General features: G+C 61.9%; 83 protein-coding genes, 1 rRNA gene and 1 other RNA gene (1 of these 85 only partly in view). 20 read left to right on the forward strand and 65 right to left on the reverse strand.

Going from position 1 to position 82,760, the window contains the following annotated elements:
• On the forward strand, nt 1-929 hold the 3' portion of the coding sequence (locus tag J3364_RS17645) for a 6-phosphofructokinase (protein WP_123635789.1). 334 nt of this gene lie to the left of the window's left edge; only the last 929 of its 1,263 coding nucleotides appear in the window; its start codon lies beyond the left edge, outside the window; it ends in the stop codon at nt 927-929.
• Nucleotides 930-998: 69 nt separating this feature from the next.
• Here the strand turns inward: J3364_RS17645 and J3364_RS17650 are convergent, their stop codons facing one another.
• The 3 genes from J3364_RS17650 to J3364_RS17660 form a co-directional block, all read right to left on the reverse strand.
• Nucleotides 999-1,253, reverse strand: a complete 255-nt coding sequence (locus J3364_RS17650; RefSeq protein ID WP_123636057.1) for a GrxA family glutaredoxin — start codon at nt 1,251-1,253, stop codon at nt 999-1,001.
• A 163-nt stretch (nt 1,254-1,416) separates the two neighbouring features.
• Complete coding sequence (locus J3364_RS17655; RefSeq protein WP_349559542.1) at nt 1,417-2,130, reverse strand: methyl-accepting chemotaxis protein; 714 nt, start codon at nt 2,128-2,130, stop codon at nt 1,417-1,419.
• A 5-nt stretch (nt 2,131-2,135) separates the two neighbouring features.
• Nucleotides 2,136-3,488, reverse strand: coding sequence for a methyl-accepting chemotaxis protein (locus J3364_RS17660; RefSeq protein WP_349559543.1), 1,353 nt, complete (start codon nt 3,486-3,488; stop codon nt 2,136-2,138).
• A 215-nt stretch (nt 3,489-3,703) separates the two neighbouring features.
• On the opposite strand from J3364_RS17660, the gene J3364_RS17665 reads away from it, so the two are divergent.
• Nucleotides 3,704-4,126 (forward strand): YqaA family protein, encoded by a 423-nt coding sequence (locus J3364_RS17665; RefSeq protein ID WP_123636055.1) that lies wholly within the window; start codon nt 3,704-3,706, stop codon nt 4,124-4,126.
• Nucleotides 4,127-4,135: 9 nt separating this feature from the next.
• On the opposite strand, the gene J3364_RS17670 is transcribed toward J3364_RS17665, so the two are convergent.
• Nucleotides 4,136-5,557, reverse strand: coding sequence for an ABC1 kinase family protein (locus J3364_RS17670; protein WP_123636054.1), 1,422 nt, complete (start codon nt 5,555-5,557; stop codon nt 4,136-4,138).
• 346 nt (nt 5,558-5,903) lie between these two features.
• Here J3364_RS17670 and J3364_RS17675 point away from each other — a divergent pair, with 346 nt between their 5' ends.
• Entirely contained in the window at nt 5,904-6,962 is a 1,059-nt protein-coding gene (locus J3364_RS17675; RefSeq protein ID WP_349559544.1) for a GGDEF domain-containing protein, read from the forward strand.
• Here the strand turns inward: J3364_RS17675 and lipB are convergent.
• The 12 genes from lipB to J3364_RS17735 form a co-directional block, all read right to left on the reverse strand.
• The gene (gene lipB, locus J3364_RS17680) at nt 6,947-7,546 is read right to left on the reverse strand and encodes a lipoyl(octanoyl) transferase LipB (protein WP_502882529.1); all 600 of its coding nucleotides are present in this window, start codon (nt 7,544-7,546) and stop codon (nt 6,947-6,949) included. The two genes, J3364_RS17675 and lipB, sit on opposite strands and share 16 nt — an antisense overlap.
• A gap of 88 nt (nt 7,547-7,634) precedes the next feature.
• Nucleotides 7,635-7,904: an HP0495 family protein gene (locus J3364_RS17685; protein ID WP_203142448.1), complete on the reverse strand. Its 270-nt coding sequence runs from the start codon at nt 7,902-7,904 to the stop codon at nt 7,635-7,637.
• A gap of 23 nt (nt 7,905-7,927) precedes the next feature.
• A complete protein-coding gene (locus J3364_RS17690) occupies nt 7,928-9,100 on the reverse strand; it encodes a D-alanyl-D-alanine carboxypeptidase family protein (protein WP_203142447.1) in 1,173 nt (390 codons plus the stop codon).
• A gap of 20 nt (nt 9,101-9,120) precedes the next feature.
• Nucleotides 9,121-9,270 (reverse strand): hypothetical protein, encoded by a 150-nt coding sequence (locus J3364_RS17695; protein ID WP_203142446.1) that lies wholly within the window; start codon nt 9,268-9,270, stop codon nt 9,121-9,123.
• Nucleotides 9,271-9,277: 7 nt separating this feature from the next.
• The gene (locus J3364_RS17700; protein WP_502882530.1) at nt 9,278-10,141 is read right to left on the reverse strand and encodes a septal ring lytic transglycosylase RlpA family protein; all 864 of its coding nucleotides are present in this window, start codon (nt 10,139-10,141) and stop codon (nt 9,278-9,280) included.
• A 41-nt stretch (nt 10,142-10,182) separates the two neighbouring features.
• A complete protein-coding gene (gene mltB / locus J3364_RS17705) occupies nt 10,183-11,175 on the reverse strand; it encodes a lytic murein transglycosylase B (protein WP_349559547.1) in 993 nt (330 codons plus the stop codon).
• Nucleotides 11,176-11,302: 127 nt separating this feature from the next.
• Nucleotides 11,303-12,445 carry a rod shape-determining protein RodA gene (gene rodA / locus J3364_RS17710; protein WP_203142443.1) on the reverse strand — a complete coding sequence of 381 codons (1,143 nt, stop codon included), beginning with the start codon at nt 12,443-12,445 and terminating at the stop codon, nt 11,303-11,305.
• Complete coding sequence (gene mrdA / locus J3364_RS17715; protein WP_349559548.1) at nt 12,438-14,345, reverse strand: penicillin-binding protein 2; 1,908 nt, start codon at nt 14,343-14,345, stop codon at nt 12,438-12,440. The genes rodA and mrdA overlap by 8 nt, the downstream gene beginning before the upstream one ends.
• Nucleotides 14,346-14,354: 9 nt before the next feature.
• Nucleotides 14,355-14,825, reverse strand: coding sequence for a 23S rRNA (pseudouridine(1915)-N(3))-methyltransferase RlmH (gene rlmH, locus J3364_RS17720; protein ID WP_349559549.1), 471 nt, complete (start codon nt 14,823-14,825; stop codon nt 14,355-14,357).
• A gap of 2 nt (nt 14,826-14,827) precedes the next feature.
• Nucleotides 14,828-15,178, reverse strand: a complete 351-nt coding sequence (gene rsfS, locus J3364_RS17725) for a ribosome silencing factor (protein ID WP_123636045.1) — start codon at nt 15,176-15,178, stop codon at nt 14,828-14,830.
• 144 nt (nt 15,179-15,322) lie between these two features.
• The gene (nadD, locus tag J3364_RS17730) at nt 15,323-15,979 is read right to left on the reverse strand and encodes a nicotinate-nucleotide adenylyltransferase (RefSeq protein ID WP_349559550.1); all 657 of its coding nucleotides are present in this window, start codon (nt 15,977-15,979) and stop codon (nt 15,323-15,325) included.
• Nucleotides 15,980-16,001: 22 nt separating this feature from the next.
• Nucleotides 16,002-17,258 (reverse strand): glutamate-5-semialdehyde dehydrogenase, encoded by a 1,257-nt coding sequence (locus tag J3364_RS17735; protein WP_502882528.1) that lies wholly within the window; start codon nt 17,256-17,258, stop codon nt 16,002-16,004.
• 307 nt (nt 17,259-17,565) lie between these two features.
• On the opposite strand from J3364_RS17735, the gene J3364_RS17740 reads away from it, so the two are divergent.
• From J3364_RS17740 to J3364_RS17750, 3 genes are read left to right on the forward strand one after another with little or no spacing between them, the layout of a single operon-like run.
• Nucleotides 17,566-18,585, forward strand: coding sequence for a GGDEF domain-containing protein (locus J3364_RS17740; protein WP_349559552.1), 1,020 nt, complete (start codon nt 17,566-17,568; stop codon nt 18,583-18,585).
• Entirely contained in the window at nt 18,578-19,576 is a 999-nt protein-coding gene (locus J3364_RS17745; RefSeq protein WP_349559553.1) for a GGDEF domain-containing protein, read from the forward strand. Before J3364_RS17740 ends, J3364_RS17745 begins: the two co-directional genes overlap by 8 nt.
• Nucleotides 19,573-21,018, forward strand: coding sequence for a bifunctional DedA family/phosphatase PAP2 family protein (locus tag J3364_RS17750; protein WP_349559554.1), 1,446 nt, complete (start codon nt 19,573-19,575; stop codon nt 21,016-21,018). The genes J3364_RS17745 and J3364_RS17750 overlap by 4 nt, the downstream gene beginning before the upstream one ends.
• Nucleotides 21,019-21,029: 11 nt before the next feature.
• Here the strand turns inward: J3364_RS17750 and J3364_RS17755 are convergent, their stop codons facing one another.
• Both J3364_RS17755 and J3364_RS17760 read right to left on the reverse strand, forming a co-directional pair.
• Nucleotides 21,030-21,602 (reverse strand): LON peptidase substrate-binding domain-containing protein, encoded by a 573-nt coding sequence (locus tag J3364_RS17755; protein ID WP_349559555.1) that lies wholly within the window; start codon nt 21,600-21,602, stop codon nt 21,030-21,032.
• A 31-nt stretch (nt 21,603-21,633) separates the two neighbouring features.
• Nucleotides 21,634-22,887, reverse strand: coding sequence for an HDOD domain-containing protein (locus J3364_RS17760; RefSeq protein ID WP_349559556.1), 1,254 nt, complete (start codon nt 22,885-22,887; stop codon nt 21,634-21,636).
• Between the two features lie 212 nt (nt 22,888-23,099).
• Between J3364_RS17760 and ilvD the strand changes: the two genes are divergently transcribed.
• Nucleotides 23,100-24,935 carry a dihydroxy-acid dehydratase gene (ilvD, locus tag J3364_RS17765; protein ID WP_349559557.1) on the forward strand — a complete coding sequence of 612 codons (1,836 nt, stop codon included), beginning with the start codon at nt 23,100-23,102 and terminating at the stop codon, nt 24,933-24,935.
• A 25-nt stretch (nt 24,936-24,960) separates the two neighbouring features.
• Here ilvD and J3364_RS17770 read toward each other — a convergent pair whose 3' ends face one another.
• The 3 genes from J3364_RS17770 to J3364_RS17780 all read right to left on the reverse strand — a co-directional run bounded on the left by J3364_RS17770 (nt 24,961) and on the right by J3364_RS17780 (nt 27,070).
• Nucleotides 24,961-25,494 (reverse strand): 2-thiouracil desulfurase family protein, encoded by a 534-nt coding sequence (locus J3364_RS17770; RefSeq protein ID WP_349559558.1) that lies wholly within the window; start codon nt 25,492-25,494, stop codon nt 24,961-24,963.
• Complete coding sequence (locus J3364_RS17775) at nt 25,466-25,885, reverse strand: peptidoglycan-binding domain-containing protein (RefSeq protein WP_349559559.1); 420 nt, start codon at nt 25,883-25,885, stop codon at nt 25,466-25,468. The genes J3364_RS17770 and J3364_RS17775 overlap by 29 nt, the downstream gene beginning before the upstream one ends.
• 87 nt (nt 25,886-25,972) lie before the next feature.
• Nucleotides 25,973-27,070, reverse strand: coding sequence for an AI-2E family transporter (locus tag J3364_RS17780; protein WP_349559560.1), 1,098 nt, complete (start codon nt 27,068-27,070; stop codon nt 25,973-25,975).
• Between the two features lie 215 nt (nt 27,071-27,285).
• Between J3364_RS17780 and J3364_RS17785 the strand changes: the two genes are divergently transcribed.
• The 4 genes from J3364_RS17785 (at nt 27,286) to J3364_RS17800 (ending at nt 30,179) form a co-directional block, all read left to right on the forward strand.
• Nucleotides 27,286-27,627, forward strand: a complete 342-nt coding sequence (locus J3364_RS17785) for a hypothetical protein (RefSeq protein WP_123636034.1) — start codon at nt 27,286-27,288, stop codon at nt 27,625-27,627.
• Nucleotides 27,628-27,639: 12 nt separating this feature from the next.
• The gene (locus tag J3364_RS17790; protein WP_349559562.1) at nt 27,640-28,782 is read left to right on the forward strand and encodes an amidohydrolase; all 1,143 of its coding nucleotides are present in this window, start codon (nt 27,640-27,642) and stop codon (nt 28,780-28,782) included.
• 137 nt (nt 28,783-28,919) lie between these two features.
• Nucleotides 28,920-29,168: a hypothetical protein gene (locus tag J3364_RS17795; protein ID WP_349559563.1), complete on the forward strand. Its 249-nt coding sequence runs from the start codon at nt 28,920-28,922 to the stop codon at nt 29,166-29,168.
• A 123-nt stretch (nt 29,169-29,291) separates the two neighbouring features.
• The gene (locus tag J3364_RS17800) at nt 29,292-30,179 is read left to right on the forward strand and encodes a haloalkane dehalogenase (protein ID WP_349559564.1); all 888 of its coding nucleotides are present in this window, start codon (nt 29,292-29,294) and stop codon (nt 30,177-30,179) included.
• Between the two features lie 36 nt (nt 30,180-30,215).
• Here J3364_RS17800 and J3364_RS17805 read toward each other — a convergent pair whose 3' ends face one another.
• The gene (locus tag J3364_RS17805) at nt 30,216-31,001 is read right to left on the reverse strand and encodes an acyl-CoA thioesterase (RefSeq protein WP_349559565.1); all 786 of its coding nucleotides are present in this window, start codon (nt 30,999-31,001) and stop codon (nt 30,216-30,218) included.
• A gap of 229 nt (nt 31,002-31,230) precedes the next feature.
• Here J3364_RS17805 and J3364_RS17810 point away from each other — a divergent pair, with 229 nt between their 5' ends.
• Nucleotides 31,231-32,727, forward strand: a complete 1,497-nt coding sequence (locus tag J3364_RS17810; RefSeq protein WP_349559566.1) for a DEAD/DEAH box helicase — start codon at nt 31,231-31,233, stop codon at nt 32,725-32,727.
• On the opposite strand, the gene J3364_RS17815 is transcribed toward J3364_RS17810, so the two are convergent.
• The 4 genes from J3364_RS17815 to J3364_RS17830 are packed head-to-tail and all read right to left on the reverse strand — an operon-like array spanning nt 32,706 to nt 35,668.
• Nucleotides 32,706-33,221 carry a dihydrofolate reductase gene (locus J3364_RS17815; RefSeq protein ID WP_349559567.1) on the reverse strand — a complete coding sequence of 172 codons (516 nt, stop codon included), beginning with the start codon at nt 33,219-33,221 and terminating at the stop codon, nt 32,706-32,708. The two genes, J3364_RS17810 and J3364_RS17815, sit on opposite strands and share 22 nt — an antisense overlap.
• Before the next feature lie 12 nt (nt 33,222-33,233).
• On the reverse strand, nt 33,234-34,073 hold the full coding sequence (locus J3364_RS17820; RefSeq protein ID WP_349559568.1) for a thymidylate synthase: 840 nt from the start codon (nt 34,071-34,073) through the stop codon (nt 33,234-33,236).
• Nucleotides 34,070-34,858: a prolipoprotein diacylglyceryl transferase gene (gene lgt / locus J3364_RS17825; RefSeq protein ID WP_349559569.1), complete on the reverse strand. Its 789-nt coding sequence runs from the start codon at nt 34,856-34,858 to the stop codon at nt 34,070-34,072. Before lgt ends, J3364_RS17820 begins: the two co-directional genes overlap by 4 nt.
• A 27-nt stretch (nt 34,859-34,885) precedes the next feature.
• Complete coding sequence (locus J3364_RS17830; protein WP_349559602.1) at nt 34,886-35,668, reverse strand: sulfite exporter TauE/SafE family protein; 783 nt, start codon at nt 35,666-35,668, stop codon at nt 34,886-34,888.
• A gap of 110 nt (nt 35,669-35,778) precedes the next feature.
• Here J3364_RS17830 and J3364_RS17835 point away from each other — a divergent pair, with 110 nt between their 5' ends.
• Nucleotides 35,779-36,567 (forward strand): NRDE family protein, encoded by a 789-nt coding sequence (locus tag J3364_RS17835; RefSeq protein ID WP_349559570.1) that lies wholly within the window; start codon nt 35,779-35,781, stop codon nt 36,565-36,567.
• On the opposite strand, the gene J3364_RS17840 is transcribed toward J3364_RS17835, so the two are convergent.
• Nucleotides 36,546-37,130 (reverse strand): PilZ domain-containing protein, encoded by a 585-nt coding sequence (locus tag J3364_RS17840; protein WP_349559571.1) that lies wholly within the window; start codon nt 37,128-37,130, stop codon nt 36,546-36,548. The two genes, J3364_RS17835 and J3364_RS17840, sit on opposite strands and share 22 nt — an antisense overlap.
• A gap of 121 nt (nt 37,131-37,251) precedes the next feature.
• Between J3364_RS17840 and J3364_RS17845 the strand changes: the two genes are divergently transcribed.
• From J3364_RS17845 to dxs, 3 genes are all read left to right on the forward strand, one after another.
• Nucleotides 37,252-37,506, forward strand: a complete 255-nt coding sequence (locus tag J3364_RS17845) for an exodeoxyribonuclease VII small subunit (RefSeq protein WP_123636022.1) — start codon at nt 37,252-37,254, stop codon at nt 37,504-37,506.
• Nucleotides 37,503-38,396 (forward strand): polyprenyl synthetase family protein, encoded by an 894-nt coding sequence (locus J3364_RS17850; RefSeq protein WP_349559573.1) that lies wholly within the window; start codon nt 37,503-37,505, stop codon nt 38,394-38,396. Before J3364_RS17845 ends, J3364_RS17850 begins: the two co-directional genes overlap by 4 nt.
• 104 nt (nt 38,397-38,500) lie before the next feature.
• Nucleotides 38,501-40,435, forward strand: coding sequence for a 1-deoxy-D-xylulose-5-phosphate synthase (dxs, locus tag J3364_RS17855; RefSeq protein WP_349559574.1), 1,935 nt, complete (start codon nt 38,501-38,503; stop codon nt 40,433-40,435).
• Nucleotides 40,436-40,738: 303 nt separating this feature from the next.
• Here the strand turns inward: dxs and ribA are convergent, their stop codons facing one another.
• From ribA to J3364_RS17890, 7 genes are all read right to left on the reverse strand, one after another.
• Entirely contained in the window at nt 40,739-41,347 is a 609-nt protein-coding gene (ribA, locus tag J3364_RS17860; RefSeq protein WP_123636019.1) for a GTP cyclohydrolase II, read from the reverse strand.
• 94 nt (nt 41,348-41,441) lie between these two features.
• Nucleotides 41,442-42,434: a GTP 3',8-cyclase MoaA gene (gene moaA, locus J3364_RS17865; RefSeq protein ID WP_349559575.1), complete on the reverse strand. Its 993-nt coding sequence runs from the start codon at nt 42,432-42,434 to the stop codon at nt 41,442-41,444.
• A gap of 1 nt (nt 42,435) precedes the next feature.
• Nucleotides 42,436-42,915 (reverse strand): cyclic pyranopterin monophosphate synthase MoaC, encoded by a 480-nt coding sequence (gene moaC / locus J3364_RS17870; protein WP_349559576.1) that lies wholly within the window; start codon nt 42,913-42,915, stop codon nt 42,436-42,438.
• A 17-nt stretch (nt 42,916-42,932) separates the two neighbouring features.
• Nucleotides 42,933-43,880 (reverse strand): Nudix family hydrolase, encoded by a 948-nt coding sequence (locus tag J3364_RS17875; RefSeq protein ID WP_349559577.1) that lies wholly within the window; start codon nt 43,878-43,880, stop codon nt 42,933-42,935.
• Between the two features lies 1 nt (nt 43,881).
• Nucleotides 43,882-45,099, reverse strand: a complete 1,218-nt coding sequence (argJ, locus tag J3364_RS17880; protein ID WP_349559578.1) for a bifunctional glutamate N-acetyltransferase/amino-acid acetyltransferase ArgJ — start codon at nt 45,097-45,099, stop codon at nt 43,882-43,884.
• 154 nt (nt 45,100-45,253) lie between these two features.
• The gene (gene secA / locus J3364_RS17885) at nt 45,254-47,998 is read right to left on the reverse strand and encodes a preprotein translocase subunit SecA (RefSeq protein ID WP_349559579.1); all 2,745 of its coding nucleotides are present in this window, start codon (nt 47,996-47,998) and stop codon (nt 45,254-45,256) included.
• Between the two features lie 383 nt (nt 47,999-48,381).
• The gene (locus J3364_RS17890; RefSeq protein WP_349559580.1) at nt 48,382-49,320 is read right to left on the reverse strand and encodes a M23 family metallopeptidase; all 939 of its coding nucleotides are present in this window, start codon (nt 49,318-49,320) and stop codon (nt 48,382-48,384) included.
• Between the two features lie 297 nt (nt 49,321-49,617).
• On the opposite strand from J3364_RS17890, the gene J3364_RS17895 reads away from it, so the two are divergent.
• Nucleotides 49,618-50,073: a DciA family protein gene (locus tag J3364_RS17895; RefSeq protein ID WP_349559581.1), complete on the forward strand. Its 456-nt coding sequence runs from the start codon at nt 49,618-49,620 to the stop codon at nt 50,071-50,073.
• Between the two features lie 10 nt (nt 50,074-50,083).
• On the opposite strand, the gene lpxC is transcribed toward J3364_RS17895, so the two are convergent.
• The 18 genes from lpxC to rsmI all read right to left on the reverse strand — a co-directional run bounded on the left by lpxC (nt 50,084) and on the right by rsmI (nt 69,722).
• Entirely contained in the window at nt 50,084-51,001 is a 918-nt protein-coding gene (gene lpxC / locus J3364_RS17900) for a UDP-3-O-acyl-N-acetylglucosamine deacetylase (RefSeq protein WP_123636011.1), read from the reverse strand.
• 170 nt (nt 51,002-51,171) lie between these two features.
• Nucleotides 51,172-52,329 (reverse strand): cell division protein FtsZ, encoded by a 1,158-nt coding sequence (ftsZ, locus tag J3364_RS17905; RefSeq protein WP_203142422.1) that lies wholly within the window; start codon nt 52,327-52,329, stop codon nt 51,172-51,174.
• Nucleotides 52,330-52,440: 111 nt separating this feature from the next.
• Nucleotides 52,441-53,676, reverse strand: coding sequence for a cell division protein FtsA (gene ftsA / locus J3364_RS17910; RefSeq protein ID WP_123636009.1), 1,236 nt, complete (start codon nt 53,674-53,676; stop codon nt 52,441-52,443).
• Nucleotides 53,677-53,696: 20 nt separating this feature from the next.
• Entirely contained in the window at nt 53,697-54,542 is an 846-nt protein-coding gene (locus J3364_RS17915) for a cell division protein FtsQ/DivIB (protein WP_349559582.1), read from the reverse strand.
• A complete protein-coding gene (locus J3364_RS17920) occupies nt 54,535-55,491 on the reverse strand; it encodes a D-alanine--D-alanine ligase (RefSeq protein WP_349559583.1) in 957 nt (318 codons plus the stop codon). Before J3364_RS17920 ends, J3364_RS17915 begins: the two co-directional genes overlap by 8 nt.
• The gene (gene murC, locus J3364_RS17925; RefSeq protein ID WP_349559584.1) at nt 55,488-56,939 is read right to left on the reverse strand and encodes a UDP-N-acetylmuramate--L-alanine ligase; all 1,452 of its coding nucleotides are present in this window, start codon (nt 56,937-56,939) and stop codon (nt 55,488-55,490) included. Before murC ends, J3364_RS17920 begins: the two co-directional genes overlap by 4 nt.
• The gene (murG, locus tag J3364_RS17930) at nt 56,932-58,014 is read right to left on the reverse strand and encodes an undecaprenyldiphospho-muramoylpentapeptide beta-N-acetylglucosaminyltransferase (RefSeq protein ID WP_349559585.1); all 1,083 of its coding nucleotides are present in this window, start codon (nt 58,012-58,014) and stop codon (nt 56,932-56,934) included. The genes murC and murG overlap by 8 nt, the downstream gene beginning before the upstream one ends.
• A complete protein-coding gene (gene ftsW / locus J3364_RS17935; RefSeq protein WP_349559586.1) occupies nt 58,004-59,206 on the reverse strand; it encodes a putative lipid II flippase FtsW in 1,203 nt (400 codons plus the stop codon). The genes murG and ftsW overlap by 11 nt, the downstream gene beginning before the upstream one ends.
• Nucleotides 59,203-60,546, reverse strand: a complete 1,344-nt coding sequence (gene murD / locus J3364_RS17940) for a UDP-N-acetylmuramoyl-L-alanine--D-glutamate ligase (protein ID WP_349559587.1) — start codon at nt 60,544-60,546, stop codon at nt 59,203-59,205. The genes ftsW and murD overlap by 4 nt, the downstream gene beginning before the upstream one ends.
• 15 nt (nt 60,547-60,561) lie before the next feature.
• Nucleotides 60,562-61,647: a phospho-N-acetylmuramoyl-pentapeptide-transferase gene (mraY, locus tag J3364_RS17945; RefSeq protein ID WP_123636002.1), complete on the reverse strand. Its 1,086-nt coding sequence runs from the start codon at nt 61,645-61,647 to the stop codon at nt 60,562-60,564.
• A complete protein-coding gene (locus tag J3364_RS17950) occupies nt 61,647-63,014 on the reverse strand; it encodes a UDP-N-acetylmuramoyl-tripeptide--D-alanyl-D-alanine ligase (RefSeq protein WP_349559588.1) in 1,368 nt (455 codons plus the stop codon). Before J3364_RS17950 ends, mraY begins: the two co-directional genes overlap by 1 nt.
• Complete coding sequence (locus J3364_RS17955; protein ID WP_349559589.1) at nt 63,011-64,498, reverse strand: UDP-N-acetylmuramoyl-L-alanyl-D-glutamate--2,6-diaminopimelate ligase; 1,488 nt, start codon at nt 64,496-64,498, stop codon at nt 63,011-63,013. Before J3364_RS17955 ends, J3364_RS17950 begins: the two co-directional genes overlap by 4 nt.
• Nucleotides 64,499-64,501: 3 nt before the next feature.
• Nucleotides 64,502-66,214, reverse strand: coding sequence for a peptidoglycan D,D-transpeptidase FtsI family protein (locus J3364_RS17960; protein ID WP_349559603.1), 1,713 nt, complete (start codon nt 66,212-66,214; stop codon nt 64,502-64,504).
• Between the two features lie 64 nt (nt 66,215-66,278).
• Nucleotides 66,279-66,674: a cell division protein FtsL gene (gene ftsL / locus J3364_RS17965; protein WP_123635998.1), complete on the reverse strand. Its 396-nt coding sequence runs from the start codon at nt 66,672-66,674 to the stop codon at nt 66,279-66,281.
• 2 nt (nt 66,675-66,676) lie between these two features.
• A complete protein-coding gene (gene rsmH, locus J3364_RS17970) occupies nt 66,677-67,636 on the reverse strand; it encodes a 16S rRNA (cytosine(1402)-N(4))-methyltransferase RsmH (RefSeq protein ID WP_349559590.1) in 960 nt (319 codons plus the stop codon).
• Nucleotides 67,633-68,085 (reverse strand): division/cell wall cluster transcriptional repressor MraZ, encoded by a 453-nt coding sequence (mraZ, locus tag J3364_RS17975; protein WP_123635996.1) that lies wholly within the window; start codon nt 68,083-68,085, stop codon nt 67,633-67,635. The genes rsmH and mraZ overlap by 4 nt, the downstream gene beginning before the upstream one ends.
• 367 nt (nt 68,086-68,452) lie before the next feature.
• Nucleotides 68,453-68,811, reverse strand: an RNA gene (rnpB, locus tag J3364_RS17980) — RNase P RNA component class A.
• A 53-nt stretch (nt 68,812-68,864) separates the two neighbouring features.
• On the reverse strand, nt 68,865-69,722 hold the full coding sequence (rsmI, locus tag J3364_RS17985) for a 16S rRNA (cytidine(1402)-2'-O)-methyltransferase (protein ID WP_349559591.1): 858 nt from the start codon (nt 69,720-69,722) through the stop codon (nt 68,865-68,867).
• A 215-nt stretch (nt 69,723-69,937) separates the two neighbouring features.
• Here rsmI and J3364_RS17990 point away from each other — a divergent pair, with 215 nt between their 5' ends.
• From J3364_RS17990 to J3364_RS18000, 3 genes are read left to right on the forward strand one after another with little or no spacing between them, the layout of a single operon-like run.
• Nucleotides 69,938-71,860 (forward strand): penicillin-binding protein activator, encoded by a 1,923-nt coding sequence (locus J3364_RS17990; protein ID WP_349559592.1) that lies wholly within the window; start codon nt 69,938-69,940, stop codon nt 71,858-71,860.
• 4 nt (nt 71,861-71,864) lie between these two features.
• Nucleotides 71,865-72,245 carry a YraN family protein gene (locus tag J3364_RS17995; protein WP_349559593.1) on the forward strand — a complete coding sequence of 127 codons (381 nt, stop codon included), beginning with the start codon at nt 71,865-71,867 and terminating at the stop codon, nt 72,243-72,245.
• On the forward strand, nt 72,242-72,838 hold the full coding sequence (locus tag J3364_RS18000; RefSeq protein WP_123635992.1) for an SIS domain-containing protein: 597 nt from the start codon (nt 72,242-72,244) through the stop codon (nt 72,836-72,838). Before J3364_RS17995 ends, J3364_RS18000 begins: the two co-directional genes overlap by 4 nt.
• A gap of 87 nt (nt 72,839-72,925) precedes the next feature.
• Here the strand turns inward: J3364_RS18000 and J3364_RS18005 are convergent, their stop codons facing one another.
• The 13 genes from J3364_RS18005 to rrf form a co-directional block, all read right to left on the reverse strand.
• On the reverse strand, nt 72,926-73,333 hold the full coding sequence (locus J3364_RS18005; RefSeq protein ID WP_190294993.1) for a ClpXP protease specificity-enhancing factor: 408 nt from the start codon (nt 73,331-73,333) through the stop codon (nt 72,926-72,928).
• A gap of 60 nt (nt 73,334-73,393) precedes the next feature.
• Nucleotides 73,394-74,023 carry a glutathione S-transferase N-terminal domain-containing protein gene (locus J3364_RS18010; protein ID WP_123636770.1) on the reverse strand — a complete coding sequence of 210 codons (630 nt, stop codon included), beginning with the start codon at nt 74,021-74,023 and terminating at the stop codon, nt 73,394-73,396.
• A 113-nt stretch (nt 74,024-74,136) separates the two neighbouring features.
• Nucleotides 74,137-74,895, reverse strand: coding sequence for a cytochrome c1 (locus tag J3364_RS18015; RefSeq protein WP_349559594.1), 759 nt, complete (start codon nt 74,893-74,895; stop codon nt 74,137-74,139).
• Complete coding sequence (locus J3364_RS18020) at nt 74,895-76,127, reverse strand: cytochrome b (protein WP_349559595.1); 1,233 nt, start codon at nt 76,125-76,127, stop codon at nt 74,895-74,897. The genes J3364_RS18015 and J3364_RS18020 overlap by 1 nt, the downstream gene beginning before the upstream one ends.
• Complete coding sequence (gene petA / locus J3364_RS18025; RefSeq protein WP_349559596.1) at nt 76,127-76,723, reverse strand: ubiquinol-cytochrome c reductase iron-sulfur subunit; 597 nt, start codon at nt 76,721-76,723, stop codon at nt 76,127-76,129. Before petA ends, J3364_RS18020 begins: the two co-directional genes overlap by 1 nt.
• A 231-nt stretch (nt 76,724-76,954) precedes the next feature.
• Nucleotides 76,955-77,347 (reverse strand): 30S ribosomal protein S9, encoded by a 393-nt coding sequence (gene rpsI, locus J3364_RS18030; RefSeq protein ID WP_123636755.1) that lies wholly within the window; start codon nt 77,345-77,347, stop codon nt 76,955-76,957.
• 12 nt (nt 77,348-77,359) lie between these two features.
• On the reverse strand, nt 77,360-77,788 hold the full coding sequence (gene rplM, locus J3364_RS18035) for a 50S ribosomal protein L13 (RefSeq protein WP_123636756.1): 429 nt from the start codon (nt 77,786-77,788) through the stop codon (nt 77,360-77,362).
• A 202-nt stretch (nt 77,789-77,990) separates the two neighbouring features.
• Nucleotides 77,991-78,761 (reverse strand): TatD family hydrolase, encoded by a 771-nt coding sequence (locus tag J3364_RS18040; RefSeq protein ID WP_349559597.1) that lies wholly within the window; start codon nt 78,759-78,761, stop codon nt 77,991-77,993.
• Nucleotides 78,762-78,782: 21 nt separating this feature from the next.
• Complete coding sequence (gene prfC, locus J3364_RS18045) at nt 78,783-80,363, reverse strand: peptide chain release factor 3 (protein WP_349559598.1); 1,581 nt, start codon at nt 80,361-80,363, stop codon at nt 78,783-78,785.
• 88 nt (nt 80,364-80,451) lie between these two features.
• The gene (locus J3364_RS18050) at nt 80,452-81,111 is read right to left on the reverse strand and encodes an energy-coupling factor ABC transporter permease (protein WP_349559599.1); all 660 of its coding nucleotides are present in this window, start codon (nt 81,109-81,111) and stop codon (nt 80,452-80,454) included.
• Entirely contained in the window at nt 81,102-81,602 is a 501-nt protein-coding gene (rimI, locus tag J3364_RS18055) for a ribosomal protein S18-alanine N-acetyltransferase (RefSeq protein ID WP_349559600.1), read from the reverse strand. Before rimI ends, J3364_RS18050 begins: the two co-directional genes overlap by 10 nt.
• Entirely contained in the window at nt 81,602-82,435 is an 834-nt protein-coding gene (locus J3364_RS18060) for a hypothetical protein (RefSeq protein ID WP_349559601.1), read from the reverse strand. Before J3364_RS18060 ends, rimI begins: the two co-directional genes overlap by 1 nt.
• Nucleotides 82,436-82,658: 223 nt before the next feature.
• Nucleotides 82,659-82,760 (reverse strand): 5S ribosomal RNA (gene rrf / locus J3364_RS18065); the annotation flags it as partial.

The following is an 82,760-nucleotide window of genomic DNA, read 5'->3' on the forward strand; positions in this document are numbered from 1 at the left end:
GCGGTGGCGACTCCCAGGACACCGCGTTCAAGGTCTCCCAGCTGGCCGAGCGTATGGGTTACCCGATTACCTGCATCGGTGTCCCCAAGACCGTCGATAACGACCTGCCGTTTACCGACTGCTGCCCGGGCTTTGGTTCGGTGGCCAAGTACATTGCCACCTCCACCCTCGAAGCCAGCCTGGACATCAAGTCCATGTGCGAATCGTCCACCAAGGTCTTCATCCTCGAAGTGATGGGCCGGCACGCAGGCTGGATTGCGGCCGCCGGTGGTCTTGCCGGCCAGGGTGAAGGCGATCCGCCCCACATCATCCTGTTCCCGGAAATCCCGTTCGACCGGGACGCCTTCCTCAAGCGTGTCGAATACAGCGTCGAGAACTACGGCTACTGCGTGGTCGTCGCGTCCGAAGGCGCCCAATATGAAGACGGTCGCTTCCTTGCCGATGCGGGCAGTAAAGATGCCTTCGGCCACACCCAGCTGGGTGGCGTTGCCCCGGCACTGGCCAACATGACCAAGCAGGCCCTGGGCTACAAGTACCACTGGGCCGTGGCCGATTACCTGCAGCGCGCCGCACGCCACATCGCTTCGGCCACTGACGTGGAGCAGGCCTACGCCGTGGGCAAGGCCGCCGTGGAAATGGCCGTGGCCGGCAAGCAGGCCCTGATGCCGACCATCGTGCGTGAGCAGTCTTCCCCCTATCGCTGGCACATCGGCGAAGCGCCACTGAGCGAAGTAGCGAACCAGGAAAAGAAGATGCCGATCCACTTCATCACCGACGACGGCTTCGGCATCACCCAGGATTGCCGCGAGTACCTGTCGCCGCTGATCAACGGCGAGGCTTTCCCGCCGTTCGAAAACGGTCTGCCCAAGGTTGCCAAGTTGCAGAAGGTGCTGGCCGAAAAGAAACTGCGGACGGCTTTCGACATCTGATCGACGTTCCGGTACGCATAAAAAAGGCGCCCTCATCGGGCGCCTTTTTTGGTTCTGCCGGCTGACAACTCAGGCCAGTGAAGAAGCCTCCCGCTGCTGCACGTAGGTGGCAAATTCGGTGAAGCCACCGACGTGCTTGTCGCCGACAAAGATCTGCGGCACGGTATAGACCGGCTCGTTGATCATTTTTTCGATGTCCGCTTTGCTCATCCCTTCGGCAATCATATCCACAAACTGATAATCAAAACCTTTGATTTCACACAGTTGGCGGGCACGGACGCAAAAACCGCAACTCATGCGGCCATAGATGGTCACGCGATCCATCTTCGACCTCCTCGGATTCAATGGGGCTCAGCTTGCCAGACGGCCGCGTCTTTTCCCATTTGGTGCTTTGAATGATCGTCATAGGCTCTGCGTATGCGGCCAGGTGGCGGCATCAGAGCCGACAGCGCACTGTCGGCTCTGATACCGCCCTACCCGGTCCGGTTCAGGTCCGCAGGCGGTTAAGCTGTTCTTCCAGCGATATCACCTGCTCACCCAACTCTTCACCGTTACCGCGAACCCGCTGAGACAGTTCGCGCAGGTCGCTGGCGGCATCGCCGATGTTGGTCAGGTTGCGGTTGATCTCCTCGCTGACCGAACTTTGCTCTTCGGCCGCCGTGGCCACCTGGGTGACGTGCTCGACGATGGTGGCGATACGCTGCACCACCTCGGCCAGTGACTGATCCGCCTCGCGGGTCCGTTCAACCGCGTTGGTGGCCCGGTCGACGCCGCCGCGAATGACCGTCACGGTCTGCTGGACCTCACCCTGCAGCCCTTCGATCATCTCGCTGATCTCGTCGGTGGACTCACGTGTCCGCGACGCCAGCGTGCGCACCTCATCGGCCACCACAGCAAAGCCCCGACCCTGCTCACCGGCCCGTGCGGCTTCAATCGCTGCGTTCAGCGCCAGCAGGTTGGTCTGCTCGGCAATGCCGCGGATGACTTCCAGGATACGGTTGATATCGTCGCTGCGGTTGGCGACCTGACCGATGGCTCCGCTGGCCTCTTCCATATCGGCGGCCAGTTCCTGCACGCCGTTGACGGCGGTGGTCAGGGTCGACTGGGTGCTCACGACCCCGTCGCTGGCTTCCCGGGCATTGCCCGCGGCGTCGCTGGCAAACGTGGCGACTTCACTGGCAGCGGCCGACATCTCGTTCATGGCGGTCACGACGCTGTCGATCTCGCCATGCTGACGCGGCCATTGATCGACTTGAGGTCGTTGATCATGTCCCGCAATTTCGCCAGGAACGCGTTGAAGCCGTCCGCCAACGCAATCAGCTCGGCGTGGGTATCGATCTCCAGCTCCTGGGTCAGATCGCCCTCGGCGCTGGCCAGATTGGCCATGCGGTCACGGATGCGATCCAGCGGCCGGGTCACACTGCGAACCAGCACCACCAGCAGCAACAGGGAAACAATCGACACGATGATGCCCGCCGTCAACTGACGCCCTGCCGTGGCGTCGACTTCCTCGCCCAGGACATCCTCAACCTTGCTCAAGTCGGCCAGCGCAACATCCCGAGGCAGTTCGATGATCATCGACCAGGTCGTGTCGGAAGCCTTGATGTGGATCGGATACGCCACCGCGATGTCTTCGCCGTTATCAAAGACGTCGTTGTCACCGTCCTTGTCCAGCTTGCGATAAGCCGCCGCCCGATCCGGCAGGGCTTCCTTGAGCGGCCGCCCAAGGAACTTGTCGTAATGGCTGGTGCCGGCAATCAGGCCCATCTCGCTGACCAGGGTCACGCGGCCGGCGCCGTCGTACAGGTTCTGACTGACCTGCTTGAGCGTCTTCTGGATGGTGGACAGATTGATGTCGGCACCGACGACCCCGCCGAACTTGCCATCCTTGAATATCGGCATCACCAGGCTGGTCATCAGCTCGGAATAACCGTCACTGATCTCGTAGTTGTAGGGCTCCATGGTGCAGGGCTTGAGCGTTTCCTTGGAGCACAGGTACCACTCGGCTTCGCGGATGCCGAATTCGTTCTTGGTGGTATCGTACTTGGTCGACGGATCCGCTGTGCGACTGAAGTGGATCTTGCCGTCCTGGTCCCGGTAGTAGTAGATCTCCAGCGTGCCTTCATCACTGCTGTGATCTTCCACGCCCCCGGTGAAGTAGCGGTCCTGGCCGTCGTAGGCATCAGGTTCGAACTGGGCGTAAATGGAGCTGAGTTCCGGCTGGCCCTTGAGGATCGCGCCGGCGGTTTCCATCAGGTCACGGCGGCTCATGCGCGCAGAATCGGAGCCTTCGACGTTGCGGTGAATCACCTCGCGGAACGTTTCCGGGATCTTGTAGGCGCGGTTGAAGATACTGGCCACCAGCTCACCATACTGGCCGGCCGTGGCACGCAGGCGCTCGACAACAATGTTCTGCACCAGTTCGCCGGTGTCATCGGAAATGCGCGACTCCATGCTGGAGAGCGATACCTGGGCGGTTATGATCATGCTCAGGCCCATAATGAGCAGCAGCACAATGACCAGCGCGTAGAGTTTGACTTTCAGAGACAGCTTTTTCATGACACTCCCGGGTCACAGAGTGAGGCAGCACCACCCGGTCCGGTAGGGGCACCGCAGATCTTCGTATACGTCGTACGCCATCACGCCCAGCTCCCTTGTCTCAGACTTTGTGCGGCTGACAAGATAAGCTATCGGCCTGACGGACGATTTCTTGATAACGATAGTGATCGACCGGTAAACCCACCACTACACTGTGTAATCAGACGGGAGTCGATTTGGCATACCTGTCCCTGTTTTTTACGGCCTTTGCCGCAGCCACTCTGTTGCCGGCCTACTCCGAGGTTCTGCTCGGCGGGTTGGTGACGCAGGGCTACTCGCTGTGGGGCTTATGGCTGTTCGCCACGCTGGGCAACACCCTGGGGTCGGTGTTGAACGGATGGATCGGACGGCAGGTGGAGCGTTTTCGCCACAAGCGCTGGTTTCCGGTCAGTGAAAAACAGCTGCAACAGGCCCAGAACCGGTTTAACCGGTTCGGCCAGTGGTCGCTGCTGATGGCGTGGCTGCCCATCGGCGGTGACGCGCTGACGCTGATCGGCGGCATCATGCGCGTCCCCTGGCTCAATTTCATCGTGCTGGTTGCCATCGGCAAGGGCCTTCGCTACGCCCTGGTGCTGTGGCTGGTGCTGGAAGCGACCTGACTTCCGGGGTCAGTCGCCGGCGTCCCGGGCGGCCGCCTCTTCGCTGTCGTACAGATAGTCCTGCAACAGATCCTCGCCGTTAAACTCCGACCGCAGCACCGCAATGAAGGTGTAGACACCGATCAGCTTGCGGTTGAGGAAGACGAATTCCTTGGGCGGAATCCGGAAATAGCGGCTGATGGCCGAACGCGCCGCCTGACGGGCCACCCGCGACGGCAGGTCACTCTGCTTCCAGCGGTACTGGCCCTGCTCGTTGACCGCGAATTCGGGCCACTCGCCGTTGGCCGGGGCCAGCGGTTCCAACACCGACATACAGACTTCGCCGAACCGGCGCAGCACGTCCTCGGGCCAGCTCTCGCTCATGAAATGAAGCTTGGTCCCGCCTTCGATGACCCGCTCAAGATCCTGCTCATAGGACGCCCGGATCATGTCCCGAACCGGCTCGAGGAAGCTGTCCGGGTATTGTTGCACGGCTCCAAAGTCCAGCAGCACGATCTGGTCGCTCTCAGTGCCGGCTTCCTCGGCAATGCGGATGCGGTAGTTGCCGAAGTTGGGGTCGGTCTGGATCTCGCCCCATTCAAACAGCTCACGGAAGAACAGTTCCAACGCGGCACGGCCCAGCGCACTCCGACGCTCGAGCGACAGCGAAGCCACCTTGTCCGAGCTGACCGGCCAGCCGGGCTCGAAAGTGGACGCCATCACATGGCGGGTGGAATACTCCGGCAGGACCCGGGGCACCACGAAACGGTCATCGCCTTCGAGCATCTTGCGGAAATGCTCGGTGGTCCGGGCTTCCAGCGCATAGTCCACTTCCCGATGCATCATGGTGCGGACTTCTTCGAGCCACTCGTTGAATTCGGGACCCATGGACACAAAGCGTCCGACTTTCAGGATCTGCGCCACCGCATTCAGGTCACTGTCCACCGCCGTGTCGACGCCCGGATACTGGACCTTGAGCACGATCTCCAGACCGTCGCTGCGGCGTACCGCACGATGGACCTGCCCCAGCGAGGCCGACCCAATCGGTTCCGGATCCACGTCCAGCTGGGCCAGGCGCTCGCTACCCAACTCCTTGGCCAACACCTTCTCGACGGAAGGCCAGGCCAGTGATGTAGTCTGGTCTTCCAGGGTGTGCAATGCTTCGGTCACTTCGGCCGGCAGGAAATGCTCGCCGTAGAGCGCCATGACCTGACCGATCTTCACCACGCTGCCCTTGAGTTTGCCGAGTTCATCCACCAGGAACCGGGCCTGGCTTGAGAGCATCTGGCGGTGGCGCTCTTCACGCTTTTCGCGGCTGCTGAACAGGTTGGTGGCCATGTGCGTGGCCATGCGGGTACCGGCGAACAGACCGGCCCGGGTCAGACTGAGCCGGCGCTCGAAGCTGCCGGTCTTGATGCGGGAAACGGATTTGCGCGTTTTTTTGGAAGTCATCAAGGGATCCAGAAGCTGGTGAATGCTGCAGCCCGACGGCCGAATGGTCGGCTTCCGGGCGCTCTTCGAAAGTGGGTCCTACCGATTATACGTGAGCCCGACCCGTCTCTGGTCACCGACCTGCCGCGCCAGCCCGGTTTCCGGAGCCAATGGATTCCCTGCAGCTTTGCCGTGTAGTGATCACTGATTAACCAGCACAGGCGACTATGCGACGCCGCAAACGTCATGTTTACGTTTTAAAACAGAGCGCTACTGCATTTGGCGCTATGCTCGTATCGATTAAACAATAAATATAACGCTAACAATGATGCCCGATTCATCCAAGTCTTATTGGCCGTCAGCCCCTGTGCCCGACCACACCCGGGGCGAAATACCGGTTCCCCGGCTGATCAACTGGCTCAGCGTGGGAGCCTTGCCGGTCCTGGTTTTCTTTGCCTACCGGGCCGCTGGACGTGGCGACACCCTGGTGATGGCTACGCTGGCCACGGTGGGCGTGATGCTGATGCTTAACGCTCTGGTGTACCTGACGCTGCGGCACCAGATCCTGCACCGGCGGACGTTCATCGTCATCATTGCGGCCCTGTTCATTTATGTGGCGACCGCCGCGCTGGAGGACGGCTCCGCGATCATCTGGCTGTTCGCCTATCCGCCAATCATTTTCTACATCAGCACGCCCCGGGTCGGCGTCCTGACCTGCGCTTTTGGCCTGACAGCCCTGGTAGGCCTGTTTTCGCCGATGGGAGACCATCTGTTCAACACGCCCTACAGCAACAGCTTCCGGCTGATGATGATCAACGTGCTCGCGTTCGAAATGATCTCCTGCTATGTCCTGGACCTGAGCCGGCGGCGCAGCAAGGCCAGCCTCCTCACCCTGGCCGGCGAGTACGAGTACGCGGCCAAGCACGACACCATGACCGGCCTGACCAACCGTCGCGAAGGCCTGATCCGCCTGGAAGGCGAGTACCAGCGCTACCTTCGCAACCGCCAGTCGTTTTCGGTGATCCTGCTGGATATCGATCTGTTCAAGGGAGTCAACGATCACTACGGCCACCAGACGGGCGACGAGCTGATCATCAAGGTGGCGGACAAACTGAAGGAAGGGTGCCGCCGGATCGACATTGTGTCGCGCTGGGGCGGTGAGGAATTTCTGGCGATCCTGCCGGAGACCGGAGTGGAGGAAGCCATCCGGATTGCCGAGCGGATCCGCCAGTCAATTGCAGCGGCTCCCGCCACCTATGACGGCCAGATTGTTCGGACGACGATCAGCGCGGGAGTGGCCAGTATTCACGGCGCCGAATCCCCCAGCCGACTGTTGCAGCGGGCGGACGAAGCCCTCTACACCGCCAAGGCGACGGGGCGCAATCGGGTCTGTTGCGGGGAAGTCCCCAATCAGGATACGGCCTGAACGACGGGCAATCCGGTCTCGAACCGGACCCGGCCCAGATCCAGTCGCTCCACCAGGCGAGCCACCAGCGCCTGCTGGACGCCATCGAACGTCGCCTGGGGGGCGTGATCAATCACTTGGGTCATGGCCATGCCCGTCAGGCCACAGGGATTGATGCGCCGGAACGGCTCCAGATCCATATCGACGTTCAGCGCCAGTCCGTGGAAAGAACACCCCCGACGGATACGCAGGCCCAGTGAGGCGATCTTGGTGCCCTGGGTGTAGACACCCGGCGCATCGGCGCGCGGAGCCGCATCAACGCCCAGGTCCGCCAGGATCGCAACGATGCTGTCTTCAATACCACTGACCAGTTCACGCACACCAAAATGGGCCCGGTGCAGGTCGATCATCAGGTACACCACTAGCTGGCCGGGACCGTGATAGGTCACCTGGCCGCCCCGGTCCACCTGGACCACCGGAATATCCCCCGGCGCCAGCACATGCTCGGCCTTGCCGGCCTGCCCCTGGGTGAAGACCTTGGGATGCTGCAGGCACCAGAGCTCGTCCGCGGTCTCGGGCGTGCGCGCGGCAGTGAAGCTCTTCATCGCCTCCCAGGTCTCCAGGTAGGGCTGGAGACCCAGGTGGCGAACGATGACGGAACGGTCAGATGTCTCGGACACGACAGGTTACCGGCTAGAGGACCATGTGAACGCGGCCGCTGGCTTTGAGCTCCTCGAACAGGGCCTTGAGCTGCGGTTCGCCGGTAGCCACGATCTTGATCTGCACGGAGCTGAAACGCCCCTGGCGGCTGTCGTTGATCGTGATGTCGGTTTCATCGATGCCCGGCGCATGGCGCTCCACCACTTCCACGACAAAATCGCGAAAGTCCGGCGCGGCCGTGCCGATCACCTTGATGACGTAATCGCACGGAAATTCAATTTTGGGCGGCTGCGGTTCACTCATGCTGCTTTCCTCACTGTCGCCAATCAGCTGAACAACTGCACGAAGAACAGTTTGATCGCATCCCAGATGCGTTTAAAGAACCCGCCTTCGTCCACCGCTTCCAGTGCCACCACCGGGCGCTTGACCACTTCCTGGCCGTTCAGCGTCACCCGCACCTGACCCAGTTCCTGGCCAGCCTTCACCGGCGCCTTGATCACGCTGTCGATGTCCATGACCGACTCCAGCGAATCCTTGGTACCGCGCGGGATGGTGACGACGGCGTCGTTGGCCAGGCCCACCTGGACCGATTCTTTCTTGCCACCCCAGACGGTAGCGTCCTTCAGCGGTTGGCCGGCTTTAAACAGGGAATGGGTCTCGTAATAGCGGAAACCATAGCTCAGCAGTTTCTGCACTTCCTGGGCCCGGGCATTCTCGCTCTTGGTGCCCATGACCACACCGATCAGCCGCATGTCGTCGCGCTTGGCCGAAGCCACGAGACAGAAGCCGGCGGCATCCGTGTGACCGGTCTTCAGGCCATCCACGGACGGGTCGCGCCACAGCAACGAGTTGCGGTTGGGCTGACGGATATCGTTGTAGGTGAAGTATTTCTGGGAATAGATCGGGTAGTTGTCCGGGTAATCGTTGATGATCGCCCGCGCCAGCAGTGCCAGGTCGTGCGCCGTTGAATAGTGTTCCTCATGGGGCAGGCCGGTAGCATTCATGAAGTGGGTGTTCTTCATGCCCAGGATCTGCGCCTGCTGGTTCATGATGTCGGCAAACGCGCCCTCACTGCCGGCCACGTACTCGGCCAGCGCCACACTGGCGTCGTTACCGGACTGGATGATCATACCGTGCAGCAGATTCTCGACGGTCACGTTGGACCCTTCCTTGACGAACATCCGCGAACCACCGGTGCGCCAGGCATGCACGCTGATGGGCACCTCGTCGGACATGGCAATACGGTCCTCGGACAGCTCACGCTCGACGATGTAGGCCGTCATCATCTTGGTCAGACTGGCTGGCGGCAGGCGTTCGTCGCTGTTGCCCTGCATGATGATGTGGCCACTGGCCGCGTCCATCAGCACGTAGGAGCTGGCCGCAATCTGCGGCGGCGACGGGATCAGGGACGGCTGGGACTGGGCAGCGGCCACCGAGACCCAGGTGAACAGGATGATCAGCGCGCGGAAAAATGTTTGGAATACCGTATTCTTAGCCATGGATTCATTCAGCAGTTACATCAGTTGACGATACCCGGTCGGGCATCACGGGATTCGGAAGTGCCATCCGCCTGTACAGCAACAACCGGCCTCAAACCGGTGAACCAGGCGTCTGCTTCCGGGCCATGCATCGCACTGACGGTGGCAATGCCACCTTCAGCCGCCGGCACGGGCCCACTATAGAGGATCGGTCACCACGATTGGGCGCCCCAGCCCCCCCTGTTCAATCAGTTTACTTTCCTGCTCGGCCTGTCCGCGCTGCGCGAACGGGCCAACCTGCACCCGATGATAGCTGCCGGCTGCATACACACGCACCGGCGCGTTGGTCACGTTCCGCAGGCGCTGCGAGAGCTGTTCGGCCGACTCCACCTGCGTAAACGAGGCCACCTGGACGAAAATGCCCTCTTTCTCACTGGAGGTCGCCGGTGCCGACTCCCGCGAGGGTGCGGCCTCTCCGGCCACCGACATACTACCATCCGGCGTTACCGTTATCGCGGCCACTTCCACATGGGCGGTGCCGCGTTTCTGGTAGCCCAGCTTCTTGGCCGCCGCGTAGGACAGGTCGATAATACGCGTGCTGTGGAACGGCCCCCGGTCGTTCACCCGAACAATGACGCTGCGGCCATTATCCAGGTTGGTCACCCGGGCGTAGCTGGGCAACGGCAGACTCTTGTGGGCCGCCGTCATCTTGTACATGTCGAACGTCTCGCCGTTGGACGTCTTGTGGCCGTGGAACTTCTCGCCGTACCAGCTCGCCGTGCCCCGTTCCACGTAGTCGCTGGCGTCCGCCAGCACTGTGTAGCGCTTGCCCCAGACCGTGTAGGGCGATTTATTGCCGTAGCGGCTGGGCTTCTCGTATCGGGGCGTGGCGCTCTTCAGGCCACTGACGTCATAGTCTTCCGACGGCGCCCGATCCTGGCTGATACTGTACCGCGACGACGAGGAACCGGCTGACGACGACGTCTCGGGACTCGAAGCACACCCGGCCAGCAGACCGGTGGCCACAGCCATCAGAAGGGCAAACCCTGACTTCATGTTTATCGGATTCATGCGCCGTTCCGCCATCGTCCAGAAAGACACCACTAACCTCTCGCCTTGTCCGGGGTCTGTGCCAACGCCTGCGACAGGGCCAGAACGGCCATCGCATACAGCTGACTGTGATTGTAGCGGGTGATGACGTAAAAGTTGGGATACGTCAGCCAATCTTCTTGACCTTCCTCAGCCTGCAACCGCATCAGGCGTGCCCGGGTTTCCGCCGACACGCCGGCTTTCGGCACGATACCCGCTGCCTGATAGTCCGCCACCGTCAGTTTCGGAGCCAGACCGCCAGTAAACAATGCCTGCGGATAATCCGCCCCTGCCACCTGTTCCGCCACCGGAGCACCGGCCTGCCACCCGTGGCGGGCAAAATAGTTGGCCACGCTGCCGATGGCATCGACCGGGTTATTGACGATGTCGGCGCGTCCATCGTGATCGAAATCGATGGCAAAATCCCGGTAGCTGCTGGGAATGAACTGGCCAAACCCCATGGCTCCGGCATACGAACCCTTTAGGACTGTCGGATCCAGTCCCTGTTCCCGGGCCATCAGAAAAAATTCACCCAGTTGCTTGCGGAAAAACGCCGAACGGGGCGGATAATCGAACGTCAGCGTTGAAAGCGCATCCAGCACCCGATAGTTGCCCGCGTACTCGCCGTACTGGGTTTCCACCCCGATGATGGCCGCCACGATGTAGCGCGACACCCCCAGCTGCTGTTCTGCCCGCGCAAACGTCTCCGCGTGGGCCCGCAGGAACGCTTTCCCTTTCTCGATCCGCGCTGGCTTGATGAAGATGCGCCGGTATTCGGCCCACTCCAGCGTGTGTTCCGCCGGATGACTGATGGCTTCGAGAATCGATGACTGGCGCTGGGCGCCGGACAGCCAGATTTCCAGCTTACTCCGGTCGAAGCCGTGCTGACGCACCATCTCATCGACGAACGCCTGCCCGTCCGGGGTTTCCACATAGCCGGCGTTCGCCGTCGGAGCCGCCAGGGCAGCCAACAGCACCAGTGCAATGCCAGAAATACGCGATGGCATGATCATCCCCGACTTATTCTTGTGTAAACAAACCCCTGCGTGGCTCCGCCGGGGCGGCCAAAGATTAGCATGATGCCCAAAACCGCAGCCACCGCACGATCCCGTTATGACCAAAAGGTAACGTCGCTCACGCCGAAATCATCCGCCGGTGCGTATGGATCGACATCATCACGCCGAAGGCCGCCATCAGGGTGACGATGGACGTCCCCCCGTAGCTCACCATGGGCAGCGGCACGCCCACGATCGGCAGGATACCACTGACCATGCCGATGTTGACGAACACATAGATGAAGAACGTCATGGTGAGCGCTCCGGCCACCAGACGACCAAAGGAATCCTGGGCATTGACGGCAATGTAAAGGCAACGCGCGATGATCAGGAAATACAGGGTGATTAAAAGCGTGACCCCGATAAAGCCGAACTCTTCCGCCAGTACCGCAACGATGAAGTCGGTGTGGCTTTCCGGGAGGAAATCCAGGTGGGACTGCGTGCCCTGAAGCCAACCCTTACCCATCAACCCGCCGGAGCCGATCGCCGTCTTCGACTGGATGATATTCCAACCCGCGCCCAGCGGATCACTCTCCGGGTCCAGCAGGGTCAGTACCCGCTGTTTCTGGTAGTCCCGCATCACGAAGAACCACATCACCGGCGCGGCCACGCCGGCCATGCCGAAGAAGGCACCCAGCAGCTTCCAGCTCATACCGGCAAAGAACACCACAAACAGGCCCGCCAGGCCGACCAGCAGCGCTGTCCCCAGATCGGGCTGTTTGACGATCAGGATCATCGGCAGGAACACGATCACCAGCGCGATGGCCACCCGCGACAGGCGCGGTGGCAGGAAATGCCGGGAGAGGTACCAGGCGGTCATGATCGGTACTGCCAGCTTCATGAACTCCGAGGGCTGGAATCGCGGCAGCCCCGGCAACGCCAGCCAACGCTGCGCGCCCTTGGCCCCGATACCGACCAGCAGCACGGCAATCAAGGCGATCAACCCCAACCCATAGAGCCACGGCGCCCAGCGCCGGTATACGGACGGGTCCAGTTGGGCAAACACGAACATCACGACCAGCGCCACGCCGATACGGGCAATCTGGGACTCGACAATGGCGATACTGCTGTCGCCGCCGCTGTACAGTACGAACAGACCACCAACCAGCAGGATCAACAGGAGGACGAGCAGAATCGGATCCAGGTGGATCTTGGCCAGGAAGCCTTGTGGCGCGTGGAGGCTCGGGCCGGACATGTGCCGGACGAAATCGCGATCAGCCATCGTTGGTATCCCCTGCCTTGGCCTTGTCGGCGACTACGGGTTTTTCCGGTTCACCGGCGTTCATGTCCAGCAACCAGGCATCAATCATCTTGCGGGCCAACGGCGCCGCCGTGCTGCTGCCGCCGCCGCCGTTCTCGACGATCACCGCAACCGCGATCTTGGGATCCTTCAGCGGCGCAAAGGCGATAAACAGGGCGTGGTCGCGCAGGCGCTCACGGATCTCGTCGGCATCGTACTGTTCGTTTTCCGCCAGGCTGAAGACCTGGGCGGTGCCGGTCTTGCCGGCGAAGTCATAGGGTGCCCCCCGGCCAGAACGCCGAGCCGTGCCGTGCGCCCCCTGCACCACCGAGTGCATCGCGTCGGCGACGTAGCCCCAGTCCGCATCGCGTTTGAGGACCAGGTCCGGATGCGTGTCCTCGGGCATAACATGCTCAGTCGATTCGGCACCGATGGCTTCCTTGAGCATCCGCGGCGCATGCCAGCGACCATGGTTCGCCAGAACCGCCGTGGCCGTCGCCAGCTGCAGCGGCGTAGTCAGCAGGTAACCCTGGCCGATACTCATATTGACAGAGTCACCGGGATACCACGGCTGGTTCTTGACGCCGCGTTTCCATTCCCGGGTCGGCAGCAGGCCCGGCTGGGCACCACTGACATCCAATGCAGTCACCTTGCCGAAACCGAACTGGTCGAGGTACTTGCTCATCGTATCCACGCCCATGCGCTCGCCCAGGTCGTAGAAATAGGTGTCGCAGGACTGAGCGATCGCCTCATCGAGATTGACCCAGCCGTGACCGCCCCACTTCCAGTCCCGGTAGCGGCGGCCCTTGCCGTCGATCTGGTAGTAGCCGGGATCCCAGATCGTGCGGTCGCGCGTGGTGTTGTCGCTGTCCAGTCCCGCCACGGCCATCATCGGCTTGATGGTGGAGCCCGGCGGGTACTGGCCGCGCAGGGCGCGGTTGAAGAGCGGCTTGTCCGGCGATTCACTGAGTGCCTTATAGGCGTCGACACTGATGCCGGTCACAAAGAGGTTGGCGTCAAAGCCCGGGACGCTGGCCAGGGCCAGGATACCGCCGGTCTTCGGCTCGATGGCCACGATGGCCCCGCGCCGACCCCGGAGGAGATCATACGCTTTCTGTTGCAGGCGGATATCCAGCTGCAGACGCAGGTCGTCGCCGGGTACCGGGTTTTCTTTTTCCAGGACGCGCAGGGTTCGACCACGGGCATTGGTTTCGACGTGCTGATAACCCACCTTGCCGTGCAGCGCCTTCTCGTAGAAACGCTCTACCCCGGACTTGCCGACGTAGTTGGTGCCCGCATATTCGATGGGATCCAGGCGGCGCAGCTCGTCCTGGTTGATGCGCCCGACGTAACCCAGGGCGTGGGAGGTGATTTCGCTGTAGGGATAGTAGCGAACCAGTTCGGCCTCAACTTCGACGCCCGGCAGCTCGTAGCGGTGTACGGCCATGCGGGCGATCTGCTTTTCGTTCAGGTCCGAACTGAGGGATACCGGCGAATAGGGCCGGCGATATTCTTCCAGCCGGCGCTGGAAGCGCTCCAGGTCCTCATCGCTGATGTCCAGGATCTGGCGCAGCTGGGCCAGCGTCTTTTCCATGTCCGGCACCCGTTCCGGAACCACGGTGACACTGAACACCGGCCGGTTTTCAGCCAGCAGGACATCGTTACGGTCGTAGATCAGACCCCGCGGCGGTGCGATGGGCTGCACCTGGACCCGGTTTTTCTCCGACAGCGTGGTGAAGTTCTCATGATTGAGAATCTGCAGGTAATACAACCGCGTCACCAGGATGCCAATCATGGTCAGCATGATCACCAGGGCAACCAGCACGCGACGCTGGAACAGGCGACGCTCGGCTGCAGTATCCTTGAATTCGCCCCAGGGCATTAAACCGTCCTATGCGCGGTGATATGGATGATTACGGGTAATGGACCAGGCGCGATACAGCTGCTCGGCCACCAGGATGCGGACCAGCGGATGGGGCAGCGTCAGCGGCGACAGGGACCAGAGCTGGTCCGCCCGGGCCCGGCATTCCGACGACAGGCCATCAGGCCCACCGACCAGGAAGCTGACGTCCCGACCGTCCATTTGCCAGGCTTCCAACTGACTCGCCAGCTTTTCCGTGGACCAGGCCTTGCCGCCCACCTCCAGCGCAATGACCCGGTCACTGCGGCCGATGGCAGCCAGCTGGGCCTCGCCTTCCTTTTGCATCAACCGGGGGATATCGGGATTCTTGCCCCGCTGGGCGAGTGGCGTTTCCGCCAGCTCCAGGGGCAGGTCGGGCGGGAAGCGCCGCGCGTACTCCTGGTAGCCGTCCTCAACCCAGCCGGGCATCTTCTGGCCAACACAGACCAGCTTCAACCGCATGATTATTCGCTACCAGCCGCACCCAGGTTGGGCGCATCGCGCCAGAGGCGTTCCAGATCGTAGAATTCGCGTGTGGCCGGCATCATGACATGCACGACGACATCGCCCATGTCCACCAGCAGCCAGTCGCTGTTCTCACCACCTTCCACATTGGCCGAACGAACACCCTGGGACTTGACCTCGGTAATCACCGACTCGGCCAGCGAACGGACATGCCGGCTGGACGTCCCCGATGCGATGACCATGTAATCCGTGACGCTGGTTCTGTCCCGGACATCAATCACACTGATGTCCTGCGCCTTAACCTCCTCAAGTGCGTTTACGACCGTATCTCTCAGTTGCTCAGCCTGCATAATTACCCTGTTCGACGGTGTCTCCACCTGGCGTGCCGGAGCCGGTCCGGCCCCAACGGTTGATGCGCTGCCCCGGGCAGCGACAATGAAGCGGGCATTGTACCACCAAAATCCCGGGACAGGTCACGATTCGACCAGTTCCGGTCAAGCCCGGAATGACGGCCCGGACTCATCACGATAAAGGCCGGATTCCGCGATGATGTCGCACACCGGATCCGGCGCCAGGTAGCGGATCGAGCGCCCGTCCCGCACCGCCTGGCGCACGCCGGTGGCGGAAATGTCCAGCAGCGGAAGCGACACGGACAAGACCCGGCCATATGGCGTCCGCTTCAGTGAGGTCTCATCGGTGTCGGCGTTGTCCGCCAGCAGTTGGCCGGCCGCGCTTTCGGCCGGGATGGTATAACCCGGCCGCTCCACCACGATGATGTGGGCCAGTTCCAGCAGGCGCTGCCAGCGGTCCCAGCGATCGATGGATGAGAAGCTATCGGTACCGACGACCATCGCCAGGGGCTCTTGCGGCCCACGCTCCTGGCGCAATTCTTCGAGAGTATCGACGGTGTAGGACGGCGTGTTACGGGTCAGTTCCCGCTCATCCACCGCCAGCCCCGCTTCACCGGCAATGGCGCTGTAGAGCATCCGCAGACGCAACTCGGGTGACGCACCCGGCTCGTCCCGATGCGGCGGCAGATGGCACGGCACCAGCGTCACGGTGTCGATACCGAGGACCTCCCTCAGTTCGACGGCCGTGCGCAGGTGAGCGTGGTGGATGGGATCGAAGGTTCCGCCAAGAATGACTTTCATAGACTGCTCAGGCCCCACCCGTTCAGGAACGGATGTGGCCGTCGCCGAACACCACGTATTTCTGCGAGGTCAGCCCTTCCAGCCCGACCGGGCCGCGGGCGTGCAGTTTGTCGGTGGAGATTCCGATCTCTGCGCCCAGGCCGTACTCGAAGCCGTCGGCAAATCGCGTGGAGGCGTTCACCATCACCGAGCTGGAATCCACCTCGGTCAGGAAGCGGCGGGCCCGGGTGTAGTTCTCGGTCACGATGGCGTCGGTGTGCTGGGAGCTGTAGCGGTTGATGTGGGCAATCGCCGCGTCCAGTCCGTCCACCACGCGAATCGCCAGCACCGGCGACAGGTATTCGGCGTGCCAGTCGTCTTCGGTGGCGCTGGTGACGTGGGCCAGGACATCCCGAGTCCGCTCGCAGCCGCGCAGCTCCACGCCCTTCTCCTCAAAGGCGCTGGCCAGCAGCGGCAGGATGTCGGCCGCGATCTCCGCATCCACCAGCAGGGTTTCCATGGTGTTGCAGGTGCCGTAGCGCTGGGTCTTGGCGTTGACGGCGATGGCCAGCGCCTTTTCCGGATCGGCATGACTGTCGATATAGACGTGGCAGACGCCGTCCAGGTGCTTGATCACGGGCACCCTGGCATCCCGGCTGATGCGTTCGATCAGCCCCTTGCCGCCCCGGGGCACGATCACGTCCACGTATTCGGGCATGGTAATCAGTTTGCCTACGGCCTCGCGATCCCGGGTCTTGATGACCTGAACCGCCTCTTCCGGCAGGCCAACCTGGCGCAGCCCCTCGGCGATGCAGGCGGCAATCGCCTGGTTGGAATGCAGCGATTCGGACCCGCCGCGCAAAACCGTCGCATTGCCGGACTTCAGGCACAGGCTGGCCGCTTCCACAGTCACATTGGGCCGGGATTCATAGATGATGCCGATCACACCCAGCGGCACCCGCATCTTGCCCACCTGGATGCCGGACGGCCGGTAGCTCATGCCGGTGATCTCCCCAATCGGATCCGGCAAGGACGCCACCTGACGCAGACCCTCGATCATGGTATCGATGCGTGCCGGCGTCAGCTCCAGGCGATCGAGCATGGCGGGCTCCAGTCCATTCTCACGGCCGGCGTCCAGGTCCTGACGGTTTGCGTCCGTCAGGGCGTCACGGGAGGCATCGAGTGCGTCCGCCATAGCCAGCAGCGCGTCATTACGTTCCGCTGTGCTGGAGCGCGCCACGGCGGTTGCCGCTTTACGCGCCTTCTGGCCAACGTCTGCCATGTAAGCCGAAATATCCATCAAGGGTCCTACCATCTGCTGAATTGCTTTCAGGCGTCTCAGATTCTGGCGTGAATCGGAGGCACGTTTGCTAATTTATAAGGTATCGACACGACGATCTGCATTCGTGGGAGCCAATCGACGGCTCTCCGGATGTCAGGATACACGCATAGACGTTATTATACGCGGGCGATCGATTCGGTTTAAGTCACCGGTGGCCTTCCAGTCCCATGATGACAGGCCGGATCCAAGGAATTACGGTACATTTCCGCCTGTCTGCCGCAGTCAGGAATGCTCCCTGCGGGAAATGTCGTCATGGAGACCTCGAATGCCTAATGTGGCAGAGACTTTTTTGTTGAGCCGCTTTGCCCGGTTCGCCGCCGCTGCCTTGTTGCTGCTTGCCGCGTTCACCCTGTGGCAGGCCGCCTATGCCGCCGCCGTGACCAGCGCCATTTGCGCGGTCATGGTCTGGACCCGCTATCGCGCCGGCATCGCCAAAGACAGCACGCTGCCCCTGGCCATCGCCCGCGTCTCCAACCTGCTGTTCCTCACGGCACTGACGCCGGCCATTCTCGCCAACGCGCCCGGCTTGTCCCAGTGGAGTTATGTGTATCCACTTGCCACCTTTGCACTCTGGTCCCTCGGCTGGGCCGTTTTGCTGGTACTGCCCTATCTGGCGCTGGTGATCATAGCCGGCCTGGACCCGGCCCTTGGCCCCGACCGTCACCAGTTTGTTGCCTGCGCCCTGCTCGCCATCCTGTTGTCGGCCGTGTTCGTGTTCCTGCGGGAATACAAGAGCCGTCAGCTGGCGCCGCTTCGGCGTACCGATGAACTGACCCAGGCCGCCAGTCGCGACTACCTGTCAGCCGACCTGCACAAGGAAATCCAGCGCAGCGAACGGGAAGGGATCGAAATGGCCGTCCTGCTGATTGGCCTGGACATCCATCGGGGCGCCCCCCTGCCGGAAGACGACATTCGCGCCATCCTGCCGCGCATCGGTCGCTACCTGCATTCACAGCTGCGGGATTTCGACAGCTATTACCGGGTGGCAGATCTGCAGTTCCTGGCCATCCTGCCGGGCATCAACACCACCGAAGCCACCCGCCGCGCCGAAGTCATCCGCCAGGATCTGGGCAGCCTGCTGGCGTCCCATGACCTGACCCTGACCGTCAGCGCTGGTGTCGCCGGACTCAACATCGGTGACGATGCTGACAGCCTGCAGCAAAGCGCGGGCCGGGCCCTGCAGCGGGCTCAGCAACAGGGCGGTAACCGCACCCAGTCATTCAGCGCCTGGTCCGGTGCCGACGGTACGGGCGCATCCGGGACGGAGGCCACCTCCCATGACTGAGACCCGGCTGCGCACCCTCACCCACAGCCTGGCTTACAGCCTGACGCTGCTGTTCATGATCGCCCTGGCCGCACAGAACCTGCGCTACGGTTTCTACGATCTGTTCTACCTCGCCGTGGCACTGGGTCTTGGCGCTGCGGCCGGCGTCGCCTATACGTGGGTCATGCGCCGACGTCAGCTGATGGCGCCGGGCCACACCCTCCTGCTGGCCGTCATGAATCTGCTCGCGGTGCTGGCCGTCTTCGGCAGCTCACAGCCCGATGTGTCCCACTGGACCCTGGCGCTGGTTCTACTCAACCTGCTGATCCTGCCACTACGCACGGCGCTGGCCATGACTCTGGCGCTGATTGCCTGCGTGGCCATCTGGCTGTTCATGGCGACCGACCCCACCCAGGCTATTGTGACGCTGGGCGGTCTGCTGCTGCTGTTCGGCACCGGCGTGTTCTACAGTTGGCATTATTCCAACATGGCCCAGTCGGCCGAGGATCTGGCCATTACCGACACACAGACCGGCGCGCACAACGCACGCTTCCTGGACGAAACCCTGCAGAAGGAAATCAGCCGGGCCCGGGCCACGGGTAATCCGCTCTCGGTTATCCGGCTGCACATGGATCATTTGGACGAGGTCAACGACCTGCACAGCCAGGACCGTATGGCCCTGCTCATGCGGGAAGTGACCCAGACCCTGTTCGGCGTCATCCGGGCCGGCGATACGCTTTACGCACTGGGCGATGGCGACTTTTTCCTGGTGTTGCCTTTCACGCCGGAAGAGGGCGTCCGGGTGATGGCGGAACGGGTTCGCCGTACATTGGGTGAGGCCGAATGGCCCGTGGTGGGACGCCTGACCGTCAGCCTGGGCTGCACCGCCTGGGCCGCCAGCGATACCACCAGCGACCACCTGCGGGATCGCGCCGGCGAAGCCCTGCAACAGGCCCAGCAGCGGGGCACGGACCGGGCCTGGTTCCTGGCGGGACATCCCAACGCCGCATGATGGAGACCCTACACCATTTCATCGCGTGGCTCGGTGACCATCCGGGCTGGCTCTCCGGCGCCATCTTTGCCACCGCCTTTGTGGAATCACTGGCCATCGCCGGCGTCGTGGTACCCGGCGTAGCTATTCTGTTTGCGGTGTCCACCCTCGCCGGCCAAGTGAACATGCCGCTGATCGAGGCCCTGGCCTGGGCCGCCGCCGGGGCGGTGGCCGGCGATGGAGCCAGCTTCTGGCTGGGCCGGCAGTTCCAGGGTCGGCTGGACCGACTGTGGCCGTTTTCCCGTTATCCGAACATGATTGAGCGAGGTGCCCGCTTCTTTCACCAGCACGGCGGCAAAAGCATCGTGATCGGCCGTTTCGTCGGCCCCCTGCGACCGATCCTGCCGCTCATCGCCGGGGCCTTTCATATGCCCGCACAGCGTTTCGTGGCCTTCAATGTGGTGTCGGCACTGGGCTGGGCGCCGGTCTATGTCATTCCCGGCTACCTGGTGGGCAGCGCCATGGCCCTGGACCTCACGCTGCCGCCACACTTCTATCCGGTCATGGCCCTGAGCCTGGGGCTGCTGGCGCTCATCTATCTGTTCATCTTCCGCCTTCAAATAGGGCTGGGCAGCGACGGCTACCTGTACCGGCGTACGCAGACATTGGCCCGGGAACATCCCGTCGCCGACCGCATCTGGCAGGCACTCTCCAGCGACCGGCCTCAAGGCCCCGAGTTTCCGCTGGCCTCGATCATGCTGACCGTTGGCAGCCTTTCGCTGTTCGCCCTCTGGTCGCTGCTGTGCCTGGAAACCCACATGCTGTCGCCACTGGACCAGGCAACGGCCGCTTTCTTTGCGCCCTTGCGCAATCCGCTGTTCGATCCGGTGGCGGTCACGCTGACCCTGCTGGGGGATCCCGCGCTGCTCACCCTGCTGAGCCTGATCGCCATCACCTTCTTCCTGCTACGCGGCATGCCAGCCGCCGCCCTGCACCTGATTGCAGCCGGCGTCATGGTGACGCTGGCCACCACCTTGCTGAAAGCCGGCTTCGCCGTGCCCAGACCTGACGAAGTCAGCGTGCCACCGGCCTCCTTTGCCTACCCCAGTGGCCATGCCGCCGGCGTCGCCACCATGATCGGCCTGGCCGCCAGCTTTGTCGCCCACGAGTGGCCACGCCGGCAACGCTGGGTGGTGTACGGTGTCTTTGGTCTGCCAATGCTGTTGATCGCGGTCAGCCGCCTGTATCTCGGCGTGCACTGGTTTACGGATGTGGTGGGCGGTCTGTTGCTGGGACTGAGTATCTGCGGGCTGTCGCGTGTGAGCTACAGCCGCTACGATCGCCATAGCCTGAGCCAGAATGCGCTGACGTTGAGCACCCTGGCGGCGATGGCCGTGACGGCCGCGTGCTATGTCTGGCTGGCGCTGCCGGCGGGGATCTGGCGTTACACGCCGATGAACTGAAGCGCCTCCGGCTACTCCATGGCCTGGAGCAGGCTGTAGAGGCGGTCGAGCCGGTCCAGCGGATCCTGCATCTCCAACAGGCGCTGCTTATCGGTCTTGTCGATGGGCAGCAGCTCCGCCAGGCGCCAGCCCACCTCGCGGGCACTGTCGAAGTCCACAGTCATGCCCAGGTCCCGCACCACGGGATGTCGCAACAGCGCCTTGAGCACCACCGCCAGCTCGGCCTGGTCGTCCGGCACGGCCAGATCGCTCTCTTCTTCCAGCAATTCCACCTGTCCCATATGCAGGCCATCGGGCGCCTGCCAGTGATCGAGCACGGCCACCTTGGCGTCGCCTTCCACGGTGATCCCCAGCAGACCGTTTTCCAACTGCTGGAAATCGACAATCCGCACCCGGGTGCCGAAATCGTAGAACCTGGCCAGGGTGTCGGTTTCCTCTCCCTCCCGCAGCAGGACGATTACAAAGCCGCCGTCGTCCTTGAGACAACGGGTCAGCATATCGATGTAACGCGGCTCGAACAGCTGCAGGGGGATGCGCCCCCCGGGCAGGATGATGGAATTAAGTGGAAACAGCGGGATGTGCATGAACCGGTCGGCCTCGGTTGGTCGTCGACAGTCAGTGAATCGACAGCAGCTTCTGCACTTCGTCGATGCGCGCCTGCGCCATATTGAGAATTTCCAGGCTGCGGGAGGCGCTCAACTTGAGTTCGCCGAGCCGCGTATAGGCAGGCACCGTCTCGAATCGGGGAAGCGTCTTGCCCTGACGTTCACGGATCATGGCATGGAGTTTAGCCAGTATCACCACATCGACAAGTTGAGGCTCTTCCTGCGCCGGCTGGTAGGCCCAGTCTTCCGCATGGCGAGCGGCCGTAACAAAGCTCTCCGGAAATTCCCAGCGCTCCAGCACCGCGGCTCCGGTGTCGGCTTTGAGTTCGCCGACGACCTGTTCCAGCAGCTTGGGATCGGCAAAGACATTAACGTGATGTTCGGCGTGGACGATGACGGGAATTGCGCCGATGTCGTGCAGCAGCCCCGCCAGCAGGGCTTCTTCCGGATCCAGGTTGGTGACCGCATCCGCCAGCACCCAGCACAGCGCGGCGACCTCCCGGGAGTGCCGCCAAAGCTGCTCCATCGCTGCCTGCAGTTCTTTGCGCTGGGTCTTGAACACTTCCCGCATGGAGAACACTGTCACCAGCTGACGGGTGGTCCGGGTCCCCAGGCGGACCACCGCCTCGCGCACGGTACGGACGTCGTTGAAGCCTCGATAAAGCGGGCTGTTACAGGCACGCACCAGTTTGGCGGAAATCGAGGGATCCACCGTAATCACGCGGGCAATGTCTTCGGCGGTAGACTCGTCCCGTTCGGTAGCGCGCCGCACCTTCCAGGCCACATCCGGCACGCTGGGCAATGCCAGCTTGTTGGCCCGGAGATCGGCGTAGAACTCCATCAGCAGGTCATGTGCCTCATCGTCCCCGCCGTCATCGGCCATCTCGGAGACGCCATCATCGCTGACCGGTGCCGCCCGCAGCAATTGGTTGAGCGTATCCTGCTCCACCACCAGGAATTGGCTGGGGACCGAGGCCGTCACGGTGTACATGCGCGGCTGCAGCCGGGCAATCGGATTCTTTCCGGTCGGGCTGCCGGCAGCGATTGCCGTGGTTCGACCATCCACCGCCTCCAGCTCGACCTCGCCGTCGATCAGGAAATACTCCAGACCATCACGGGAGCCCCGCTCCAGCACCCGTTGCCCTGGCCCGAGACGCCGGGTTTCAGCCCGGGTGGCCAGCAGAATCAGTTGTTCATCGGTCAGTCGATCAAGCGGCTGGAACTCGCGCAGCCGGCGAATGGGTAAAGGTTCCCGAGCAGACATCCACTATCTCTCCCCAACATTTGGAGACTGCGCCACCGGTAAAGTGACGAGCCTGTCACAGGTCATTGTGACCAATTGTAACCAGATGGGCCAGCACGACCATCGTCAAGCATCATGCCCGTAGCGACCTAACTTCTGTTATTCTCTGTTTTTTCCGAAACAGAGGGTCCCTCCGCGACCGGATGCCCCTCCCGCCACAACGAGAGAAAACCATGCCCCAGTACCGCTCCAAGACCTCCACCGCAGGTCGCAATATGGCCGGTGCCCGCGCCCTCTGGCGTGCCACCGGGATGAAGAACGATGACTTCGGCAAGCCGATCATTGCGGTCGCCAACTCCTTCACCCAGTTCGTGCCCGGCCACGTCCATCTCAAGGACCTGGGGCAACTGGTCTGCCGCGAAATCGAGGCGGCCGGCGGCGTTGCCAAGGAATTCAATACGATTGCGGTGGATGACGGGATCGCCATGGGGCACGACGGCATGCTGTACTCCCTGCCGTCCCGGGAAATCATCGCCGATTCGGTGGAATACATGGTGAACGCCCACTGCGCCGACGCGCTGGTGTGCATCTCCAACTGCGACAAGATCACGCCGGGCATGCTGATGGCCGCCATGCGCCTCAATATCCCGACCATCTTTGTCTCCGGCGGCCCGATGGAGGCCGGCAAGACCAAGCTGTCCGAGCACAAGCTGGACCTGGTGGATGCCATGGTCATCGCCGCCGATCCCAACGCGACCGACGAACAGGTCGAGGAATACGAGCGCAGCGCCTGCCCCACCTGTGGTTCCTGCTCCGGCATGTTCACCGCCAACTCCATGAACTGCCTGACCGAGGCCATTGGCCTGTCGCTGCCGGGTAACGGCTCCATGCTGGCCACCCACGCCGACCGTGAACAGCTGTTCCTCAAGGCCGGCCGCCAGATCGTCGAAAACGCCCGTCGTTACTACGAGCAGGACGACGCCAGCGTGTTACCGCTGAGCATCGCCTCCATGGACGCGTTCTACAACGCGATGACCCTGGACATCGCCATGGGCGGTTCCACCAACACCATCCTGCACCTGCTGGCTGCGGCCCAGGAAGGTCAGGTGCCGTTCACCCTGGCGGAAATTGACCAACTGTCGCGCAAGGTGCCGCAGCTGTGCAAGGTCGCCCCGAACTCACCCAAGTACCACATGGAAGACGTGCACCGGGCCGGCGGCATCATGGGCATCCTGGGAGAACTGGACCGGGCCGGCCTGATCAAGACGGACATCCCGACCGTCCACAGCCCGACCCTCGCCGATGCCCTGACCGACTGGGACATCATGCGCCAGCCCTCCGAGGCTGTGGTGGAATTCTTCAAGGCCGGACCGGCCGGCATTCCCACCCAGCAGGCGTTCAGTCAGAGCACACGCTGGCCGTCATTGGACGGTGACCGGGAAAACGGCTGCATCCGTTCGCTGGAAAACGCCTACTCCACCGAAGGTGGCCTGGCCATCCTCTACGGCAACATTGCCCTGGACGGTTGCGTGGTGAAAACTGCCGGTGTGGACGAGAGCATCTACGTGTTCGAGGGCCGGGCCCGTGTCTTCGAAAGCCAGGACAGCGCCGTCGCCGGCATCCTCAACGACGAGGTCAAAGCGGGCGATGTGGTCATCATTCGCTACGAAGGCCCCAAGGGCGGCCCGGGCATGCAGGAAATGCTTTACCCGACCAGCTACCTGAAATCCAAGGGCCTGGGCAAGGACTGTGCGCTGCTCACCGACGGCCGTTTCTCCGGCGGCACCTCCGGCCTGTCCATCGGCCACGCTTCGCCGGAAGCGGCGGCGGGTGGCGCTATCGGGCTGATCGAGGATGGCGATACCATCCTGATCAACATCCCCGAGCGCAGCATCAACGTGAGGGTCGATCAGGCGGAACTGGACCAGCGTCGCGCTGCTCGCGACGAGATGGGCTGGAAACCGGAAGCGCCGCGTACCCGCAAGGTGTCTGCGGCCCTGAAAGCCTACGCCCTGCTGGCCACCAGCGCCGATAAGGGTGGCGTCCGGGATCTGGAAAAACTGGACTGATCCGTCAATGGCCGGCCTGCGCGACTCAATCGAGCGAGCGCAGGTAGGTCTCTGCTTCCTCCAGCTCATGCTGGTTGAACACAGGAATACCGGCGGCCGCCAACGTTGCGGCCGCCGTTCCCTGCCCGGCCACAAGCCGACCCGAAAAACTCCCGTCATAGATGTCACGGTTGCCGCAGCTGGGGCTTTTCGCCGCCAGTATGGCCATCACACAGTGCCGTTCCTGCGCGGTTTTCAAGGCCACCTCGGCGCCCTCAACAAAGGCTGATGTGACTTCGGTGCCGTCGCGGGCGATGACCCGGGCCTGACCGGCCAGCACGGCGCGACCATCACCGCCCCGGGTCTCAGCAGCAGGGCGTGGCACCGGCAAACCGCCGGCCAGTTCCGGGCACACGGAAACCAGGCGACCTTCGAGACGCCATCGCTGGATCAGGGGATGATCGGTAAAGAGGTTGCCCCCGTCATAGCGCACGTTTTCGCCCATCAGACAGGCGCTGACGAGAATGCGATGCGGGGGCCGGGAGGTATGATCAGAAGAAGAGCCAACCACCATCGTCATCTTCTTCGACGGCGTCTTCGGAGTCCTCTTCGGCAGCGGCCGGCTTGGGCTCGTTCGCTTTTTCAGCCTGCTTGGCCGGCGCCGGCTTGGACTGGGCCACGTCCGCTTCGGCGATTTGAACCGACACCATGCCCAGAGCTTCCTTGGTGGCCTGATCAAGCTTGCCGGTGGCTTTCAGGCCGGCGTGATCTTTCTGGAAGGCTTCCAACGCGGACTTGGTCGACGGACCCATCTGGCCATCCACACTATCAATACGGTAACCCGCCCCGTAGAGGGCGTTCTGCAGGGCAAACACGTCGTCTGCGGCGTAGGCCGGCGCGCCCCCCAACGTCACCAAGGCTGCCAGGGCCCCTGTCGCCAGCCATTTTTTGCTCGGGATTGTTTTATTCATCTTATTCTCCTGAGAATTCGGATCCGGAGGGCCAAGCGCTTGCTCTGCCGTTCCAGGCGTCATGCTACCCCATTTTGCCGGCTCAGGTCAGCTCTTCTCCGGCCCTTCCGGACCGCCCCGCTCCGACTCGGTCATGGCGGCCGCCGGCTCATTGAATTCACGGATAAAAATGCCCCAGAAAGCCACGAAAAGCGCCGCCACCAGGGGGCCCATGACGAATCCGTTGATACCAAACATTACAATTCCGCCCAACGTTGATAACAACACCATATAGTCCGGCAGCTTGGTGTCGCGCCCCACCAGGATCGGCCGCAGCAGGTTGTCCGCCAGCCCGATCACCAGGACCCCGAACGCCGTCAGGATGGCCGCATGCACATAGTCGCCAACGGCGGCCAGATACAGCGCGGCCGGCACCCAAACCAGCGCAGCGCCCACCGCCGGGATCAGTGACGCGATGGCCATCACCACCCCCCAGAGCAACGCACCGTTAATGCCCAGGGCCCAGAAGATGAAGCCCCCCAACGCCCCTTGGGCGGCCGCCACCAGAAGATTGCCCTTGACCGTGGCCCGGGTCACTTCGGCGAATTTCGCAAACAGCAGGCGCTCACGCTCATCGCCCAGCGGCAGTGCGCGGATCAGCAGTTCAATCAGCCGCGAGCCATCGCGCAACAGGAAGAACGCCAGGTACACCATCAGCGAAAAGGACAGGAAAAACTGGAACGTATTCTGGCCAATGCCCAGCGCCTGCTTGGCCAGTAGCTTGCTGCCACCAACAAAGGTGGACACCACGCCCTCCCGCAGCTTGCTCAGATCCACGTCGAACCGGTCGAGAAAGGACTGGAAGGCCGGGAACGCCTGATTGATCTGGTCGATGTACTGGCCCGGATTCAGCTCGCCGGACTGGACGCGCTGGTACAGACCCACGCCCTCGGTCACCAGCGAGGAAATCAGCGCCAGACTGGGCAGAATGACGATCACCAGACACAGCATCAACGTCAGGAACGCCACCAGATTGTGGCGCCCGGGCAGTCGCCGGATCAGCCAGAGCTGGACCGGATTGAAAATCACCGCAATCGCCACCGCCCAGAATATCGGGCCGGTGAAGGGTTTGATCAGGAACAGGAACGCCAGCGACACCACCAGCAGCATGGCAAGAAATGAGCGTCGCTCGAGGACATCGTACATATCAGTCGGAACTCCCTGGTCACATCCCTTTTCCGGGAAACTATCGATGGTGGCGGCACGCCCGGCTTGCCGTAAGCACTCCTGCCCATGGCAAGTGGGTACCCGGTGAGGCTATAGTACATTATTGCCTGTTGCAGCCCGATTTTATGTCATCTTCAGCTGTAGCCGGCCGCGAATTTGACCGGGACAGACGCCCGTCTGACGGGAACAGCATTTTGGACAATATCGACTTTTCCATCGAAACCGCCATTGAAGCGGCCGAAGCCCTGCAGAAAACGCTGGCGCGCCGGACGCATCGCAAGAAAGTCATGGGCCAGGAAGTCATTCGCCCGGGTCAGTTGGGCGAGGCCCTGCGCTTGCCCACGATCCTTGCCAAGCTGCGCAGCAAACAGGCACGGCGTCGTGAGGAAGGTCTGGACGAGTTCCAGACCCTGTGGCCGACACTCTCGCCCACCACCCACGAAAAAGTCCTCGATGAAATGGAGTGGTACGATCCGCGCTCCCTGGACTGGGACGACCCCCGCTCCAACCGCCGCCCGGCACCACCCGAAAACTGATTCCCGAGACCTATGACCGACCTGAACGACCTCACCCGGATCCGCCGGGAACTGCATCGTCACCCGGAACTCTCCGGCCAGGAGCAGGCCACGGCCGAACGCATCCGTTCCCTGCTCGAAGCCTGCACGCCGGACCGCCTTGTCACCGGGCTGGGCGGCGCCGGCCTGCTGGCCGTCTTCAATGGCGGGTCCGATGGGCCAATCACCTTGATCCGCTGTGAACTGGACGCCCTCCCCATCCACGAACTGGGCGACCACGAATACCGGTCTGCCATCCACGGCTGCGCACACGCCTGTGGCCACGATGGCCACATGAGCATCATCCTGGGCCTGGCGCAAACACTGCGAGAGCAACGGCCACAACAGGGCCGGGTGATCCTACTGTTCCAGCCCGCGGAGGAAGACGGCCAGGGCGCCCGACGCGTGTTCCACGATCCACGCTTTGCGCCCTACAAGCCGGACTTCGCCTTCGCGCTACACAACGTGCCCGGTCTGCCGCTGGGAGAGGTATTTACGCGTCCCGGCTCGTTCAACTGCGCGTCAAAAGGGATGATTATCCGGCTCACCGGCAAGACCTCCCATGCCGCGCACCCTGAGGATGGCATCAGCCCGGCACCTGCTCTGGCCCGACTGATGCAGACACTGCCCACGCTACCCCGGCAGTTCACGGAATCCGCCTGGGTGACGCTGGTGCATGCGCGCCTCGGCGAGAAACGTTTTGGCACAGCGCCCGGTGAAGCCGTGTTGATGGCCACCTTGCGCAGCGAAACCAACGAGGTGATGTCGGCACTGTCCGACAGGGCCTGCACATTGGCTCGGGAGGCGGCCGCGGAAGCCGGCCTGGACGTCGCCTTTGAGTGGGAGGATGACTTCCTCGCCAGCGTGAATGGCCAAACCGGTTTCGACCATGTGGCCGAAGCCTGTCTGGAGATCGGGGTGCCTTTTCACCGCATGCCGGAAGGCTTCCGCTGGTCGGAGGATTTCGGCGTCTTTACCCAGCATGCCGAAGGCGCGATGTTCGGTCTCGGGGCCGGCAACGTCCACCCGCAGCTCCACAATCCGGATTACGACTTCCCGGACGCACTGATACCGGTCGGTCTCGACGTATTCCGGACAATTATCCGAAGAATCAACGGACTCGGCACACCCGGCTGAGCCTGCTGATCCCCTGTCTCGTTTTCTACGTATCTCCACGCGCCAAAATTGTCTTGGAATTGCAACAAAAGGCCCTTAGGTTGGGTGGATGGGCTGTGGAATGGAGAACACATCCAGAACGCAACGAAGGAGACACCATGAGTCAACACGAACATTACATTGCAAAACTGGCCGAAGGCAGCGTGATGCCGACGTTCCAGTGCGGTCACTGCGGATCGATCCTGCCGAAGGGGCGTATTTTCCCCAACGACGGTGACAACCGCCAGAACCTGGCCTGCCACACCATCGGCCTGTGCGCGGCAGACGATTGCGGCGCGGTGAACAGCATGGACGATGCCATTCGCCAACTTGAACAGCAGAACCAAGATCAGCAGGCGGCCGGTTAAATCCGGAACCGCTCTGCCGGGGATGTGATCCCCGCACCCGCCCTTACGCCATTCTGCGCTATCCTTTCCTGACAACCTGCCTCGTAAGGCCAAACTCGTTGCTTTAACAGGATATTGGACAGAATGCGTATTCTTCGTACCGAGGAACAGCGCTTCGCGCAGTTGCCCGATTTTCCCTTCGCACCGCATTACGTCGACGTCGCGCCCAATCTGCGCATGCACTATGTGGATGAGGGCCCTCATGACGGCGAGACCGTCGTCATGCTGCACGGCGAGCCGTCCTGGAGCTACCTCTACCGTCATATGATTCCGCCGGTAGCCGAAGCTGGTCTGCGGGTGCTGGCACCGGACCTGATTGGCTTTGGCCGCTCCGACAAACCGGCAGCGCTGGACGACTACAGCTACCAGACACACATGGACTGGCTGCTGGCCTGGTTTGACGCACTGGAACTCAATAACGTGACGCTGGTGTGCCAGGATTGGGGCTCGTTACTGGGCCTGCGCCTGGCCGGCGAACACCCGGACCGGTTCAGCCGCATTATCGTCGGTAACGGGATGCTGCCGACTGGCGACGGCAAGGTGCCCGCCGTGTTTCGCCTCTGGAAGGGATTTGCCTCATTCAGCCCCTGGTTTCCCATCAGCCGGATTATCCAGATGGGTACCGGGCGCTCGCTGAGCGATGCCGAACGGGCCGCCTATGATGCGCCCTTCCCGTCGTCGCGCCACAAGGCTGGCGCCCGGGCCTTTCCGCGCCTGGTCCCGATCACGCCGGACGATCCGGCCAGCGAGGCCAATCGTGCGGCCTGGAAGAACCTGAGCAGCTGGAACAAGCCGTTCATCACCTGCTTCAGCAATGGCGATCCGATCACCCGGGGCGGCGATCGCTATATGCAGCGCAAGATTCCGGGCGCACAAGGGCAACCCCACACGACCTTGCGGGGCGGCCATTTCCTGCAGGAAGACGCGCCGGAGGATTTCGCCCGAGTGATTATCGACGCCTGCCGGCGCTAGTGTCCCGCTTGGTTACTTAGTTGACCAAACGGGACACTAACCAAAGACTGTCACGGTCTGGCGACTGAGCGCCACCAGCTCACCCTGACGATTCCAGATGGTGGCCTGGGTATGGCCGTAGCCGCCACCCGCCTGGTCGATCACCGCGCGATACAGCAAGGGATCATCCGCCTGCATTGCCGGGCGCGGGTGGACGATTTCCAGCGACCAGCTCATGGAACTGGCCGGCGCCGGTTGTTTCAGGTGTTGCAGCACCGCCGGCGGCCAGGCATCGACCAGCGCGATCACGTGTGCGTCGCCCATGGCGTTGCCCGCTTCACGAAAACGCATCCAACCGCCCATTTCCCGGGCCGGTTTGCCGGCGAAGGGGAAGTGGCCAAAGGCCCAACGCATGTCAATGTGCTGGGTGAATTCGGGCGTGACACCGGGGATATGCCTCAGCTCCGGACAAGCGTCCGGCGCCGGCATCTCGGGCGCCGGGTCGGCGGCCACCATCACGGAGGATTCGCGCTCGCTCCCGAAACTGGCCAGCGCCGCAAGGCGGACCTCGCCACCTTGCCGCAGCCGCCCCTGAACCTGGCTGGCCGCGCGACCTTCCCGCAGCAGTTCGACCTCAAATGTGATCGGCTCGTCGACCGTGACCGGGCCGACAAACGCCACCTGTAGGGCACGCAACGGGCGCCCGGGCTGTACGGCACCCTGCATCTTCTGGAACGTCAGGGCCGCCACGAGGCCACCGAAGGTTGCTCGTCCCTGCCCCCAACTGGCGGGAATGACCAGATCGTCTTTTTCAACACCGGCCAGCAGCTCATCAAAATGCATTGTCCGTTACTCCACCGCATCGTTTGATCGAAAGGAAGCTAAGCATCCTGCCCTGACGGCTGCCGTTGCGCAATGGCTACCGGCGTACATTTACCTACCCGATGCCACACCCTGCACATATCTATAGCGGCTGAAAACGTCTATACTACGCACCATATGGCTCCCTCTGTCTCGTTTAGGACGCAGTTCCGGGAGCGTCGCTCACCTCCCCGAATTCCGAGTTTCCTGAATGCAAACAAAAACCTTTGCCGAGCTTGGCCTCCATCCGGCGGTCCTTGATGCGGTTTCGTCCGTGGGTTATGAAACCCCGTCGCCTATCCAGGCGCAATCCATCCCCATTCTGCTGGCCGGCCGCAATCTGCTGGGCATGGCCCAGACAGGTACCGGCAAGACAGCCGCGTTTGCACTGCCGCTGCTGAGCTCTATCGATCCGACGCTGCATGCTCCCCAGATCCTGGTGCTGGCGCCTACCCGTGAACTGGCCATCCAGGTCGCGGAAGCGTTCACCACGTATTCCGCGAGCATTAAGGGCCTGCAAGTCCTGCCGATTTACGGCGGCCAGGATTTCCGCCCCCAACTGAAAGCACTGCAGCGCGGTACCCAGGTCATCGTGGGTACACCGGGCCGCCTGCTGGACCACCTGCGTCGCGGTACGCTCAAGCTGGACCAGCTGCGCTCCGTCGTCCTCGACGAAGCAGACGAAATGCTGCGCATGGGCTTCATCGACGATATCGAAGCGATCCTGGCCAAGACGCCGGAAAACTGCCAGCGGGCCCTGTTTTCGGCGACCATGCCGGGACCGATCCGCAAGGTGGCCCAGACCTACCTGGCCAACGCCGAAGAAGTGAAGATCGAAAGCCAGACCCGAACCGTGTCGCGCATTGCCCAGTTCGTGCTGCCGGTGTTTGCCGAGCGCAAGCTGGATGCCCTGACCCGCATCCTGGAAGTGGAGCCCGTGGACGCAACGATCATCTTCGTGCGCACCAAGGCGGAAACCACGCTGCTGGCTGACAAGCTCTCCGCCCGCGGGCACGCCGTGGCACCACTGAACGGCGACATCAACCAGCGCCAGCGTGAGCAGGCGGTGGAAGACCTGCGCCGGGGCAAACTGGACATCGTGGTGGCCACCGACGTGGCGGCCCGTGGTCTGGATGTGCCGCGCATCACCCACGTCATCAACTACGACGTGCCCTACGACAGCGAAGCCTACATCCACCGGGTGGGCCGTACCGGCCGGGCCGGCCGTGAGGGCAAGGCGATCCTTCTGGTGACCCCGCGCGAACGCAGCTGGCTGCGGACCCTGGAACGGGCCACCAACTCGCCGATGAGCGACTATCAGCTGCCGCCGCCGGCGGAGTTGCAGAAGCTGCGTGAGAAGCAGTTCGAGGAACAGTTGCTGGGCTTTGCCGAGGACGGCCGACTGGCCAAGGCGATGGGCCTGCTGGATGGCATTGCCGAGCGCAATGACCTGGACCCGGCGATGGTCGCCGGTGCCCTGGCCTGCTGGCTGGAATCCGCCCAACCGGGCGCGATGCCGCTGGAAGCCCCGACGGATCTGCCGATTCCCCCGGCGCGCAGCAAGCGGCCTTTCAAGGGTGGCGACCGCCGCGGCGGTAAACCCGGCCAGAAGCCGGGCTTCAAGAAAGGTCCGCGCAATGGCAAGCCGGGATCCGGCGGCAAACCCAAGGGCAAACCGCCTCGTCGTCAGTCGTCCGAGCGTCGCTGATAGACGATGAAGCTGTAGTCGTACGGATTGTTCTCGGACGCGGAGAAATTCTCCCGTCCGAGTTCCTCCCACTGGTCCCAGTCCACTTCCGGGAACCAGGCATCGCCCTCCACATCCGCATGCACCCGCGTGACATACATGCGGTCGATCTCCGGCAAGGCCTCGGCATAGATCTGGCCACCGCCGATGATCATGATCTCATCACCGCCTTCCAGCTCAGCCTGGGCTTCCGCCCGGCGATAAGCGTCTGCCAGCGTGTGATCGACGGCAACCCCGGCAGGGGCCTCCCAACACTCATCCCGGGTAATCACCACGTTCAGGCGACCTGGCAGGGGACGCCCAATGGATTCGAAGGTCTTGCGTCCCATCAGGATCGGCTTGCCCATGGTGGCCTGCTTGAAATAACGCAGATCGCCGGGCAGGTACCAGGGCAGCGCGTTATTCCGGCCGATCACCCGGTTCTGTGACATGGCGACAATCAGCGCCTTACGCATGCTGTTCACTCCTCAAATGGCGATGGGCGCCTTGATGACCGGCTGCGGGTCATAGCCCTCGAATTCAAAGTCTTCCAGTTCGTACTCGAACAGGCTGGCCGGTTTCCGACGAATGTTCAGCGTCGGCAGCGGGCTCGGCTCACGCTTGAGCTGCTCGAACACGATCTCGTCCGTCAGGTGGTTCTGGTAGAGGTGGCAATCGCCGAAGGTATGCACAAACTCGCCCACATCCAGATCGCACTGCTGGGCAATCATGTGGGTTAACAGACTGTAGGAGGCGATGTTGAAGGGCACCCCGAGGAACAGATCGGCGCTGCGCTGATACAGCTGGCAGGACAGCTTGCCTTCCGCCACATAGAACTGGAACAGGCAGTGGCACGGCGCCAGGGCCATACGGCCCTGCTCCACGTTTTCCTGCGGGCTGATGGACTCGTCCGGCAGCTCCGCCGGGTTCCAGGCCGAGACAATCAGGCGACGGGAGGTGGGCTTGGTCTGGATCTGATGCACCACATCACTGATCTGATCGACCACATCGCCGTTCGGGCACTGCCAGCTGCGCCACTGTTTGCCGTAGATCGGCCCCAGGTCGCCGTTGTCCAACGCCCACTCGTTCCAGATGCTGACCTTGCGTTCGCGCAACCAGTTGTTGTCAGTGGACCCGTTCAGGAACCAGAGCAATTCGTAGATGATGCTGCGCAGGTGGACCTTCTTGGTGGTCAGCAGCGGAAAGCCCTCACCCAGGTCGAAGCGCATCTGACGACCAAATACCGAACGCGTCCCCACGCCGGTCCGGTCGCCCCGGTCGGTGCCGTTGTCGACCACATCACGCATCAGGTCCAGATAGGCTTTCATTGCGTTTTGCTCCTGTATGCCCAAACCATTAATACAATACCCGCCAGCAGCATCGGCAGGGACAGGATCTGCCCCATGGTGACCCAGTCAAAGGCCAGGAAGCCCAGCTGGACATCCGGTTGCCGGAAGAATTCCGCCAGGATGCGAAAGCAGGCGTAGCCGACCAGGAACAGCCCGGAGACGGCCATGCGCGGTCGCTGCTTGCTGGAGAAGACCCAGAGGATGATAAACAGCAGCACCCCTTCCATCGCAAATTCGTAGAGCTGGGACGGATGACGCGGCAGCGCGTCCGGTGCGGTCGGGAAGACCATCGCCCAAGGTACGTCGGTGTGGCGGCCCCAGAGCTCACCATTGATGAAGTTGCCAATACGGCCCGCCCCCAGACCAATGGGTACCAGCGGCGCCACAAAATCGGCGATGGCAAAGAACCCGCAGTTCACCTTGCGACCGAACCACCACATGGCCAACATGACACCGATCAGCCCGCCGTGGAACGACATCCCGCCTTCCCAGACCCGGAACAGCCAGAGCGGATCGGCCAGGAAGGTATCGAAGTTGTAGAAGATGACATAGCCAAAGCGCCCACCCAGGACGACCCCCAGTGCAATGTAGAACAGCAGGTCCCCCATTTGCTCCTCGTTGATGGGCGACCAGGGTTTGCGGGTGCGGATACGGCCCAGCCACCAGCCCACGACAAAGCCCACCAGATAGGTCAAGCCATACCAGTGGATCTTGAGGGGGCCGATGGAGACAGCTATCGGGTCAATCTGTGGATAACGCAGCATGCAGTTTCTCTCGTCAATGGAAGCCGGTCAGATCAGGAAGCGGATACCCACCACCAGCAGGACCATGGCAAAAATCCGTTTCAGTAACATGGCATCCAGCCGGTGGGCCAGCGCTGCCCCCACCCGGGCGAACAGGACGCTGGTCGCGACAATGCCCACCAGAGCCGGCAGATAGATAAAGCCCAGGCTGTATTCAGGCAATGACGGCGCCTGCCAGCCGGTGGCGATATTGGTCAGCGCACCGGCGATGGCAATCGGCAGACCGCAGGCGGACGACGTCCCCACGGCACGCTGCATGCGCACGTTGCACCAGCTCAGGAACGGCACGGTCAGCGTACCGCCCCCGATCCCGAAGATGGCCGATGCCCAGCCGATCCCACCACCGGCGGCAACCAGGCCTGGCTTGCCCGGCACGTTCCGACCCGGCTTGGGCTTGACGTCGAACAGCATCTTCAGCCCGACCAGAATGACAAACACGCCGATGATCAGTTCCAGCGCGGCCCCGGACAACAGGGAGGCGGTCCAGGCACCGATCATGGCACCGATGACGATCCCCACAGCCATCGACCGGAACACCGGCCAGTCCACGGCATCACGGGCATGGTGGGAGCGTACCGAGCTGATTGATGTGAAGACGATGGTCGCCAGGGAAGTGCCCACGGCCAGATGGGCGGCAATCTCCGGATCAAAGCCCTGCAGCCCGAAGCTGAAGATCAGCACCGGCACAATCACCAGACCACCCCCGATGCCGAACAGGCCGGCCAACACGCCCGCGCAGGCGCCCAGCACCAGGTAGATTGCAAACAGAATGGCCAGGCTCATAACGCCTTCGCTCCGATAGCCAGCATAAAGGCCCGTATGATACACAGGGGAGACTTCGGGTTCACTGCACCGACACCAGAAACCAACGGGAAATCGCGATGTGCCTCATTCTGTTCGCCATTGGCCAGCACCCTGACCTGCCGCTGGTGGTCGCCGCCAACCGCGACGAGTTCTACCAGCGCCCGACCCGCGCCATGCATTGGTGGTCGTCTCCGGAGATGCTGGCCGGAAAAGACGAGCAGTCCGGCGGCACCTGGCTGGGGGTGACCCGGGACGGCCAGGTGGCCGCCGTCACCAATTTCCGCGACGGCCAGCCGGAGCGGGGTGACTGGTCCCGGGGACAGCTGCCAATCCAGGCGTTGACGGAGGATACAGACCAACTTGATCAGCATCTGCGGGACACCACGCACCGGTTTGCGGGCTATAACCTGTTCCGCGTGGATGCTCGCCAGGGCTGGTATTTCAGCAACCGGGACAGCCATCCTGGACGCACCCTGCACCGCGGCGTCTACGGCCTGAGCAACCACCTGCTGCAAAGCCCCTGGCCCAAGCTGGTGCGGCTACGCAAGACCTTGCACGACCGCCTGCACGATACCCCGCAGTCAAAGCTGCACGACGTCTTGATCGACGCGCTGATGGACACGACGCCAGCGCCGGACGCCTTCCTGCCCGATACCGGCATTGGCCTGGAACGTGAGCGCTTCCTGTCTTCGCCCTTCATCCGCAGCGAGACCTATGGAACGCGGGCCACCACCATTGTTTCGGTGCATCGGGACGGCACCGTGTCGGTCACCGAACAGGGCTGGCTACGCGGGGGTGAACGGGGCGAGCGCCAGGTCTTTTGCTGGCAGCAGGAGGCCGCCAGTCACTCGGCCGGATCGGACTGAGGGGATTGAGGGGATTCATCCCGTTGTCGCAAGCGGGCACTTTGCAACCGCATGATGTGGCCCATGAGCAATTCCTGGTCCGCCTCGGTGATGCGCTCGATATCCAGGCGCAGGTAGTGATCGGAGTCTTCACGGCCCGAGGCCACCACCCGGGCCAGGGCGCGAATGGTTCGTCGCTCCGGATGGAACAGCAGGTCCACCAACACCATTTCGCCCACCTCAATGGCTTCATCGACCGGGAAGGCGAAGCCACTTCCAGAGAGACTGACGTCCCGGGTGACCAGCGTTGCCGGGCGCTCACCGTCGAGTCCCAGACCGGCGCCCTCCAGCGCCAGATCCAGTTTGCGGTTGAGGAGATCTGCCACCTCCCGGACCTCCGGCGCCGCCACCGTCAGCTTGCTCAGCGCCTGATCCAACATCAGCTCCAGATCCGCCAGCCGTGACCGCAGCGACAGGTCCGACAATTCGCCCGCCACCGACTCACCGTCCGACAACCGGATATAGCGCAGCGCCACCCGGTCATCGACCCGGTAATACCGCCTGCGTTCCTCGCCCTGCCACATGATCTGCTCCACTGGAATATGGTCTATAGAGAATAGCTGCCTCCGCCACTATAGAAAACGCAAACAGGTCCCGCTCTGATATACTCCGCCCCAAACAGACCTGCCGCGGAGAATCCCCGTCATGACTGACGAGACCGGCGTTACCATTGCCGACTTCGAAAAATCCCTCAACGAGCTCGAGGCCCTGGTCCGCGACCTGGAGCAGGGTGATCTGCCCCTCGAGAAATCGCTGGCGGCGTTCGAGCGCGGTGTCCGATTGACCCGCGAGTGCCAGCAGGCCCTGCGCCAGGCGGAGCAACGGGTGGAAAAACTGGTCAAGGCCGACGGCGACAACTTCGAGACCCAGCCGTTCCATGAGGACGAAGAGGGGCAATGAACAGCCAACCGATGAGCGAACTGCAGGCCCAGTGGCGCACCGTCATCGAAGCCACCCTGGACCGCTGGCTGGATAACCCGGACGCCCCGGCTCCCCGTCTGCAGGACGCCATGCGCTATGCGGTCCTGGGGGGTGGCAAGCGTATCCGGCCCATCCTGGCCATGGCCTCGTCGATGGCCATCGGCCATCCGCCGGATACGGCCCTCGTCCCCGGCTGCGCGGTTGAACTGATCCATGCCTATTCGCTGATTCACGACGACTTGCCCGCCATGGACGACGACGCCCTGCGCCGCGGCAAGCCCACGGTCCACATTGCCTTCGATGAAGCCACCGCGATCCTCGCCGGGGACGCCCTGCAGGCCCTCGCGTTCGAAGTGATTGGCTCCGAGGGCGATTACAGCGCCCCCACCCGCGTGCGGATGCTGCAGATCCTGAGCCGGGCCAGCGGCCAGGTGGGCATGGTCGGCGGCCAGGCCATCGATCTGGGCTCGGTGGGCCGAACCCTGCCACTGGAAGATCTGCAACGCATGCACCGATGCAAGACCGGCGCTCTGATTGAAGCCAGCATCAGCCTGGGCGCCTTGGCTGCGGAAACCGCCGACGAGACACAGATCGACGCGTTGCGGACCTATGGCCGGGCGCTGGGCCTGGCGTTCCAGGTGCAGGATGACCTGTTGGACATCGAAGGCGCTACCGACACCATCGGCAAGCCCCAGGGATCGGATGCCGCGCGTAATAAGCCCACCTATCCGGCGTGCCTGGGTATTGACGGCACCCGCGATCATCTTCGATCCTTGCAGGAACAAGCTGTCTCGGCGCTCGCAGTATTGGGTCGCAGCGCCGATCCGCTGCGCCAGATTGCCGATTTCGTCGTGACCCGGACGCATTAGGGGCCTCCAATGGACGCCCCAAGCCACATTTCCAAAGGGAAATGTGAAAGTCCGGTGACCGATCCCGTATAATCGCCCCATATCGATTCAGAAGATCTAAGCGGATGCAGGACACAACCATATTTAAGGAGATTCCGTCTCGCCAGCCCAACACGCCTCTGCTGGACCGGGTCAACACCCCGGATCAGCTGCGTGAGCTGAGTGAGGATCAGTTACCCCAACTGGCCCGGGAACTCCGCGCGTTCCTGCTGTGGAGCGTGGGCCAGTCCGGAGGCCATTTCGGCGCCGGGTTGGGCGTGCTGGAACTGACGGTGGCCCTGCACTACGTCTTCAATACCCCGGACGATCGCCTGGTCTGGGATGTGGGCCACCAGGCCTATCCACACAAGATCCTCACCGGCCGCCGCGCCCGCATGGGCACCATTCGCAAAAAGGACGGCCTGGCAGGCTTCCCCAAGCGCGGTGAAAGCGACTACGACACCTTTGGCGTGGGCCACTCCAGCACCTCCATCAGTGCGGCATTGGGCATGGCAATCGCCGCCCGCATGCAGGGCTCCAGGCGCAAGAGCATTGCCGTGATCGGTGACGGCGCCATGACCGCCGGCATGGCCTTCGAAGCCCTGACCCACGCCGGTCACCTGCGCACCAACATGCTGGTGATCCTGAACGACAACGACATGTCGATTTCCCAGAACGTCGGCGGTCTTTCCAGCTATTTTGCCAAGCTGCTGGCCAGTCGCACGTATAACCAGGTCCGCGACGGCAGCAAGAAATTTCTGCAGGGCGCGCCCAATCTGATGGCGTTCGCACGCAAGACGGAAGAACACTTCAAGGGGCTGATCGCCGGGGGCACTTTCTTTGAAGAGCTGGGATTCAACTACATTGGCCCGATCGACGGTCATGACCTGCCGCTGCTGATTGACACGCTGCAGAACATCCGCGAGCTGGACGGCCCGCAGTTTCTGCATGTGGTCACCAAGAAAGGCAAAGGCTTTGCACCGGCGGAAGCCGACCCCATTGGCTACCACGCCATCAACAAGATCGAGCCCAAGCCGCCGGTCAAACCGGCGGACAGCCAGCCGGCGCCCAAACTGCCCAAGTACGCCAACGTCTTCGGTCAGTGGTTGTGCGACTCTGCGGAGCAGGACGAGCGCGTGGTGGGCATTACGCCGGCCATGCGCGAGGGCTCGGACCTGGTCAAATTCAGCGAACGTTTCCCCGATCGCTATTACGATGTGGCCATTGCCGAGCAGCACGCCGTCACCTTCGCCGCCGGCCTGGCCTGCGACGGGGCCAAGCCCGTGGTGGCGATCTATTCCACCTTCCTGCAACGGGCCTATGACCAGCTGATCCACGATGTCGCCATCCAGAATCTGGATGTCCTGTTCGCCATCGACCGCGCCGGCCTGGTGGGCGAGGACGGCCCGACCCACGGCGGCGCCTTCGACATCAGCTACCTGCGCTGCATCCCCAACATGGTGGTGATGGCGCCGTCCGATGAAAACGAGACCCGACTGCTGCTGCAGACCGGTCTGGCCCACGAAGGCCCGGCTTCGGTGCGATACCCTCGTGGCACGGGTCCCGGCGCGGTGATCGATACCGCCCTGAAAACGGCTCCCATCGGCAAGGGCCGGATCATTCGCGAAGGCAAGCGCATTGCCCTGCTGAACTTCGGCACCCTGCTGTCCACGGCTCTGCCGGCTGCAGAAGCACTGGATGCCACCGTCGCCGACATGCGCTTCGTCAAACCGCTGGACACTGACCTGATTCGGGATTTGGTGGAACAGCATGACCTGATCGTGACGCTTGAGGAAAACGTGGTCGCCGGCGGTGCCGGTAGCGCCGTGTCCGAATACCTCAACGGCGAAGGGATCGAAGCGTCATTGCTGCAGATTGGCCTGCCGGACCAGTTCATCGAACACGGTAAGCACGGCGAGCAGCTTGAGGAATGCGGCCTGACCACTGAAGCCATTCGGACACGAATTGACGACCGTTTGACCCAGATGAGCGATCTGAAAGCGTTGCGGGCGGTTAAATAGGCGGGGCACCTTGCCCCTTTAGGGCATTTCAGTTGCGTAGGTTGGGCTGACGCAGGAAGCCCAACAGAGGATTTCTCGGAGAAGTCTTCAAAACGAGTGCTTCTCCGATCAGAACATTAGCAGGCAGGGCGAAACAGACTCGATGTCATAGCCAACTGAAGACTTCGGTTGTTGGGCTTCCTGCGTCAGCCCAACCTACGTGGCAACTATATACTCGAGTGTGCCTCGAAATGTTGCCAACGCTTCAGCTTCGGAGCAGCCCGCCAGGGCTGCCATTCCTTCCAAAAGCGAATCCGCCAGAACTCAGGCCTCGTCGTCCTGATGCGTCTCCAGCCAGTGGCCCAGCTTGCTCTGCTTTGTGGCGAGGTAATTTTCGTTATGGGGATTGCGGCCCACGTGCAGCGGCACCCGTTCGACGATGTCGATACCCAGGCCGCGAAGGGCGTTAACCTTTCGGGGGTTGTTGGTCATGAGCTTGAGGCGGGCGATGCCCAGGTGATCCAGCATGTCCTTGCACATGCTGTAATCCCGCAGATCCGCCGCAAACCCCAACTGCTCGTTGGCTTCGACGGTGTCCGCGCCCTGGTCCTGCAGGTGATACGCCCGGATTTTATTCAGCAGGCCAATGCCCCGGCCTTCCTGACGCAGGTACATGAGAATCCCCCGCCCTTCCCGGGCAATACTGCGCAACGCTTCTTCCAGCTGATAACCGCAGTCACAGCGCATGCTGTAGAGCGCATCGCCGGTGAGGCATTCGGAGTGGGTGCGGGCCAGCACGGGCGCATCCCCGTCGACCGACCCGAGGGTCAGTGCGACGTGCTCCTTGCCGGTGTCCGGTTCCTCGAACCCATGCATGTCGAAAACGCCGAAAGGCGTTGGGAGTCGGCAGCTCTGGACATAGCGAACGGCCACGGCGTTACCTCACTCAGATTAACAGGCGGCGCATTTTAGCAGAATGGACCGGGTCGGCGTACCCTGAAACCTACGTAGATGCGCCCGATCCGTATCAACCGCCCGTGGCGTTCATGAAGCGAAGAATCTGGGGTTCGGCATCGTGGGAGAAATAATGCCGCTCCGGTTTGAGCGTCATGGCCTCATGCAGCGCCTTCTGCACCGCCAGGTCGTCCCCCGGCCGCGAGCGGATCACTTCGCGCAGGTCCATGGAGTGTTCATTGCCCAGGCACAACAGCAGACGCCCTTCCGTGGTCAAACGCACCCGGTTGCAGTCGCCGCAGAAGTTATGGCTGTGCGGGGAAATAAAGCCAATTCGGTTGGGATGGCCATCCACCTGCCAGTAGCGGGACGGCCCCCCCGTGTCATCGCCAACCGGTTGCAGGTCAAAAACCGTGGCCAGCGTCTCGCGAATCTCGTCACTGGAGCAGAAGGCTTCGGCCCGATCGTGCTCGGTGATAACCCCCAGGGGCATTTCTTCGATAAAGCTGATATCGAGGCCCTTTTCCACCGCAAAGCGAACCAGGGGTATCACTTCGTCCGCGTTACGCCCCTTTAGGACGACGGCATTGAGCTTGGTATGCTGGAATCCGGCTCGCTGGGCAGCATCGATGCCGGCCAGTACCCGCTCCAGCTTGCCAATCCGGGTCAGTTCCCGGAATCGATCGGGGTCCAGGCTGTCCAGGCTGATATTGAGCCGGTCCACTCCCGCTGCCTTGAGCGGCTCGGCGAATTCCTCCAGACGGCCGCCATTGGTGGTCATACACAGTTCGCGCAGCCCTGGCAGCGCTTTCAGTCGCTCGGCCAGACCTACCACACCCGGCCGCACCAGCGGCTCTCCACCAGTCAGACGAATCTTGCGGACGCCACAGGCAACCAGGTTGCGGGCAATGACTTCAATTTCTTCCAGGCACAGGATCTCGGACTTGGGCAGAAAAGTCATGTCCTCGGACATGCAATACACACAACGAAAATCGCAGCGATCCGTGACGGAGATGCGGACGTACGTGACCTCCCGCCCAAAATTGTCCACCAGCGCTGCCGTCATGCTACCCCCTTTTCCAGTGTCCAGACCGCCCGCCCTGCTTCTCGAGCAGACGCACATCCCGGATAACCATACCCCGGTCCACGGCTTTACACATGTCGTAAAGCGTCAATGCGGCGATGTTAACCGCCGTCAGCGCTTCCATTTCGACCCCGGTCTGCCCCGTCAGTCGGCAGACCGCCTCCAGATGCACGCCAGTGGCGCCGTCAGACACGGGAGTCAGATGGACCTTCACCGAGGTCAGGTTCAGGGCATGGCACAGCGGAATCAGCTCGTGGGTCTTCTTGGCCGCCATGATGCCGGCAATGCGGGCCGTGGCCAGCACGTCGCCCTTGGGGTGCTCGCCGTCGACGATCATCGCGACCGTTTCGGGCCGCATGGCGATAAACCCTTCGGCCCGCGCCTCACGGCTGGTGACGGCTTTTTCCGTCACATCGACCATGCGCGCGGCGCCGGTTTCGTCCAGATGGGTCAGTTCACTCAATCGTTTTTCTCCAGTATTCAATTCCGCCACCAGGTGCCAATACCCGCGACGCCCTGTGCCCCGGCTTCGCGGGCCTGATTCACGTCGTTCAACGCCAATCCGCCCAGTGCATACACTGGCATCGTGGCCGTGGACACCAGGTCCGTAAATCGGGGCCATCCCATGGGCGCCGCATCCGGGTGACTGGCCGTTCTGGCGACCGGGCCCAGGGTGGCAAAATCAGCGCCCAAACGAGCGGCGTGCGCCAATTCCTCACCCTGATGACAGGATACGCCCAACAACCCCGCACTGGCCAACGGTCGCGCATCGAGATGCCGGGCCACTCGCCATGGCAGGTGTATGCCGGCCGCGGGCACGGACTCCAGGAGCGCCGGGTCGCCGTGGAGCATCAAGCGTATCGAGCGAGCCGAACACCAGTCGAGAAGTTGGCGGGCGGCGTCCCGATAGGCTTCGCGGGACAGCCAGGGCGCGCGGAACAGGCAGATTGACGGTGACAGCTCCGCAAGATGCCGGCACGTCTGCGCAACCAGCGGCCCACTGTCCAGACCGGCGCCACCCGTGATCAGGTATTGATGAGGCAATCTCAAGGCCCGGATGATCGGCCGGTTTGCGGCCGGAAAATCGTCATCGCTCAGGGCATCCAGCGCCAACCATTGCACCGGCTGCCCTTCCCGCCCGTGCGGTACGCCCTCAAAGCGCACAGTCTCCCAGACATCGAGAAACACCCGTTTGTCGCCGTAGTCGTGGCGAATGCCGATCACCGACTGAAGGTCGCCCTCGGCGATGCGGATGCCGACTTCCTCATCCAGTTCGCGAACCAGCGCTTGCTGAACACGCTCACCGGGCTCGACCTTGCCGCCGGGAAACTCCAGCAAACCGCCCTGATGCGCCTCATCGGGGCGCCGGGCAATCAGGATGCGATTCCCCTGGCGCACCACACCGACGGCGACATGCACTTCCTTCATATCAGGTCCGGTACTCGGCGTTGATGGTCACGTAATCGTGGGACAAGTCGCAGGTCCAGACCGTCTCGCTGACGTCACCCCGACCCAGCGCAATACGGATGCTGATGTCAGACTGGTCCATTACCGCCTGACCGCGTGCTTCGGTGTAATCCGCTGCCCGGCCGCCGTTGCGCACCAGCGCCACATCCCCCAAGTCGATCTCGATGTTGGTCAGATCCAGGTCCGGCACACCCGCGCGGCCGACCGCTGCCAGGATGCGGCCCCAGTTCGGGTCCGACGCAAACAAGGCCGTCTTGACCAGAGGCGAGTGGGCAAGCGTGTAGGCCACATCCAGTGCTTCCTGCCGGCTGCCCGCCGTCTCCACGCGAATGGTGATGAACTTGGTAGCGCCCTCACCGTCCCGTACGATCGCATGGGCCAGGGTCATGAACAGCTCTCGCAGCGCTTCACGGAAGGCCGGCAGGTGTGGACTGTCGGCGGTCAGCTCCGGTGCGTCGCTCTTGCCAGTGGCCACCAGCATGCAACAGTCGTTGGTCGAGGTATCGCCATCGATGGTGATGCGATTGAACGACTGCTCCCCCAGCTCCGAAACCAGCGCCTGCAGCAGCGAGGACTCGATGGCGATATCCGTGGCAATAAAGCCCAGCATGGTCGCCATATTGGGTCGGATCATGCCAGCGCCCTTGCTGATTCCGGAAATGTGGACCGGCTGACCGTCGACCTCCAGTCGTCGGGTGGCGCCCTTGGGCAAAGTGTCGGTCGTCATGATGCCTTCGGCGGCCTCAGCCCAACGGGTTTCCGACAGGGTATCCAGCGCTTCCGGCAGGCCATTGCGGATTTTCTCCACCGGCAGCGGTTCGCCGATGACACCGGTGGAGAAGGGCAGCACCTGCTGGGCGGTGACACCGGACAGCTCCGCCAGCGCCGCACAGCAGGCCTCTGCATCGGTGCGTCCCTGCTCGCCGTTTCCAGCGTTGGCGTTACCCGTATTGATCATCAGGTAACGCGGCGCCGCCTGCCCCAAATGATCCCGGGTCACCAGTACCGGTGCCGCACAGAACTGGTTTCGCGTAAAAATGCCGGCCACACGGGCGCCTTCATCCAGCGCCATCAGTACCAGATCGCGACGCCCCGGCTTCTTGATGCCAGCCCGGGCCACGCCCAGACGCAGACCGGCCACGGGGTAGAAATCCGGCAAGGGGCCCAATCCAACCGCCATGCTTATTCTCCTGGTTTGGGGAACCTCCAATCGGCTCCTCAGATACGAAAAACGTCCGCTCTCCCGGCCCGCTACAGCGGCTCCGATTCAGCGGACGTTGCTTGTTCCTGAGCACTGCCCGCCGGGGCCGACAGTGCCTGTTTCAAGTCGTCTATCAGGCCACCCGGCCGTGACACTGCTTGTATTTCTTACCGGAGCCGCACGGGCAGGGCTCGTTCCGCCCGACTTTGCGCTCACTGCGCACGTAGGTCTCCGGTTGGCCCTGGGCCTGTTGCTGCTCATCGTCGCCGTCACCGGCAGCTGATTGCGCGGTGGCGCTGGCCTGCTCATGCTTCAGGTTGGCAGCGGCCATCTGGCGCTCCAGCTCTTCACGGCGCCGACGCTCGATCTCTTCCATCTCAGTCTCACCCTGGACCCGCACGTGGCAGAGAATCCGGGTGACGTCTCGTTTCATGGCATCCAGCATGGCTTCGAACAGGTTGAACGCCTCACGCTTGTATTCCTGTTTCGGGTTCTTCTGAGCATAGCCGCGCAGGTGGATACCGCGACGCAGATGATCCATGTTGGACAGGTGCTCTTTCCAGAGCGTATCCAGCACCTGCAGGAAGACCTGTTTCTCGAAGTTGCGCATGGCTTCGGCGCCGGCAACCTCTTCCTTCTCACGGTAGACCTTGATGATTTCCTCGAGAATGCGCTCCCGCAGGTTCTCTTCGTAGAGACTCTGGTCTTCATCCAGCCATTTCTGGACCGGCAGTTCCACCGCCAGTTCAGACTGCAACTGAGCCTCAAGGCCGGCGATATCCCACTGTTCCGGCATGCTCTGCGGCGGGATGTACTCGCTGATCACACTGTCGACCACATCGGCGCGCACGGTATCGACCAGCTCGCTGATGTCTTCGGAAGCCATGACCTCGTTACGCTGCTCGTAGATGACACTGCGCTGGTCGTTGGCGACATCGTCGTACTCCAGCAGCGTCTTACGCATGTCGAAGTTACGGCCTTCAACCTTGCGCTGTGATTTTTCGATGGCGTTGGTGACCATGCGGTGCTCGATGGCCTCGCCCTTCTTCATGCCCATTGCCTGCATGATGTTCTTCACGCGATCCGGGGCGAAGATCCGCATCAGGTTGTCTTCCAGCGACAGGAAGAAACGGGAGGAGCCCGGATCCCCCTGACGGCCGGCACGACCACGCAGCTGGTTGTCGATACGGCGGGATTCGTGACGTTCGGTACCCACAATGTGCAGGCCGCCCGCTTCCAATACCTTGTTGTGGGTCTCGGTCCACTCCGCCTTGACCCTGGCCACCTGCTCTTCGGTCGGATTTTCCAACTGGGCGACCTCTTCTTCCCAGTTACCACCGAGCACGATGTCCGTACCCCGGCCCGCCATGTTCGTGGCGATGGTCACCGCCCCCGGACGACCGGCCTGGGCGATGACGTGGGCTTCTTTCTCGTGCTGCTTGGCGTTCAGGACCTGGTGGTCGATCTTGGCCTTGCGCAGCAGCATCGACAGCAGTTCGGAGGCTTCGATGGAGCCGGTGCCCACCAGCACCGGACGACCTTCACTGGTGACGTCCTTGATCTCGTCGATGATCGCCTGGTACTTCTCTTCCTGCGTCAGGTAGACCAGGTCGTTGTAGTCAATACGCTGGATCGGACGGTTGGGCGGAATAACCACCACGTCCAGGCCGTAGATCTGACGGAATTCGAAGGCTTCCGTGTCGGCGGTACCGGTCATACCGGCCAGCTTGTTGTAGAGACGGAAATAGTTCTGGAAGGTGGTGGAGGCCAGGGTCTGACTCTCGGCCTGGATATTGACGCCTTCTTTGGCCTCGATGGCCTGGTGCAGGCCCTCGCTCCAGCGGCGGCCCGGCATGGTCCGGCCGGTGTGTTCATCAACGATCACCACCTGACCGCCCTGGACAATGTAGTCCACGTCGCGCTGGAACAGGTGATGAGCCCGCAGCGCAGAATGCACGTGGTGCAGAAGACTGAGGTTCGACGCGGAGTAGAGGCTTTCCTCTTCACCCAGCAGTCCCTTCTCGATCAGCAGGTCTTCCACTTTCTCATGACCGGCTTCGGTCAACTCGACCTGGCGGCTCTTTTCGTCGATGGTGAAATCACCGGAGGGCTCGCCCTCTTCCACCGGTTCGCCCTTTTCCAGGCTCGGAACCAGCGTATTCACCGCCAGGTAGATCTTGGAGCTGTCTTCCGCCGCACCGGAGATGATCAGCGGAGTACGCGCTTCATCGATCAGGATGGAGTCAACTTCGTCCACAATGGCGTAGTTCAGGCCGCGTTGCACCTTATCGGCGGTGCTGAACGCCATGTTGTCGCGCAGGTAATCAAAACCGAATTCGTTGTTGGTGCCGTAGGTGATGTCGGCGGCGTAGGCTTCACGCTTGGCCGCAGCATCCTGACCGGCAACGATGACGCCCACCTGCAGGCCGAGGAAGCGATAGAGCTTGCCCATCCACTCGGCATCCCGGGAGGCGAGGTAGTCGTTGACGGTCACCACGTGAACGCCATCCCCCGGGAGGGCATTGAGATACACGGAAGCCGTTGCCACCAGGGTCTTACCCTCGCCGGTCTTCATCTCGGCGATGCGGCCTTCGTGCAGCGTCATGGCACCGATCATCTGGACGTCGAAGTGCCGCATGCCCAGCACCCGTTTGCCCGCTTCCCGGGCCGTGGCGAAGGCTTCGGGCAGCAGTTGATCCAGGGTTTCGCCCTCGTCCAGCCGACGCCGGAACTCGGCTGTTTTGCCCTGCAGTTCGGTGTCCGACAGCGCCCCGAAGGACTCCTCCAGCTCATTGATCCGGGAGACGGCCTTCCGCATCCGCTTAATTTCTCGGGCGTTTTTACTGCCGAACAACTTCGTTGCGACCTTCGTGAACATAGACCACTGCTTCTTTGATTAACGAAATGCACCCAGTGACCCGGTCGGCCACAGGCGCCTGCCAATTCAGGACCCCTTGCGGGGGAAGGCATCACAGAAGACACCGTACCGAGGCACGATGGGACAAGGGGACCCATCCCGGGTATGCCTTGAGAACGACTGAAAAAGTCCCGGAATCCGGAGGTTGGCCTGCGAGGCTGAGCTTTTCAGAAGTCCCCCTACAAAGACGGCATTCTAACCTTATTTCTTTTGCGGGCGAAAGGTACGGCCTTGTCCTCGGGTGACAGCTCACATTACAGGGTGTTAGTGCGCTATTGAAGAGCGGGCCGGCCACAAAAAAGCCACTGGAGGCGAACCCGCAGTGGCTTTTTGCTGACGCTGACTCAGCGACTGGCCCGCTGGATGTAATCTTCCGGGTCCAGCGTCTTGCCGTTGCGCCGCACCTCAAAATGAACGTGGGGCCCGGTGGAACGACCGGTGCTGCCCATCTGGGCAACCACTTGTCCTTTCTCGACGACGTCGCCGACGGACACGTCCACCTTCTTGCAGTGGGCGTAGCGGGTGCGCAAGCCGTTGCCGTGGTCGATCTCGACCAGGTTGCCGTAGCCATAACGGTCACCGGCCCAGGTGACAACGCCCGCAGCCACGGAAATGATATCGCTGCCTTCCTTGCCGGCCAGATCAACGCCGCTGTGCCAGGCGCGCTTGCCGGTAAACGGATCGGTGCGATAGCCGTAGTGAGATGACAGCCAGCCCCATTTGATGGGACGACCGGCCACGAAACGCTCTTCCTCGATACGCTCGCGAGACAACAGCTGATCCAGCAGGCGCAGTTGCTGCTCGCGATTACTGATGCGGGCATCGAGCTGATCGATCATGGCGCTCAGCTCCGGGGTCTGGAAGGATTCGCCACCACCGGCTTCTTCCGGACCACCCACCGCCGGAGCCTGGTCAAAATCAAACTCGCCGTTATCCAGATGAGCGGATTCCACCAGACGCTGCCCCAGGGCGTCGAGCCGCAGCAAACGCCCCTGCATCTGGCCCAGGCGCAAGGTCAGCGCATCCACCTGCTGACCGGCGGTCTGCCGCACATGCTGCAGCTGCGCCCTTTGCTCACCCAGGCGGGATTCCCAGCTTTTGACCAGAGGCGCCGAGGCACCATAGGCGACGGGCTCCGGCGCCTTGGACGCCAGCCTGTATCCGGCCCAACCGGCGCCACCCATGACGGCAGCGCCCAGCACCAACGCGCAGGCGACAACGCCGAAGCCAACGTGCAGCGACCGGGACTGCCCGGGATTCTTGCCAACGAAGATAATGTTCATAATAAGTTGATCACATTCCCCGAACGACGCCGGTCTTGTTACCGCCAGCTATCGCCCAACACAAACGCGCCTGTCTGACACCCATGCCCTGCCGCCTCAAGACGGGCCATATCGACATGGGTACGATCACGGTTTCCCGACCTCCGCCTTGAAACAGCGCTGGACAGGGACCAATTCAAGAGGGTAAAAACAGTCTAATACAGGCCACATCCACAAACCGTGCCAAATAGTAACCAATCGTAACGGGTACCGTCGAGTCCCGGCGCCGTCCAGAGCACCGAATGCCGTGAGAAAACGATGAAGCGCAAGACGCAACTCACACTGGATCCCAGCGATTCCCGCCACGAGCCCAACCTGCGCAGGTTGCTGGCCCATGCCGAGATCCACCGTCGGGCGGAACAGCTGGTGCTGGCCTCCATCCCGGCCAACCTGCGTGACCACTGCCGCTTTCTCAGTTATCACGATGGCGATCTGGCCGTGTCGGCCGACGGCAGCGTCGTGGCCAGCCAGGTGCGGCTGCGCCAGCGCGAGATTCTGGCGGAATTGAGAAAAGATCCGGATTTCCAGTACGCCTGGCGCTTGAAGGTCAAGGTGACACCGCCGCGCCCGAAGGCACAGGCCGTGCTCAAGAAGGAGCCGTTAAGCAACGAAAATGCCCGGCTCCTCAAGGAGGAAGCCGGGCATACGAAGGACGAAGGTTTACGCGAAGTTCTCGAAAAACTCTCCCGTCACGTCAAGGACGGGGAGGACTGAGTATCCTTCCTCAGGCCTGGGACGCGAGAACGGGCTTGAGATACGAAATCGGAGCCGTGGCCTCGTCTTCGAAGGTCACCACTTCCCACGCATCTTCTTCAGCCAGCAGCTTGCGCAGCAGCTTGTTGTTCAGGTCGTGACCTGACTTCACGCCGCGGAATTCGCCAATCAGGCTATTACCCAGCAGGTAAAGGTCGCCAATGGCGTCCAGCACCTTGTGCTTGACGAACTCATCTTCGTAACGCAAGCCGTCTTCGTTGAGGATCTTGTAGTCGTCAACGACGATGGCGTTGTCCACACTGCCGCCCAGCGCCAGGTTCATGGAGCGCAACTTCTCGATGTCACGCATGAACCCGAAGGTGCGGGCCCGGCTGACTTCCTTCACGAACGACGTGCTGGAAAAGTCTACCGTGGCGTTCTGGGCACGGCCTTTGAAGACCGGGTGGTCAAAATCGATGCCGAAACTGACCTTGAAGCCTTCAAACGGCAGGAACGTCGCCTTCTTGTCGTCTTCTTCCAGCGTCACTTCCCGCTTGATGCGGATGAAGCGCTTGGCCGCGTCCTGCTCGGCAATGCCCGCCGATTGCAGGAGAAAGACGAAAGGCCCGGCACTGCCGTCCATGATGGGTACTTCGGCCGCACTCAGCTCCACGAAGCAGTTGTCGATGCCCAGCCCCGCCATAGCGGAGAGCAGGTGCTCGACGGTTGCCACGCGGACACCGTTCTTGACCAGTGTCGTGGACAGCATGGTTTCGCCGACGTTCTCAGCGCACGCCTTGATCTCGACAACCGGATCCAGATCCGTCCGCCGAAACACAATCCCTGTCTCGACCGGCGCAGGCTTGAGCGTCAGATAGACTTTCTCACCCGAGTGCAAACCGACACCGGTCGCACGGATGGTGTTTTTGAGCGTACGTTGTCTGATCATCGTACAAAAATCCGTCACAAATGTTAGATATTATTCGGGCAAAAACTGCGCGAAGCTTATCAGAAAGTCCTACTGAACACCATTTAACCAATCGGTAATGTCTGAAGGCTATGGCTATGACCTTTCTAGCTTCTTTCTATTCTATCCCGAATCCCTATTGAGACAGCTTATCAATCCGCCTGACGGCGCAGGAATGCGGGAATATCGAGATAATCCACGCTCTGCTCTTCGCCGTCACGCTCCTGATCGATCGCCACATTGCCATTGGCAACGGCGCGACGACGCAGGACCGCCGGACGATCCAGCTGGTGATAGTCTGTCTTGCCATCCAGGGTGCGGGTGTTGTCGACCACCTTGGTCGGCTTGTCGCGCTCGCCACCCAGGCCAGTTGCAACCACGGTCACCTTCAGCTCGTCGGTCATTTCCGGATCGATCACGGTGCCCACAACCACGGTGGCGGCGTCAGAGGCAAACTCGCGAACAATGTCGCCCACCTCGGAGAATTCGCCCAGGTTGAGGTCCATACCGGCGGTGATGTTGACCAGGATGCCTTTCGCGCCCTGCAGGTTGATGTCTTCCAGAAGCGGGCTGCGCACGGCGGCTTCGGCGGCTTCGCGGGCGCGATTCTCGCCGGTGGCGCGGGCCGTCCCCATCATCGCCATGCCCATCTCGGACATCACGGTTTTCACGTCGGCAAAGTCGACGTTGATCATGCCGTTGCGGGTAATCAGGTCGGCAATGCCCTGTACGGCGCCCAACAGCACGTCGTTGGCGGCCGCGAAGGCATCGAGCAGACTAGTCTTCTTACCCATAACTGCAAGCAGTTTTTCGTTAGGAATCGTAATCAGCGAGTCGACGCTGTCTTCCAGATCTTTCAGACCGGACTCGGCAACCGTCATCCGCTTGCCACCTTCGAAGGTGAACGGCTTGGTGACGACCGCGACGGTCAGGATGCCCAGCTCGCGGGCCACTTCGGCCACGATCGGCGCTGCGCCGGTCCCGGTACCGCCACCCATACCCGCGGTGATGAACACCATGTCCGCGCCTTGCAGCGCCTCGGCGATGCGGTCACGGTCTTCCAGGGCGGCCTGGCGACCGACTTCCGGGTTGGCACCGGCACCCAGCCCCTTGGTGATGTTGCCACCCAGCTGGATGACCTGTTTGGCGCCCATATCGGCCAGGGCCTGGGCGTCTGTGTTGGCGCAGATGAATTCCACACCTTCGATGTCGCTGGTAAGCATGTGACGGACGGCATTACCGCCACCACCACCGACGCCAATGACTTTAATGACTGCGTTCTGTTGAACGTTATCGACCAGTTCGAACATTTCCCCTACTCCTTCGTTATCTTTCCGGCCTTCGGTGACCGATATTTTTTCGAGAGACCTTCGTTTTTTACTGCTCCGGCAATGCCGGTCATGCCACGTTTACCGGGTTCGTCAGAAATTCCCTGTGAACCAGGCTTTCATGCGCTCCAGCAGAGAGGGGGCATCCTCCTGCTTGAGCACCGGCCCCTTACCCAGATCCATCTGGCGGAACCCGTAGATCAACAACCCGACACCCGTGGCGTAGATCGGGTTATTGACTACATCGGTCATGCCGGACACGGCCTGCGGTGACGCCAGGCGCACCGGCATGTGGAAAATTTCTTCGGCCAGTTCCACGACACCTTCCATCGTGGACGAGCCACCTGTGATGACGATCCCGGCCGGGATCATCTCTTCAAAGCCCGAGCGGCGCAGTTCCGCCTGCACCAGAGTGAACAGCTCCTCGTAGCGCGGCTCGACCACCTCGGCCAGCGCCTGGCGCGACAGATCCCGCGGCGCACGCTCGCCCACGCTCGGCACCTTGATGGTTTCATCGGCACCGGCCAGCTGAGTCAGCGCGCAGGCGTACTTGATCTTGATTTCCTCGGCGTTCTGCGTGGGCGTCCGCAGGGCCATGGCAATGTCGTTGGTGACCTGGTCACCGGCAATCGGAATGACCGCCGTGTGCCGGATCGCGCCGCCGGTGAAGACGGCGATATCGGTGGTGCCGCCGCCGATGTCCACCACGCACACGCCCAGTTCCTTCTCGTCCTCGGTCAGCACGGCGTAGCTGGACGCCAGTTGCTCGAGGATGATGTCGTCCACATCCAGGCCACAGCGGCGCACGCATTTCTCGATGTTCTGCGACGCATTTACCGCGCAGGTCACCAGATGCACCTTGGCTTCCAGACGCACACCGGACATGCCCAGGGGCTCCTTGATGCCCTCCTGGTTATCGATCACGAATTCCTGGGGCAGGATGTGGAGCACTTTCTGGTCCGCCGGAATCGCGACGGCCTGGGCCGCATCGATGACCCGGTCGATATCGGCCTGGGTCACTTCCCGATCCCGGATCGCCACAATGCCGTGGGAGTTGAGGCTGCGGATATGACTGCCCGCAATACCGGCGTAGACCGAATGGATACGGCATCCGGCCATCAGCTCGGCTTCCTCGACCGCCCGCTGGATCGCGTGCACCGTGGTTTCGATGTTCACCACCACACCGCGCTTGAGACCGCGGGACGGATTGGATCCGATCCCGACGATCTCGATCGTGCCGTCGAGTTTGCGCTTGCCGACAATGGCCACCACCTTGGAGGTGCCAATATCCAGGCCGACAATCATGTTTTCCGTTTCATCCCCTGACATGTGCTCACCAATTGAATGGTCTATGAATTTTTCTCAGGCGCTTTCTCAAGCGTCTTCCAGCGCACCGCCACACCGTTGGTGTAGCGGGCATCAATGCGTTCCACTTCATCGGCGCGCGAGGCCAGTCGTTTCTGGTAGACCGTCATAAACCGGTCGAAGCGACTGTCCACCTGGTCACGCCCCAGGGCGACTTCAATGCCGTTGGACAGTTTCAACGTCCAGGCGCCCCGCTTTTCCAGGGTCAGGCCGGCGAAGCCGATGTCCTTGTCATGCAGCTTGTTGGCCATTTTCCGGGCCACTGACACCACTTCCCCGGCCCGCTCCTCCGGTCCCGCCAGATGCGGCAGGCTACCTGCCACTTGCGGGTTTGCCGGCCGGAACACGTGACCCGAGCGACCAATCAGCTCGCCGTCATTCCAGTAGGCCAGCGGGCGCTCCTCACGGATGTCGATCGCCAGTCGGTCGGGCCAGACCCGGCGCACCGCGGCGGATTCCACCCAGGGCTCACGCTCGACCTGGTGCTTTACATCCTCCAGGTCGGTGGCGAAGAAGCTGCGACCCACCCAGTTGCCCAAGTCCGCACGCAGCTGCTGCTTGTCCAACCCCTTGAGATCACCCTTCACTTCCACATCCACGATGGGCCGATCCAGCGCATTCAGCGCCGAGCCCGTCGCCCAGGGGACAAGCCCGGCGAGGATAAGCACTGCCGTTCCCAGCGAGACCTGCAGCCATGGCAGCGTCTGTAGCCAACCCCAGATCACGCCCAGCGGATTGAACCGCTGGCGATCCGGCTCCATCGACGTGGCCCCGCGCCGACGCGGCGGCTCCGGGGGTTGACGCATACGCAGGCTCAGCAGGTCACGCATCGGCGTTCTCCAGGGTGTCCTCAAGGATCCGGACCACCAGTTCCTCAAAACTCATACCAGCGGCTCGAGCCGCCATGGGCACCAGACTGTGGTCTGTCATGCCGGGAACGGTGTTGACTTCCAGCAGCCAGAATTCGCCGTCTGCGTCCTGCATGATGTCGACCCGCCCCCAGGAGCGGCAGCCCACCACCCGGAAGGCCTCCAACGCCAGCTGTTGCAGGCGCAACTCGTCGTCTGGCGCCAATCCGCACGGCACCTGATAACGGGTGTCGTCACTCAGGTACTTGGCGTCGTAGTCGTAGAACACGTGATCGGTACTCAGGCCGATCGCCGGCAGCGCGTGCCCCTGCAGCACGCTGACCGTAAATTCCGGGCCTTCCACCCATTCCTCGATCAGCACCAGAGGGTCGTGTTCGCTGGCCGCTTCATAGGCCTCCACCAGTTCCTCGCGGCTGCTGACCTTGCGAATGCCGATGCTCGACCCTTCCCGGGCCGGCTTGACGCTCAGTGGCATACGCAGTGCCGCCACGATGCCGTCCGCATCCTGCACCGAAGCCATGGTGCGGAACTTCGGTGTTTTCAGACCGCAACCTTCGAACACGTATTTGGTGCGCAGTTTGTCCATGGCCAGGGCCGAGGCCAGCACATCGCTTCCGGTATAGGGGATGCCGGACTCCGACAGAATCGCCTGAATGGTGCCGTCCTCACCGCCGCGACCGTGCAGGGCGATAAAGACCCGGTCGCAATCCTCCGGGCTCACTGCGTTGAGCAGGCTACCCTGAACGTCAATGCCAAACGCGTCCACGCCGGCGGCGATCAGGGCATTCAGCACGGCGTCGCCACTTTTCAGCGAGACCGCCCGCTCAGCGGAATTGCCCCCCATCAGGACCGCCACGCGGCCAAGCGCATTCACCAGATCCGGATCGGCGCGATAGATTGGTGCCGTCATGCGCCACCTCCCGCCTTGAGCCCGGAAGCGGCCAGCCGCGCTGCCACGCCGCCGATGTCACCGGCGCCCTGGGTGAACAGCACATCGCCGTCCTTCAGGGTGCGTGACAGGAGTTTCTGGATGTCGTCGTCCTTCTCGACGAAGATCGGCTCGATGTTGCCGCGCTGACGGATACTGCGGCAGAGGCTGCGCCCGTCTGCCCCGGGAATGGCCGGCTCGCCGGCGGCGTACACGTCCATCAATAACAGCGCGTCCACGTCGGACAGCACTTTGACGAAGTCTTCATAGAGATCCCGCGTCCGACTGTAACGATGCGGTTGATACAGCATCACCACACGGCGGTCCGGCCAGGCTTCCCGGGCCGCTCGGATCACCGCGGCCACTTCAGTGGGGTGATGACCGTAGTCGTCCACCAACGTGACCGTGCCGTCTTCGATCGGGTAATCGCCATAGACCTGGAAACGCCGCCCGACGCCGGCAAAGCCGGCGAGACCACGGACGATCGCATCATCATCGACGCCCTCGTCACTGGCGACGGCAATCGCCGCCAGCGCGTTGAGAACGTTGTGGCGACCGGGCATACGCAGGGAGACCTTGAGATCCGACCGACCGCCGGGCCGCTTGACCACAAAGTGGGTCTGCAGACCGTCGGACTGGATGTCGGTTGCGCGATAGTCCGCCGCCTCATCCTCGATGCCATAGGTGATGATGGCTCGTGAGATCCGAGGGGTAATTTCCCGCACGTAAGCGTCGTCACTGCACATCACCGCCACGCCGTAGAACGGGAGGTTGTGAAGGAAATCGACAAACGTCTGTTTAAGCTTCTCCAGATCGTTGCCGTAGGTGTGCATGTGATCCGCTTCGATGTTGGTCACCACGGAAATCACCGGCGTCAGGTGCAGGAAAGACGCATCGCTCTCATCCGCTTCCGCCACCAGATAGCGCGAACCGCCCAGTTGGGCATTGGTACCGGCGCTGTTGAGCTTGCCGCCGATCACAAACGTGGGGTCCAGGCCGGCCTCGCCCAGCACCGAGGCAATCAGGCTGGTGGTGGTGGTCTTGCCGTGGGTCCCGGCGACCGCAATGCCGTGGCGATAGCGCATGATCTCCGCCAGCATTTCCGCCCGGGGAACGATCGGCACACGACGATCCCGGGCCGCTTTCACTTCCGGGTTCTCCGCGTTGACGGCCGTCGATACCACGACCACGTCAGCGTCCGCACTGTTTTCCTCGCGGTGGCCGATAAAGATCTGCACACCCAGGCTTTTCAGGCGTTCGGTCACGGCGCCGGCTTTCAAATCGGAGCCAGACACCTCATACCCCTGGTTATGCAGGACTTCCGCAATACCACACATGCCCGCGCCGCCGATGCCGACGAAATGGATGCGGCGGATCCGGCGCATTTCCGGAACCTGATACACCAGCGGCGGATTGGTTGATTCAGCCATGGGCCGCCTCCAGACAATAATTCACAACTCGCTCCGTAGCGTCGGCCCGGGCCAGTGAGCGGGCCGCATCCGCCAGCGCCGCCACTTTCTGGCGATCGCTGCAGAGGGTGCTCAGGGTGTCGGCCAACACGTCATCTGTCAGTTTGCTCTGCGGGATCAGGATCGCTGCCCCCGCCTGTACCATTTGCTGCCCGTTCAGGGTCTGGTGATCGTCCACCGCGTGGGGGAACGGCACCAGGATGGCGCCCAGCCCTACCGCGCAGAGTTCGGCGATGGTCAACGCCCCTGCCCGGCACAACACGAGGTCGGCCCAACCGTAGGCCTCGGCCATGTCGCTGATAAACGGTTCCAACGTCGCGGTCACACCCGCTGCGTCGTAGGCCGCCTCGGTGGTCTCAAGGTTACGCGTTCCGCACTGGTGGCGAACGGTCGGGCGCTGATCTTCCGGCATCAACGCCAGTGCACGCGGCAGCGTCGTATTAATCGCCTGGGCACCGAGACTGCCGCCCAGCACCAGCAGGCGAACCGGTCCGTTCCGCTCGGCAAACCGGGCCTCCGGCGCCGCCATTTGAGCCAGGTCGCCACGTACCGGGTTGCCGGTATAGCGAGTCACCACCTGCTTGCCAAAGCTGCCGGGAAACGCTTCCATCACCGTCTCGGCAAAGCGGGCCAGGATCCGGTTGGTCATGCCGGCGATCGCGTTCTGTTCGTGAACCAGCAGCGGCGTCCGGGTCAGCCAGGCCGCCACACCGCCGGGACCGGTCACAAAGCCGCCCATGCCGATAACGCAATGCGGCTTGATTCGACGCATCACACCCAGCGCCTGGACCAGCGCCCGCCCCAGCTTGAACGGAGCCAGCAGCAGAGCCAGCCGGCCCTTACCGCGCAATCCGGAGACGGTAATCGTTTCCATCGGGATATCCGTCTCGCCGATAAGCCGTTCTTCCATACCGCCGCGGGAACCGAGCCAGAACACCTCATGGCCCTGTTCCTGCAGACGACGGGCTGTTGCCAGCGCCGGGAACACGTGCCCGCCGGTGCCACCGGCCATGATCAGGAAGCGCCTAGTCGTCATAACTGGCCCCTCCTTTGGTTTTTGCCTTGCCTTGACCGCCCTCGCTGGCCTGCTCCAGCTTGTCCAGACGCTCCATCTCGATGCGCGCCAGAACCCCGACACAGACACAGGTGGCCAGCAGGCTGCTGCCGCCATAACTGACCAGCGGCAAGGTCAGCCCCTTGGTGGGCAACAGGCCCGTATTCACCGCGATGTTGATCGCCGCCTGCAGCCCAATCAGCAGCGTCAGGCCGTAGCCGAAACAGGACGCAAACGGCATCCCCGCCTGCTCCGCGCGGCGCGAAATCACCAGCCCCACCCACACCAGCAGTCCGAACAGCAGCAGGATGCACAGCGAGCCGATCAGCCCGAATTCCTCGGCGATGATCGCGAAAATAAAGTCGGTGTGGGCCTCCGGCAGATAAAAGAGCTTCTGCACCGAATTGCCCAGCCCGACGCCAAACCACTCGCCCCGGCCGAAGGCGATCAGCGACTGGGTCAGCTGGTAACCGGTGTCGAACTGGTCCTGCCAGGGATCGAGATACGACACCACCCGCTTCAGCCGGTAGGGCTGGAATACCACCAGTGCCACACCCAAGGCCAGGCACACGGCGATCAGCGGCAGGAAGCGGCTCAGGCGCACGCCGGACAGGAAGATCATCCCCAAGGCCGCGGTCATCAACACGACCGTCGCACCGAAGTCCGGCTCGATGACCAGCAACATGGACGCGAAGCCGAGCACCAACACCGGCTTGAGGAAGCCGAACCAAGTATTCACCAGCTCGTCGCGGCGACGCACCACATAACCGGCGAGGTAGGCGATCAGGCAGATCTTGGCCACCTCGGACACCTGCACGTTGAACAGGCCCAACGGAATCCAGCGGGTCGACCCGTTTACCGTCCGACCCAGCGGCGTCAATACCAGCGCCAGGGTCAATAAACCGATGCCCAGCAACAGCCAGCCGCTGCGTTCCCACCAGCTCAGGGGCACGTTGGCCACCACCAGGCAAAGTGCCGCGCCCATGAAGGCGTACACAAACTGGCGACTGATGTAGTAGTAGGCGTTGTCCATGTTTTGCGCGGCCGTGTCCATGGACGCGGAGCCGATCATGACCACGCCGATCAGCAACAGCGTCACAGCACTGAAGATCAACAGGGGCAGTGGCTGCAGGCCACCGGTGCGCGGCAGTTTCATGGCAAGCGTTGCGTTCATGACAGCGCCTCCACCTGCTCGATGAAGGCGGCACCGCGCGCCTCGTAATTGGTGAACATGTCCAGGCTGGCACAGGCCGGCGACAACAGGACGCGATCGCCCGGTTCCGCCAACTGGCTTGCTTCACGGACCGCGCCGGCCAGATCATCCACGCGGCGCACATCGGCCTCGCTGGACAGAGCCTCTTCCAGCAGGCCCGCGTCCTTACCAAACACCATGACTGCCCGGCAGCTTTGGCGCACCGGCGCCTTCAGCGGTGTGAAATCGGCGCCTTTACCGTCACCGCCGGCAATCAGTACCAGCTTGCCCCGGGCCGGCCGCAGGCTTTCCAGAGCAGCCACTGTGGCTCCCACGTTGGTGCCCTTGGAGTCGTTGATGTACTCCACGCCATTCACCGTGCGAACAAACTGGCAACGGTGAGGCAGCCCCTCGAACTGGCGGGCGACGTTCAACATGGCCTCCATCGGGAGCCCCACACAGTCCCCCAATGCCAGCGCTGCCATCACATTCAGCAGGTTGTGGCGACCGATCAACCGCAGCTCATCAGCGCGGATCAGGTTATCGAAGCCGTAGGTGATCCAGAGCTGACCGTCATCCTCGCGCAGACTGAAGGTGTCCGGGTTGATGCGGTGTTCGCCATAACAACGGAACGTCAGGTTGTCCCGGGCCATGGGCTGGCTCAGGGCATCGTCCAGGTTGATCACCGCCTTCTCGCAGCCGTTGTAGATGCGCTGCTTGGCCTGGAAATACGCCATCTTGGTGGGATAGCGATCCATATGATCGTCGGTCACGTTGAGGATGGTCGCCGCCGCGGCGTTCAGCTCTTCGGTGGTTTCCAACTGGAAGCTGGACAGTTCAAGCACGTACAGCTCAACGTCCTCCGCCAGCAGATCCAGCGCCGGCGTGCCGATGTTGCCACCGACCGCGACGTTCACTCCGGCACCACGGGCCATTTCGCCCACCAGGGTGGTGACGGTCGTCTTGCCGTTGGAGCCGGTGATCGCCACGATCGGGGCCCGGGCCGCCTCACTGAACAGGTCGATATCCCCGCGAATGTGCGCGCCTTTCTCCTTGGCTTCCTTGATCGCCGGAGTCGCAATGCTGATACCGGGGCTGACCACCAGCTCGTTAAAGCCGGCAAACAACTCGGCATCGAATTCACCCAAATGAACCGGCACGTCCGGCCAGTTCTGGCGCAATTCGTCCAGGCCCGGCGGTTGCTGCCGGGAATCCGCCACGGCAACAGACCGCCCCTGTTCACACAGGTAGCGCACGCACGAGAGCCCGGTCTTACCGAGCCCTACGATCAATGTGCGACGATCTGAAACAATGACACTCATCGACGATCCAACCGCTTAACGAATCTTCAGCGTGGCCAGTCCAACCAGGACCAGAACCACCGTCACGACCCAGAACCGCACGATGACGCGCGGCTCGGGCCAGCCCTTCAATTCAAAATGGTGATGCAACGGCGCCATCCGGAAGATGCGCCGCCCGGTCAGGCGGTAGGATGCCACCTGCAGGATCACCGAAACCGTTTCCATCACGAACACGCCGCCCATAATGAACAGCACCAGTTCCTGACGAACGATCACCGCCACGACACCCAGCGCGGCACCCAGCGCCAACGCGCCCACATCGCCCATAAACACCTGGGCGGGATAGGTGTTGAACCAGAGGAAGCCCAATCCGGCGCCGACCAGAGAACCACAGAACACGATCAGCTCGCCGCTGCCCGGCAGGTGCGGGATCAGCAGATAGGAGGCGAATTGCGCGTGGCCGGACAGATAGCAGAAGATGGCCAGGGCCGCGGCTACCATGACCGTCGGCATGATCGCCAGCCCATCCAGGCCGTCGGTCAGGTTGACCGCGTTGCTGCTGCCCACAATCACGAAATAGGTCAGCAGGATAAAGGCGGCGGGGCCCATCACAATGCTGACGTTCTTGAAGAACGGCAGGTACAGCGACGTTTCCTGCGGCAGGCTCGATGAATAGAAAAGTGCAATAGCCGCACCGGCGCCAATCACGGACTGCCAGAGATACTTCCAGCGTGCCGGCAGGCCCCGCGGGTTCCGCTCGACCACCTTTCGATAGTCGTCCACCCAGCCGACGGCCCCGAACAGCAGCGTCACCAGCAGGGTGATCCAGACATAGCGGTTGGTCAGGTCGGCCCAGAGCAGGGTGCTGACCGCAATGGCCACGAGGATCAGCGAGCCCCCCATCGTGGGCGTACCGGCCTTGCTCAGGTGGGTTTGCGGGCCGTCGTCCCGCACCGCCTGACCAATCTGGTACTGACCCAGCTTGCGGATCATGTAGGGCCCGATAATCAATGCGATCAGCAGTGCCGTCAGCACGCCGAGAATGCCTCGCAGGGTGAGGTAACGGAAGACCGTCAGCTCGTCAAAATACTGCGCGAGGAAGTCTGCTAGCCAGAGCAACATCAGTGTTTCACCTTCTTGATCAATGCTCTGACCACGTTATCCATGGCAGAACTGCGAGAACCTTTCACGAGAATGGTCATGGGCGCCTTCTGGTGCGCGAGCAGCCATGCCACCGCCTCGTCGTGGGTGGCAAACGCCTGGCCGCCTTCGCCAAAACCGGCGAGGTAACCGTCGGTATTGGGCCCGACCGCCAGCAGATGCGACACCCCCTGCTTACGGGCGAACGTGCCGATATCGGCATGCAGTTTATGGGCGTCGGGGCCAAGCTCGGCCATGCACCCGAGCACCGCCACGCCCGTGCCCGGCAGTCGGGACAGGTAATCCACGGCCGCCTTCATCGATGTGGGATTGGCGTTGTAGCTGTCATCGATGAGATTGACGCCGGACTGTAACGCAATCTGCTCCAGTCGACCTTTAACGGGTTTTAATTCATCCAGCCCGCGATAGATGGCGTCGTCGGTGGCGCCCAGCTCGCGGGTCGCCGCGATGGCCATCAATGCATTCAATAAGTTGTGGGTTCCCGGGAGGTTGAGTCGCACCGGCGCAATCCAGCCGCCCGGACCGACTGCCTCGAAGGTCACCTGGCCGTTTTCTGAACGAACATTACGATAGTGATAGTCCGCTCCCTTATCGTCGGTCGCTGCCACCGTGAGCACCCGGCGCTGGCCGGCACGCTTGCGCCAGATCGGACAGGCCGGGTCGTCGGCATTGAGAACGACGGCACCATCCAGGTCGACACCCTCCACGATTTCACCCTTGCCTTCGACAATGTTCTCATAGCTGCCGAAGCCCTCCAGGTGGGCTTCACCGGCATTGGTGATCATCGCCACTTCAGGTCGGGCCAGGTTGACGGTGTAGGCGATCTCGCCGACCCCGCTCGCACCCAGTTCGATCACGGCGTACTGGTGTTCCGGCGACAACCGGAACAGGGTCAGCGGCACCCCAATGTGGTTGTTCAGGTTGCCCTGGGTGGCCAGGGTTTCACCCTGGTGGCGCAGGATGCTGGCCAGCATTTCCTTGACGGTGGTCTTGCCGCTGCTACCGGTCACCGCAACGCAACGGGCCGAACTGGCCAGCCTGTTGCCCAGCGCCAGGCGCCCCAATGCCTTGAGGGTATCGTCCACCACCAGTTGCGGGATCGCGACGCCGTCCACCGGCTGATCGACCACCGCCGCCACGGCACCCGCCTGGGCCGCATCCAGCACATAGCGATGCCCGTCGAATCGATCACCGCGCAGGGCGACGAAAAGATCCCCGGGATTGATCGTCCGGGTGTCGGTCGACACGCCGCTGAATTCAACGGTCGCCGATTGCGGGCTGGCACCGGCCATCTCGGCCGCATCCTGGAGGGTGAACCGCTGCATCATTGTTCTGCCTCCCTGTCGACCAACGCCTGACGAACGACGCCGGCATCGCTGAAATCGTGCCGCTCGCCCTGGATTTCCTGATAGGTTTCGTGTCCTTTTCCAGCCACCAGAACCACATCGCCCGGCAGGGCTTCGAAAACCGCCTGCCGAATAGCGGCTTCCCGCTCGTGGATCACCTCAGCCCGGCCGGGGTTGGCGAATCCCGCCATGATCTGACTGACAATGGCCCCCGGGTCTTCGGTGCGGGGATTGTCATCGGTCACGATGATGCGATCCGCCAGTTTTTCCGCAACTGACGCCATTTCAGGACGCTTCCCGGTATCACGGTCACCCCCGCAACCAAAGACGCACCACAGATCGCCCTCCACATGCGGCTTGAGAGCCTGGAGGGCGTTCTGAAGCGCATCCGGGGTATGGGCGTAGTCCACCACCACACGAATGCCGGCGGCACCGGCGAACACTTCCAGTCGGCCCGGCGGAGGCATCAATTTCTTGGCGGCCGAGACCACGTCATCCCGCGACAGCCCCAGCTGCAACGCGGTGGCGATCGCCGCCATCACATTGCTGACGTTAAACGTTCCCAGCAGCGGCGCCGACAGCGAAAACTCGCCCCAGGCACCGTCGAAGGTGGCGTCGAAACCATCGGCATGGGCGGTCAGCGACTTCAGCCAGAGCTCGGTCTGGGATTCGTGCAGGCTAAAGCGGACCCGGTCGCATTGCCCGTCCAGCTGGCCGTAGAGTTGACGCCCGAACGGATCGTCAAAATTGATCACGGCGAACTCGAGCCCATCACGGCGGAACAGGAGGCTCTTGGCCTCGGCATAGGCCTCCATACTGCCGTGATAGTCGAGGTGATCCCGGGTCAGGTTGGTGAAAATGGCGCCGCGAATGCGCACATCGTTCACCCGCCCCTGATCCAGCGCATGGGACGACACTTCCATCGCCACGGCCTTGCCACCGGAAACGCGGATCTTGCGCAACGCCTGGTTGATGGTGATCACATCGGGTGTGGTATGGGTCGCCGGCGCCATCTGACCGCCCACGCCGTAACCCAGCGTGCCGATGATGCCGCAACTGTGGCCGGCGGCGCTCAGCAACTGGCTGACGAAATAGGTCACCGACGTCTTGCCGTTGGTCCCGGTCACGCCGATCACATCCAGTTCATTGGACGGTGATCCATAGAATCGATCGGCAATAACGCCCATCTGTTGTTTCAGCGACGGCACGGCCACGATCAGAGCCCCCGACTGCTCGTAACAGGCCGACTCGGCCTCATCCACGTCGAGCAGGACGGCAACGGCTCCCGCCTCAATGGCATCGGCCACATAGTGATCCGCTGACGAAGTGGCGCCGGCGATCGCCACGAAGGCGTCGCCGGATTGAACTTTGCGACTATCCGCAGTCAGCCCATGAATCGTGACATCGAATACCGACGGAACGTCGACGATACCGGTCAGGAGATGGTTCAGGGATGTCATGCTCATGGCTTACCCCCTGCCCCCGGATTTGTCCCGTGGCTGGGATGCCACAGGATTATCATCGAGGTCCGGGCGCACGTTCAGCAAACGCAGCGCGTCACCCATGACCCGGGAAAAGACGGGAGCGGCAACTTCCCCTCCATAATACTCCCCGCCCTTGGGCGCATCGACAGCGACAACACACACAATGCGGGGGTTATCCACAGGCGCCATACCGGCGAAAATGGCTTTGTACTCACTGTCCTCGTAGCCATGCTGACCGACCAGATGAACGGTGCCGGTTTTGCCGCCCGCCTCGTAGAAACCGATCTGGGCGCGCTTGCCGGTACCGTCTTCAATCACCGCCTGGAGCATCTCCCGCACCTGGGCGGTAATGTGCTCCGGAATGACGCGTTGCCCCCGGGGTGGTTCGTCCCGCTTGATCAGGCTCAGCGGATAGCGGATACCGCCATTGGCCAGGACCATATAGGCCTCTGCCAATTGCAGCGCATTGACGCTGAGGCCGTAGCCGTAGGACAGGGTCGCCACTTCCACCGGGTGCCACTGGGTAGGGGCCGGCAGCACGCCGACGGCCTCGCCCGGGAAACCGATACCGGTGGATTGCCCGAGGCCGACGCTGAGGAACATGTCACGGATCGGATCGCCACCCATTTTCGCAGCAATCTTGCTCATCCCCACGTTGCTCGACTTGGCAATGATGCCCTTGAGATCAAGCACGCCGTGGTCGCTGGTGTCCCGGATGGTGTAGCGCCCAAAACGAAGATAACCCGGATTCGTATCGATCCGGGTTTTCGGGGTCACCACACCTGCCTCCAGGGCGGCCGCCATCGTGATGGGTTTTATCGTCGATCCGGGTTCGAACAGATCCGTAATGGCCTTGTTCCTGAGATTGGCCGGGTCCAGCTGACTCCTGTCGTTGGGGTTGTATGACCCCTGATTCACCATGGAGAGCACCTCGCCGGTGTCCACATCCAGCATCACCAGCGTTCCGCCCCGGGCATGATGGGCCTGGACGACCGCCTTGAGCTCCCGGTAAGCCAGATACTGCAGCCGCAGGTCCAGGCTGAGCTCCAGGTTGCGCCCCGGCTTGGCGTCTTTGACCAGGCTCAGGTCCTTGATGACGTGGCCACGCCGATCCTTCAGCACCCGCTTGCTGCCGCGCTCACCGGACAGCCAGTCGTTGTAGGCCAGCTCCATACCTTCCTGACCATGCTCGTCGATATTGGTGAAGCCCACGACGTGAGCGGTCACTTCGCCGGTCGGATAGTAACGACGGTATTCCCGGCGACTGTAGATACCGGGAATATCCAGCGCCATGGCTTTGCGCGCCAGACCCGGCTGGATCTTGCGACTGACGTAGATGAATTCGCGACTGGCATAACGCTTCAGACGCGATCGCAGGTCGCCCTCACTGACGCCGAGCATCCGGGCCAGCGGCGCAATCCGGGGATCGCTGGGATCCATTTCGCTGGGGTTGGCCCAGATGGTCTGAACCGGGGTGCTGACCGCCAGCGGTTCGCCGTGACGATCGGTGATCATGCCGCGATGGGCATCGATGGTCTCGGTGCGGACGGTGCGGACTTCGCCCTGGCGCCGCAGGAAATCCTGATCGACCACATGCAACTGCACCAGCCGCGCCGCCAGCGCCACCATGACAAGCACAAACGCGCCCAGCACGGTGGCATGACGCCAACCGGCCAGACGCGCTTTCAGCTTCTGCATGGTGCTGGGTGTCGACTGCGATGTGGACACGTTTCCCTACCCTGACGGCTCGATATAATCGTTGTTATGGCTGCGACTGCACCAGGACAATGTCCTGCTTGCCGGGCACAACCATGTCCATGCCCTGAGAAGCCCGCGCCTCGACGCGGCTATGGGCACTGAGTGCACTCTGCTCCAGCAGCAGCTGACTCCACTCCCGCTGGTAGCCATCCCGCTGCGCCTGGAGCTGGGCCAGGTCGTTGAACAGCACCCGGTTCTCGTGGGCGCTGTAGACGACGCCGATCGCCGAGAACACCAGCACGCTGGCCAGGCCCGCAGAAATCAGCACATGACGCTGGCACAGTCCGGCAAAAATCCGGCGCGACAGGCGCATGGCCGTGTTGACGCCGGCCTTCATGGTTTCCGGGTGCAGACGCTTGCGGGTCTGGACCTGGGGCCGTTCAATCGTTACCGCTGCCATTGCTATACCTCACTCTTCCCTGACCGACGCTCCAGGACACGCATGACGGCGCTCCGGGCCCGAACGTTGTCGGTCACTTCGTCTGTTTCTGCCTTGACGGCCTTACCGATCAGGCGGAAGTCCGATGCCGCCTGATCGGCCGTCACCGGCAACCCGCGGGGCAACTGAGGCCCTCGCGCCAGATCCCGCATGAACCGCTTGACGATGCGGTCTTCCAATGAGTGGAAGCTGATCACCACCAGACGGCCGCCCGGTTCGAGGTGATCGACCGCGGTCTGCAGGCCGGCTTCCAGGTCTTCCAGTTCCCGATTAATAAAAATGCGCACGGCCTGAAATGTCCGTGTCGCCGGGTGTTTGTGCTTTTCCTTTTTGGGCACGGCGCCGGCAATCAGCTCGGCAAATTCGCGGGTGGTCGCCAGCGGCTCGTCCGCCCTCCGCGCCACGACGGCCCGTGCGATACGGCGGGAAAAACGCTCTTCACCGTAGCGCCAGATGACATCCGCGATTTCGGCTTCCGGCGCGTTGTTGAGCCACTCCGCCGCACTGGGCGACTGCTGGGGATTCATCCGCATATCCAGCGGCCCTTCCCGCATGAAGCTGAAACCACGCGCGGCATCGTCCAGCTGTGGCGATGACACGCCGAGGTCCATCAGCATGCCGCTGATGCTTTGCCAGCCGCTCTCCATCAGAAACCGTTCAAGCTCGGCAAAAGAGCCGTGACCAATATGAAAACGGGAGTCGGCTTGCGCCAACTCCCTGCCGACTGCGATGGCCTCGGGGTCCTTGTCCACCCCGAGCAGCCTCCCGCTGTCGGAAAGCCTCTCCAGGACCAGGCGACTGTGGCCGCCGCGCCCGAAGGTTCCGTCGACATAACGCCCGTCCGCACGGACCACCAATGCGTCGACCGCCTCACTCAAGAGCACCGAGAGATGCTTGGGTGAGGCGCCTTTTTGCGCGGTCATAGGGAAAGTGACTCCATCTCCGGCGGCATATCGTCGTCATCCTCGGACTCATCCAGCCATGCGAACCAGCGCTCCTCGCTCCACAGTTCCAGTTTCTTGCCCTGACCGACCAGCATCAGTTTCTTTTCCAGCCGCGCGTAACTGCGCAGCGTTGGCGGCACCAGCACCCGGCCGGCACCGTCCAGTTCCAGCGGCGTGGCATGGCCCAGCATCTTGCGCTGCAGCCGGCGCGCCGCCTTGTTCATGTTCGGCAACGCCTCAATCTGGGGGCGGATTTCGTCCCATTGCGGCTCGGGATAAACCAGCAGGCAACGCTCCTCGTCGGCATTGGCCGTCAACACGATGCGGCCGCCGCACACTTCGGCGAGCTCCTCGCGCACGCGGGTCGGGATCGCAATGCGCCCCTTCGCGTCCATGTTGATGGCATGACTGCCGAGAAAGTTGCTCATAAATGCTGCCAGTTGCTGGCCTCAAACCGGCTGGATCGCCGGGGCCGAAATCAAGAGCGGGCAATTTTCCCACTCTCGCCCTCCAAAAACCACAAAAAACCACTTCTATCCACTTTTTCCCACTTCTGCACACTATAGAAACACGAAAAATACAATGCAAGCGCCGTCAGAGGCGGCCCACCTGTAAAACTTCCTGTTATGACAAGGGTTTAGAAGGAGAAGAGGAGAAGCTACCCGGAAATGGAGACAAGAACCTTCGATAAATCAAGTAGCTGAAGCACTATTTATACAAAAAACCTGAGGAGTAAGAATTTTTCGCTATATCAGGAGGGAAATTCGAACAACAGAGATCACACGGGAGAAAAGAAAAGCGAGCTCGCCTGTAAGCCGGGTTCTGTCGAGAACAGTCATTCATCTAGGGCTTGCGTCACCACAAGCCTCAAGCAACCTACCCGAGTCCAGCGCGGGCCACGCCATCGGACTCCTATTTGGTCTTGCTCCAGGTGGGGTTTACCATCGCCGTGAACTGTTGCCAGTCACGCGGTGCGCTCTTACCGCACCTTTTCAACCTTACCGGCGCCCGAAGGCGCTTAGGCGGTTTCCTTTCTGCTGCACTTTCCGTCGGCTCACGCCGCCCAGGCGTTACCTGGCACCTTGCCCTGTGGAGCCCGGACTTTCCTCCCCCGTCCGCCAATGGCGGCCGGCGGCGACTGCCCGGCGAGCTCAGGCGAGACAATACGCCGCCCGCCCCAGGCGTGCAAGCGAAAAAGACCGTAACATCACGCCTTCAGTGCGAGCGCCCTCTGGTAAAGCTCATTGCGGGACAAGCCGGTCAGCTCGGACGCCATCCGCGCTGCCACCTTGACCGGCACCTCGCGCAGCAGCACCGTCAGCAGCTCATCGGGATCGATTTCGGTGGCGGCATCCTCCGACGACGCCGGCGCGCCCGCCACCATGACCACATACTCGCCCTTCTCGGCGTAATCGTCCTCGGCGAGCTGCTCGACCACATCTCCGGCCGTCCCGCTGTAAAACGTTTCGAACGCCTTGGTCAGCTCCCGTGCAAGCACCACAGAACGCTCGGCACCAAAGGCTTCGGCCAGCGCCACCGCCGTTTCCCGAATGCGATGCGGTGCTTCATAGAAGACCAGGGTTCGGGATTCGTGCCGCAAGGCCTTGAGAGCGTCCAGCCGCGCCTTGCGCTTGGTGGGCAGGAATCCTTCGAAGGTAAACCGGTCCGTTGGCAGACCGGCCGCACTGAGGGCTGTTGTGATGGCACAGGGACCGGGAATGGGCACCACCGTCAGCCCCTGCTCGCGCGCGGCACGGACCAGGATGAATCCCGGATCGGAAATCAGCGGTGTGCCGGCATCGGAAACCAGCGCCACCGACTCGCCCTGTCGCAGGCGCTGCAGGACCGATTCATGAAGCTCGCGCTCATTGTGCTCATGCAGGGCCACCAGAGGCCTGTGCAGGCCCAGCACCTGCAGGAGGCGTTGTGTGTGACGCGTATCCTCCGCAGCAATACAGTCCACCCTGGCCAGAATATCGGCCGCCCGCTGACTGATATCGCCCAGGTTGCCGATGGGAGTCGCCACAATATAGAGAAGGCCATAGTCGGCAGCGCTGTGGGGCATGGTGTCTTTCCTGAAGTTGCGCGATGCACGCCGGGTTTGCGAATGACAGTGACGTCATGAGAAATCCACGGCGAACTGGTAAACTCGCTTCTTGGCAAATTTCCGGCATGATGCCCATGTTCCGCCGGCACCACAAGCGGCGGCATGGCAGGACGTCCCGCGGGATCGGTTGCGGCCGCGGAATTCCGAACCATTCGCCCTACTGTGAGCATTGCATGACGATGAGAGAGTTTCTTCGCCTTCGCCCTGCGTTTTTCCTGGCCCTGGCCGTCTTGATGGCCGGCTGCACCCCCATGGGCATCCAGCCCGACCAGGCTGACACACCGGAGGGCGCGCTGGCGATTGCCGAATCCTCCGGCTATTCCGATACCGCCCTGCGTGGTCTTCTGAGCACCGCCGCCCGCTACCAGGACGCCGATCGTCATAAGGACGCCCGCACCATCCTGCGCAGCGAAGCTTTCGACAAGGCTCAGGGGGATACGCTCAACCAGTATCGCCTGCTGGCCATGGACAGCATCATCGCGCTCGATGACCGTGGCTGGGCCGCGGACTTCGCCGACGCCCTGCCGGTGGATCAATTCTCGACGTATCCCGACAACCACCAGACCCAGGCGGCACGCCTGCAAACCAGCACCTTCGAACTTGCGGGGCAATACCTGAAGGCGGCACAGACACTGATTGCCTCCAGCCCGATTCGTCCCAATGGCGGCACTCTGGCCGACAACGATCGAATCTGGCAGCTGCTCAAGCGCGCGCCGGACAGCCAACTGGACGCGGCGGCCCAGACCGCCATCGGCTACGAGCAGCAAGGCTGGCTGGAGCTGGCCCTGTCCCTGCGCCAGCCCGGTGTGACGCTGGACACCCAGGGCCGCACAATTCGCCAGTGGCAGAAAAACTGGCCGGATCATCCGGCAGCCAACCCGCTGCCCAGCGAACTGCGCCTGATTATCACGCTTTCGGAAGAGCGCCCCGGGCATATTGCATTGGCACTGCCCCTCAGCGGCCCGCTGGCCGAGGCAGGCCAAGCCATTCGCGATGGTTTTTTTGCCGCCTTCTATGAGGACGACAAGCGTAATGAGGGCACTAAAACCCGCATCCAGGTCTTCGACACCAACGATCAGGCGTTCGACGCGCTCTACGACCGCATTCAGCAAACCAAGCCGGACCTGGTCGTCGGCCCGCTCGACAAGTCCGCCCTGGCCAAGGTCGCCGATCGCACCTCCCTGCCAACGCCAGTGCTGGCCCTGAACTACCTGGAAGACGGCCAGTCGCATCCTGATCAACTGTATCAGTACGGCCTTTCTGCAGAAGATGAAGCTCGTCAAATTGCGGATCGCCTGATGGCGGATGATCGCACGCAAGCCGTTGCCCTGATCCCCTGGGGTGACTGGGGAGACCGCGTGGAAAGCGCGCTGATCCAGCGCATGAACCAGGATGGCGGCAAAATTCTCAACGCCGTTCGTTACGACCCGAACGAAAATCTGCGCAAGACGGTGGCGGACCTGTTCGGCATCGACCAGAGCCGTCAGCGGGCCATCACCATCGAACACACCATCGCCCAGAACGTGGAATTCGAAGCCCGCCGCCGGCAGGACATCGACGCCATCGTGCTGGTGGCCTCCCCCACGATCGGCCGTCAGTTCAACCCTCTGTTTGCGTTCTATTTCGGTGGCGACCTGCCCGTTTACTCACCCTCCACGATCTACACCGGCCAGCCGGACCCGAGTCGTGATGGCGACCTGGAACGGGTGCGTTTCACCGACATCCCGTGGATGCTGAATCCGGACAGCGAACGTCGCCAGCGGGCCAGCGCCGCGTTACCTGACATCACCCAACGCTATGGACGCCTGTTCGCCATGGGCATGGACGCTTATGCCTTGTCCTCCAAGCTGCAGCTGCTGTCGCAGGTCCAGGGCAGTGACGTCGACGGGCTGACAGGCACACTGAGCATGACGCCCGACGGCCTGGTACGCCGGGAACAGGGCTGGGCGATTTTCCAGCAAGGCGTACCAGCTCCTCTGGACGAACCGGTTACTGACGAGCCTGCGGATGAAACGCGCCAGGACGCGCCTGCCGACGAGACAGCCATCGACAGCACAACGCCGGCAACCGGCGTGACAGCGCCAACCCGCGAGTAACCCCATGCGTGAGACCAGGGACGGTCGGCGCAAGCAGGGCGAGCAAGCCGAAGAGGCCGCTGCTCGCTACCTGGTACGCAAAGGCCTGCACATCGTTGGACGCAACTTTCATTGTCGGGGTGGCGAGCTGGACATCATCGCCCGTGATGGCGAGACACTGGTCTTCGTCGAAGTCCGCTATCGCGGGACGACCAGTTACGAAAATCCCATGGAGTCGGTCACCCCACGCAAACAGCAACGCCTGATTCGAGCCGCCAATTACTACCTGCAGCGGCACCAACTATGGCAATATCCCTGTCGCTTCGATGTCATAGCCATCCAGCCGGGACGTTTACGCCGCTATCAGGCCCATTGGATCAAGAATGCTTTTGATGCCTCACCATGACTGAACAATCTGCCGATTCACTGATCAACGCCATGTTCGCCGAGCATATGGAAAATGCCGCCCATGCCGCGGCCGAAGTGGGCCCCGCGCTGGATGCGGTCGCCGATACGCTGGTGGCATCACTGCTGACCGATGCCAAGATCCTGATGTGCGCCAACGGCGGCGCCAACTGCCTGACGCAGTACTTCTGTACCAACCTGCTGAACCGCTTCGACCAGGATCGCCCCGCCTTACCGGCGATTAATCTGGGTGCGGACGCCACCACGTTCTCCGCTATCTGCCGGGACAATCGCTTCAATGAGACTTTCTCGCGGCAGGTGAGAGCCTTGGGCAAAGACGGCGATACGCTGTTCGTGGTGGTCGACGACGGTCATAAGGCCAACCTGATCCAGGCGATCCAGGCGGCCCACGACCGCGGCATGAGAGTGGTGGTTCTCAGCGCCCGGGAAAAGACCGACGTCACCTCCCTGCTCCATCCGGACGACCATGAACTGGCCCTGCACAATCTGGGCAACGCTCAGGCCACCGGGGTATTTGTCCTGATCATGAACGCCCTCTCGGCCCTGATCGACCAGAAGATCTTCGGCGGCTGAGCCGATCGCGACAATCTTTCGCCCATAAAAAAGCCGACCCGAGGGTCGGCTTTTCAGCATCCATTCATCCTGCGCCATGGCTGGCGTTTATTTCACCACTTTGAGGCTGGGCTTGCCGGACGGGCGTTCGGGCTGACTCTGCCCGTCACCGGAATCCGTACCCGTTCCATCTGGATCCGGCGTGCCCGGCTCACTGCCAAACACCATGCCTTCGCCGTTCTCGCGGGCGTAGATGGCCAGCACCGCGACCATCGGTACCGACACCTGCATGGGAACGCCGCCAAAGCGCGCATTGAACTCAAGGGCGCTGTTGCCAATCATCAATCCCTTCACCGCACTGGGGCTGATGTTGAGGACGATCTGACCGTTGGCCACGTGCTCCGCCGGCACCTGGACACCCTGTACGCCCGCATCCACCAGGATGTAGGGCGTGCAGTTGTTGTCCAGAATCCACTCGTTGAAAGCGCGCACCAGGTAGGGCCGGCTTGCTGTCATTCTGAATGCCTTCTCAGACATAACGCCTCCCGCTCAGGCTCGAAAATACATGGGTTCGGCTTAGCTGCGAATGTCTTCTTCGAGATCAGACAGGCTCGCCTTGAACCCCTCACGCTGGAACAGACGCTCCATGTACTTGATCAGGGGCTTGGCCTGCTTCTCGGAAAGCTCGATGCCCAGGGCCGGCAGGCGCCAGAGGATCGGACCGATACAGCAGTCAACGATGGTAAATTCCTCAGACAGGAAGTACGGCATCTCGCCAAACAGTGGTGCCGTGGCGAGCAGGCTTTCGCGCAACTCCTTGCGGGCGGCATCGGAGGCCTTGGCATTTGGCTGCGCCAGGATTTGATCGACCAGGCCACACCAGTCTTTCTGGATGCGATGAATCATCAGACGGCTGTTGGCACGGGCAACCGGGTAGACCGGCAACAGCGGCGGATGTGGAAAACGCTCATCCAGGTATTCCATCATGATATTGGGCTCGTAGAGCACCAGATCACGATCAACCAGCGTGGGCAGCGCGTTGTAAGGATTCAGGTCGGAGAGTTCCTCCGGCGGGTTATCGGGATCCACGTCGACAACGTCCACCGTGACGCCCTTTTCAGCAAGTACGATACGCACCCGGTGGCTGTAATGGCTCGCCGGATCGGAAAAAAACGTCATTGATGACCGCTTGGTCACAACGCCCATAGAACTACTCCACGATTGCAGATACACAGAGATGAAATGGCTAAACGCAAAATTCCAGCGGGCTGACTTGCGCCCTACTGGAATTCTTGCAAAGCGGGATTATACCTGATTCTTTAGTGTACGTCTTTCCAGTACTCCCGATTGAGCAGGAAAGCAAACACGAAGAAGATGGCAATAAAGATCAGGACAAACATCCCCAGTCGCTCACGCTGGAGCTTGACCGGATCGGCCATGTAGGCCAGGAAGTTGGTCAGATCGTACATGGCGGCGTCGAAGTCGCCGGGATCCATGGCCCCCTCGATCGCCCACTCCGGGCAGGCGGTATCGTTCACCTCATTGCCGCTGAGCGGATCGATGCGCGACTGGTGGCCGATTTCCGGCTTCACGGCGCACAGCCCCTGCATATTCACCAGAACATGGGGCATGCCCACGTTTTCGAAAACCACATTGTTGACGCCCATGGGGCGGGCATCGTCCTTGTAGAAACCGCGCAGATAGGAGTAGATCCAGTCCGTCCCACGCAGGCGGGCCTCGAGTGTCAGATCCGGCGGCGGGTTACCGAACCAGGCTTCGGCCTGGTCCTTGTCCATACTGTTCTTCATCAACTCACCGATCTTGGCATCGGTAAAGATCAGGTTGTCCTCGTAGAGCTCCTCCGGGATCCCCGTGTCATTCGCCACCCGCTTGTAACGGGCGTACTGCATGGAATGGCATCCCATGCAGTAATTCGTGAACAAGGCCGCCCCCCGCTGCAACGAGGCTTTGTTGGAGAGATCCGGCTCCATGTGATCGAGGGGCATGCTGCCTTCACCGGCCGCCATACCCAGGACCGGCAAACAGATCAGGAAGAGACCCGCAATTATGTTTCTCATCACCCTGTCACCCTCTCCGGAACCGGTTTCGTTTTTTCCATCCTTGTATAGAACGGCATGAGGATAAAGTAGAGGAAATACAGCGTCGTCAGCACCTGCGCCATACCGGTGCGCAGGGCGCTCGGCGGCTTGATGCCCAGATAACCCAGCACGATGAAGCTAATAGCAAAGATGGCGAGGGCAACCTTGCTCATCCAGCCCTTGTAGCGCATCGAGCGCACCGGGCTGCGATCCAGCCAGGGCAGCACGAAAAGAATGGCAATCGCGGCGCCCATGACCACCACACCCCAGAACTTGGCCGGCAGGCCGAACAGGTCCACCGTCACCGAGCGCAACATGGCGTAAAACGGCGTGAAGTACCACACCGGCGCAATGTGCGCAGGGGTTTTCAGCTGGTTGGCGGGCTCAAAGTTCGGCTTCTCCAGGAACAGACCGCCCATTTCCGGGAAAAAGAACACAACGACGCAGAAGATGAACAGGAAGACCGCCACACCGACTATATCGTGAACGGTGTAATAGGGATGGAAAGGGATACCGTCTTTGGGGATGCCGTTCTCATCCTTGTTCTTCTTGATTTCGATGCCGTCCGGATTGTTCGACCCCACTTCGTGAAGCGCCAGGATATGCAAAACCACCAGACCCAACAGCACGATGGGCAGCGCGATCACATGCAGTGCAAAGAAGCGATTGAGCGTGATGCCGGAGATGAGGTAATCACCGCGAATCCACAGCGAGAGGTCGTCGCCGATGCCGGGAATGGCGCCAAACAGGTTGACGATCACCTGTGCGCCCCAGTAAGACATCTGCCCCCATGGCAGCAGGTAGCCCATGAAAGCTTCGGCCATCAGCACCAGGTAGATCAGCATACCGAAGATCCAGATCAGCTCTCGCGGCTTTTGGTAGGAGCCGTACATGAGGCCACGGAACATGTGCAGGTAAACCACAATGAAGAAGGCAGAGGCCCCCGTGGAGTGCATGTAGCGCAACAACCAGCCCCACTTCACGTCCCGCATGATGTACTCGACCGAGGCGAACGCCCCTTCTGCGGTCGGGTTGTAGCTCATGGTCAGCCAGATGCCGGTCACCAACTGGTTCACCAGCACCAACATCGCCAGCGAGCCGAAGAAGTACCAGATGTTGAAGTTCTTGGGCGCGTAATACTGGGCCAGGTGCTTGTTGTATGCGTCGACAATGGGAAGCCGGGCATCAATCCATTGAATGAGTTTTTGCATCACGCAGCCTCCGGATCAAGACCAATGGTCAGGGTGGTCTCCGAGTCATAACGGTAAGGCGGAACTTCGAGATTCAGTGGCGCAGGCTGACTCTGATAGACGCGGCCGGCGAGGTCGTAGTGCGAGCCGTGACACGGACAGAAAAAGCCGCCCAGCCAGTCCGGCCCCAGATCAGGAGGCGCGACTTCCGGCCGATAGGTGGGCACGCATCCAAGATGGGTACAAATACCGACAAGCACGGCGATGTCCGGCTTCAGGGAACGGTAGATGCCCTCGATGTATCCAGGTTGCTGGGAGGCCTCTTTGGACTGCGGGTCTTTGACCGTGTCGTTGAGCTTCTTGATGTTGTCCAGCATTTCGTCGGTCCGTCGCACTATCCAGACCGGCTTGCCGCGCCATTCAACAGTCACCTGCTGTCCCGGCTCGATCTTGTCGATACTGACAGAGACCGGGGCTCCTGCCGCCTCGGCTTTGGCGCTGGGATTCCAGGACGCCACGAACGGCACAGCCGCCCCAACGACACCCACACCCCCAACGACAGACGTAGCACCAATCAGGAAGCGGCGCCGGCTTCGGCTCACGTCGCCATTATTCATTATGGTTATCTCCCACCAGGCGATGCGAAGCTGTCCCTACAGGCCGCACATCGTAAGACTTCACAACCCGAAATTTAGTTGTTGAAAATAGTAGTTAAATACCCTGACCCTTACAAGTTGGCAATCCGTGTCGCACGGCGACATCAGGCGCCTCGACGCTAACGACCCTCTGAATTCCAGACAAAAAAAAGCCCGGCAACGCCGGGCTTCTCTTTGACACCAGAGTGCCAATTAACGCTTGGAGTACTGAGGACGCTTACGCGCTTTCCGCAGACCCACTTTCTTACGCTCGACGCTACGGGCATCACGAGTCACGTAACCCGCCTGACGCAGAGTCGGACGCAGCGTTTCGTCATAGTCCATCAGTGCACGGGTCAGACCGTGACGGATCGCGCCGGCCTGTCCACTGGTGCCACCGCCTTCGACGGTGATCTTGATGTCAAAACGCTCCAGAGATTCGGTCAGGGCCAGCGGCTGACGCACGATCATCTGCAGGGTCTTACGACCGAAGAACTGCTCGATGGTGCGATTGTTGATGGTGATGTTACCGCTACCCGGCTTGATAAATACGCGCGCCGTAGAAGTTTTGCGGCGACCAGTACCGTAATTTTGTGCTACAGACATATTCGCCTTCCGTTAGATGTCGAGTTCTTTGGGCTGCTGGGCTGCGTGCGGATGCTCAGCGCCGGCATAGATTTTCAGCTTCTTGAACATGGCGCGACCCAGCGGGCCCTTCGGCAGCATGCCCTTGACGGAATGCGCAATCACCTGTTCAGGTGCTTTGTCGATCAGCTTCTCGAAGTTGATCTCACGAATACCACCCGGGAATCCCGTGTGATGATAATACATTTTTGCACCGGCCTTCTTGCCTGTGACACGCACCTGCTCTGCGTTGATCACAACAATGTAGTCACCCGTGTCGACGTGGGGCGTGTATTCCGGCTTATGCTTGCCCCGCAGACGAAGGGCGATTTCGGTTGACAGACGACCCAGCGTCTTGCCGGCTGCGTCTACAACGTACCAGTCACGCTTAACGCTTTCTGGTTTCGCACTCAGAGTCTTCATTGATTCCGCCTTTGTAACGCGTATAACGAACGTTAAAGGCCACCGCTAACCAGCGCACATCACGCTCAACGGAGACCTTCGACCTAATAATATTGCCGGCGTTGCATCATTCGGGGCTGAGATGAATACATCGCCTTGAAAAGCCAGGGCGCGCAGTATATAGAAATCGACCTCTCATGCCAAGCCCTTGTGGCTTTTTTGCTCACGACCAGGCCGTGGCGTATAGCGCTTCCACGTTCGCCAGTAGTTGCTCACGTATCTGCGTTTCCGGCTCCGACCTCAATCCACATAATGCCTTGAATACAAAAGGCAGGTACGTTGGCCGATTGTCGCCCTTGCGCACGCCTTCGGGGGGCATATCCGGCGCGTCGGTCTCCAGCACCAGCCGCTCCAGCGGCACCTCGGCCACAGCCCGCTGTGTTTTACGCGCCCGCGAGTAAGTAATTACCCCGCCAACCCCCAGGTAACAGCCCATATCCGTCAGCGCTCTAGCCTGCTCCGGACTGCCGGCAAAGCCATGCACCAAGACCGGTGCCACCAGATGACGGCGCCGCAGGATGGCCGCCACTTCATCGTGGGTGCGCACCGAGTGAATCACCAGCGGCAGCGCCAACTCGACGGCCAGATCGACCTGCGCCTCAAACCAGGGCCTTTGCGCCGCCAGATCCCCATGCAGCCGGTCCAGCCCGCACTCTCCCAGCGCCACACAATCAGCCGGCCGGCTGGAGAGGATCGATTTCAACCGTTCCAGATCGGCGTCGGTGTGCCCGCCTACGAACCAGGGATGAATACCCAGGCAGTAGCGCATGGACGCATCGCCGGCTGCCACCGCCTGGACCCGTGACCAGGTCGCCGCTTCCACGCCGGGGATCACCAGCCCGCCGCCCTGCTGAGTGTGAAAATCCTGCAGGATCTGCTCACGTTTCCCGTCGAAACAGGGAAAGTCAAAATGACAATGGGCATCCACCAGCATGGGGCGCTCCTTCCGCGGGCGTCAGTGCTCCCGTGTCTTGTTGAAGCGGATATCCGGATGACGTTCCTGCGCCAGCTGCAGGTTGACCATCGTTGGTGCGATATAGGCCAGACGGTCGCTGCCGTCGAGCGCCAGATTGTCGTAAGCCTTGCGCTCGAACTCTTCCAGCTTGCGCTCGTCATCGCAGGTCACCCAGCGGGCCGTAGCGACATTGATGGGCTCGTAGACCGCTTCCACCTTGTACTCACTCTTGAGGCGAGCCACCACCACATCAAACTGCAGCACGCCCACCGCACCAACGATCAGGTCGTTGTTTTTCATCGGACGAAAAACCTGCACGGCTCCCTCTTCCGACAGCTGGATCAAGCCTTTCTGAAGCTGCTTCGCTTTTAGCGGATCCTTAAGGCGGATGCGACGGAACAGCTCCGGCGCGAAGTTGGGGATACCGGTGAACTTCATGTCCTCACCGGTGGTAAACGTATCGCCCAACTGGATGGTGCCGTGGTTGTGCAGGCCAATGATGTCACCGGCAAACGCCTCTTCGGCGTGCTCCCGATCGCCGGCCATGAAAGTCAGGGCGTCCGCGACACGCACGTCTTTCCCGATACGGACGTGACGGGTTTTCATGCCCTGGCTGTAGCGACCGGATACAATGCGAAGGAAGGCCACGCGGTCCCGGTGCTGGGGATCCATGTTCGCCTGAATCTTGAACACGAAGCCGGAGAAACCGTCTTCAACAGGCTCCACGATGCGGGTGTCGGTTGCCCGCCCTTGTGGTGCCGGCGCCCACTCCACCAGACCGTCGAGCATGTGATCGACGCCGAAGTTACCCAATGCCGTACCGAAGAAGACAGGCGTCAGTTCACCACGCAGGAACGCATCCTGATCGAACTCATGGGACGCCCCTTTCACCAGCTCAATTTCGTCCCGCAGATCCTGGGCGTAGGCGCCGATCGCCTCATCCAGTTCCGGGTTGTCCAGACCGCTGATAATGCGGCGCTCCTGGATCATATGTCCCTGGCCGCTCTGGTAAAGGATGACCTCATCGCGCAGCAGGTGGTAGACGCCCTTGAAGCTCTTACCCATGCCGATTGGCCAGGTGATCGGCGCACACGCGATTTTCAGGACGTCTTCCACTTCGTCCATCAACTCGATGGGGTCCCGGGTATCGCGGTCCAGCTTGTTCATGAAGGTCAGGATCGGGGTATCCCGCAGCCGTGTAACCTCCATCAGCTTGATGGTCCGTTCCTCGACACCCTTGGCGCTGTCGATCACCATCAGACAGGCATCCACCGCCGTCAGGGTCCGATAGGTATCTTCAGAAAAATCTTCGTGGCCCGGCGTGTCCAGCAGGTTGACCAGCTTGTCCGCATAGGGAAACTGCATGACAGAGGTCGTTACGGAGATCCCCCGCTCCTTCTCCATCTCCATCCAGTCGGACTTGGCGTGCTGGCCGGATTTCTTGCCCTTGACGGTGCCGGCGGTTTGCAGGGCCTTGCCGAACAGCAGGACTTTCTCGGTGATGGTGGTCTTACCGGCGTCCGGGTGCGAGATGATCGCAAACGTCCGCCGCTTGGCAATTTCCGCGGAAAGCGAAGTCATAGTGTAAATAGCCTGAATTGACGCAAATGGACTGGAAAGCCCGACATTATAAATTCTGAACAGCCCGGACGCGAACCCGGACTACTCCTTACAGATACCGACTCTCTTCGAGCGTGACCAGGCGCTGGGGCTGGAACACCATCAGGCTCGCCACCACCACACCGTTAACGAAGGCTTCCGGAATCACAAACAGCGGCATGTAGCGCAGGTACTCGGTGTAGAGGGTATGCCAGTCGTAGACTCCGGCGAGACCAAGAATGGCCACCATGACCGTACCGGAGACCGCAGCGGCGATCGCCGCTCCGAAGTAACCACAGAAAAACAGGTAGGCAAAAAACAGACGAAAACCGCATCGCCGCTCCCAGAGCACGATGCCGTAGGTCACGACAACCGGGAGAATGACGGTGACCACACCATCAAGCCCAATCGCGGACCAGGGTTCGCGACCGATCAAAGCCATGATAAGCAAAGCGATAACGCCACCCAGCATCGCAAAAGCCCATCCCACGGCCAGTGTCACCGCCGTGAGTCCCAGTACATGAATGCTCAGACCCGGCGACAATCCCGCTCGCACGCACCAAAGCAGAACCAGCAGGATCACGCTCGCGAAGACGGTATGCTGATAGAGTCGCTCGACGGCCAGCTGCGCCCAATCGGCTGACCAGAGCGCAAACACCACCACGCCCAGCAGGACCCCATCCATCAGCCATAGCCAACCTGCGCCAAGCAGTTCCGGCGTCAGCCCCATTCAGCCGCTCCCGGCCCTTCCAGAGCGAGAACCAGGGCATCTTCCCGGGTTGGCGATGCCGGATAGTATCCCGGTCGCTCCCCGATCTGGACGAACCCCTCCGTTTTATAGAGACCAATGGCGACGTCATTGGAACGCCGGACTTCCAGCAACACCCGGCACATGTTTTCACGAAAGGACTCGCGGATCAGGTGCCGAAGTAACAGGCGTCCGGCTCCAGAGCCCCGCCACTGGGAGCCAACGCACAGGTTGAGGAGATGGGCTTCGTCAAAGAGATAGGCAACGACGGCATAGCCCTGCAAGGTGTCCTCATCGGCCAGCCCCCAGAGGCGATAATCCGGCCGGAAGCAATCGCGAAAGAGCGCCTCACTCCAGGGATGGGAGTAGCCGGTCAATTCGATGGAGAGGATATCGGGAATGTCTGCGGGATCGAGCGGCCTGACCCGGCGAGTGGCGGAAGCCACATCCTGATAGGATTGCCGCGGCCCCATTAGCGCGCTCCAATCACACGGTCCTGCAGCTGATGCCATAGGCTACGTTTTTTCTCGTAGTCTCCGGCCAATCCCGCAAGCGTATCGGGCGCCTCCACCACGGTTTCAGACATGGCCGCCATGAGAGCCTGGTGCTGCTCCGGCTCTTTGCTCAGCGAGCCTAAACAGACGACTTTCCGCTGTCCGACCTGCTCTGCCAGTGAGTGCAGGATCATTCGCAGATCCCGGTCTGCACTCTTCAGAACGCGCGGGTTGTTGAAGACAGGCCAAACCAGTCGCTTTTGCTGTACCTGGGTATCACCGATCGCACGCAGGATATTGGCCGCCAGTTTGGCCTGGAGCTCTTCGCTGACGTCTGCCGACACGGGGCTGACGAGAGCAAACTGATCGCCCCACCAGATCCCCATATCCACACTGACACCCGCGAGTACCCGTGAGGCTTCATCCACCTCGAGCTCAGACACCGGGCTACTCTCGGCGACAGACTCATGGGTGGATGCCTCGGGCTCGGGTCCAGCCTTGCTCGTTGCCTCGTCGGTCGCGGGCTTCGCTGGCGGGGTCGCCGACTCGCCGTTTTTTGCGCCCCCGTCGATGCTCTGAAGCAGCTCCTTGACGCTTTTACCAGGCGGAAGGGGCGCCTCCTTTGGACGATCGCGAGTGGGGAGGGAAAGACCGCCCTGAGCGCTTGAATCACTCTTCCCTTCCGCCGTTTCCGGTTCGGTAAAGTCGAAGTCCGGACTGGGTGCGGCCCCTGGCAACGGGATACGCGCATACCAGAGCTGAACGCCCATGCGGGATAGGTAGTACTGGCGCTCGGCTTCAGTGGTGGTCATGGTGCGTTACGGTGTTTTCCGGCTGCAGAATTCAGAGGCACGGGATGTGTGCTGGATTTGGAGAGTATACGTGATTCGGGGCGATGTGTTGATGGTTGGGTTTGAGTGGACCGGGCCTGTGGTGGGCCGGTAGTGGCCGCCCTCAGGTCGGCGCCGCAGGTCACTTTTGTAGAGCCAATAAAAAACCCCAACACGTTACCGTGCTGGGGTTTCGGATTTAGGAGCCTGACGATGACCTACTCTCGCATGGGCAGATGCCACACTACCATCGGCGCTGGTTCGTTTCACTGCTGAGTTCGGGATGGGATCAGGTGGTTCCGAACCG

The sequence above is a fragment of the Marinobacter sp. NFXS9 genome (assembly GCF_040148665.1).
GTDB classification, from domain to species: Bacteria; Pseudomonadota; Gammaproteobacteria; order Pseudomonadales; family Oleiphilaceae; genus Marinobacter_A; species Marinobacter_A mangrovi.

Bases quoted from the DNA above. Each gene is read 5' to 3' on its own strand.
- J3364_RS17650 (WP_123636057.1), bottom strand. From the start codon at position 1,253: ATGGATCGCGTGACCATCTATGGCCGCATGAGTTGCGGTTTTTGCGTC.
- J3364_RS17655 (WP_349559542.1), bottom strand. From the start codon at position 2,130: ATGAACGAGATGTCGGCCGCTGCCAGTGAAGTCGCCACGTTTGCCAGC.
- J3364_RS17660 (WP_349559543.1), bottom strand. From the start codon at position 3,488: ATGAAAAAGCTGTCTCTGAAAGTCAAACTCTACGCGCTGGTCATTGTG.
- J3364_RS17670 (WP_123636054.1), bottom strand. From the start codon at position 5,557: ATGACTTCCAAAAAAACGCGCAAATCCGTTTCCCGCATCAAGACCGGC.
- lipB (WP_502882529.1), bottom strand. From the start codon at position 7,546: ATGAAGAGCTTCACTGCCGCGCGCACGCCCGAGACCGCGGACGAGCTC.
- J3364_RS17685 (WP_203142448.1), bottom strand. From the start codon at position 7,904: ATGAGTGAACCGCAGCCGCCCAAAATTGAATTTCCGTGCGATTACGTC.
- J3364_RS17690 (WP_203142447.1), bottom strand. From the start codon at position 9,100: ATGGCTAAGAATACGGTATTCCAAACATTTTTCCGCGCGCTGATCATC.
- mltB (WP_349559547.1), bottom strand. From the start codon at position 11,175: ATGCCATCGCGTATTTCTGGCATTGCACTGGTGCTGTTGGCTGCCCTG.
- rodA (WP_203142443.1), bottom strand. From the start codon at position 12,445: ATGGCTGATCGCGATTTCGTCCGGCACATGTCCGGCCCGAGCCTCCAC.
- mrdA (WP_349559548.1), bottom strand. From the start codon at position 14,345: ATGCCCTGGGGCGAATTCAAGGATACTGCAGCCGAGCGTCGCCTGTTC.
- rlmH (WP_349559549.1), bottom strand. From the start codon at position 14,825: ATGCGGTTGAAGCTGGTCTGTGTTGGCCAGAAGATGCCCGGCTGGGTT.
- rsfS (WP_123636045.1), bottom strand. From the start codon at position 15,178: ATGCAGGCTGAGCAACTGAGAGATACGGTCGTAAACGCACTTGAGGAG.
- nadD (WP_349559550.1), bottom strand. From the start codon at position 15,979: ATGAAAGTCATTCTTGGCGGAACCTTCGATCCCATCCACCACGCTCAC.
- J3364_RS17735 (WP_502882528.1), bottom strand. From the start codon at position 17,258: ATGGATATTTCGGCTTACATGGCAGACGTTGGCCAGAAGGCGCGTAAA.
- J3364_RS17740 (WP_349559552.1), top strand. From the start codon at position 17,566: ATGCCTAATGTGGCAGAGACTTTTTTGTTGAGCCGCTTTGCCCGGTTC.
- J3364_RS17745 (WP_349559553.1), top strand. From the start codon at position 18,578: ATGACTGAGACCCGGCTGCGCACCCTCACCCACAGCCTGGCTTACAGC.
- J3364_RS17750 (WP_349559554.1), top strand. From the start codon at position 19,573: ATGATGGAGACCCTACACCATTTCATCGCGTGGCTCGGTGACCATCCG.
- J3364_RS17755 (WP_349559555.1), bottom strand. From the start codon at position 21,602: ATGCACATCCCGCTGTTTCCACTTAATTCCATCATCCTGCCCGGGGGG.
- J3364_RS17760 (WP_349559556.1), bottom strand. From the start codon at position 22,887: ATGTCTGCTCGGGAACCTTTACCCATTCGCCGGCTGCGCGAGTTCCAG.
- ilvD (WP_349559557.1), top strand. From the start codon at position 23,100: ATGCCCCAGTACCGCTCCAAGACCTCCACCGCAGGTCGCAATATGGCC.
- J3364_RS17770 (WP_349559558.1), bottom strand. From the start codon at position 25,494: ATGACGATGGTGGTTGGCTCTTCTTCTGATCATACCTCCCGGCCCCCG.
- J3364_RS17775 (WP_349559559.1), bottom strand. From the start codon at position 25,885: ATGAATAAAACAATCCCGAGCAAAAAATGGCTGGCGACAGGGGCCCTG.
- J3364_RS17780 (WP_349559560.1), bottom strand. From the start codon at position 27,070: ATGTACGATGTCCTCGAGCGACGCTCATTTCTTGCCATGCTGCTGGTG.
- J3364_RS17790 (WP_349559562.1), top strand. From the start codon at position 27,640: ATGACCGACCTGAACGACCTCACCCGGATCCGCCGGGAACTGCATCGT.
- J3364_RS17795 (WP_349559563.1), top strand. From the start codon at position 28,920: ATGAGTCAACACGAACATTACATTGCAAAACTGGCCGAAGGCAGCGTG.
- J3364_RS17800 (WP_349559564.1), top strand. From the start codon at position 29,292: ATGCGTATTCTTCGTACCGAGGAACAGCGCTTCGCGCAGTTGCCCGAT.
- J3364_RS17805 (WP_349559565.1), bottom strand. From the start codon at position 31,001: ATGCATTTTGATGAGCTGCTGGCCGGTGTTGAAAAAGACGATCTGGTC.
- J3364_RS17810 (WP_349559566.1), top strand. From the start codon at position 31,231: ATGCAAACAAAAACCTTTGCCGAGCTTGGCCTCCATCCGGCGGTCCTT.
- J3364_RS17815 (WP_349559567.1), bottom strand. From the start codon at position 33,221: ATGCGTAAGGCGCTGATTGTCGCCATGTCACAGAACCGGGTGATCGGC.
- J3364_RS17820 (WP_349559568.1), bottom strand. From the start codon at position 34,073: ATGAAAGCCTATCTGGACCTGATGCGTGATGTGGTCGACAACGGCACC.
- lgt (WP_349559569.1), bottom strand. From the start codon at position 34,858: ATGCTGCGTTATCCACAGATTGACCCGATAGCTGTCTCCATCGGCCCC.
- J3364_RS17835 (WP_349559570.1), top strand. From the start codon at position 35,779: ATGTGCCTCATTCTGTTCGCCATTGGCCAGCACCCTGACCTGCCGCTG.
- J3364_RS17840 (WP_349559571.1), bottom strand. From the start codon at position 37,130: ATGTGGCAGGGCGAGGAACGCAGGCGGTATTACCGGGTCGATGACCGG.
- J3364_RS17845 (WP_123636022.1), top strand. From the start codon at position 37,252: ATGACTGACGAGACCGGCGTTACCATTGCCGACTTCGAAAAATCCCTC.
- J3364_RS17850 (WP_349559573.1), top strand. From the start codon at position 37,503: ATGAACAGCCAACCGATGAGCGAACTGCAGGCCCAGTGGCGCACCGTC.
- dxs (WP_349559574.1), top strand. From the start codon at position 38,501: ATGCAGGACACAACCATATTTAAGGAGATTCCGTCTCGCCAGCCCAAC.
- moaA (WP_349559575.1), bottom strand. From the start codon at position 42,434: ATGACGGCAGCGCTGGTGGACAATTTTGGGCGGGAGGTCACGTACGTC.
- J3364_RS17875 (WP_349559577.1), bottom strand. From the start codon at position 43,880: ATGAAGGAAGTGCATGTCGCCGTCGGTGTGGTGCGCCAGGGGAATCGC.
- argJ (WP_349559578.1), bottom strand. From the start codon at position 45,099: ATGGCGGTTGGATTGGGCCCCTTGCCGGATTTCTACCCCGTGGCCGGT.
- secA (WP_349559579.1), bottom strand. From the start codon at position 47,998: ATGTTCACGAAGGTCGCAACGAAGTTGTTCGGCAGTAAAAACGCCCGA.
- J3364_RS17890 (WP_349559580.1), bottom strand. From the start codon at position 49,320: ATGAACATTATCTTCGTTGGCAAGAATCCCGGGCAGTCCCGGTCGCTG.
- J3364_RS17895 (WP_349559581.1), top strand. From the start codon at position 49,618: ATGAAGCGCAAGACGCAACTCACACTGGATCCCAGCGATTCCCGCCAC.
- lpxC (WP_123636011.1), bottom strand. From the start codon at position 51,001: ATGATCAGACAACGTACGCTCAAAAACACCATCCGTGCGACCGGTGTC.
- ftsZ (WP_203142422.1), bottom strand. From the start codon at position 52,329: ATGTTCGAACTGGTCGATAACGTTCAACAGAACGCAGTCATTAAAGTC.
- ftsA (WP_123636009.1), bottom strand. From the start codon at position 53,676: ATGTCAGGGGATGAAACGGAAAACATGATTGTCGGCCTGGATATTGGC.
- J3364_RS17915 (WP_349559582.1), bottom strand. From the start codon at position 54,542: ATGCGTGACCTGCTGAGCCTGCGTATGCGTCAACCCCCGGAGCCGCCG.
- J3364_RS17920 (WP_349559583.1), bottom strand. From the start codon at position 55,491: ATGACGGCACCAATCTATCGCGCCGATCCGGATCTGGTGAATGCGCTT.
- murC (WP_349559584.1), bottom strand. From the start codon at position 56,939: ATGGCTGAATCAACCAATCCGCCGCTGGTGTATCAGGTTCCGGAAATG.
- murG (WP_349559585.1), bottom strand. From the start codon at position 58,014: ATGACGACTAGGCGCTTCCTGATCATGGCCGGTGGCACCGGCGGGCAC.
- ftsW (WP_349559586.1), bottom strand. From the start codon at position 59,206: ATGAACGCAACGCTTGCCATGAAACTGCCGCGCACCGGTGGCCTGCAG.
- murD (WP_349559587.1), bottom strand. From the start codon at position 60,546: ATGAGTGTCATTGTTTCAGATCGTCGCACATTGATCGTAGGGCTCGGT.
- mraY (WP_123636002.1), bottom strand. From the start codon at position 61,647: ATGTTGCTCTGGCTAGCAGACTTCCTCGCGCAGTATTTTGACGAGCTG.
- J3364_RS17950 (WP_349559588.1), bottom strand. From the start codon at position 63,014: ATGATGCAGCGGTTCACCCTCCAGGATGCGGCCGAGATGGCCGGTGCC.
- J3364_RS17955 (WP_349559589.1), bottom strand. From the start codon at position 64,498: ATGAGCATGACATCCCTGAACCATCTCCTGACCGGTATCGTCGACGTT.
- J3364_RS17960 (WP_349559603.1), bottom strand. From the start codon at position 66,214: ATGCAGAAGCTGAAAGCGCGTCTGGCCGGTTGGCGTCATGCCACCGTG.
- ftsL (WP_123635998.1), bottom strand. From the start codon at position 66,674: ATGGCAGCGGTAACGATTGAACGGCCCCAGGTCCAGACCCGCAAGCGT.
- rsmH (WP_349559590.1), bottom strand. From the start codon at position 67,636: ATGACCGCGCAAAAAGGCGCCTCACCCAAGCATCTCTCGGTGCTCTTG.
- mraZ (WP_123635996.1), bottom strand. From the start codon at position 68,085: ATGAGCAACTTTCTCGGCAGTCATGCCATCAACATGGACGCGAAGGGG.
- rsmI (WP_349559591.1), bottom strand. From the start codon at position 69,722: ATGCCCCACAGCGCTGCCGACTATGGCCTTCTCTATATTGTGGCGACT.
- J3364_RS17990 (WP_349559592.1), top strand. From the start codon at position 69,938: ATGACGATGAGAGAGTTTCTTCGCCTTCGCCCTGCGTTTTTCCTGGCC.
- J3364_RS17995 (WP_349559593.1), top strand. From the start codon at position 71,865: ATGCGTGAGACCAGGGACGGTCGGCGCAAGCAGGGCGAGCAAGCCGAA.
- J3364_RS18000 (WP_123635992.1), top strand. From the start codon at position 72,242: ATGACTGAACAATCTGCCGATTCACTGATCAACGCCATGTTCGCCGAG.
- J3364_RS18005 (WP_190294993.1), bottom strand. From the start codon at position 73,333: ATGACAGCAAGCCGGCCCTACCTGGTGCGCGCTTTCAACGAGTGGATT.
- J3364_RS18010 (WP_123636770.1), bottom strand. From the start codon at position 74,023: ATGGGCGTTGTGACCAAGCGGTCATCAATGACGTTTTTTTCCGATCCG.
- J3364_RS18015 (WP_349559594.1), bottom strand. From the start codon at position 74,895: ATGAGAAACATAATTGCGGGTCTCTTCCTGATCTGTTTGCCGGTCCTG.
- J3364_RS18020 (WP_349559595.1), bottom strand. From the start codon at position 76,127: ATGCAAAAACTCATTCAATGGATTGATGCCCGGCTTCCCATTGTCGAC.
- petA (WP_349559596.1), bottom strand. From the start codon at position 76,723: ATGAATAATGGCGACGTGAGCCGAAGCCGGCGCCGCTTCCTGATTGGT.
- rpsI (WP_123636755.1), bottom strand. From the start codon at position 77,347: ATGTCTGTAGCACAAAATTACGGTACTGGTCGCCGCAAAACTTCTACG.
- rplM (WP_123636756.1), bottom strand. From the start codon at position 77,788: ATGAAGACTCTGAGTGCGAAACCAGAAAGCGTTAAGCGTGACTGGTAC.
- J3364_RS18040 (WP_349559597.1), bottom strand. From the start codon at position 78,761: ATGCTGGTGGATGCCCATTGTCATTTTGACTTTCCCTGTTTCGACGGG.
- prfC (WP_349559598.1), bottom strand. From the start codon at position 80,363: ATGACTTCGCTTTCCGCGGAAATTGCCAAGCGGCGGACGTTTGCGATC.
- J3364_RS18050 (WP_349559599.1), bottom strand. From the start codon at position 81,111: ATGGGGCTGACGCCGGAACTGCTTGGCGCAGGTTGGCTATGGCTGATG.
- rimI (WP_349559600.1), bottom strand. From the start codon at position 81,602: ATGGGGCCGCGGCAATCCTATCAGGATGTGGCTTCCGCCACTCGCCGG.
- J3364_RS18060 (WP_349559601.1), bottom strand. From the start codon at position 82,435: ATGACCACCACTGAAGCCGAGCGCCAGTACTACCTATCCCGCATGGGC.